The following is a 115,343-nucleotide window of genomic DNA, read 5'->3' on the forward strand; positions in this document are numbered from 1 at the left end:
GGATTCGAAATATATTGTGGTTGCGGCCGGTCCGGGAAGCGGAAAAACCAAAGTATTGGTTCATAAACTTGCTTCGTTAATGTTAATGGAAGACGTAAAGCACGAGCAGCTACTCATGCTCACTTTTTCGCGGGCTGCTGCTACCGAGTTTAAGAAAAGGCTGTTAAAACTAATAGGCAACTCGGCTAATTACATAGAAATTAAAACGTTTCATTCCTACTGCTTTGATTTATTAGGCAAGGTTGGCAGTCTCGAAAAAAATGATGACATTTTAAAAAGTACCACCGAAAAAATACGAAGCAAGGATATTGATCTTAACCGTATTACCAAAACAGTTTTGGTAATTGATGAAGCCCAGGACATGTCTCTCGATGAGTTCAACCTTGTTAGCACCCTCATTGCAGAAAATGAAGATATGCGGGTAATTGCCGTTGGCGATGACGACCAGAATATATACGAGTTTCGCGGGGCTGATTCGAAATATTTACAACAACTGGCTGATGTAAACGAGGCCAAAAAATATGAATTGGTAGACAATTATCGCAGTAAAAGTAATTTGGTTGATTTTGCCAATCAATTTGCTATCACCATTACTAACAGGCTTAAAAGCACACCTATTGTTGCCAACAAAACCGATAACGGTAATATAAAAATTGAAAGTTATAAGCATGGTAACCTTATTATGCCGCTGGTGAACGATATTTTAAATTCACCATTAAAAGGCACTACCTGTGTACTTACCCAAACTAACGACGAGGCACTGCAAATAACCGGCTTACTTTTAAAAAACGGTATGCAGGCCAAACTCATACAAAGCAACGATAGCTTTAACCTTTACAATTTGGCCGAAATAAGGCACTTTGTTAAAATGCTGAATGCCCATGGTGATGTAGCCGTATTGACGGAAGATGCCTGGGAAAATGCTAAACGCCAGTTTGGTATTCAATTTAAAACCAGCAGAAATCTGGCTGTTTGCCAAAAACTGTTAAAAGACTTTGAAATCACCCACGGCAAAAAGAAATACAAATCGGATCTGGATGTTTTTATAAGCGAATCGAAACTGGAAGACTTTTATACCGGCAATGGCGAAACCATTTTTGTATCAACCATTCATAAAGCTAAGGGCAAAGAGTTTAATAACGTTTTTTTGCTGCTTGAAAACCTTTCAGTTCAAACCAATGAGCTAAACAGGCGCATATACGTTGCTATTACACGTGCCAAACAAAACCTCTGTATTCATACTAACAGTAATTATTTTGATAACATTAGTACGCATAACTTAGCATTTACCAAACATAGCGAGCCCAACCCCTTACCCTCACAAATGGCCATGCACCTTACACACAAAGATGTTTGGCTCGACTATTTTAACAATACACAAACATACCTATCAAACCTTACAGCTGGTAGTAATTTAATCATAAGCGGTGACGAATGTTTGACCACAGATCGCAAACCTGTACTTAAATTTTCGACCGAGTTTTTAAACCGGCTAAAAAACTTTGAAAGCAAAGGCTATAAACCTGTAAATGCAGTTGTAAATTTTGTACTACACTGGCAGGCCGAAAACGCCCAGCATGAAATAAAAATTGTGCTGCCCGAGCTTTATCTTCAAAAGATGTAAAACCATATAAGTTCCCCCCAGTCTTCTCACTTTTGCAAAAAGCATTTAAACAATTAATGATAAAGCAACTACCTTATTGCTGGTTTAAGCCGTCAAAATATTAGGCAGATAAATTATTTAAAATCGGTATTTACCTGTAAACGAGCACTTTTTACTTGGTGTACCCAAAGCACATAAACATACTATTTACTGTGCCGGGCTTTTATAAATACTTGAACAGATCTATTTTTAGCATTTTTAAGATGTGATGTTAATGAATATCACAAGAATATTTCAATTAAGTATACAGGATCTCTCCGGCTATTTTTTATACATTAATCCGTTTTCTTATCTGCGTCACTAATCTTCACTTGATCAGTTTTTAAAAGGCTGCCATTAACCAAAACATTGTTTAGCTGCAAGCCGGTGAGGTTGGCTATACTATAAGCTTTTTTTACATTATTAATAGTCACATTGCTGAGGCGCAGGTTTTGTACAGGCTGCTTTTTGTAACCTTCAATAACCACGCCGGTATTGCCGCCGTTTTTAACCTCCATATTGCTTACTTCAATATTGCGGATGAGCGGCATAAAATTGCCGGTATCTTCGTAAAACATGGTAACCAGTATAGCTTCCTGTTTTACCTGGCCTACTTTAATGTTGCGCAGGTAAATATTTTGTATGATACCACCACGTGCCGAACTTGTTTTTATACGCAGGGCACGGTCAAGCTCCGGACTGTTCATGGTGCAGTTTTCGGCAAATATATTTTTGGCTCCGCCCGAAATTTCACTACCTATTACTACGCCACCGTGCCCGTTAGCCATGGTACAACCTTGTATCACCACATTTTCGCACGGGATATTGATACGACGACCATCACTGTTACGTCCCGATTTGAGCGCAATACAATCGTCACCCGTATTAAAGTAGCAATCCTTGATCAGCACGTTCTTGCACGATTCAGGGTCGCAACCATCGGTGTTTGGCCCTTCACTTTCAACTGTTACTTTGTTAATGGTAACATTATTGCATAACACCGGGTTTAATATCCACATAGGCGAATTAATGACTCGTATACCCTCTATCAGCACGTTGGTACACAAGTAGGGCTGCACAAACTGCGGACGCAGGTAATGCCCGTTACCAAACTTACGCTCCGCCATGGGTACATCTTTCTCGGCCATGGCAAACAGTGCCGGGCGGTTAGCTTTATCAACCTGGCTTGGGTCGCCGTTTTTGAAACCGTATTCCTTTTTACCTTTCCACGGCCACCAGTTTTGCGCGTTGGCTTGCCCGTCTAACACCCCCTCGCCGGTTACGGCTATGTTTTTTTCTTTGTATGCGTATACCAGCGGTGAGTAGTTCATCAGCTCTACCCCTTCCCAGCGGGTGGGCACTAAAGGCAAATAGTCATCAGGTTTGGTTGAGAATAACAGCGTTGCACCTTTTTCGAGGTGCAGGTTTACATTACTTTTTAAGTATACCGGTCCGGTTAAATATTTACCTGCGGGTACAATCACACTTCCTCCGCCCGCTTTATGGCAAGCCTCAATGGCAGCTTTTATGGCTGTGCTGCAATTTTTTTTACCCGTAGCATCGGCACCATAATTCTTCACAAAAAACATACGTTTAGGAAATGTAGGGGCCTTGATCTTGGCTATAATGCCATCTAACTTTGCCCACCCTTCAGTTTGAGCGTAAGTACTTGTAAAACTACTTACACCAAGCAAAACTGCAAATGCGTATTTAAGTATGCTTTTTAACATAGGGCGAAAGATACAACTTGGCTTTTTATCCCGAAGAAATATTTTACACTCTTTAATTATTCGAGGAAGCACTCACGCCTCAGCTCCGAAATCAAAAAAATCCTAACTTTGCCCACATGACTCTTTTTGAACAATTGCAGCAAAAGCCCTTCTTTATTTTAGGCCCATGTGTGATGGAAAGCCAGGAGTTGCTTTACGAGGTTGCCGAGCAGGTTGCCCGTGTAAAGCAGCAATACAATATCCCTGTGGTATTCAAATCATCGTTTGATAAGGCTAACCGTACATCGGTAAACTCATACCGCGGACCGGGTATTGATAAGGGCATGGAGATGCTTCAAAAAGTAAAAGAACGTTTTGATTTACCATTAATTACCGATATACACGAGAGCTACCAGGCAGCCATTGCTGCAGAGGTGTGCGATATTTTGCAGATACCGGCATTCCTTTGCCGCCAAACTGATTTGTTGGTAGCCGCTGCCCAAACCGGTAAAATTGTAAACGTAAAAAAAGCACAGTTCTTATCCGGTCAGGATATGTTTTACCCGGCACAAAAGGTGGTTGAAGCCGGCAATACACAAGTGATATTAACCGAGCGCGGCAACATGTACGGGTATAATAACCTGGCAGTCGATTTCAGGAATATACACGATATGAAAGCCTTTGGCTACCCGGTTTGTATGGATTGTACCCACTCGGTACAACGCCCGGGTGGTGCTGGTGGCAAAACCGGTGGCGACCGTACCTTTGTACCCATGATGGCACAAGCCGCCAAAGCTTTTGGTGCCGATGGCTATTTCATGGAAATTCACCCCGACCCAGACAATGCACTGAGCGACGGCCCCAACATGGTTAAGCTACAGGATTTAGATAAAATTATTGAACCGTTACTGAGATTTTAGTTATCAGTTGTGTGTTGTCTGTGAACACGAATCCACACAACACACAACTGACAACACACAACATATTTACTCCATGCAAGATATTGCCCAACGCGTATTTAAAGATGAGATAGAATCGTTGCAGGAAGCTGCAGCATTAATTGACGGGCAGTTTACGCAAGCTGTTGAGGCTATTTTGCAGCATAATGGCAAGGTAATTATAACCGGCGCGGGCAAATCGGGGTTGATTGGTAAAAAAATAGCCGCAACATTAGCCAGCACAGGTACGCCCAGCTTTTTCATGCACCCTACCGAGGCTTTTCATGGCGATTTGGGCATGGTAGGTAAAAATGATGCGGTGCTGCTTATCTCCTACTCAGGCGAAACCGATGAGGTGATCAAAATTATTCCCTTCCTGAAATGGAACCAAAATAAGACCATTAGTATAACCGGCAATCCAAAATCTACTATTGCCCGAAATACCGATTTACATTTAAATGTACACATCACCCATGAGGCTTGTGCATTAAAATTAGCGCCTACCTCTTCAACCACGGCAACGCTCGTAATGGGTGATGCATTGGCCGTTGCGCTCATGGAAGCCCGTCAATTTCAGCCTGAAGACTTTGCACGCTTTCATCCAGGCGGCAGTTTGGGACGTAAGTTACTGGTGAAAGTAAAAGACATCATGCGTACCGATAACTTGCCTTTTATTGATGTAAATGCATCATTTACCGAAGTGCTCATGCGTATGTCGGAAGGCCGCTTAGGGATGGTAATTGTAGGTACCACTGATGATGTAAAAGGCGTAGTAACCGACGGAGACTTACGTCGCGCTCTTTTGCGTAATCCGGATACATCAGCTCAAACTGTTAAGGGCATGATGAGCGAAAATCCGGTAATCATAAACGAGGAAGAACTTATTAACAGGGCTGAGGAATTAATGATAGACCGCAAGATCACCACCATTTTGGTAGGCTTGGCCGAGAGCCGCACTGTAAAAGGCATTTACCAGATATACTCGCGCTAAATAACATCTACCTTATAAAATAAAAAAGGTTGCAAAGTATTAACCTGCAACCATCATATGTTATTAGGCCGTTAAATTATATAATATAATTTATAATGGCTACGAAGCAGATAAGGGCCAAAATACAGCCTTGCAGTTTTTGTTCGAGTGTTAAATTAGTTATATTCATTTTATCAGGGGATATATAGCAAATATAGCCCTGGGGGGCTTTTTTGCAAGGCCTTTATGCATTTTTAAGAAAAATTTAGCTGTTTGAACATTTTGATAAATTTTTCTTAGTAAATACCCTTTTTTTTTGAATAGCTATTATAAAATTTCGGTTATCAGAATATTAAGTTAATAACTTTCAACACGTGTTTTAACCCAAAAAACATCGTTTAATGTTGTTTCAACACCATTTTGGTTTACATCGCAAAACTTTTTGCTATAAGCCTGTTTACTCTACAAGCATCATTTCGCATAATGAATATTACATCTGTAAATCCGGCTAACGGTAAAACTATAAAATCATATCCTACTCATACGCCCAATGAGTTGAATAATAAAATAACTCAAACGCATCAGGCCTGGCTGCAATGGCGCAATAGCGAACCATTGCACCGTGCCCAATTACTTCATGAGCTTGCGGCCACATTAATTAAACGTAAAGACGAACTTGCCGAACTTATGGCGCTTGAAATGGGCAAACCTATAAAACAAGGCGCTGCCGAAATTGATAAGTGCGCAGCGGTTTGCACCTATTACGCTGATAATGCCGAAAGCTTTTTAAAAGATCAACCTATTGAAACCGAGGCGCAAAAAAGTTTTGTAACCTTTAATCCAATAGGCGTAGTATTGGCGGTAATGCCCTGGAATTTCCCTTTTTGGCAAGTGTTCCGCTTTTTGGCGCCTGCATTAGCAGCCGGTAATTGCGGTGTACTTAAGCATGCCAGCAACGTGCCGGGTTGTGCTTTAATTATTGAAGATATGGTACGAGAGGCGGGTTTCCCTGCTGATGTGTTTAAAACCTTGTTAGTAGGTAGCGATCAGGTGGAAGCTATTATCGAAAACCCTTTAGTTAAAGCGGTAACACTAACCGGTAGCACTAATGCCGGCATTAAAGTAGCGCAAAAGGCTGGCTCGGTTTTAAAAAAGACCGTGCTTGAACTGGGCGGTAGCGATGCCTATATTATATTGGAAGATGCCGACCTGGAAATGGCCGCCACCGCCTGCACCGATAGCCGCCTTATTAACAGCGGACAAAGCTGTATAGCCGCTAAACGTTTTATAGTGGTTGAACCTGTTGCCGAAAAATTCACTCAACTGATGCTCGAAAAAATGAAAGCCAAACGCATGGGCGATCCACTGAATGCCGACACCGAGGTTGGTCCGCAGGCAAGGGTTGATTTGCGTGATGAATTGCATGAGCAGGTACAGCAATCAATTAAAGCCGGAGCCCAATGCATTTTAGGTGGCGAAATTCCTGAAGGAGAAAACGCTTTCTACCCTCCTACTATATTAACCAAGGTAAAAAAAGGTATGCCCGCACATGATGATGAATTATTTGGCCCGGTTGCAGCCATCATTATTGCGAAAGATGAGGCCGATGCCATCAACATAGCTAACGACAGTGTATTTGGCCTTGGCGGTGCTGTATTTACCCAGGATGTTGCACGCGGCGAACACATTGCCGCAAGCCAACTGGAAGCGGGTTCATGCTTCGTAAACTCGCTGGTAAAGTCAGACCCTCGTTTGCCTTTCGGCGGCATCAAACAATCGGGCTATGGCCGCGAACTGGGTATGTTTGGCATTCATGAGTTTGTGAATATAAAAACGGTGTATGTAAAATAGTGATCTGTGAGGACACAGACCACGGCGAGTTAGCCGGTGGCTGTGTGCTCACAAGTTTTTATGCACCGTGGGTGCTACCTGTTTATAGCAAATAAATATTAGAGTTAAACATGCTCCGTTATGAGCTACCCTAATTTAGGAATGTTTTATAAGGGTAATTCCTAACGGAACATAAAAATCATACGTGTCTTCCTGTAAACAGGTAACACCTACTGCGCATATTGTATAGCTGAAAAGATATTGGTACACAGACTTTGTCCTACCTTTCGCCCTTATCCGTTAACCATTCACTTTTACCCTACCCTGACCGTAGACATTTTAACCTAATAAGCTTAAAATGTATCTTTGCAACCGTTATGAGTAAGCACGGTAGAATTTTAGTGGCCATGAGTGGTGGTGTGGATAGTTCGGTAGCGGCAATTATGCTGCACGAGCAGGGCTACGAGGTTATCGGGCTTACCATGAAAACCTGGGACTATGCTTCGGCAGGTGGCAGTTCAAAAGAAACCGGCTGTTGCAGTCTGGACAGTATTAACGATGCCCGTGCTTTGGCCGTGGGTTATGGCTTTCCGCATTATATATTAGATATACGCAGCGAGTTTGGCAATTACGTGATCGACAATTTTGTTGACGAGTATTTGGCCGGTCGTACACCTAACCCATGCGTTTTGTGCAACACCCACATTAAATGGGAGGCCCTGCTTAAACGCGCCGATAAGCTCGACTGTGAGTTTATTGCCACTGGGCACTATGCAAATATACGCCAGCAAGATAGCGGTCGTTACGTGGTTTCTAAGGGCCGCGACGAGAATAAAGATCAATCATATGTACTTTGGGGCGTATCGCAAGAGAATCTTTCCCGTACCAAATTCCCATTAGGTAGCTTCACCAAAGCCGAAATACGTCAAATGGCGCTTGATTACGGACAGGTTGAACTGGCCGGCAAAAGCGAGAGCTACGAGATATGCTTTGTACCCGATAATGATTACCGTGCATTTCTTCGCCATAAGGTTGAAGATTTAGACCAACGTGTTGGTCCAGGTAACTTTGTACTGGCTGATGGAACCGTTGTGGGTAAACATCATGGCTATCCGTTTTATACCATTGGACAGCGTAAAGGTTTAGGTGTAGCTTTTGGTCACCCAATGTTTGTTACGCACATTAATGCGCATAATAATACGGTAGTTTTAGGCGTGGCCGAAGAACTGCAACGTAAAGAAGCATGGGTGCGCGATTTGAACCTTATTAAGTACGAAAGCATTACAGAGCCTTTAGAAGCCGTAACCAAAATACGCTATAAAGATGCAGGCTCCGAAAGCAGCATCGTACAAATGGGAGAGCACATGAAAGTTGATTTTCATCACAACGTTTCGGGCATTGCGCCGGGGCAATCGGCCGTGTTTTACGAAGGTAGCGACCTGCTTGGCGGCGGCTTCCTGATGTAGTTGGGAACTCTTCTCCTGCCCTTTTATTACCTAACATTTATGTACTATTACTGTTGCAATTATGAAAATAATAGCGAACAGAAATTTGTGTTTCACATTCTTTGTGTTTATTTGCAGAATATAACAAGCACTTAATGGCTAAAAATTTACTCATAGTTGAATCACCGGCGAAAGCCAAAACCATTGAAGGATACCTTGGTAAAGACTTCACGGTAAAATCAAGTTACGGACATATCCGCGATTTGGTTAAATCGGAAGATGCCATTGATATACCTAATAACTTTGCCCAACGCTATGAAGTTCCGGCTGATAAAAAGCAGGTAGTAAGCGAGTTGAAGAAGTTAGCTAAGGAGGCCGAGATGGTTTGGCTCGCATCCGATGAGGACCGCGAGGGAGAAGCCATATCATGGCACTTGTTTGAAACCTTAGGGTTAAAGAACGACAAAACAAAGCGCATCGTTTTTCATGAGATTACCAAGCCGGCTATTATGCGGGCCATCGAAAATCCGCGCACTATTGATTATAACCTGGTAAATGCCCAGCAGGCACGCCGTGTTTTAGATCGCCTGGTAGGTTTTGAACTTTCTCCTGTATTATGGAAAAAAGTTAAACCATCATTATCGGCCGGTCGTGTACAATCGGTAGCTGTGCGTTTAATTGTAGAGCGCGAACGCGAGATCAATAAATTTACTGCCGAAGCTGCTTTCCGCATAGTAGCCATATTTGGCAAAGGCCGCGATGCCTTTAAAGCCGAACTGCCAGAACGCTTTGCCGAGCAGGCTCAGGCCGAAAAGTTTTTGCAGGATTGTATTGATGCCGCTTTCACCGTTAAATCGCTCGAAACACGCCCAACAAAACGCTCTCCAGCCGCACCGTTCACCACGTCAACCTTACAGCAGGAAGCAAGTCGTAAGCTGGGTTTCTCCGTATCGCGCACCATGTCGGTAGCGCAAAAGCTGTATGAATCGGGTAAGATAACTTACATGCGTACCGATAGTGTTAATTTATCTGACACGGCCTTACAAGCTGCACAACAACAAATTACATCGGCCTACGGCGATAAATATTATCAGCATCGTAAATTCAAAACTAAATCGGCCAGTGCACAGGAGGCACACGAGGCTATTCGTCCTACGTACTTTAATGAGCATACCATTGATGGTGATAACTCAGAGAAACGTTTATATGAATTGATTTGGAAACGTTCCATAGCATCGCAAATGAGCGAAGCCCAGTTTGAAAAAACAACGGCCAAAATTGATATATCATCCCGCTCCGAAGATTTGGTTGCCAACGGCGAAGTAATGAAGTTTGACGGCTTCCTAAAAGTTTACCTCGAATCTCATGATGATGAGGACGAGGATGATAATCAGGATGGAGACAGCGCAATATTGCCGCCTTTAACCAAAGGCCAGTTACTTGCTTTACAGGAAATGACGGCCACGGAGCGATATTCTCGTCCACCAGCGCGTTATACCGAGGCCAGTTTGGTTAAAAAGCTGGAAGAATTGGGTATAGGCCGACCGTCTACCTACGCTCCTACCATTTCAACCGTGCAAAACCGCGGCTATGTGGTAAAAGAAGAACGCGAAGGTAAAACCCGTAACTATCGCGTATTGACGCTGAAAGATAAGGCCGTTAAGCACGAGCAAAAGACCGAAAATACCGGTGCCGAAAAAAATAAGCTCTTCCCTACCGATATTGGTGCCGTGGTGAACGACTTTTTAGTACAACATTTTAATGGCATCGTCGATTTCCATTTTACTGCCAACGTTGAAAAACAGTTTGACGAAATAGCTCAGGGATTAACCGAATGGACAGCCATGTTAAAAGACTTTTACACACCTTTTCATGAAGGTGTTGAAAGTACTATACAAACTGCCGAAAAAGCCCGTGGCGAGCGCGAATTAGGCGTTCACCCAGAGAGTGGAAAAAAGATGTCGGTACGTATTGGCCGCTTTGGTCCGTTCGTGCAAATTGGCGATAGCGACAACGAGGAAGAAAAGCCTCAGTATGCCAGCCTGCGCACGGGGCAAATGATCGAAACCATTACTTTAGAAGAAGCCTTGGAATTGTTCAAGCTGCCTAAAAAAGTAGGTGTGTTTGAAGAGAAAGACATGACGGTTGCCATTGGTAAGTTCGGCCCCTACATTCGTCATAATAGCGCATTTTACTCGTTACCAAAGGGTGTTGACCCGATGAGCGTGAGCGAGCCTCAGGCTATCGAGATCATTGAAGAGAAACGTAAGAAAGATGCCGAAAAGCTCATCAAAACATTTGATGAAAACCCGGATGTTAAAATATTGAATGGCCGCTGGGGACCATACATCGAATTTGGCAAACTCAACGTTAAAATACCTAAAGGGAAAGAGCCTTTGGAACTAACCTACGAAGAGTGCAAGGCCTTAGCCGATGCCATGGAAAAAGACCCGAAAGCCAAGAAACCGGCAGGAAAGAAATTTGCCAAGAAAAAATAATACAACACGCCTGGCAACAGGCGTTTTTAGTTTAATATGTTAAAAGATCTGTCAAAAAATATAGTTGAAGACATTGCCGTAGCTGTTGCACTGGAAAAAGAAACTCCGGAAAGTAAAATATGGTACGTTTACCTCATTAACCTGAAAGACCAGCCCATTGAGAACGTATTGGTTACCTCCAAAGGTTATGGCGAAAAAGACGGCGAACAGGTAAAAACTTCTGTACTACGCCACATGATGCCTTTGGTAGAAGCCGGAGCATCTGCATTAATTGAACCTATTGATGAAGCAACTTTCGGTTTAAATAATGAGTACTGGGTGAGCTACTATATTGGCAAAGACATTTATGATAAGAAGTTCATCTTTTTGCCTGAAAGTATAGTTGATAGCAATTTTATAAAATTGCCGGTTTTGAATAAGGTTGGGGTGATGATTAGATAGTCTGAACCAGAATTTTTAGAATTTATGGAATAGGCAGAATTTCTTATAAAAATTGTCATTTCGAGTGATAACGAGAAATCTTTTCGAACAAGACGGTTTATCGCTTAGAAAAGATTTCTCCTAACGTCGAAATGACAAGCGGAGAAAAATCTCTATTTAGCCTTAAACAATCCAAACTTCAAAATACAAAAGATAGCTCTCACGCCATCCTTCCATCCTATTTTTTTACCCTCATAATAAGTACGGCCGTAGTACGAGATACCCACCTCATAAATACGGATATGGGGTATGCGAGACATTTTGATGGTTACTTCGGGTTCAAAACCAAATCTCTTTTCGGTTAAGTTAAGGCTTTGTACTATATTGGTATTGAACAACTTATAACACGTCTCCATGTCAGTCAAGTTGAGGTTAGAGAACATATTGGAAGCAAAGGTTAACCAGCGGTTACCTATGGTATGCCAAAAAAACAGGATGCGGTGCGGGTTACTACCCATAAAGCGCGAACCGTAAACCACATCGGCAAAGCCGTTTACTACAGGTTTCAGCAGATCATTATATTCTTCGGGGTCGTATTCCAAATCGGCATCCTGGATAATGAGGTATTCGCCGGTGGCTTTTGATATACCGGTATGCAGGGCAGCCCCTTTTCCTTTATTTACTTCGTGTTTATAGTACTGAATGTTAAGTCCGGGATTAGCAAGTCGATAGCGTTCAACCGCTTGTTCGGTATCGTCGGTTGAGCAATCATTTACGATAATTACCTCTTTTGTAATATTATTAACAAGCTCAACAGCCTTAACTTTATCTAATATGAGATGGATAGTACGACCTTCATTGTAGGCCGGAATTACTATCGATAATTTACTAATTACCATAAACTTTTCTTAATCACTACCTTATACAGTAGCAAGTAGCTTGCTATACGGGGCAAACTTACAACAAATATTGCGCTTAGCCGAAAGTTGGTTTGCAAATACAATAAGCAATACATCCTCCGCAAAAATCCTTTACTTTGCACTCCTTTAAACTCCTTCAATTATGCTCGACAATCTGGACTGGTACAACCTCATGGTAATTGATATTGAAACCGTGCCTCAGTATAGCAGCTACGCCGAGGTTCCGGAGCATTTGAAAGTTTTGTGGGATAAAAAAACCACCTACCAGCGCAAAGAAGAAACCTCCGAGGATTTTTACCGCAACGCGGGTATACAGGCCGAGTTTGGTAAGATTATTTGCATATCGGTTGGGATGTTTACGCGCGAAGGTGGTTTCAGGGTAAAATCATTCGCGTCGCACAATGAGGAAGAGCTTTTGAGTAATTTTGCGACAATGCTGAGCAAAAGGTCGCATAACCTCGTATTATGCGGGCACAACGCCAAAGAGTTCGACTTCCCTTACATGTGCCGCCGTATGTTGGTTAATGGTATCAGGCTGCCATTGCAACTGCAGATTGCAGGCAAAAAGCCCTGGGAAATTTGCCACCTCGACACAATGGAACTTTGGAAGTTTGGCGATTACAAAAACTTCACTTCTTTAAATTTAATGACCGCTATATTCAATATACCTACTCCTAAAGATGATATTGATGGCAGCATGGTTGGTCATGTTTATTGGATCGATAACCAACTGGAGCGTATATGCATCTATTGTCAAAAAGATGTAGTAGCCACAGCGCAGTTACTCAAACGTTTTAAAGGCGAAGATTTGATTGATGAAGATATGATCACTATTGTTGATTGATAGTATTTCTCTGCCCTAAAAAAGCTATATTGAGCCAAACGACTTAATATTTACATCCGCCCTATGCTCCACGTTAACAATTTGCATATCAGCTTTAAAACGGCCAATGGCTGGTTTGAGGCTGTTAAAGGCATATCGTTCAGCATAAAACAGGGCGAAACTTTGGGTATTGTGGGCGAATCCGGTTCGGGAAAATCAGTGACCTCGCTGGCGATTATGCGTTTGCTGAATGAACAGCAAGCCCGCATTACAGGGGATATTACTTTTGATGGCATTAACATTACCCAAATGCCCGAACCTGATATGCGCGCCCTACGAGGCAACCGTATAGCTATGATTTTTCAGGAGCCCATGACCTCCCTTAACCCGGTGCTTACCTGCGGTGTGCAAATTACTGAAGCCATCCGTTTACACCGGAAATTAAGTAAAAAGGAAGCTCGCACCGAAGCTATCAGCCTGTTTAACGAAGTACAGCTTCCCCGTGCCGAAACCATTTTTGATAGTTACCCCCACCAGCTATCGGGCGGGCAGCGCCAGCGGGTAATGATAGCCATGGCCCTATCCTGCAACCCAGAGCTTTTAATTGCCGATGAGCCAACCACAGCGCTCGACGTAACCGTACAAAAAACAATCACCGATCTGCTACTCAAATTACAAGCCGAACGTAATATGGGGTTGCTCTTCATCTCTCATGATTTGGGCGTGGTTAGCCAGGTAGCCAACGAGGTTTTGGTAATGTACAGAGGTGAAGCGGTAGAACAAGGCTTGGCAAAAGAGATATTTGCTAACCCGCAGCATCCCTACACAAAAGGCTTGCTGGCCTGCCGTCCTTCGGTACAAAAGCATTTGAAAAGCCTGCCAGTAATCAGCGATTTTTTAAAGGTTGAGGCTGATGGCAGTTTGAATAGTACCGGACAAGGCATCAATAGCATTGAAGAAAATAATGCTTATTCAACGGTAGAGATAGAGCATCATAAACAATTGTTATACAGTAAGCAACCTCTACTTAAAGTAAACAATCTTTGCACCTGGTTTCCGGTTAATTCGGGTTGGTTATCATCAAAAAAAGAATATATTAAAGCGGTAAACAATATCAGCTTTGAGGTATATCCAGGCGAAACTTTAGGGCTGGTGGGCGAATCGGGCAGTGGAAAAACTACGCTTGGCCGGAGCATACTTCGCCTTGTTGAACCTACATCAGGAAGTATTATTTACAAGGATACAGACCTTCGCAAACTATCCTCTGCTGACATAAGGCAAATGCGCCGCCGAATGCAGATCATCTTTCAAGACCCTTACTCTTCTTTAAATCCGCGGCAAACCATTGGGCAATTATTAATGGAACCTATGCAGGTACATAGCCTGCACGGAAATGACACCCAACGCCGTCAAAAAGTAATGGAACTGCTGCAACGGGTAAACTTATTACCCGAACATTTTAACCGCTACCCGCATGAGTTTTCGGGCGGGCAACGGCAGCGTGTGGTTATTGCGCGAGCACTGGCTCTGGAGCCTGAGTTTATCATTTGCGATGAATCAGTTTCGGCGCTGGATGTATCGGTACAGGCGCAAATACTAAATTTGCTCAAAGACCTGCAACGCGATTTAGGCTTAACCTATATCTTCATCTCGCATGATTTATCGGTTATCAAGCATATATCCGACCGTATTATGGTGATCAACAAAGGCCAGATCGAAGAAATTGCCGATGCACAGGAGCTCTATCTTAACCCAAAAACGCCTTATACACAAAAGCTTATCGCATCCATCCCACAAATTAACATTTAATTTAGATAACCATAGCTACAACTTTAGCGGCACATTATTGTTATCATTTACATAAAAGCTATGTATGCACAACGTTGCGTATATTAGCACCCAAGCGAGTTGCTTAATTACCCTCTTGAAAGGGGGCGGGCAGCTTTGAGCATTGGCAGGGGTGTGTCATTCAAACTATTCTAAAAAACTGACACACCTCTGCATCCCTCTTAAGAGGGGAATCGCACGAGGCCTTATACCCGGTTTAAGCCATAGCTTATATTAGCACCACACTGTTAAACCAATGTCTAAAAAGAAAAATACTGCGCCTTCTGTTAAACAGGTACTTACCCAATTGGTACTTGATGTTTTTGAACATAACGGAGGAAAAGAAGCGCTTAACTATAAACAGGTTTCGGCCAAGCTCAATATCCTCGACACGGATTCGCGCCAAACCATTCTCGAAATTTTAAAGGAACAAAGTAAAAACCAAACCCTGCAGGAGGTATCGGCAGGTAAGTTTAAACTGGTAGAGCTTAAAACCTTTGTAGAAGGCCGGGTTGATATGACCACCGATGGCTCGGCATTTATTGTTACTGATGACGAGTTTGAGAACGACATATTTGTTGCCCCCCGCAAAGTGCGCACCGCCCTTAACGGCGACCGTGTAAAAGTTTACGTTTACGCCAAAAGCAAGGGTAAACGCAAAGAGGGCGAAGTGGTAGAAATTATCAAGCGCGCCAAAATGGAGTTTACAGGCATCGTCAAAATTTCCGAGCGTTTTGCCTTTTTTATTCCGGATGACCGCAAGATGCTGCACGATATTTTTATTCCGCTGAGCGATCTTAATGGCGCCAAAAACGGGATGAAAGCCGTAGCTGCTATAACCGATTGGCCGCCGCAGGCTAAAAACCCCATCGGCACTATCAAAACCATTTTAGGTACTCAAGGCGAAAACGATACCGAAATGAACGCCATTTTGGCCGAGTACGGTTTCCCGCTCACCTTCCCTAAAGAGGTGGAGGAAGAGGCTAACGAAATATCTGAGGCCATTACAGCCGAAGAAATTGCCAAACGCCGCGATTTTCGTGAGGTGCTTACCATCACCATCGACCCCTTTGATGCCAAGGATTTTGACGATGCCATCTCATTCCAAAAACTGGAAAATGGCAACTACGAAATTGGTGTGCATATTGCCGACGTGGCACACTACATTATCCCCGATTCGGCTTTGGATAAAGAAGCTTTTCAGCGTGCCACATCAGTTTACTTGGTAGACCGGGTAATTCCTATGCTGCCCGAGCGCCTGTCGAACGGGCTGTGTTCACTTCGTCCGCATGAAGATAAGTTGTGTTTTGCGGCTGTATTTGAAATGGATGATGCCGGGCATGTGTTGAATGAATGGTTTGGTAAAACCGTTATCCACTCCAACCGCCGCTTTACTTACGAAGAAGTGCAGGTAATTATAGAAACCGGCGAAGGCGAATACCTGGAAGAAATAAAAACCTTAAATGCACTGGCCTATAAACTACGCGAACAGAAATTTAAAAACGGAGCCATCAGCTTTGAAAGCACCGAGGTTAAGTTTAAACTGGATGAGCAAGGCAAACCCATTGGCGTTTATGTAAAAGAACGTAAGGATGCACACAAGCTGATTGAAGACTTCATGCTGTTGGCTAACCGTAAAGTGGCCGAGTTTGTAAGCAAAAAAGGGAAAGGAAAACACAAGTACCCCTTTGTATACCGTGCCCACGATGCCCCTAACCCCGAAACGCTGGGTAACTTTGCCCAGTTTGCCGCCAGGTTTGGCTACCGTATTAATATGAAATCGGATAGGGAGATCGCTAAATCGCTCAATCATTTAATGGCCGACGTGGAGGGCAAAAAAGAGCAGAATGTGCTTACCCAACTGGCTATACGCTCTATGGCTAAGGCGGTTTACACCACCAAAAGCAGTAGCCACTATGGTTTAGCATTTGATCATTATACGCACTTTACCTCGCCCATACGCCGTTACCCTGATGTAATGGTGCACCGATTATTGTTCCATTATTTAAACGGTGGACAGCCGGTAAATGCCGAGCATTACGAAGTGTTGTGCAAGCACAGCTCCGAAATGGAGAAAAAAGCGGCCGATGCCGAGCGTTCGTCGGTTAAATACAAACAGGCTGAGTATCTTCAAAATAATATTGGAAGCGAGTTTACCGGCGTTATTTCGGGGGTTACCGAGTGGGGCATGTACGTACAGATCATCGAAAATAATTGTGAAGGCATGGTGAGGCTGCGCGATATATCAGACGACTTTTATACCTTAGACGAGAAAAATTACGCCATTATTGGTCAGCGTAAAAAGAAAGTTTACCAACTGGGCGATGAAGTGAGAATTAAAGTAAAAAACGTAGATCTTACCAAAAAGCAAATTGATTTTTCGTTAGTGCTGGATTAATTTTTACCGGCACGCCTGTTTTTATGAATAAATTACAAGATTTACAGCTACTGATAGAGGATGCGGTTAACCAACTGTCGTTTCCTGCGCAACCCTCTGAATTATACGAGCCCATCACTTATATTATGGCCCTTGGCGGCAAGCGTATGCGCCCTGCCCTGTTACTGATGGCCTGCGACATGTTTGGCGGCGACGTTAAAAAAGCCCTGCCCCCTGCCCTCGCTATCGAAGTGTTCCACAACTTTACGCTGGTGCATGATGATATTATGGACAACGCCCCCCTGCGCCGCGGCAAAGCTACCGTTCACGAAAAGTGGAACCCTAACACGGGCATCCTTTCGGGCGATGTAATGCTGGTTGAAGCCTACAAGCTCATAATGCAGGTAGACGACAGTATTTTGCGCCGCGTGCTCGAAATTTTCAGCAACACAGCCGTTGGCGTATGCGAAGGCCAGCAATTCGACATGAATTTTGAGCAGCAAAGCGAGGTTGAAATAGATGCTTACATCAACATGATCCGCCTTAAAACAGCAGTATTGCTGGGCGGAGCGCTTAATATAGGTGCTCTAATTGGTGGTGCCAGCGATGAGGATGCAAGCCTGCTCTACACCTTTGGCGAACAATTGGGCATTGCTTTCCAATTGCAGGACGACATTTTAGATGTTTACGGCGACCCTGAAAAATTTGGTAAACAGGTTGGCGGCGACATTATCTCCAACAAAAAAACCTTCCTGCTCATTAAAGCCCTCGAGTTGGCTGATGCCGATGAAAAACAAGCTCTTAACCAATGGATCAACGCAGTTGATTTTAATGCCGCTGAAAAAGTAACGGCCGTAACATCGGTTTACAATACATTAAACATCAGGCAAAAGGCCGAAGAAGCCATGCAAAATTACGCGGCTATTGGCTTTGAGGCTTTGGATAAACTTTCAATTTCCGAAGACAAGAAGCAGTATTTGCGCAGCTTTGCTGATGGGTTGATGGTGAGGGAGAAATAAGCTATCTCGTCTAAAATTCCTCAACCGTCATTGCGAGGAACGAAGCAATCTCTGCGAATTCACAGCGACCATGTATAGTGATTTTGCTTCGTCTCTCACAATTATAGACATATAGAAGTAACCTTTCATTTTACTGGTACAATAAGCTATCTTGTGCTTACTAATTAAATGAAAGCCAATCACCTGTTATTCCTTTTTTTGTCCATCGTTTCCTGTAAACGAAATATATCATTACCCAAACAAGAGCCCGAACCTAAGTTAAATAGGGATTCGCTTAAAATTTTATGGGATATACAACTTGCCGAAGCAAAAGAAGACCGCACCATATATAGTGCAGTTGAATTATCAAAAGATACGATCATTCTGCTGAGACGTTCAATTGGCTTAGAGTACAGTACCAATGGAGGCAAAACATGGAAATGGATAGCCAAAAATATTTTCAGAATAGATGAGCTAACCATTGACGATAAAGGCATTTGGTGGGCTTTAGAAAGATGGAAAGGTATACATGAAGCAAGTTACTGCCGTATGTATAAATCGGCAAATGAAGGCAAAACCTGGACAGAATACACTTTTAATACATCTGTATTTTTCCCTTATCATTTTTATTCTAAACCTCATCAAACATTAGCAATTTCTACACAATTCGAGAACACGGTTTATCAGTTATCCGGCACTAACCCGAGACGTAATTGGCAATTTATTAAGATACAGCCTAACGATAATCAAACAAATACTGTTTCAGCCGGCAAATATTCCATTCATGATAGTGAATATGATGATGCACTTTGTGTAGATCGCGGTAAGTATTCTATTGACACATTGATTCGTTTTACAAAGGCCTATCGCATTTATTACATCGAACAAAAGAAAGATCACTTATTTGTAGCGGGGCCGGCAAAGGGAGGTATGGATTTGTATTTTGCTGTTATTAGCAATGAAAAGATCAAGAAAGAAATTATACTGCCCGAGGGTGTTGATTTTGAAATGCAAAAATCACAGCTTGGCAACATTATTTTAACAGGCTCATCAGGTGCATATGTTTATAAGAACAACGAATTGAAGCAAATTTATAAATAACATTCCCGCCTATTTCCTATCTTCATACCACTAAACAAAACACAAACATGAAAAAAGTAACAGGCATTGGCGGTATATTTTTTAAAAGTGAAGACCCGAAAGCTATAAATGAGTGGTACGCTCAAAACCTTGGTTTGCCTACCAGCGCTTATGGTACCACATTTGATTGGCTGGAGGTTGATGATGCATCTAAGAAAGGTACTACTGTTTGGAACCCGTTCCCGGCAGATACCAAATACTTCAACCCATCAACCAAGCCTTTCATGATCAATTACCGGGTGGCCGATCTGGTGGCGCTGGTGGAAGAACTAAAAGCCAACAACGTAACCATTGTTGATGAAATTGCTGAATATGATTACGGAAAATTTATTCATATCCTCGATCCTGAAGGCAACATCATAGAGCTTTGGGAACCGAAAGATGAACCGGCAGAAGATGCAACTGCTGAATAAACTGATATATACTTGAAAACAAAACAGGCCGGAGATTTTCATCTGCGGCCTGCTCAATCACTCTAAAACAATCACCTCTACTTTACAAAGAAGTCTCTTTAATTAACACGGCTTGCAGCTATGTTAATATTACAACGCAAAAATATTAATTAATTATCAACTAACCTACACACTCTCTTTGCTTTTACGGTAGTTTGACAAACCTATTGTACTGATTTACTGTGGCTTTAAGTCTGATATTATATAACTTAAATCCACCCGTAAATGTTGTGCAAATCCTGTTAATTGTTACATTCTTTGCATAACCAAAACAATAATGTAATTATGGCATTAAAAAGGTTATGATGTTACTACCGCTGCAAATTGGAAACCATTTACCGCCCGAAGTACTCGAAATATCAAAACAAATGCATCCGCTATTGTGGAACTTTTGCATTTGGGTAACCGCAACTGTTATTGGCCTTGTTATAAAATTTATTACGTCGCGCCTATTGCGTATTTACTCCCAACGAAATAATTACTCTTTTTTCGGGTCGTTTGTAAAACACCTGAGCTGGCCCATAGGCTATTTCATCCCCCTATTTGTATTTAAACTTATGATGCCGCTTATGAGGATGAATAAAATCTACTATAATTTTTTAGACCGGTGTGTAAGTATTCTGCTCGTTATATCATTTGCCGTATTGCTTACTCGAGCCATTAGGGTTTTAGAAGATTACGTTTATCATTTTTACGACCTGAACAAGGCCGATAACCTTAAAGAACGAAAAATACGCACACAGCTCAAGTTTTTACGAAAGTTGGTGGTGGCTATCATTGTATTTGTAACCATTGCATTGGTATTGTTAAGCTTTGAGAGTTTCCGCAAACTGGGTACAGGCTTACTTACAGGTGTGGGTATTGGTGGTATCATTATTGGTTTTGCAGCCCAAAATTCGCTGGGTAACTTACTGGCGGGTATGCAACTGGCTTTTACGCAGCCTATACGCATTGATGATGTACTGGTGGTTGAGGGCGAATGGGGACGAGTTGAAGATATAACCCTCACCTACGTGGTATTACGTATTTGGGACCAGCGCCGGTTAATTTTACCTATTAACTACTTCATTCAAAAGCCTTTTCAAAACTGGACGCGCATATCGGCCGATATTATTGGCACCGTGTTCATCTATATGGATTACTCCATACCTATGCAACCATTGCGTACCGAGTTTGAGCGGTTACTAACACTTACCAAACTGTGGGACGGTAAAGTACAGGTTTTACAACTCACCGATGCCAAAGAGCGCACCATTGAGATACGCATGCTGGTAAGCGCCCGCAACTCGTCGGACGCGTTTGACCTGCGCTGTTTTATTCGCGAAAACATGATCACTTACATACAGGAAAACTATCCCGGCAGCCTGCCCAAAATTCGGACAGACTATGCCGATAAGTTTCCGCAGGCATTGCCCGAAGCCAGTATTTAGGCCGATTTTGCTAACCCCGCACTTGCACCTATTACCAGTGCATCCTCAAGTCCGCCAATGAGTGGGTCTAATATTTTAGTGCTTTTTACAGTTGCTTTACGCAGGTAAAAACAACCAAAGGATGATAGCAGGGCTGCGCTTCCGCCCAATATAGCACCCAGGTAGGCTTTACCCCCACCTGCCTTGTAAACACTGGCACCAGCCAATGCTCCTGTTAAAAACCGACCGGTTAACCCGGGTAAAGCAATGCGGTTGGGTGCGGTGGGCAATTTATCACCTACAAATTCACCAAAAGCCAAGAGTTTGAACGCCGTAGCAGTTTTACCCGATTGCATAAATTTTAAAGGTGAATTTGCTAAATTATCGGTTTGATGATGACTTAAGATATGACTGGTAATAGCAGGTGCCGACATAGCCCTACTACCGGCAATAGCGCCCAGGCTAACGGCTTGCCAAAGTGGTTTTGATATTTTGAATGACATATGGTAGATATCTATTTACCATTACTACATTACAACAGTAATTAGTGTTTTACTGCAACGGCAGTTTGTAACTGTAGCAATAGCTGAATTGTTAAAGAAAACATTTAATGCACAACGTTTAACAGTCAAACGTTATCTTGCATTAATATAATACAATCGAAAAAATCTGCTATGCAACACAGGGCAAAATCAATACGGCCGTTTATAGGCTCAAAAAACTTTGAAATATCACGAAGCTTTTACCGCGATTTAGGTTTCGAAGAAACGGTACTGGAGCCCAAACTTAGTGTTTTTAAAACCGGTACCGAGGCATTTTACCTGCAAAACGCTTATGTTAAAGACTGGATCGATAATACGATGATTTTCCTGGAGGTTGAAGATCTATCGGCCTTTTGGGCAGACTTGCAAAAGCTTAACCTTACCCAAAAGTATGAAGATGTAAAGATCGTACCTATACGTAATCAAGCATGGGGCCGTGAGTGCTTTGTGCATGATCCATCAGGAGTTTTATGGCATTTTGGTGAGTTCGTGTAAATTTTTATATCCAACACATTTCATGAAACAATAAATTGAACAGCACGAAAAAAAGAGGACTTTTAGGGCAATTTTATGATTTTCAGCAGAAAAAAAATAAACAGGACAGTTTAGATGGATAATGCCTAAATCAGGCATTATCCGGTCAAGAATTCAAAACCAACCGATTATTTATTCACAAGTTGCTATTCACTCACTAAATAATGGCAAAAACATGACTTACCCTACTTACTTAGTGTATTATTAAAATAAAAGTTTGTATATCTTTGTATAGTTAATCATCAGGAACATGAATCTTCCCATATATTTAGATAATAACGCAACCACACCTATGGACCCACGGGTGCTGGAAGCTATGATACCTTACTTTACTCAGAAATTTGGTAATGCGGCCAGCCGTAACCACCATTTTGGCTGGGTAGCCGAAGAAGGTGTTGACTATGCTCGCGAGCAGGTAGCCAAGCTGATTGGTGCCAGCGAAAAAGAGATCATTTTTACTTCGGGCGCAACCGAGTCAGATAACCTGGCTATCAAAGGTGTTTTCGAAATGTATAAAGATAAAGGCAACCACATTATTACCGCCGTTACTGAACACAAAGCTGTTTTAGATGCTTGCAAGCACGTTGAAAAACTGGGCGGCAAGGTTACTTATCTTAATGTAAAAGAAGATGGTTTGGTAGACCTGGCTGCGCTTGAAGCAGCCATGACTCCTGAAACCATCCTGGTATCGATCATGTATGGCAACAACGAAATTGGTGTTATACAACCGGTTAAAGAAATTGCCGACATTGCCCACAAACATGGCGCATTATTTATGACCGATGCGACACAGGCCGTTGGTAAAATTTCGGTTGATGTTAACCGCGATGGTATTGACCTGCTGGCCTTATCGGCTCACAAAATGTACGGCCCTAAAGGTGTTGGCGCTTTATACGTTCGCCGTAAAGGACCACGTGTTAAAGTTACTGCCCAAATGGACGGTGGCGGCCATGAGCGTGGTATGCGTTCGGGTACTCTTAACGTACCGGGCATTGTAGGCTTAGGTAAAGCCTGCGAAATTGCTTATAATGAAATGGTAAGTGAAGCAATACGTTTATCAGCCCTGCGCGATAAATTACAGTCGGCTTTAACCGTTTTAGAAGAAAGCTATGTAAACGGTAACCAGGAGCACCGCTTACCGCACGTAGCCAATATTTCTTTTAAATATGTTGAAGGCGAAGGTTTGATGATGGCCATGAAAGATTTGGCAGTATCATCAGGCTCGGCCTGTACTTCTGCATCGTTAGAGCCATCATACGTATTGAAAAGCTTGGGCTTGTCTGACGATTTGGCACATTCTTCTATCCGTTTTGGCTTAGGCCGTTTTACAACCGAAGAAGAGGTTGATTACGCTATAGAGGTAACCAAAAAGGCCGTAACACACCTTCGCGACCTTTCTCCGCTGTGGGAAATGTTTAAAGAAGGCATCGACCTAAACTCAATTGAGTGGGCAGAACATTAATTGTTGATTTCGAATTTCGAATGTTCAATTTCGAATTTGAGGTTGGCATTTGATTTGAGAAGTAGATTATCAGATTATAAATAAATTATAAACAACAATTTCGAAATTGAACATTCGAAATTCGAAATAAAAAACGCTATGGCTTATTCAGATAAAGTAATTGACCATTACACCAACCCACGCAACGTGGGTACTTTAGATAAAAGCAGCCACAAAGTAGGTACCGGCTTAGTTGGTGCCCCTGAGTGTGGCGACGTAATGCGCCTGCAAATTGAGGTTGACGATAACAACGTAATTACCGATGCCAAATTCAAAACCTTTGGTTGCGGTTCGGCTATCGCATCTTCATCGTTAGCTACCGAGTGGTTAAAAGGAAAATCAATAGACGATGCAATGGCTATTGACAATATGGACATTGTTGAAGAGCTTGCCCTTCCACCAGTTAAAATTCACTGCTCGGTTTTAGCAGAGGATGCTATTAAAGCCGCCATTAACGATTACCGCGTTAAAAACGGCCTGGCTCCTATCGAGCTTGAAAAATCGCACCATTAATATTTGAGTTGTGTGTTATCGGTTGTGAGTTGTGGGGAACTGCATCTTACAGACAACACGCAACCCACAACTGACAACAATTATGGTTACCGTAACAGATAAAGCAAAAGATAAGATAGACCACCTGATGCAGGATGCTAACCTCGATTCGTCGTATTTTTTACGCGTATCGGTACAAGGTGGTGGTTGCTCGGGCCTGTCTTACAACATGGACTTTGATAACGAGGAGAAAAAAGGCGACCAGTTTTTTGAAGACAAAGGCTTGCGTATTGCACTGGATATGAAATCATTTTTATACCTGGCCGGTACCGAACTCGACTTTTCGGACGGGTTGAACGGCAAAGGTTTTAATTTTATAAACCCTAACGCCAGTCGCACCTGTGGATGCGGCGAAAGCTTCTCGGTATAATTTCATTTTTATTATTCTTTCAAATGATAGAAGGCGCTGCAAAGCGCCTTTTTTGTTGTTTTAAAACAATTGGGACACATAAAGTATTGTGTCTCTACGAACATTTCGCCATTACTAAATTGCGTATTGTTAATATAAACAACATACCATAAGTTTGTTAAACTAATTATAACCACTTAAACTTAATGAACCCGGTTAAAAAGCCTCAAACTATTCCTCAACTCTTACGCCATATTGTTGCCCATATTCACCCCGATACGCACCCGTTTTTAACCGATAAGGTGAAAGATAAATGGGTTGATATATCGTACCGTGAAGCATTAATTAAAATCGATGCCATATCGGCGTGGTTTCTGCACATGGGTGTGCGCAAAGGCGACCGCTTGGGGCTGGTGATTGAGAACGGGCCAGATTACATTTATTACGACCAGGCGCTTCAACAAATTGGCGCTGTAAATACATCCATCTACCCTACCCTTACCGAAGCTGAGACCGAATACATTATTAATGATTCGGAGATGAAGACTTTGCTGGTGGGTAGCCCGTTCCTCTTACGTAAGGTGGCAAAGGTGGCTAATAACTGTCCGTCGTTAGAGCGCATTATGATGGCGTTTGAAGACTGTGAGAAGTATGCCGACCAGGTTAATCTCAATGCCGGTGTATTAAGCCTCGAAGAAGTGATTACCGAAGGTTTAACTTTAGTAGAGCAATACCGCCACCAGATAAACAGTTGCCGCGAATCTATTTTACCATCTGATCTGTCGTGTTTGATATATACATCGGGCACAACCGGTACACCAAAGGGAGTTATGCTGATGCACAGCAACTTTGTACAAACCGTTTGGGCGGGGTTGGAGCAAATTTCAATTGTTGATAAAGATGATTGCTTTTTGTCGTTCCTACCCCTATCGCACGTATTTGAGCGGGCCGCTACCTATTATATATGTATGGGTGCGGGTGCCCGCATTGCCTTTGCCCAAAGCCTCGATTTGCTGGCTAAAAACATGGTGGAGGTTAAACCTACTATTATGAACTGTGTGCCGCGTCTGTTAGAGCGCATACATGATAAGGCTATGAAAAATGGAGCTGATGCAGGTGGTATGAAAACCAAAATTTTCAATTGGGCCTTTGAAATTGGCACGCAACATCGGGAGGTTAAAGAAAGTGGTAAAAAGCCTGGATTAATCTTGCGCAATCAGCATAAACTGGCCGATAAACTGGTGTTCAGTAAAATAAAAGAAAAAACCGGCGGACGCTTAAAGTTTCTTATTTCGGGTGGTGGTGCGCTGCCTAAAAATGTGGGTGAGTTTTTCGGCAACATAGGCATACCGGTTTTAGAAGGTTATGGATTAACCGAAACCACCGGTCCGGTTTGTGTTACCGAGTTTCAACGCCAGGTTTATGGTACGGCCGGCCGTATTTTACCGGGATCGGAAATTGGCATACAAGATGTAGAAACCCAAAAGATATACACCGTACAAACCCACAACTCCTGCGATCCAAACTTTACATCGCCCGAAGGTGAAATTATTATTAAGGGCGTGGCTGTTATGAAAGGATACTGGAACAAACCCGAAGAGACAGGTATAACTATCGATAAAGATGGCTGGTTCCACAGCGGTGATATTGGTCGTTTTTATAAAGGCTACCTGCAAATTACCGATCGTTTAAAAAACATGCTGATAAATGCCTACGGTAAAAACATATACCCAACCCCGGTAGAGAATGCTTATCTCAAAAGCCCTAAAATTGAGCAGATATTCCTGATTGGCGACCGCCGCGAATATGTGACTGCCATCATTGTTCCACTTAAGGAATTACTGCAGGAAACTTTTGGCTTAACTGAAGACTGGTTTAAAGACGCTGCCGCTTTTGTTGACGATAAACAAATTACCGACTGGCTAAAACAGGACATACGTAAGCTGAGTAACACTCTTGCTAAATTTGAGCGCATTAAGAACTTCAAAGTAAAACGCAATCCCTTTAGCATGGAAGATGGCGAACTTACCGTAACCCTTAAAGCCAAGCGCAAGGTTATTGAGAAAAAGTACGCCGATGTAATTGATGATATGTATACGCAGGAAGTAGATGCGGATTAAATAAATACAAATGGTGCGAATTACATTAATCTTATTCAGATAGCATTCGTCTCATTCGTAGCACGCAACACTACTTTCCTCTTCATTGCTTTAACTTAAACAAAATTTATTAAAAATATTTTAACCCTTAGTAGCGTTTTAAATCAACGTTACGTATGGGTTAGTATAAGTTCATTTTTAATAAATCTAATAAAGCAATGAAAAACATTACACAAATGGTTAGCGGAAAGATGAAGATTGCAGGTGTATTATTATTACTCACCACAGCTCTAACCTCTTGCTTAAAAGACAACAATGATGATTATGTAGCACCACAATCAGCCGTAATTTCGGTTATCAATGCATCACCCGATTCGCAACCGGTTGATTTTTACCTTGACCAAAATAGGGCAAACAATAGTGCTATTAATTACGGAAACGGTTTAGATTATTTGAACGCGTTTGTGGGCAAACGCACCGCAACATTTAACCAGGCGGGAACAACCACCAAAATTAAATCAGATACCATGACACTGGTAAACAATGGTGTATATACCTTGTACCTTACCAATCTGGTAGCTACCCCTGAATTTGTTTTATTAAAAGACAATATTGTTAAACCTGCTGCAGGCCAGGTTTCTGTACGTTTTGTACACGTAAGTGCAGGCACGCCAAATGTCGATTTAGTTACCAGCACCGGTACTGTAATTGCCTCTAATATTGCTTATAAATCGGCATCGGCATTTGCATCTGTGGCGGTTGGCAAATACACTTTGCAGGTTCGCCAGGCCGGCACATCAACTGTATTAGCCACCATTGCTGATAAAGATCTTGCTGCAAACAGCGTTTATACCGTATGGTTACAAGGTATTAATGGCTCTACTGATGAGGTTAAAAAGCTTATGGCTAAAACCCAGTTGAACGCTTATTTCCAATAAGCTACTATTTTCAAACCAATTTATTAGGCCATGAACATTTGTTCATGGCCCTTTTTATTAAAGCTCATCCTATTCCATCACATCTTACGTCTCCTATAAAGGTAAAACCACTCACTATTCAACCACTCAACTACTCAGTAAAAACATTATCTTTGCCCCTCTAAAAAATACCGTTTTTACTATGAGTATTGCAGCTTTATCTGAGCAGGAAGTTTTACGCCGCAAATCGTTACAAAACTTGCGCGCCCTGGGCATCGACCCTTACCCTGCCGAAGCCTACCCGGTGAACGCCTGGGCACAAGACATCAACGAAAATTTTAATACCGATCCCGATAAGTACAAGGAAGTTACCATAGCCGGCCGTATTATGACGCGCCGAATTATGGGTAGTGCCAGTTTTGCCGAATTGCAGGATTCGACCGGCCGTGTACAGATTTACATTAAGCGTGATGATATTTGCCCCGGTGAGGATAAGACCCTGTATAATACGGTATTTAAAAAACTGCTGGATTTAGGTGATTATATTGGTGTTAAAGGCTATGTATTTTTAACCCAAACCGGCGAAATTTCGGTGCACGTACAGGAGTTTACTGTATTGGCCAAATCGCTTAAACCGTTGCCGGTTGTAAAACGCGACGATGAAGGCAACATTTACGACGGCTTTACCGACCCTGAATTACGTTACCGCCAGCGTTATGTTGACTTAACCGTTAACCCCGAATACAAACAAATATTCATCAACCGCTCTAAAGTAATTAGCACCATGCGTAATTACTTTAGCGAGCAAGGCTGGATGGAGGTTGAAACCCCTATTCTGCAAGCTATACATGGTGGTGCGGCGGCGCGGCCGTTTAATACCCACCACAACACGTTGGATATGCCGCTTTACCTGCGCATTGCCAATGAGTTATACCTTAAACGTTTAATAGTAGCCGGTTTTGATGGCGTATTTGAGTTTGGTAAAATGTTTCGTAACGAGGGCATGGACCGCACCCACAACCCCGAGTACACAGCTATGGAGATATATGTAGCCTACAAAGACTATATATGGATGATGGCCATGGTTGAGGAGTGTTTAGAGAAAGTTGCCGTTGCCGTGCATGGTTCACCTGTGGTTCAAGTGGGTGAGCACGATATAAATTTTGCCGGTCCGTACGAGAAACTGTCGATGTATGATTCGATTTTGAAATACACCAACATCGATGTATCACAAATGGACGAGGCTCAGTTACGCCAAACCTGCCGCGATTTAGCCATTGAGGTAGATAGCACCATGGGCAAAGGCAAACTTATCGACGAGATATTCAGCGCGAAGGTAGAAGCCAACCTAATACAACCAACCTACATTACCGACTACCCTATCGAGATGACACCGCTTGCCAAAAAGCACCGCAGCAAAGACGGCTTGGTGGAGCGTTTTGAGCTGTTTGTTTTGGGTAAAGAGATAGGCAACGCATACAGCGAGTTGAACGATCCGCTCGATCAGCGTGAGCGTTTTGAAGAGCAATTGTTACTGGCCGGCAGAGGTGATGAAGAAGCTATGGCTATGGACGAGGATTTCCTGCGTTCGTTAGAGTATGGTATGCCGCCAACCTCGGGTTTGGGTATAGGTATTGATCGATTGGTGATGCTCATGACCAATCAAACCACCATACAGGAAGTACTGTTCTTCCCGCAGATGCGCCCTGAGAAAAAAGCCAAAGTGGTAACCATTGATGATTTTGTAAATATTGGTGTACCAGCCGAGTGGGTTCCGGTAATAAACAAAATGGGCTTTAACACGGTTGAAGACCTGAAAGCCGCCAACCCTAACAAGGTATTTAATGATTTGGGCGGTATGCGCAAAAAGCTAAAACTGGATCTCACTATCCCTGCAAAAGAGAGTGTAATGGCTTGGTTTGCATAACCATTAGGTAATCGATAACATAAACAACAAAACAAATGCCCCTGCACACCGTTTTAATCGGATGGCAAGGGCATTTTTGCATTAAATCTCTTAACCAAAATTTAAAACACACATAATTTCCGGTTAACAAACGAATTTTACTTTTATGAAAATTGATAATATAAATATGAACTCAACGCTCGAAATCACAGATCGCGAATTTTTGATCAAACTTGATCGTACGAAGTTCAATGTATCGTTTGTACGGTCGTTACTTAAAATGGTGGAGTTTTCAAATCCATCCGAAGATGACTTCAGGGTACCCGACCGTCACATACAGCCAAGCCGCAACAGCAGCTCGGAGCCAGGTTACTTTGGAACAATCGACGAGAAATAAAAAAGGGCTTGAATTAAATTCAAGCCCTTTTTTATTTCTTGCATGTTTACATTATTTAAAAATTCCTATAACCGCCGCGCTGAACCTGTTGTTTGTCCATTTGCGCCATTTGCGCTTTCATCATTTTAATCTGGTCGGCCAGTAATTTGTTTTTATCGTCTTTGCTGGCTTCCGAAAGGTATTGCTGAGCTTCGCGCTTGTTACGCTTAGCCATGGCTATACCGGCAAGGCTTAATTTGGCCAAAGCTGTATTGTGCGACATGGTCATGCCTAATTGCAAAGCTTTCTTAAAATATTTCTCTGATTTTAAAGGCGCCTTGCGCGACTCTATTAAACCGATCAGCATATTGTAATAACCATGCTGGGCTTTAAATAACTCTTTTTCGTAATCTTTAATTTTTAAAAGCCATTTTTCAGCTTCTTCCGAGTTTTCTTTACGCAGGTAAAATTGAGCTACCAGCATATTCTCGTTAAAGAAATAAGTAAGCAACACCAGGCCGCCTAAAATAAACACCAATATACCCCATCCCCAAAAACCAAAAGCACACAGGGTAACGCCTGCACCCATAATAACACAGGCTATAATTAACCTAACAATATTCGACATCGTTTGTATTTTGTAATAATGTGCAAATATCCGTTTATTTATACGTTTAAGCAATTAACCGCACAAATATTTATATGGCTATAGATTTGGAGCCTTCGTGGCTTAAAGTACTGCATGAGGAGTTTGAAAAAGACTACATGCACCAACTAAAAGAGTTTTTAATACAAGAGAAAGAAGCAGGCCAAAAAGTATACCCCAAGGGTAGCGACATATTTAACGCCTTTAACCACACTTCTTTTGATAACCTCAAAGTAGTAATATTAGGGCAAGACCCATACCATGGCGCTAACCAGGCCATGGGCTTATCATTTGCCGTACACCGCGGAATACCTGTGCCGCGCTCATTAAACAATATTTATAAGGAATTACAAACCGATATACCCGGCTTTACCATACCCAACCACGGCGACCTTACCCAGTGGGCCGATCAGGGTGTGCTGCTCCTCAACGCCACGCTCACTGTGCAGGCAGGCAATGCTGGTTCTCATCAAAAAAAGGGATGGGAGATTTTCACCGATAACGTGATCCGCAAAATATCTGAAGAAAAAAAGGGCATCGTATTTTTACTGTGGGGCCGCTTTGCCCAGGCAAAAGCCGAACTCATTGACCAAAGTAAACACCATATCCTGAAAGCAGCTCATCCCTCTCCTTTTTCGGCTGATAGCGGTTTCTTTGGATGCAAGCATTTCAGTAAAACAAATGAGATTTTGAAAAGCGAAGGCAAGAAAGAGATTGATTGGCAGGTGTAGTGGATAGAATCAAGAGTACAGAATCAGGAATACAGATGAAACTTCGTCTTGAATCTATACTCCTAACTCTTTTTAGTATTCCATTGTACCAGAATTAGAAATACAGACGAGAATCTGTCTTGATTCTTGACTCTATACTCTTGATTCTCTTCTTAGTATTCCAAAGGAACCGTCGGTTCCTTTTTACTGGTCGACATGATCATCATGGTTTGGAAGGTTTTTACAACCGGGATGCGGCTGATCTTGTCCATGATGAGTTGTTCGTACAGTTTAATGTCGCGCACGTAAACCTTTAGCAAAAAATCGCACTGGCCGGTTACATGGTGGCATTCGGTTATTTCTTTTATCTTTTGAATTTCCTGTAAAAAAACATCAATAGTATTGCTCTTATGAAAATCGAGCGATACCTGTATAAAAGTTTTGATACCTAAGCCTAACTTTTCTTCGTCTACCAGGGCATGGTAACTTTTTATGTATTCGGCATTCTCCAATTTACGAACACGCTCCAAAGTTGGCGCAGGCGACAAGCCTATTTCATTTGATAGCTGCAAGTTGGTTATCCTTCCGTTCTCCTGAAGGATTTTAAGTATTTGAAGGTCAATCTTATCTAATTCGGCAGCCATATCTCACAATTAATTTCACAAAGGCACAAAATAAAATTTTTTATTGACAACTAAAAACAAAAGTTAATTCTTTAAGTTTATTTTTTTAGACTTGTCTAAAATTTTTATTAGGTTTGTAAAAATGCACTCATTTACAGAGGAAAACCATTTAAAGGCAATTTATCATTTATTGCTACGCGCCCAAAGTGCTACAACAAATGATATTGCGGCGGCATTGGGCACCAAAGCAGCTTCGGTGACTGATATGCTTAAAAAACTGGCCGATAAAAAACTGATCAATTATGCTCGCTACCAGGGCGTAACGCTTACACCCGATGGTGAACGCATTGCCGTAAGTATTGTGCGTAAACACCGTTTGTGGGAGCATTTTTTGGTAGACAAGCTCAAATTTAAATGGGACGAAGTGCATGATATGGCCGAAGAGCTGGAACACATTTCTTCTACCGAACTCATAAACCGTTTAGACGAATTTATGGGGTACCCACAATTTGATCCGCACGGCGATCCTATTCCTGATTGTGATGGCCGCATTAACGATCAGCGCTTGCAATCGGCTTTATTACTTGCCCAAAACCACAGCGGCAAAATAGCTGGCGTGGCCGACCACTCCCCTGCTTTTTTACAATACCTGGAAAAAGCACAGCTTACCATAGGGCAAACCATTACAATTACCGGCATAACCGATTACGACCTTTCGGTTAAACTAAACAACAACAATAAAGAATTTAACATAAGCCGCGAAGTGGCTAAAAACCTATTAATACTGGTATGAGTACAAACCGCGAATCATTAAGCAATGTACATGGCTCTGTTGATACCCAAGGCAAAACCGGCTGGCGCAAAATAGCGGCATTTATTGGTCCGGCGTACCTTATTAGCGTGGGTTACATGGACCCGGGCAACTGGGCAACCGATCTGCAGGCGGGCAGCCAGTTTGGCTACAAGCTTATTTGGGTGCTCGTAATGTCGAACTTAATTGCTCTGCTGCTGCAATCATTAAGTGCGCGGCTGGGTATTGTGCGGGGACTGGATATTGCGCAGGCCTCCAAAAACACTTACCCGCCGTTTGTTAACTTTTGCTTGTATATACTGGCGCAAATATCCATCATAGCATGCGATTTGGCCGAAATTATTGGTATGGCCATTGGTTTGCAACTGCTATTTGGCTTGCCGCTCATATGGGGTGTATCTATTACCATGCTCGATACGCTTTTGCTGCTCTTCCTGCTTAATAAAGGCATGCGGCGTTTAGAGGGTTTTATCGTGTCGCTGATATTCATCGTCGGGTTATCGTTCTTCATTGAAATGATCATTGTAGAACCTGATCTGCCCGAACTGGCAAAGGGCTTCATTCCATCTACCCTTAATCATTCGGCACTGTATATTTCTATTGGTATTATAGGTGCTACGGTAATGCCACACAACCTGTACCTGCATTCCTCGTTGGTGCAAACCCGTAAAATCGACCGCAGCGATGCAGGCATCCGGAGTGCTTTGAAGTTTAATTTGTGGGATACCACCATTGCCCTTAATCTCGCTTTTTTTGTAAATGCAGCTATTTTAGTACTTGCAGCCAGCGCCTTTTTCAGGAACGGCTATCACGAAATTGCCGAAATTGAAGATGCGCACAAACTCCTTAATAATATATTTGGCAGCATGGCCCCCAAGCTGTTTGCCATTGCGCTGATAGCCGCCGGGCAAAGCTCAACCATTACAGGCACCCTTGCCGGGCAAATTATCATGGAGGGTCACCTTAACCTGCGTATTGCGCCGTGGCTGCGCCGGTTACTAACGCGAATGCTGGCTATAGTTCCGGCATTTTTAACACTGCTGTACGCGGGCGAAAGCGGCTTAGGCCGGTTGCTGGTATTAAGCCAGGTAGTATTGAGCTTACAATTGGGCTTCGCAGTTATTCCGCTTATACATTTTACATCCGACAAAAAAGCGATGGGCAATTTTGTAATAAAGCCCTATGTAAAAGCTTTGGCCTGGTTAATTGCGGCAGTAATTGTTGGGTTGAACGGCCGTTTGGTGGTTGAAGAAATTAGCAAATGGAGCGCAGAAAACCCGGGATCGGAAGCGTGGATACATTATTTGGTAACGCCAATTGCCTGTGCTGTGGGCTTATTGCTGGTATACGTTTTTGTGAAACCTTTCATCAGCAAATCAACCGGGCTGGATGTGGCTATTCCGCATGGTATTGCATCGGCTATAAAGGATATCGACGGCGTAATTTACTCGCGCATTGGTGTGGCTATCGATTTTTCGTCGAACGATCATGCCTCTATCAAACACGCGCTGATGCAAGGGGGCAAACAGGCTACCTATACGCTTATACACGTGGTTGAAACCGCCGGGGCACGCTATCACGGCACAAACGCTATGGACTATGAAACCCAAAGCGACCATGATAACATGCAGTTGTATGTAGATGAATTGAAAACATTAGGCTATCAATCAACAGCAAGCATAGGCTACGGCAGCCGGGCCAACGCTATAGCCAGCGTTGTAAACAGTGAGAAAATAGATTTTTTAGTAATGGGCTCACACGGGCACAAAGCCATTAAAGATTTAATTTATGGCACCACTGTTGATACAGTAAGGCACCTGGTTAACATACCTGTGCTGATTGTTAAACAGGCCAAGAAATAATTTGCATATTTGCAGGCTACATTGCCATGAGTGAACAACTGTACATCAAGAATAAGAAAGCGTATTTTGAATATCATATACTGGACGAATACACGGCCGGTGTAAAGCTGTTAGGTACCGAAATAAAATCCATACGTGAAGGAAAGGCTAATTTGAACGATGCCTTTTGTACGTTCATTAGCGAGCAATTATACATACGCGCATTGCATATTTCAGAGTACTCGCACGGCTCGTTCTATAACCACGAAGCCAAACGCGACCGCGTGCTGTTGCTCACCAAAAAGGAACTTAAAAAGCTTAAAACCCGGTCAGAAGAAAAGGGCCTTACCATTATCCCACTTGCCATGTTCATTAGCGAGCGTGGTTTTGCCAAAATTAAAATAGCCCTCGCCCAGGGTAAAAAGACTTTCGACAAGCGCGAAACCATGAAAGAGCGCGACAGCAAGATAGAATTGAGCAGGGTATTGAAACGATGAGATAGATTCAAGAATACAGAGTCAGGAACCAAGACAGAAAGTATCAATCTTAAATTAAAAATCTTAGCTTCTGGCTCTTAGCTCTGCTGTATCTTATTGAAAAAAAGTCTTGGCTCTTGATTCTTGGTTCTTGGCTCTATCCTCACCACGCTTTATCTCCTACCAGCGGCACAAACCTAAAGGTGTCTAAAACCACTTTCTCGTAATCGTTTTCGCCTACTTTGAGTATGGTGACCATCTTTTGCTCCTGTTCGTTACCTACCGGGATGACCAGTAGGCCGCCGATGTTGAGCTGGCGTAGCAAAACATCGGGTACGGTGGGCGCGCCGGCGGTTACAATAATTTTATCGTAAGGGGCATGTGCTTCTATTCCTTTTGAGCCATCGCCTAAAAAGAAATGCGGGCGGTAACCCATGTATGGTAAAACCTGTATGGTACGTTCGTAAAGTTTTTCCTGGCGTTCAATGGTGTATACTTCGGCACCAAGCTCCATGAGTATACAGGTTTGATAGCCGCACCCGGTACCTATTTCTAATACTTTTTGTCCTTTATGGATATGGAGCAGTTCAGACTGGTAAGCTACAGTATACGGTTGCGAAATGGTTTGCCCCTCGCCTATTGGGAAGGCAATGTCTTTGTAGGCCTGTACCCAAAAAGTTTCGTCGAAAAAGTAATGACGGGGAACTTTGCCAATGGCCTGTAATACCTGTTCATCTTCAATACCTTTTTTTTTGAGTACTTCAACCAGCCTTTTGCGGGCACCTTTTTCGCGGTAATTGTCAATAAACTTATAAGCCATTTGCACTACAAATTTAAGCTAATCGGGCAGTTTTCTGGTATCGTATTTTTAACTTTTATGCTTGACTTTGATAAACTATTGTAAAATAGCTTCATATTTTACCAAACACGTACTGGTCCGCTGGCATCGTAACGGTTATTGAGTAAAATACCCAAAACAAACTCGTGGGTACCATTGCTTACGGTGCGCAGGTTTGAGCTGGTAAAATCATACGAATAACCGAGGTTTATAACCGAACTGATATTAACTCCCATCATGGCCGATTTTGAATCGTTATGACGATAAGCCGCGCCTACCCAAAATTTGTTACTAAAAGCAATTTTACAGTTTACATCATAGTTCAAGGGCGTAGGTTCAACCAATTTAAACAGCAATGATGGCATCATGGTAACGTCTTCGCCCAAATACAGCTTTACCCCACCTGTTAAAAAGTAATGCGGCACAGTTTTGCCCTGATTATATTTTGACCTGTCGCCAAAAGTTATGGTTTGTTTAATTAATTGCTGCACCGATGCCCCTGCATAAAAGTTGCCGGAGTATGCCCATACCCCTACACCCAAATCGGGCCGCCACTGGCTTGTATTACCGCTATATATGGCAGCATCATTGGGATCTTGCAACCTAACCTGTGACAGATCGAGCGCTATGCGGTTTACACCGGCCGATACTCCTACCGATAGATTCAACTTTCCGCTTATACCCAAATGGTAAGCGTACGTTCCGCTTAGGGTGGTTTGGGTAATAGGCCCCGAGCGGTCGGTTACAACCATTCCCCCTAAGCCATGATGTGGCTCGGCCGATATATAGTCGCGGTTGGCCTGCCTGCTCATAGGGTTTTGTGACGGGCCCGCCATGCTGGTGGCATCACCATATATAAAATTTTGACCTATAGGTGCGTTAACCGATAAATAGCTGGTAACCGGCGCACCTTCTAAACCTGTCCATTGGCTGCGGTAACCTGCTTTAAAATCAGTATAATTTTCAATGCCTGTTACAGCAGGATTAAGCAAGTACTGGTTAAAAATATATTGCGTGTATTGCGGCTTTTGTTGAGCCATTAATACCATATTAAACATTACAGCTATCAGGCTTAAAAGTATTTTTTTGTTCATGTAATTACCTGATAATAGTTAATGGCCCCGACTGTACAGGTTTGCCGTTCTTGGTATCAATAATAAAGAAATATGTGCCCGCAGGCAAATCAACACCACGGTAGCGGCCATCCCACGCCATAGGATACCCTACCGATTGGAAAACCTTCTCGCCATCGCGCTTAAATACCTCAACCGTTGCTTTTGGAAAGTTTAATATATTGGGAATTACCCAGGTATCATTCACACCATCGCCATTGGGCGTAAAAGTATTGTAAGCAATAGGCTGTTGTACCACTTTAACAGTGAATTTTGCCTGGGTTACGCAATCGTTAATTGATTTTGCTGTTAATGTGTATTCGGTTGTAACATTTGGGCTTGCCACCGGGCTGCTTCCTGCCGGGTTATTTAGTCCCAATTTAGGTGTCCATGTGTAGGTAATTTGCGTTCCGTTTAATGATAATACCTGCGGTTCAATAGTTACACTTTCGCCGGCCTGTATAGTATATTCTTTCTTACCGTTAATTATGGGGGTTGGATTTACCAGCACCATAATATCGGTTTCGTAAGGGCATGAGGTACCCGCCAAGGTAAATGTGTAATGAATAATATGCGTACCCGGCCCCGCCTTGCGTGTATCAAATATACCTTTTACCGCATCAATGATACCTGCACCGCTAAAATTGGGGGTGCCTTTTCCAATGAAAGCTCCTTCGTCGGTAGCCAATGTTTGCTCTCCCTCTTCCTGGCAAAAAATATAGCTGGGAGTTACTGTAATTTCGGGATTAGGGTAAACGGTTATTTCCTGCACAGGGTACTCGGCCATACATGTTGCCGATGCCCCCGAATAGATAAATATTTTAACCTTAAAAGTACGCTGCTGAGTTGAAAGACCGTAGTTATGTGCAAAAATATTATTAGTTGGAATAGGATTATGTGTAGCATCGTAAATGGTGGCATCATTAGGGTGCCCCTCGTAATCATAATAAATTTGGTAGCGGGTAATGCTACCTGTTCCAACGCTCGAACTGTTTTTTATCTCCAGGTTTTCGCTACTGCAAAATTTATCTTTGACTATGTCAAATACAGCAGTTGGATTAGCGCCGTTAAGCATAAAATCTTGCTCTTTTATATCTGATACACATCCGTCTTTCGATATTACCTTCAGCGTAACTTTGTACACACCGGGTACCGAATATTTGTGCACACCATCTTTAGTAAATGTTTTTGCCACACTCAATGGATCATTAAAATCCCACTCATAAGTAAACTGGCTTTCACTGCCATCGGCAATAGTACTTGTATTGGTAAACTTAGCCACATCATCAACACAGGCATCGGGCACGGTAAAATTGGCCTTAGGTAAAGGATTAACTATAATATCACGTGTTAAAACATGGGTACATCCTGTGCTGGTAGTTACCTGTAAAGTTACCGTATAGGTGCCCGGTACCGAGTAAATATGTGAAGGGTTTTGTACGGTTAAAGTATTCGGATTGGCCGTGGTACTATTGGCGTCGCCAAAATTCCAGGACCAGGTGTTCACTATACCATCAACAGTTGTCGATTCATCGGTAAAACTAATGACTTGCGTTTCGCAATTAGGGGTAGATGCTTTAAATTTAACAACAGGAATAGAATTAATGTGTACGTTAATTTCTTTCCAGACCGACTCGCACCCATTTTCATTAACCACCTTAAATCTTACTAAATAATTGCCGGCAACGGTAAATGTGTGCGTGGGGTTTTGTACTGTTGAAGTGTTGGGGTTTGATGCGGTAGCATATGGGTCATTAAAAACCCACGACCAATTAACAATTGTACTTCCTTTTGTATCAGAGGCATCGGTGAACTGTACGTTAGCGCCCGAACATTTATCAGTTGATGTGGTGAAGTTAGCTTCGGGATAATCAGTTATGCTAAAATAAAACTCTATATCACGCGTGGGGCCGCAACCACTGGTTGAACCCTGGTTGGGAATACTGGCAATAACACCATAATACCCGGCGGGCCTGTTAATTATACCGTTGTACCTGTAAATATATAAGGTTGTACCATCGGCGGTTTGGCGGGTACTTGAATACTGTGGCGCATTATCGGTTTGCGGTAGTGTACCATCAGTAAAATTCCATTTAATAGATGACAGGTTATTATAAGGTACTGCCAATTGAACGCTATAATTATTATTAGCACACCCGCTTGTTAAAGAGGCTGTAGTATTCCCCGGAACTCCCAGATCAATAAACTCATTAAGGTTTTGCAAATTGGTACCCGCTGCATAGCCATATGATTCATTTTGACCAAAACCATAGGCAACAGCATTAAATGGGCCAGATGCCGACAGGTTATGCTTACCAACCCCTACATATATTTGTGCATACATATATGAAGCATCGCCGGGCATAATAGCAAAACCCGAATATGCTTGCCCGTCAACACGGAATGAAGAAGCTGCGCTTGCGGGTATAATTACGTTTATAAAAATCTTTTCGGGAGAAATATTCTGAACATTGGGAGAATATAGCGTTACCTGTTTCAACCCCTGCTCAATTGGCGGCAAAAAAATCATTTCGGGGTCGCCCACATCATTAAGGCTGGATGTGCAAGACAATGTTGCATTTTGCGAACTGGTGTACTGCACCAATTGTATAGGCTTATCAGATTTTACAACTACGGGTGTTTGCGTGGTAAACTCATAATAACCGTTAGTTGGTGCCGATAGTACAGTTCCATCAATAGTAACCTGTGCCGTTACATCGCTGTAAATAATCCTGAAAATATCATAATTACGACCTTTCAATGGTACTGCATAATAATTTTTGCCCCAGGTTTCGGTTGGATAAACCTGTTGAAAAAGATTATCAGATGTGGCGTTAATATCTCCTGTGCTAAGATTGCCGTTACAACCAATACCTATTTTACTACTGCCCGAAAACACTACTATTTTTTTACATAATGAGGCACCTGATGATATGGAACGAATGGTGGTTCCAGTTAAATCGCGACTTGAAAGCCCCTGGTAAACTTCACCTTTATTAAGCACAATTTGATACGGAGCACCTGCCGCTTGTCCGCTAATAAGTGCTGCCTTAGGGGTAATTTCCACTGTCGTGGCATCTTCGGTAGCTATTACGTTAAATACAGAATAAGATGGTTTAGGATTTGGATTTCCCGGGCTCTGTATATTTGAATTAGAAAGCTGGGTATAGTTAATAGAATAATACTCTTTACCCATGGTGTTGACCGGCAACAACAATGTAGCCCCCGAAACGCTACCCCTGTAAATATGCGCATAGGCCGCTATGGGTTGATTAGATACAATATGAATACCTTTTTTTATAGCTGCATCATTGGTGCTTTCACCGAGGTAGGCCTCAGCAGGTATGGCTATGGTTTGAGGTTCGTTGGCTATAAGGGTAAAGGGTATTGCTGCAAATGAACCATCGGTAATGCTCACCGTACCAGATGTATTTACAGTAGACACCAGGTACAAATTCATTCGGCTGGGCGAATTACCCGTGGCTCCGTCAACGTGATCCATCCAGGCCGTCCAAAATTCTACGCCTTTGTTGCTTTGTGCATTAACACACAAACAGCTGCAAAATAAAGCAGCCATGAAAAACCATGAACAAATAAGCCTCTTCACGCCATCAATAGTATTAATTGGAATAACTTTACCATGGATAATAGCATGCTAAAATCAAGTTTAAAAATACATAAATTATTAACTCGCAAAAATTTATGTTAGGATCAATAACCTTAATGTGTAGATAAACTGTGTTTATGGCTACGATTTTCCAACTTATAAAAAGTAACCGAAATGTAAAACAGAGACATTTCAATTAATAAAATTTAAATGTTGCACCAAATAATAGTTGACACATCAACTATTAAATCTACATTTGCCTTGTGAAAAAGTGCGACATCAATACTGATCTTCTTTTATTCAGAATTTTTCATATTCATAAAATAATATGTAACAAAGCCAACAAACTGTTCTCTAAAGACGGGGTACATATACAGGTTGAACAAATACCGGTTTTAATGGTAGTGCATCACCTTGGGCCACAATCACAACAGGATATTGCCCATGAGCTTTTAAGAGATAAGTCATCGGTTTTACGGACGGTAGGCTCTTTACAAACAGCCGGTTACTTAAAGGTTGAGCACGATACCATTGATAAACGTAAGAAACTGGTTAAACTGGCTCCTCAAGGTGCATGGCTGGCCGAAAAAATAGCTTCAGAGGTTGGTGATATGGATTCCAAAATGTTCTCCAACTTATCAGTAGCCGAAAAATTAATATTAACTGAACTATTAGAGAAATGTGCAGAACATATTAATACCATGGAGTAAATAAAAAGTTGACATATCAACATAACAAAAATCATCAACCAACACACATATATATGAACATACGAATACTAACAGCTCTCCTACTCTTAAGCGGGCTACCCTCCCTGCTGATGGCACAGGGGCAAACAACAGCTCCGCCTGCCGGTCAAACTTACAGCTTCAGTTTGCAAGAGGCTGTTAACTATGCTTATGAGCACCAAGCCTCGGTTACAAATGCCGGACTGGACGTTAAAAGCGCCGAATACCGCATAAAAGAAGTTATTGCATCGGGCTTGCCACAATTAAATGGCAGCGCTAATTTTCAGGACTATTTAAAAATTCCTACAACGCTAATTCCTGGTGAATTTATTAATCAACCGGGCTCGTTTATTCCGGTTAAGTTTGGTGTAAAATATCAATCAAACTTAGCATTAGATGCCACGCAGCTATTATTCAACGGCACCTTCTTTGTTGGTGTTAAAGCCTCTAAAACTTACAAAGAGCTATCGCAACGCAGCTTTACCCGTGCCCGCATTGATGTTAATGTAAATGTAACCAAGGCTTATTACCAGGTACTGGTGAGCGATGAGCAGATTAAATTATTAGATGCCAACCTTGCACAGCTTAAACAACAGCTTGACCAAACCACAGCGCTAAATAAGCAAGGATTTGCAGAAAAGATTGATGTAGACCGCCTCAATTACCAGTATAATGCCCTGCAAACCAACCGCGAAAATGTGTTAAGGTTACTGGCTTTAAACTATCAATTACTTAAATTCCAGATGGGAATGCCGATTGATGAAAACCTTACTTTAAAAGACAAGATTATTGATGTTAAGCTTGACGAAAGTTCGGTTGCCGAAAATACGGATACCACATTTTATAAAAGACGCGTTGAGTACGGCCTTTCTGAAACACAGAAAAAGCTTTATGAATACGATGTAAAACGTGTAAAATCATTGTTTATGCCATCGTTAAGCGCATTTGGAAACTATACATCCTCCTATCAAAATAACAGTTTTGGTAATTTGTACAGCAGCCAGTTTCCGGCAAGTTATGTTGGCTTGCGTTTAAATGTGCCCATTTATAGTGGGGGCCAACGTACTAACCAATTACGCCAGGCCGAAATTACTGTACAAAAATCGCAAAACGATATTTATCGTTTAAAGGATGCTTTAAGCCTTGAGGCAAATCAAGCCCGGGTATTTTACTTCAATGGCCTGCAAACCCTTAGCAGCCAGCGCAAAAATCAGGAGTTAGCCCGCGAAGTACTACGTGTAACCAAGATCAAATACCAGCAGGGCGTTGGTTCGAGCATTGAGGTAACACAGGCTCAAACAGCTTTGGAAGATGCCGATAACAAATACATACAAGGCCTTTATGATGCCCTGGTAAGTAAAGTTGATTTAGACAAAGCATACGGACGTATACAATAACAAAACTAAACCCTACATAAAACTCTCATGAAAAAACTGATATATATTCCCCTGATACTTTTAGCTGCCTGCAGCAATAAGCCAAAAGATAAGAAAGCCGAGCTTGAAGAACTAAAAAAACAGCAAGCTGAGCTTAATTCCAAAATAACCAAACTGCAAAGCGAGGTTGGCACTACCGATTCGACCGCTGCGGTTGAAGTTGGCACCTTTGCGGTTACCACCGGCGAATTTGTAAATTATGTACAAATACAAGGCCGTATTGATGCCCAGGACAACGTAGTAGCTTTTACCCAATCACCGGGTACCATTACAGCTATTTATGCTAAACCCGGCCAGCGTGTTAGTCGCGGACAGGTATTGGTACAATTAGATAACACCGTTTTAAAGCAAAATATTGCATCGGCCGAGGCACAACTTGCCCTTAACCGCACCCTTTATCAACGTCAAAAAGCTTTATGGGATCAAAAAATTGGTACCGAGGTTCAATACCTGCAAGCTAAAACCACTTTAGAGGCCAATGAAAAATCATTAGCTGCGGTGCGCCAACAGGCTAATCAAATGCGTATTATATCCCCTATCAATGGTACTATCGACCAAATGGACTTAAAGTTAGGCCAGGCTATACAACCCGGTCAAAACGGTATACGCATTGTAAATGCTGATAATTTGAAAGTTAAGGCCGATGTGCCGGAATCATACGCAGGTAGTGTAAATACCGGCAACATGGTAAAAATCGTAATCCCAGATGCTAAAGACTCATTGGATACCAAAGTAACTTTTGCGGCTAAATCAATTGACCAGGCATCGCGCAGTTTTGCGGTTGAGGTAAAACTGCCAACCCGTAAAAGCCTTCGCCCTAACATGACCGCTATTTTAAAAATTGCCGATTATACCAAGGCTGATGCCGTGGTTATCCCGGTTAAAGCAATTCAACGTTCAGAAGATGGCGACTTTGTATACGTAAACAATAACGGCATTGCCAAAAAGGTAGTGATAAAAGCAGGCGCAACTTATGGCGGCCGTACAGAAATTGTATCGGGCTTAAAAAGCGGCGATGAGGTTATCATTGACGGTGCTAACGATGTTGAAGACGGCGATAAAGTAAAGGTTACGCAAGCCGCTAAGTAATTATCTATCACAAACACTCTTGAATAGTATTATATGAAAGATGTAAACAAAGAATTCGGACCATCGAGCTGGGCCATCGATAATAAGACGGCTATATATGTGCTCATGTTTCTGATCACCATACTCGGCATTATCAGTTACAATAACCTGCCAAAGGAGAACTTTCCGGATATTGCCATACCTAAAATATTTGTAACTACAACTTTTGCAGGCCAATCGCCGCAAAACGTAGAAAATTTGGTTACAAGGCAAATTGAAAAAAAGCTAAAATCGCTTAAAGGTTTAAAAAAAGTGACTTCAAACTCGGTACAAAACGTATCAATTATTACAGCTGAGTTTCAGCCCAGCATTAAAACTAAAGATGCTAAAATTGATGTGCAGGATGCCGTTGACAAGGCTAAAGATGACCTTCCGCAAAACGATGATAATTACAAAGAGCCAATTATTTCGGATATTAACGTTTCGGATCAACCTATTCTTTATGTAAACGTTTCAGGTGATTACGACCTGAAAAAACTGAAGGAATATGCCGACATTTTGAAGGATGAGATCGAGGGCTTTAAAGAGATTTCGAAAGTTGACCAAATTGGTGCGCTTACCCCTGAGATACAGGTAAACGTTGACATTAATAAAATGACGGCTGCCCAGCTTACCTTTAATGATATTATTCAGGCAATCGGTAACGAAAACATACTGGCATCGGCTGGTACCATTAAAACAGATGGTGTACGCCGTAGTATCGACATTAAAAAGGATTTTAAAAATGCCGATGAAGTAGCTGCCATGGTGGTACGTAACCCGCAAGGCCGCCCGGTTTACCTGCGAGATATTGCCGAAATTAAAGACTCGTTTTTAGAGCAGGAAAGTTACGCTCGCCTAAAAACTCCTAACAATCCTAAATTTAAAAATGTAATTACGCTAAACGTTAGTAAACGTGCAGGTGAAAACTTAATTGAGGCATCTGATAAGATTTTTGCGCTGATTAAGGAAAAACAAAAAACCGTTTTCCCCAAAGGTTTGGCCATTACCGTAACCGGCGACCAAAGCGATAAAACACGTACCACGCTTGATGACCTGATCAATACCATCATCATTGGCTTTATATTGGTAACGGTTATCCTCATGTTCTTCATGGGTACTACCAATGCCATCTTTGTGGCGCTATCGGTTCCCCTCTCCTGCTTTATAGCATTTTTGGTGATGCCAGCCATAGGCTTTACGCTCAACATGATCGTATTGTTCTCGTTCTTGCTGGCGCTGGGCATTGTGGTAGATGATGCCATTGTGGTAATTGAAAACACGCACCGTATTTTTGATAACGGTAAAGTGCCAATTAAACAAGCGGCCAAAACGGCTGCAGGTGAAGTATTTATGCCGGTATTTTCGGGAACCATGACTACCCTTGCTCCTTTTGTGCCGTTAGCGTTCTGGAACAGTATTATTGGTAAATTCATGTTCTTTTTGCCAATTACGTTGATCATTACCCTGTTGGCATCGTTGGTGGTTGCTTACATCATGAACCCGGTGTTTGCTGTTGATTTTATGAAACCACACCATGATGGCGAGCACGAAAATCCCAAGTTTGATAAGGCAACCAAACGCGCCATGATTTACCTTGGCATTGCCACCGTTGTTTCGTATTTCATCAATCCGGGGCTGGGTAACTTTATGGTGGTAATTATTGTACTGTACCTTGTTAACCATTTCTTCCTGCTTAAAATTATCGATAGGTTTCAGAAGAATGCGTGGCCAAAATTCCAAAAATGGTATGCCAAGTGGTTGGAGCGTGCGGTTCGTCGTCCGGTAACCATTTTGGTGGGTACGTTTGGGTTATTTATTCTGGCACTTGTGATCAACAGTATCTTAGGTAAAACGCCTAACTTCTTCCCATCGGGCGATCCTAACTTTGCCTACGTATACATCACCATGCCTATTGGTACAGATCAGGCTACTACTAACGAGGTTACGCAAAAGGTAGAGCGTAAAGTGGCTCAAATTGTTGAACCCAATAAAGACCTGGTATCATCAATTATTAGTAATGTAACCAAAAGCGTTACCGATCCGCAGGATGAAGACCAAGGCGACTATCAGAACAAAGGTAAAGTGACTGTAGCCTTTGTTAAGTTTGGCGATCGTGATGGAAAAGACACAAAAGCCATCCTCACGAAAATACGCGATGGCGTTAAAGGCATTGTTCCGGGAGTGCAAATTGCCGTAGCGCAGGAAGCCAGCGGTCCGCCGGTACAAAAAGACATCAGTATTGAAATTGTAGGCGATGACCTGGACACCCTGGTTAAAACCGGTAACCGCTTAAAAACATACCTGGCTAAGCAAAATATTCCGGGTATTGAAAACCTTGTTGCCGATGTGCAAAATGATAAGCCCGAGATTGTGTTTGACATTGACCGTGAACGCGCCAACCGCGAGGGTATCAGTTCGGGGCAGATAACCCAAAATTTGCTTACCGCCATTTTTGGTTGGAAAGCAGCCGATTTCCGCAACACCAAAGAAGACGATTACCAGATAAAGGTACGCGCTCTTGAAGAGCAGCGCAGTAATATTGACGAGCTGCGTAACCTAAAGATCACCTACCGCGATTTAGCCACAGGTGGCTCTATAAGACAGGTGCCGGTTTCGGCCTTTAGCGATGTGCGTTATACCAACACCTATAGTAACATTAAGCGTAAACAACAACGCCGCGTATTAACTTTGGGGTCTAACGTAATTAAACCTTATAATGCCAATGATGTTAACGCCAGTATTTTAACAGCAATTAAAAACTTTAAAAAGCCCGATAGCATTATCATCCGTCAGGGCGGTGGTCAGGAAGACCAGATGGAAGCCATGACCTTTTTAGGAGGCGCATTGCTTACCTCGTTCGGATTGATCCTCATTATCCTTATGCTGCAGTTTAATTCTATTGGTAAAACCTTAATTATCATCAGCGAGATATTCTTCAGTATAATTGGGGTATTACTGGGTATGAGCGTGTTTGGCATGACCATGTCAATAGTGATGACTGGTATTGGTATTATTGCCCTGGCCGGTGTAGTAGTGCGTAACGGTATATTACTGGTTGAATTTACTGACATGCTGATAAGCCAAGGTGCAAATGTGCACGATGCCGTGGTAGAAGCCGGCCATACCCGTATGACGCCGGTACTGTTAACAGCCACTGCTGCCATATTAGGTTTAATACCACTGGCCGTAGGTTTCAACATCGACTTTGTGGGCTTGTTTACACATGCTAAACCCCATATTCATTTCGGTGGCGATAACGTAGCGTTTTGGGGCCCGCTGGCCTGGACAATGATTTTTGGTTTAGGTTTTGCAACTATTATTACCCTCATATTGGTGCCATGTATGTATCTTATACGTGTAAACATCAAAAACCGCTTGTTTAAAAAGAAAGACGAGCATGAAGTGAAAGTTGCAGAGTTAGATGCAGCGCATTAATATTGTTCATCAATAACGAAAAGCGGCTATCTTGAAAAGGATAGCCGCTTTTGTACCCCACCCAAACCCTCCCCGGAAGGGAGGGCTTTAAAAAACTTTTAATAAATCGTACTCGTCACCTCCCAGCTTCGGGGCGAAAGGCGGGTAGCACTGATGGCCTGTGTGACAGGAAAGGGGCCTTTTAGATTTTGCTGAAGCATGGGGACAGTGGGAACGAAGTGGGGCAAAAGATAAACAGCCCGTGGTGCTGCCCGGCTTTGCAGCGCAGGGCATGTGCGGCAAACGAAGCATAGGGTGGTGACTTGATTTTTGGTTCTTTTTATCAAGAAAAAGAACCAAGAGCCTCCGCGGCTCAGAAGCGGTAGATAAGCGACAAGCTCACAAACCGATACATCAGAGATTGCCACGTCGCTATCGCTCCTCGCAACGACACATTTTTTTATAATTAACGCATCACAACCCTCTCGGATATGTTTCTGGCTGATATTGATAAACAACCTGATAAGGCACATTCTTATACTTGGAAGACAGCTGCCCTATTTTTAAATCTTCGGGTTGCAGGGTAGGTTCGCAAACAGAATAGGCACGTCCATCGAACATGATCGCGTTTTTATCGGTCTTGCCAAAACTTACTGCTACGGTTACGTGGGTTGGATATAGTAATGCAATCATGGGCAGGTTGTAAATTTCTTTTACGAGGTAGAAAAATAATCCTGCACGGTCATCGCAATCACTGTAAGTACTGGCCAGGGTCTCTTCGGGCGATAAACGTTTTTCTTTGCCAAAATTCAGTTCATCATCCTCGTACAAAAACGCGTAGCGGGTAAAGCGCATCAGGTAATCCACCCCTTTCTTTTGATCCATGCCCTTTACATTATTTTTAAGGAGTGGGATGAGGGAACTATATGTTTCTTTGGTAAGCGGTATGTTAAAGTAGCTTTTAAAGCTCACACCCGGATAATTGGTAAATAAACTATCAACCGTTTTACTCAACTTAACCCTGAAACTGTAATTTTTGTGCTCATACACAAATGCCAGTTGCTTATCTATATAACTTTCGGGTTTAAAATCGGGCATGCGGGTAACCTCATATGAAAATGCATGTTTAGCCTCGGGTACATCAATATTTACATGAAATGGCAATTCCTGGTGCAAATCGGTGTTGGGATAATCGTGATAGTTGAGGCACATGTATTTCTTATTATCAATCATGAAGAAAGGTATATCGCGTATATCCTCATCATTATACACGTAAAAAATAAGCTTGTTATTGGCAATGGCCAAACGGGCATCATACCCGGTTTTAGCAAGCAGGAACCACTTATATAAGGTATAGCGTGGATAATTTTCGGCTTTAAGACTAATTTGCTGAGCTACACGGCGTACCAATTGATAGTATAACCAATCGTTCAACTGATGTTCCTTTTTATAAGCCAGTAATGAATCGGTAACGGGTTGATAATTGGCAGCACTAACCTTTGTATAAAAAGCCTGCACTGCTTTGGCCGACAGTGTTGCATCAATATTAACCTGAATACCGCCATCGGCAACAGTTACAAAAGGGTCGTTGTATAAATTGAGTTTGATGGGTACACGTTTTCCTTGTGCGTATACAGTAAAGTACGCGCAAACAAATAATAACATTAAAATCCCTACGACCCGTTTCACGGTTTACAAATTGATTATATTAAAGTTACAATTAATTAACGTTTTTGTAACATTAAATTTTCACCATTACTTATTTATTCCGACCTTAAGACTTAACATTAACTCAACAAAAAAGCCGCGATTTTTCAAGTCGCGGCTCCTGCATGTATTCCTTTATTGCTATTAAATTCCCCGTTTAGCACCCCATATATGAATGTGCATACGGTCGGAATAGTTGTAGTTATATTGCTTACATACTTCCACTATCCAATTTTGCTTTTGGCGCAGGCTTTCAACCGATGAGCCCTGCGGCATCAGGTATACCACGTCGTTGCTTATGTTGTACTTATTTATAATGGCTTGTACTTCCTCCATATCCTGCTCCGTATCAACTACAAATTTAAAATTCGATTTTGGCGATGCCGCAAACCATGCAATTGCTTCGGGTTCGATTCGATCCTCGTAGCTCACACCCGAGTTTGATAACTTGATGGACACATTATACTGGTGAGATAACGCATCAACCTCGGGAAGCGGAATAAATGTTCCATTGGTTTCGTACTCAATATGATAACCACGCTCATTATCGCGCAGCAAACGGAGCAAAGATATTAAAGACTTTTGCTGAACTAAGGGCTCACCACCAGTAATCACTAAGTTTTTGCAATTATAATCATCAACAATGCCGGCTATTTCCTCATCGCCCAGCACGGCCATCATTTCATCCTTTTCAAACTTTTGATAGCCCGGAATTGCATCATTATTATGCGGGTAAGGCGTTCCCTGCCAGTTCCAGGTGTAATCGGTATCGCACCATTTGCAGTACAGGTTGCATAATGATAACCTGATAAAAACTGATGGCTTACCCAAGTTCTTTCCCTCTCCTTGTATGGAGTGAAAAATTTCGGGACGGTTATTCAGTTTTGCAAGCTTTATCATAATTAAAATCTCAATACCAAGCCGGTAATTGAACTTACAAAAATAACATAAAAGGATGAGATGGTGAAAAGTAGCCCCCTCTAAATCTCCCCCCGGATGAGGAGACTTGATAAATAAAGATATTCTATAACAAGCCCTCTCTCCCGGGGAGGGTTGGGTGGGGCAGCTATTTTACTTATTCATTAAATAAACTAATTTTACCACCGGGTTAATATATGTTTAAGTCGTACACTATAAAAGATATTGCTAAGGCGCTCGGTTTGTCAACCTCAACGGTATCGAGGGCTTTAAACGGCAGTTATGAAATCGGTGCCGAAACTAAGAAACTGGTGCTTGAGTACGCCGAAAAGGTAAACTATCGCCCCAACCCTATTGCCCTTAGTTTGAAAGAACAACGCAGCCGATCTATAGGCGTAGTGGTATGCGAGGTAGCTAATAATTATTTTTCGCAGGCCATTAATGGTATCGAATCCATTGCTTACAGCTCGGGGTACCACGTAATTATAACCCAAACACATGAATCGGCTGCACGTGAGGCCGCCAACGTTCAGCACTTGCTATCGAGACATGTTGATGGATTACTCATTGCCCTCTCTGCAGAAACTACCGATACCTCCGAATTTAAGTTCCTGCATAGTAAGGGTGTACCCATTGTATTTTTCGACCGTATTGCCGAGGGTATTGACACGCACCGTATAACAGTCAACAATTTTAAAGCAGCGTTTGAAGCCACCGAGCAGTTGATCATTGCGGGCTTTAGTAAAATTGCCAATATTTCGAGCACACCTAATCTTCTGAATACACGTGAGCGTTTTGAGGGGTACCGCGCCGCTTTGCAAAAACACGGTTTAACCTTGTTGCCCGAATTTGTGAAATACTGCTATCAGGGCGGTATGGTGGTAGGCGAAGTTGAACATGCCCTGCAAGAGTTAATGAGTTTGCCAGAAAAGCCGGATGCTATCATTGCTACCAACGATCGCATCACCACCACTTGTTTGCCTATACTCAAAAAAATGGGCTTCAGTATTCCTTCTGATGTGGCACTCACGGGTTTTACCAACTCAGAAGTGGCCGAATCATTTGCCCCTCCCCTTACCGTGGTACGCCAACCCGCTTTTATGATGGGGCAGCTGGCTACCGAAACTTTGATAAAGGCCATTGAAAGTAAACACCCGCTCTACGAAAGCATTTCGCAGCAATTTGACACCCAGCTAATTATCAGAGATTCATCCCTTAAAAGTTAAGTAATACACTCACTTATGGTGATGATTTGAGCCCGACTTAAAAAACACTACCTTTGCCATTACATCTACGCAGAACCTAAACTGCAAACCGGTTTAATATATTTCTACCTATGCATTTAAAAAACATACTGCTGGGAACTGCCATTTTATTATCAGGCACTATGCTGTCTTCATTTAGCTTACCCAATACTAAGTACCCTGCTTTTTTTAAGATAGGCCATCGTGGTACGCGGGGCTTAATGCCCGAAAACACCATACCCGCCATGATCAAGGCTATTGAATTGGGTTGCAATACCATTGAGTTTGATGTGCATATTACTAAGGATGGCAAAGTGGTGGTATATCATGATGCATCATTTAATCCTGAGTATACCCAAATGCCCGATGGCAGCGAGATTGCCACAGACGACCGCAAAAAATATACATTTTACCAAATGGATTATGCCGACATACGCAAGTTCAAAATAGGCCTGAAAAAATACCCGGCTTTTCCTGAGCAACAGCAAATGAATTTATATGCGCCGTTGCTTTCGGAAATGATCGACTCGGTTGAACTGTATACCAAAACCCATAAACTGCCCAAGGTAAATTATCTGCTCGAAATAAAATCGAGCGCTGCTACAGATGGTTTTGAGCAACCGGCACCCAAGGTGGTAGTTGATAAATTAATGGCCGATGTGAAATCAAAAAAATTGGGCGACAGGCTAATCATCCAATCATTTGACATGCGTCCATTACAGGTACTGCATAAAAAGTATCCTAAAGTAGCCTTAGGCTTTTTAACCGGCGATTACAAGACCTCTATAGATAAAAACCTGGCCGACTTAGGCTTTATTCCACAATTTTACAACCCCCATTATGGCATGGTTACACCCGAAATGGTTAGTGCCTGCCATAACAAAAACATGCTCATATGCCCCTGGACGGTTAACGAAATTGCCGACATGAAAAAAGTAAAGGCTTTAAAAGTGGATGGCATTATAACCGACTACCCCAATTACTTTGCCGATATACAGAACTAATTGCAGAGCCGATAGTTGCACCTTAGAATGATCAAACATTTAGCCCGATTATTTACTTTTATTTTATTAATAAGCGTTGTCAATACGCGCGCTGCCGAGATCAAAAGCATTGGCGTGCCTTATATTCAAAACTATCCCAAATCAGTTTACAATTCGGGCAACCAAAACTGGGCAGTAGCGCAGGATAAAAACGGCATAATGTACTATGGTAATGCCGAAGGTTTACTGGTGTACGATGGCCGTTACTGGCAAAAATACGGCCTGCCCCATCGCCAAATTGTACGCTCGGTAGCCACAGATAATAAAGGGAATATATACACAGGTGGATATGGCGAATTTGGTTACTGGTCGTATAAAAACAACAAGCTGGCGTTTACTTCCCTTACATCACTTATACCGTCAAAAGCCGGTTTAACAGATGAAATATGGAAAATATATGTGGATAAAGACCGGGTTATCTTTCAATCATTTTCCACCATTTACATCTTTCACAATAATAAAATAACTACAGTAACAGCCGGCGCATCATTACTATTCTTGCATCAATGCGGTAAGCGCTTTTTTGCCGAAGTGCTGGGCAAAGGTTTGTATGAATTGGTTAATAACAAATTGGTTGCTATACCGGGCAGCGAGGCAGTGCATGGTGTGTTGTCGATACTTCCTTACAAAGGTAATCAATTTTTGCTGGGCACCATGGCCAACGGGTTGTACACTTTTGATGGTAAAGCATTTTCGCAATTCAAAACCCCCGCTAACGATTTTTTAAAAACGTATCAGCTTAATAACGGCACCCGCATCCTTAATAAATACTACGCATACGGTACCATTTTAAACGGGTTGATAATTATTGATGAAGAAGGCCGTATAATTCAGCAGATCAATAAAACCAGCGGCCTTCAAAACAACACGGTTTTAAGTGTTTACGCCGATAACAACCAAAACTTGTGGGCGGGGCTTGATAATGGTATAGACCGCATTGAGTTAAATTCTCCGCTGTACTTTTACTTTGACAAAACCGGAAAGTTTGGTACGGTTTACTCAAGTCAGATATTTAACGGAAAAATTTACTTAGGTACAAACCAAGGCCTTTTCTACAGTAATTGGTCGGCACAAGGCAATAACTATTTCGATTTCAAAATAATTCCAAACTCACAGGGCCAGGTTTGGGATTTGAGCATTATTGACGGTCAATTACTTTGCGGACACAACAACGGCACATTCAGGTTATTGGGTGACCGCATTGAAAAAATATCATCGTTAAATGGTGGTTGGACTATCAAGAAATTGAATTCGGCTCCTTACCTCATACAAGGCACATACAATGGACTTGCCCTGTATGATAAAGACAGCAACGGTAAATGGAAAATGCTTACCCACATTGAGGGCTTTAACGACCCCTCAAAACATATTGAGCAAGATCACAAAGGCGACATATGGGTAAGCCACGCCTACCGCGGTTTGGTAAAGCTTACGTTGAGTGCCGATTTCAGAAAAGTGATCAGCAAAAAATATTTTGACGAAAAAGACGGCCTGCCCGAGAATTATAATATCAACGTATTCAACCTCGAAAACAAATTGGTTTTCTCGTCCGATTCTGGCTTTTATACTTATGATGATTTAAGCAACCGCTTCTCAAAATATAATTCGCTCAATCAAAAGCTTCAATCTTTTGCCACATCAAATAAAATTATTGCGGCAGGAGGTCGCCGCTACTGGTTCATTAACCGGGGGCGTGTTGCACTGGTTGATTTTACTCAACCCGGAAAATTGCCTGTACAGTCGGCACCGTTTAATGTATTTAATGGGCGCATGGTGCAGTATTACGAAAACATTAGCCGAATAAGCAATTCTATATACCTGATAAGTATTGATGATGGCTTTGTAATCTATGATACCAATGAAAAAGGCCAATATCCCAGCACTCAAAAACTACCCGCCGTTTTAATACGAAAGTTTGACGATATAACCGACAAATACTACACCATAAGCGAAACCGGAACTACCGCACAATTACTGCAAATTGCAAACAGCCGTAATAATGTACGCATATCTTACACCCTTCCCTATTACAGGCAGGGGCGTACAAGGTTTCAGTATTATTTAGATGGTTACTCAAAACAATGGTCAGACTGGAGTGTGGCCACACAAAAGGATTTTACCAACCTGAATTCGGGCAACTACACCTTCAAAGTACGAGCACTGTTAGATAATGCTCTTCAAACCGGTATCACTCAGTTAGAGTTTGAAATATTACCACCATGGTATGCTACAACCTGGGCATGGGTTTTGTACTTCATATTTGCAGCATTTTCACTGTATGTGGGTAAAATAATTTATGAGCGTAAACTATACCGCGATCATAAAATGATTGCCGAACGCCTACGTTATGAGCAGGAAGAGCATCGCAAACATGAGGCAGAGAAACAAGAACGCAAAATAGCTAAACTCCAAACCGACAAACTACAGGCTGAGTTAGACTCCAAAAACCGTGAGCTATCCAACTCGGCTCTTTCATTAGCCTACAAAAACGAATTGCTCCAAAAACTGAGTGACGAGTTGCTCAAGATAAAAGATGAGAATGGTAAGAAGCTCCCATCAGACCAGATAAATAAGGTGCAGAAAGTTATTAACGAGGGAATGAACGATGAGCGCGATTGGAACCTGTTTGAAAAGAGTTTTAATGAGGCGCATGAAAACTTTTTCAAGAAGCTTAAAGCCCAACACCCCGAATTAGTACCAAATGACTTAAAGCTGTGTGCGTACCTGCGTATGAATATGAGTAGTAAAGAACTTTCGTCACTTCTCAACATTTCACTTCGCGGGGTCGAAATTAGACGTTACCGCTTACGTAAAAAGCTCAATTTACCCCACGATAAGAACCTTGCAGAGTTTCTCATGGAGCTTTAATACTACATCATTACCTCTCATAAGGCAATTTGTATACAGCTGCTTTATCCCAAATATCGTTTAGATCTTCATTAAAACAATCAGGTTGTAAAGCACTAAATAACTGCATTTTAAACGCTGTACATTAATATTAAAATTCAATTTAATTGATCACATTATGCAGTGATGTATTAATGTAGAGTTTGCATTCCTTGCGTTTAAGCACTTTCTCAACCAAATTTGCCCAAGCAATAATCCCCCCATTATTGTTAACCAATTAACTTCAATTTACTACACGTATGAAAAGAATCTTTACAAGGATTGTCTTTCTTGCTTTACTATTTGTATCGTCTTGGGCAGTTGCTCAAAACACAACAATTACAGGTAGAGTAACAGATGCAGCAGACAAGCAGCCACTCCCCGGAGTATCCGTTACCCTTAACGGTACTACCACCGGAACTCAAACCGATGCTGATGGTAAATTTACCATATCAGCCCCCGCAAACGGAACATTAACTTTCTCCTACATTGGCTATGCCAACCAGGATGTTGCAATTAACAACCGTACAACATTAGATGTTACCTTAACCACTTCAACCAAGGCCATTGAGCAGGTGGTAGTAATTGGCTACGGTACTCAGCGCCGCCGCGATGTAACAGGTGCTGTTGGCACTATAAGCGGGGCCGAGCTTACTAAACAGCCCGTTCAAACACCAACCCAGGCCTTACAGGGTAAGGTAGCCGGTGTTCAGGTTATTGGTTCGGGTCAGCCTAACTCGCAACCGCAGCTTCGCATACGCGGTACCGGTTCGGTACTGGGTGGTGCCAACCCACTCTATGTAGTTGATGGTGTACTTACCGATGACATACGCAATATCAATAACAACGACATTTTAAGCATCGATGTACTTAAAGATGCATCAGCAGCCATTTATGGTGTGCGTGGCGCTAACGGTGTGGTTATTATTACAACCCGCAAGGGTAAAAACGGCCCTCCGGTTATCAGATACGATGCAAATGCAGGTTTCCGTGAGCTATCTAACAAATTACAAATGGCTAACCGCGAGCAGTATATTAGTTATTTGCGCGATGCCAACCCTGGTGATGTAGCCCGCGATCAATCTCCGCTTACCTACCCCGGTACAACCGATTGGTATGATGCCGTACTTAAAAAAGGCTTGCAAATGAGCCATAACCTCTCTTTGGCAGGTGGCAACGAAAAAACAACTTATTTTTTCAGTGCCAATACATTTACCGATGATGGTTTAATTAAAACCAACTCGTTTGATCGTTACAGCTTCCGTTCAAATATTGATGTGAAGATCACTGATAATTTAACTTTCGGAACGCAGTTATCATTAAGCCGCAGCAACGAGCGCCCGGTACCTTTAGATGGTGTGTACAGCAACGTTTACAGGGCTGCACCAATTATTCCGGCTATTGATGCCAACGGCCGTTACGGTAACACCAGCTTATGGGGTAACCTGGGTAACCCACTGTTATCGCTCGATAAAACCATCAATCAAACTGTAAACAACCGCGTGCAGGGCAATGTATACCTCGAGTATAAACCCATCAAATCTTTAACATTCCGCACTGCCTTTAACACCGATGCTTACTGGAATAAGCAACGTAATTATAATGCGCAATTTAATGCAGATGGTAATACGTTCACTACAGCCGGAGGATCGCAGTTTAACAACTTCAGCACCTTATTTATTCAAAACGATCAATCTTTCCGCAGCATTTGGGATAATACCGTTACCTGGCAGCAATCGTTCAATAAACACAACATCACTGTTTTGGGCGGTTATACCCAGGAGTATATCAAAACTGATTTATTCAGTGGAAGCCGTCGCAATGTGCCGCAAGACCCAGATCTATGGTATTTAGATGTAGGTAACCCGGAAGTAGGTGCATCTTATGCTAACAATGGAGCACTATTCAGACGCTTATCATACTTAGGCCGTGTGAACTATAGCTATGCCGGCAAATATCTTTTTAGCGCATCATTCAGGGCCGATGGCAGCTCACGCTTTAAAGAAAAATATGGTTACTTCCCAACTGTTGGCGCTGGCTGGGTTATCTCTGAAGAAGATTTCCTGAAAAACAGCAAAGTGATCAGCAATTTAAAACTACGCGGTAGCTGGGGACAGTTAGGTAATGATAATATCGATCAGGGATTATTCATTACTACTGCTACCTTGAATCTGCCTTACTTCTTCAACAACAGCTTAAATTTAGGTAGCGCCATACAAGATATTAAAGACCCTAACCTAAAATGGGAACGTACCACACAATTTGATATTGGTTTAGAATATGGTTTCCTGAACAATAAACTTACCGGTGAAATTGACTACTACAATAAAAAAGTACGTGATGCCCTAACCAACGTAACGATACCTGGTATTTTAGGCGATCCTGATGGTATATATGTTACCAATGCAGCGTCGTACCAAAACACAGGTGTGGAGTTTGCCATTAAATGGAGCGATAAAATAGGCAAACTTAATTACAGCGTTGGCGGTAACATCAACTATAACAAAAACAAAGTTGTTGGCCTAAATGGCGGCCAGGCTTTAGTGGGTGGCGGTATTGGTAACCAGGGCAGTATTACCCGTACCGATAACGGCCAACCAATTGCCAGCTATTATGTACTGCAACAAACCGGTATTTTTCAAAACCAGCAGCAAATTGACGCTGCACCCACATACAACCTTAACGGTTATGCTAAAAGCGTGGGCGGTATGATGTTTGCCGACGTTAGTGGCCCCAACGGCACACCTGATGGTGTGATTGATAACTACGACCGTGTTTTTTCCGGTTCATACCAACCTAAATACTACGGTGGTTTTAACATTGGCCTTAGTTACGAGAGCTGGGATTTAAGTGCTGATTTTTATGGCAACTGGGGCAATAAAATTTACAATGGACGTAAAGCCTTCCGTGCCAATGGAAACGATAACGTTGAAGCCAATTACGTTAACAACCGTTGGACGCCAAGTAATCCATCAAATGTTGACCCGCGTGTTATAGCACAAAATTTGCCAGCTTCAACATACTTTATTGAATCGGGTTCGTTTTTACGCCTTAATAACTTAACATTAGGATACACCCTGCCTGCTGATCTTTTAAAGCGGATTAAAATCAACAAGATCAGGGTATTTGCAGCATCGCAAAACCTGTTTACCGCCAAGCGTTACAACGGTTTCACACCGGAGCTATTCACTAGTGATATACTTGCTTCGGGTGTTGATTTAAACGGTTATCCAACAACACGCACATTTACTTTCGGTCTTAATGTTGAATTTTAATCTGTAAATCAAAATGAAACCACTATATAAATTCTCAACTATAACTGCATTTACTGCCCTGCTTGTAGGCACCGGGTATTCATGCAAAAACTCTTTGGATATAAACCCGCAAGGGCAAATTACCGAAGCTCAAATTATAACCGACCCCAATGTGGCCACTAACCTGGTAACGGGTATTTACAACATCTTTTTTGTAGGTGATGCCTTTGGAAATGATGTGAGAGGCTTCCAGTTTACCGTTTTAGGTGACATAGCTTCGGATGATGCCGATAAAGGCAGCACCCCTGGAGACTATGGCGATGCAAACTCCTTGGATCAGCTTACTGCAAATGGCAATAATGGTGTAGTAAATAATATTTGGAAAGGCCATTACCAGGCTATTGCCAGAGCTAACCAAGCTATTGCACAAGTACAAAATGCCCAGTTTGATGCTACCATAAAAAACAGGTTACTGGGCGAAGCCCGCTTCCTGCGCGGCATGTTCTATTTTAACCTGGTTCGTATTTTCGGCGGCGTACCTTTATTGAGCAGGGTTCCGGCGGCGAGCGAGGCTAATGCACCTGAATTTCAAACCCGTGCATCACTTCAAGACACGTATAAGTTCATTATAGACGATCTGAATTTTGCTGTTGCCAACTTAACCGAGATAGGCACAGTTGGTTTGGAAGTAGGCAGGGCTAATAAAGGTGCAGCACAATCGCTTTTAGCAAAGGTGTATCTTTATAACAAAGATTATCAAAACGCTTTTGCCATGTCGGATGCGGTGATTAAAAGCAACAAATACTCGCTTTTTGCTGATTATACCACGCTTTTCAGACAGATCAACAACAATAGCAAAGAATCTATCTTTGAAATCCAGGCCGGACAAAACCTGGCTTGTAATGCTGCTATTGATCGCTTTACCATTGCACAGGGACCACGCGCAGGTGGCAAAAACGGTTGGGTTGACAGAGGCTACGGCTTTAATAACCCATCGCAAAGTTTAGTGAATGAATACGAGGCTAATGATGTTCGCAAAAACGCAACCATCATTACCATTAATCCGTCGAACGGTGCAAACTCTGTAGGTACAGTTTTGTTCGACGGTTTCCGTATACCAACTAAAGATTCGGTTGAAAACTCTCGCTACAATTATAAAGCGTATTACAGCCGCGATGCCGAACCAAACTGTGGTACTGTTGACCGTTTACCTAAACATGTGATGGTTATAAGATATGCCGAAGTATTGCTTATACATGCCGAGGCTGCTTTACAGCTTGGACAAGGCGGCACAGCTCAAACCGATATTAACCTGATACGCACTCGTGCTAAAGTGCCTGCCATTGGCATACCCACCCTGCAACAAATATGGCACGAACGCCGAGTAGAACTGGCTATGGAGCAAGACCGCTTTTTTGACCTGGTGCGCCAAGATGCTGTACAACCTGGACGTGCAGCAGCCGCCTTTGCTGCCGATGGCAAAACATGGAATGCCAACCGCGCCTTGTTTCCTATCCCTCAACAACAAATTGACTTGAGCGGCGGCTTATTAAAGCCAAACCCAAGTAACTAATTTATAGCCGTCGCAAAGTAACATTGTGACTTTGCGACGGCTTTTTAAAAGTTTGTGATCTTTTACAAACTGATATTAATCAAGCTACTACCGGCTCTCTTACCTTGCATCTATCCCTATGAAAACTATATTATTCTACATTACATTAACCGTTGTTTTAACAGGGATAAGCTTATCTACTTTTGCGCTAACTGCTCGCAGAACCACTTACAACCCCGATTTAACTATTAAAAAGGGACTAACCGATCAACAACTGCTCGACCTGGTTGAAAAACAAACCTTTCAATACTTTTGGGACGGTGCCGAGCCTAACTCGGGCTTAGCACGTGAACGTTACCATGTTGATGGCGATTACCTGCTAAACGATAAAGATGTCGTTGCTACCGGTGCATCAGGCTTTGGCGTAATGGCCATTGTAGCTGCTATAGACAGGCATTATATTACCCGCAAGCAAGGTTTCGACCGCTTGCAAAAAGCTGTAAACTTTTTAGCTAAAGCCGACCGTTTTCACGGCGCCTGGCCTCACTGGCTGTATGGCGAAACAGGCAAGGTAAAACCCTTTGGAAAAAACGATGATGGTGGTGACTTAGTTGAAACGGCCTACTTAGCGCAAGGACTGCTATGTGTTCGCCAGTACTTTAAAAACGGCAATACTGCCGAACAAAAATTATCTTCACAAATAGATAAACTTTGGAAAGAAATTGACTGGAACTGGTACCGCAATGGCGGTAAAAATGTGCTGTACTGGCACTGGTCACCTAATGTAGGCTGGCAAATGAATTTCCCGGTTATCGGTTACAATGAATGCCTCATCATGTACATTATGGCGGCGGCCTCTCCTACCCACGGCATCCCGGCCGAGGTTTATCATGAGGGATGGGCCAAAAACGGCGGCATCAGCACCGATTTTAAGATGTACGGCTACCAAATCAAACTAAAACATAATACCCCACAAAACCAGGTTGGGCCCTTGTTTTGGTCGCAATATTCCTATTTGGGATTATGCCCCAAAGGCTTAACCGACCGTTACGCCAATTACTGGAACGAGGTTAAAAACCATACACTCATACAACGCGCTTACTGCATCGAAAACCCCAAACACTTTAAAGGTTATGGTGCCGATTGCTGGGGCTTAACGGCCAGTTATTCAGTTAATGGTTACGCCGGGCATAGCACTTACGATGATTTGGGTGTAATTACTCCAACGGCTGCCTTGTCATCTTACCCTTACACCCCCAAATTTTCAATGCAGGTTATACGCCATTTATATGAAGATTTAGGCCATAAAGTATGGGGCAAGTACGGCTTTTACGATGCCTTTAGCGAAACCGATAACTGGTACCCTAAACGATATTTGGGCATCGACCAAGGCCCTATTGCAGTAATGATAGAAAACGGCCGCTCGGGCTTGTTATGGAAACTGTTTATGAGCTGCCCCGAAGTTAAAGCCGGTTTAAAGAAACTCGATTATAAATCTACCTTTCTCACTAAAAAATAATGAAGTTAGGTTTTAATATGTTCAATAATTCCTATTCCCCTCTTGAGAGGGGGCGGGCGGGCACAAGCAGCGGCAGGGGTGTGTCATTCGCAAGCTTTGCAACCGCAGGACACACCCCTCCACCCCTCTCGAGAGGGGAATCGCACAAACCCATTGCTCAAAAGTTTTTAAGTATCCTGCTCTGCGCATTATTTAGCTTGCCTGCATTAGCCCAGGTAAACCAAAACCGCACGTACTGTAATCCTATCAATCTGGATTATACCTATATGATATATAATGCCGAGCAGGGATTATCGTACCGTTCTGGAGCCGATCCGGCGGTGGTAAAGTTTAGGGGCGAATACTATATGTTCGTTACCCGCTCGTTGGGGTACTGGCATTCTAAAGATTTAACCAACTGGGATTTCATTACTCCTGAGAAATGGTATTTTCAGGGTAGTAATGCCCCGGCTGCGCACAATTACAAAGATTCGGTTCTGTACGTAACCGGCGATCCGTCGGGTTCTATGAGTGTGCTATATACCGATAACCCCAAAAAAGGCGATTGGAAAGCCAAGCCGTTTATTTTGAACGATCTGCAAGACCCCGACCTGTTCATCGACGATGACGGCAAGGCATACATGTTTTGGGGTTCATCAAACACCTTTCCCATCCGCGGTAAAGAACTCGACCCGAACAACAACTTTAAACCCATCTCAAAAACCGTTGAACTATTTAAGCTCGACGGCGACAAGCACGGCTGGGAGCGGTTTGGCGAAAATCACTCGGACACCAAATTAAAAGGCTACATGGAGGGCGCATGGCTCACCAAGCACAACGGCAAATACTACATGCAATATGCCGCGCCGGGCACCGAGTTTAATGTTTATGGCGACGGTGTTTATGTTGCCGATAAACCTTTGGGGCCCTACACCTATGCTCAAAACAATCCCATATCATACAAACCCGGAGGTTTTATAAACGGTGCCGGGCATGGCAGCACGGTTGTTGGTGAGGGTGGGCAATACTGGCATTATGCCTCCATGGCACTATCAGTAAACGTAAACTGGGAACGCCGACTTTGTGCCTACCCAACCTTTTTTGATGCCGACGGCCTGATGTACAGTGATACTTATTTTGGCGATTACCCGCACTTTGCCCCTGCAATACCCGGCAAAAAAGGAGCATTTACAGGTTGGATGTTACTCAATTATAACAAACCGGTTACCGCCTCTTCTAAGCTATTGCCCGAGCACAGCGCTGATAAAGCTGTAGACGAAAACGTGAAAACCTTTTGGCTGGCCGCTAAAAATGACGATAAGCAATGGTTGCAGGTTGATTTGCAAAAACCGGCGACGGTATATGCCGTACAGTTAAACTTTGCCGATTATAAGAGCAATTTATATGGCCGGGTGCCGGGCCTTAAACATCAATACGCGATTGAAGGCAGCACAGACGGAAAAAATTGGAAAGTGTTGATAGACAAAAAAGACAGCTTTACCGATAATCCTAACGACTATGTTGAACTGGAAACTCCTGTAAAAGCAAGATATATCCGATATAACAATGTACGCGTGCCGGCTAATTTGGCTGTATGCGGCTTCAGGGTATTTGGTAAGGGCGATGGTGCGGTTCCTCAAACACCAGCCAATTTTCAAGTTGACCGTAAAACAGACCGTCGCGACGCCATGATTAGCTGGAACAAGGTTAAAGGAGCGCAAGGCTACAATGTTAAGTGGGGAATAGCGCCCAATAAATTATATAGTTCGTGGTTGGTTTATGATAAAAATGAGCTTGATTTGAAAAGTTTAGGCACCGACCAAGCCTACTATTTCAGCATCGAATCGTTTAACGAAAACGGTGTAAGTAAATCATCAACACCTAAAAAAGTACAGTAATGAAATTGAAAGTTTTCCTCCTGCTTGCAGTATCATGTATTGCCACATTTGGCTTCGCCCAGCAAAAGCCATTTTGGAATGAAATTCAGGCATTTAAAAAGAAGGACAGCCTGAACGCTCCGGCCAAGGGCGGCATACTGTTCGTAGGCAGTTCATCATTTACCAAATGGACCGAATTAGAGAACGTGTACAAAAGCTATGGTGCCATTAACCGTGGCTTTGGCGGCTCTAATTTGGTTGATGCCAACTATTACGCTAAAGATATTGTATTCCCATACCAAGCACGCCAAATAGTGATATATAGCGGAGAAAATGACATTGCCGGTGGTGCCAGTGCTATTGAAACCCTCAACCGCTTTGCTACATTTTTTACCAGCATACGCAACAATCAGCCTAATGTTCCGGTGATCTATATTTCAATGAAACAAAGCCCCTCGAGAATGAAATTTGCTTCGGCAGTAGTGCATGCCAACGCATTGATCAAAGAATACCTGACCCATTACAAGGCTACGCAGTTTATAGATGTTGACAGCAAAATGCACAACAAAGATGGCAGCCTGCGCCCCGAATTGTTTTTACCCGACATGCTGCACATGAAACAGCCCGGATATGACATATGGATAAAGGAAATTACCCCTTATCTAATTAAAAAAATACAGAATTAAGAATACCGACTATGAAGAAAGCGAACTCGATAATGTGCATCATGGCTTTTTGTGCCGCATCTGTGCAGGCTCAAACCAAAAAGCCATTGACTACCGAAAAAGCTAAAATGAACGCTTTTGTAAGCCAGTTAATGGCTAAAATGACCGTTGACGAAAAAATTGGTCAGCTTAACCTGGTAACGGGCGGGGAGGCCACCACTGGAACGGCCGTAAGTACCGGCGTTGAAAAAAAGTTAGCCTCGGGGCAAATTGGCGGCATTTTTAGCCTAACTACACCCGGCCGGGTACGTAAAGCGCAGGAAATTGCCGTAACTAAAAGTCGCCTGCACATCCCCATCATTTTTGGGCAGGATGTAATACACGGTTACAAGACCAGTTTCCCCATCCCCTTGGCTTTGGCCTGTAGCTGGGATCTGGATTTGATACAACGCACTGCCCGCATGGCTGCCGTTGAGGCCAGTGCCGATGGTATCAACTGGACGTTTTCGCCCATGGTCGACATATCGCGCGATGCGCGTTGGGGCCGTATAGCCGAAAGCAGTGGTGAAGACACTTATCTCGGTTCGCAAATTGCCAGGGTAATGGTTAAAGGCTACCAGGGCGACGACCTTAAAAAAGCCAACACCATTATGGCCTGTGTAAAACACTTTGCGCTGTACGGTGCAGCCGAAGCGGGTCGTGATTACAACACCACCGATATGAGCCTCGACCGTATGTATAATGAATACTTCCCTCCTTACAAAGCTGCCATTGATGCCGGGGCTGGTAGTGTGATGGCATCTTTTAATGATATTAATGGCGTTCCTGCTACGGCCAATAAGTGGTTACTTAATGATGTATTGCGCAAGCAGTGGGGTTTTAATGGCTTTGTGGTGAGCGATTACACCGGCGTTAGCGAAATGATTGACCATGGTTTAGGCGATCTGCAAAAAGTATCGGAGCTTGCCCTTAAAGCCGGTACCGAAATGGATATGGTGAGCGAGGGCTATTTAACCACGCTCAAAAAATCGATGCAACAAGGCAAGGTTACCATTGCCGAAATTAACAATGCCTGCCGCCTGATATTAGAAGCCAAATACAAATTAGGTTTATTTGAAGACCCTTACCGCTATTGCAGTGAGGAACGTGCTAAAAAAGAAATATTAACACCAGAGAACCTGAAGTTTAGTCGCGAAGTGGCAACGCAAAGCTTTGTATTGCTTAAAAACCAGGGCAATGTGCTTCCGCTTAAAAAATCAGGAACTGTGGCCGTGATCGGTCCGCTGGCCGATAGCCGTGCTAACATGCCGGGTACATGGGCCGTAAATGCAGATCTGGCTAAAACACCATCGTTATTAGAAGGACTTAAAAATGTGGTAGGTAACGATGTAAAATTTGTTCACGCGTTTGGTTCTAACCTTACCAGTGATGCTACCCTGCAAAAAAATGCTACCGTGTTCGGCCGCGAAATTCCGCGTGATAACCGCCCCGAAAATGAAGTGATCGAAGAAGCCGTTAACACCGCTAAAAAAGCCGACGTGGTATTGGCCGCCCTTGGCGAAAGTTCGGAAATGAGCGGTGAAAGCTCAAGCCGTACCGATATTGAAATTCCTGCAGTGCAAAAACGCTTGTTGGCTGCTTTGTTAAAAACCGGCAAGCCTGTGGTTTTGGTATTATTCACAGGTCGCCCGTTGGCCATTAAATGGGAAAGCGAGAATGTACCCGCAATATTGAATGTTTGGTTTGGCGGCTCGGAAGCGGCCAATGCCATTGCCGATGTGTTGTTTGGTAATGTGAACCCATCAGGTAAACTATCGGTAACGTTCCCTCAAAATGTGGGACAAGTGCCTTTGTACTACAGCCATAAAAATACCGGCAGACCGTTAGCACCCAATGGCTGGTTCAGCAAATTCCGCTCAGGGTATTTGGACGTAAGTAATGATCCGCTTTATCCGTTTGGTTATGGTTTGAGCTATACCACTTTCAGCTACAGCGATGTTAAATTAAGTGCCGCCAGCTTTAAACCCGGCCAATCTATCACCGCAAGTGTAACCATTACCAACACCGGCAAGTTTGAAGGCAAAGAAGTTGTGCAACTGTACACACGCGACTTGGTAGGCAGTAGCACACGCCCTGTTAAAGAGCTGAAAGGTTTCCAGAAAATAAGCCTCAAACCCGGCGAGAGCAAAGAGGTAACATTTATTATTACCGAAAACGAACTGAAATTTTACAACCAACAATTAAAATATGTTGCCGAACCTGGCGAATTCAAGCTTTTCATTGGCCCTAATTCGCGCGATGTCAAAGAGAGCAAGTTTATGCTATTGAAATAATCTGTATAATGATAAAAAGCAGTCCGGCAGATACATACTGCCGGACTTTTTTGTTTTATTGGAACTTAGTTGCTGATCTTATGTACAACGAGGTTATCGTAATAAATATAATCAGTGGTTGAAGCTTTCCAGTCATCCTGGCTGCCGCCACGGAAAGTGTGGAACGTCATCAGTTTGATTAGGCGCTGCGCATCATTGGTAGTCCAGCGAATATCCTGATCGAGCAGCACGGTACCGTTAATAACTATTTGCACATGCCCATTGGTATTGCTGCCTGTATTACTCTTCGCATACAGGTGTATGTGATACCACTGATCTTTTTGCAAAGCACCTGATGATGGGTACGACTTTCCAAAGGTATCGCCAAAATTACTATTGCCAGGCCCGCCATTTTGATCTTTGTAATAAATGTATGGCTGAAAAAACACCCTGTTAGGATTGGAGTTGGGCGAATACCACATCAAGCGCAAAGTACCTCCGTTACCATCCCAAGCGGCATCCCCCCCTGCGTTTGCTTCGCCAATACCAAAGCCAAAACCTACTTTACCACCACGGCTCCAGTTAAACTTACTATGGAATTTAATATCGTAGTCCATTTCATAGGCAGATCCATCAGACAGGTCGACATTGGCAACCATACCCCCAGCGCTTGAGAGAGCATTTGGCAAAAGTGTTACACGGCTGCCCACGGTACCGTCTTTGCCATTTGTGGTATACGCCCGGCTTGCATTCCAGCCGCTAACATTACCAAAATCTGAAGCAGCCTGGCTCTGGCTGTATGTTGCACCGTTGGGCTGGCCGTTCCAGTTTACGTTAATATCGCTCAACCAGGCACTCTCCTGCTTGCCCGAAGCTGCTGCGGTTGCAACAGGCTCATCGGTAACCGGCACTTGGGCTTCATTCTTTTTGCACGATGTAACTGCTGCACTAATCATTAAGATAGCTAAATGTGTTGTTTTAAAAAATTTCATGTCTCAAAATTTAAAGTTTTTTAGTTGATGGTTATAGTATAAAGCAATCGTTGCTGCAGCTATGAGATTGACGATAAACTCGAAAAATAAGGCAAAAACTTTTCCATAGGTTAGGTCATAGCCAACCTCACGGCCTTATAATGCCAAACAAGAAAATTAACAAGCAATAGTACCGGCAATAGGCACCGGCCACTTAAATAATCGGGTTGTATAATTGGTTTATTGCTGTAAAGTTAAAGCACATTTAATTACATAAACAATAGCCGAAGAGCAGTAAAAATTAGCTCAAAATTGACTGATACGTTTCATGCCTAACGTCTAAAAATACGGATAACGATATTAATATCAAGGTTTTATTGCTACAGTTGCGTATTGACACTTGATATCCGATACGCTTGTTGAGCAATTATTTTTTTGAAAAAAAATAAAAAATTTTAATTACCCTTCTAATTGCAAAACCACAGCGAATTATTTAAGCGTTTTAACAATTTGATTGAGCAAATATCCGTTCCAATCGGCATCGTATTCCCAAAACATAACGCCCGCCATTTTATATTTTATTACATAATTGCATTTTTCCGTTACCGATGCCTCATCATCATAAGTCATTAACTCTAAAGTTGTTGGGTTGAAGATGTACGGTGCCTTGGCATTGGTATCGGTATAAGCAATAAAGCCCTTTTTGTTGATCAAACTGTCTTTAATAAACGTATACCCTTTACCATAACCGGCCGAAATTATCTCGTCATTCATGCCTTTGGCCGATGATGTCTTAAGTTTGATAGTTACGCCGTAAAAGGCAACTCCCATAATCAGCTTGTTTACAGGTACTCCGGCTACAATGTATTCGTTAACTACCTTGTCGGCACTGTTACCGTTGTATAATTTGGAACTGTACAGGTTAGTATGGTGTATAGCGGTGCTACGCGGGTAAAAATCATAGGTCATGAGGTTTACATAATCGAGGTATTGATGGGCTATGCCCATTTCAGTATGGTCAATAAATCGGGTAAAGCCTCCAACAGCAGCAGTTAGCATTTGGTGGCTTTTTGTTTCCTTTTGCAAGATGTCAAGTTCAGTGCGTAAAGCTTTTAACAGCAGCGTATAGTTGTGTTTATCTTCGGGACGGTAAGCGTTGCCTTTGTCGCCTGATATGGCCGGATACTCCCAATCAATATCAATACCATCCAAATGATACTTTTTTACAATGGCCACTGCGCTTTGGGCAAATCCTTTGCGCGAAGTATCGCTCAAAGCCGCATCCGAAAAGTTGCGGCTCCACGACCAGCCCCCTATCGAAATGAGGATTTTTAGTGCAGGGTTACGCTTTTTGAGGTTAGATAGATTGATTAGGTTAACGGTATCCGTAGAATAATTGATATAAGCCCGGTTATTTTTTACGTTGATGAAAGCGTAATTGATATGCGTGAGTTTTTCAGCCTCGATTTTATCGGTATTAACGCGTCCACGATACCCGCCTACATAGCCTATAACTACCTTATTGCCGTAAGAAGTTTGTGCATAAGCATCCAACCGGCATAGTGCTGCCAGTAAAACTAACAACCAAAAATTCTTTGTATTCATGTTAAGTGATCATAAAAAGGTGAGACATAAAAAAAGGGCCTGGAAAAACTTCCAGACCCCATATTCAAACCAAATATTAATTATAGCCCGGGTTTTGCTTTAAGGCCGGAGCTTTGTTAAGCTCCACCTGTGCAATAGGGAACAGATAATTCTTAGAAGTAAACACCCTGTCTTCCACATTAAATGTTTGATAGGTAAATGTGTTAGGGGCAGTGAGTGTAATGCGCATGCCGGTTACCGGTTTATTAAATGTGGTTTCACCTTCTTTCCAGCGGCGCACATCATAAAAGCGGTGTTCTTCAAAGCAAAGCTCAACACGGCGCTCGTTACGAATGCGTTCGCGGATGGCTTCTTTAGTTGGGGCAACGTAGCCATTACCAGCCGGGTTGGTGGTTTGCAAGGCCGGCATAGCTACACCCGTACGACCACGGATTTGGTTAACTGCAGCTAAAACCTGTGTAGCCGCCCCTACTCCCTGTGCTTCATTTAAAGCTTCAGCATAGTTCAGCAAAGTTTCGGCATAACGGAATACCACCCATGGCTTACGCACATTGGTATTTGCCGAAGTATTCCATACAGCAGCCTCGGCCAAAAACTTACGCATGTAGTAACCTGTTTTAGTGGCATTAACGTTAGTGCCTAAACCATCCTTGCCGCCAACATAAGTATCAACTGTTTTGCTTTTAAAGGTCGATCCGTTAAACATCACAGCAAAACCAAGACGCGGGTCGCGGTTGATATAAGGTGCGGCTGCGCTATATCCCGATGCCGCATCGGTAATAAATCTGCCGGTTGTACGCATTTCAAATGCGTTAACCATTTCCTGCGTTGGGTTGGTGCGACCAGTTGCTCCATCATAACTAATGGGTGCATGATCGGTTTCAACACTATTGCTGTTTGAGGTTGATGTAGCAAATATTACCTCATCATTATAAGCCGCGCCGCTGATGTTCCATAAAAATATGTTTTGATAAGCCGTATTGCCGGTTGTGTAAAGTTTGTGCTTATTACGGTCCATTAACGCTTTGGCGGCATCGGCTGCGGCCTGCCATTTAACCGGGTCGCCCGAGGGGTTATATTGCGGACTGGCAGCATACAGCAACAACCTCGATTTTAAAGCCATAGCCGCTGTTTGCGTAGCACGGCCAAATTTTGATTTATCGGTACCCACGGTCCATGCTTGAGTCCACTCGGGTAAGCGGGCAATGGCCGAATCACAATCAAGCGCAATTTGCTTCACGCAATCGTCAAATGAGTTACGGGGAAGGTCGAGGCTTTCATTAGGATCTAATACTTTGGTCACCAACACCATACTGCCGTAACGCTTCACCAGTTCAAACTCAAAATAAGCACGTAAAAAGAATGCCTCGCCTCGCAATCTTGCCACATCTTGCGCAAAGGTTAAACCATCCGAAGGAATTATGGCGCTGGTAGGCGCTTTCACTAAAAATATATTGGCTTTACGAATACCCTGGTACATGTTGGTGTATACCTCGTCAATAGTACGCACCGGGCTCCAGGTACCGTTGTTAAAAATATTAATATTTGAGTTGAGGTTTGAATTAACCGCCTCATCGCTACCGGCAGCCAGCATGGAGCCATCGCCATCAAGGCTGTAACGCATTTGCAGGGTTGAATAAACATTATTTAAAAAATTACGGGCAAAATCGGGGTTGGCCCACTCCTGCGCCTCGGTTACCGAGCCATCATAAGGGATGGAGCCATCCTGCAAAAAGCTGTCCTTCTCGCATCCGGCAAGGCCAACGGCTACAGCGGCTAAGAACAGACCTAATATTTTCTTTTTCCATAATCGTTTTCAATTAAATCGTTCGTTTAAAATTTCAGGTTCAAACCAAATGAGTAAATACGCATGTAAGGGTACGAGGTGTTATAACCTGATTCCGGTAATTCCACATCCAATGGCAAGCCTTTAAGCTTATCAAACGTGAGCAGGTTTAAGCCACTTACATATAATCTCAACTGCTGCAAACGCAGTTTTTTGATGATTTTTGGTGAGAAACTATAGCCCAGCTCGGCATTTTTCAACCTGATATAATCGCCCGAACGTAGCCAGAAATCAGAATTTTGTGTGTTGTTACCACGATCGCTTAACAGAAGGCGCGGATAAAGCGCATTGGGGGTTGAAGGTGTCCAACGGTCAACGCTAAACTGGTTTAAGTAACCATTATTGGCATTACCCGAGTTAACCAGGTTTTGTATGGTAATGGTACGCCCCGCTACTCCCTGGAAGAACAACGATACGTCGAAACCTTTGTAAGCTACATTGGTTCCAAATCCGAAGTATGATTTTGGTACAAAGTTGTAATCGGTAGTCACAAAATCAAGGTTATCAATTACGTTATCGCCATTAATATCCTTGTACTTAATATCGCCCGGTTTAACCGTACGCGAGAAACGCTGCACCGGCGAAGCATCAATTTGTGCCTGGGTTTGGAATATACCATCGGCCTGCAAAAAGTTGCGGATGTAACTGGTACCCTGTAAAACGCTGGTAATTGGGTGGCCTAATTGCTTTTGGTAATCGGGCAAACCGGCACCCTCATTTATTGAAAGGATCTTGCTGTTGCTGTAAGTGTAGTTACCAAACAGGTTAATATCAACTTTCCCGATCTTTTTATGCCAGTTAATTTCAGCCTCAAAGCCACGGTATTCGGCCTCGCCCTCGTTAACCTGTACTAATGATTGGCCTATAATGCTTGGCAGCAAAGAGTTGGTTAACAGGTTCTTTCTGTCCTCATAAAAATAATCGGCACTTAGTGACACGGATTGGTTGAATAATTTTGCATCGAAACCTATACTGGTTTTATAAGCTTTTTCCCAGGTAAGGTTAGGATTAGCCAAAGCGTTTTCGGCGGTGCCACCTACACCTGTATAGCTGGTACCAAAGTTGTAACCTGTTGCACTGCGGTTGTAGTTATTGAGGAATGCAAACCTGCGGTTTCCTAACGAAGAAAGTGCATCATTACCTACTAAACCATATGAGCCTCGCAGTTTTAGAAAATCAAGAAATTTAGTACCTTTCAGGAAGTTCTCATCAGAAATGATCCATCCGGCCGATACAGCAGGAAACCAGCCGAAGCGCCTGCCCGGCATAAAGTTTTCAGAACCCGAATAGGTTGCAATTACATCAACAAAATAACGCTGGTTGTAATTGTAAGATAGGCGGTTCGATATACCTTCGCGCTTGCTGTCTAAAAGACCAAATAATGAGTAATTAGCTCTGGAAAAACGGGTACTGAAGTTTACACCATGCAATCCGAAAGTGCGGTCGTAATCAAAACCTCCCCAAAACTCATACTTACGAATATTGCCCGAAAAATTATTGCCCGAATAGTTTACAATGGAGGCCGTGCCATAACGGTTGTAGCCGCCGGTGCCATTGGGTTCGTAGGTTTCGTAATCTTGCGTAAAGCCCGAACGATACAAGCCAAACACATCATAGGTATATAATAAGTTAAGCGATAAACCCTTAGCTATACCGTCCATTTTTTGGCGGGCGCTGATGTTAGCCATCATATTACGTGTTAAATCGGTACTTACACCCGCGGCCGACATCATGGCTAATGGGTTGCTTTTTTGGAACAACGAAGTACCGCCATAGCTACCATCAGGATTTAACAGCGGGAAGGCATTAGGTGGCGTGCTGTAAACCGTGCTAAGGAAAGTGCCGGTACCCACATTTGGAAAGCGCAGATTATAAATACGCCCCCCCACGTCTAAACTCACATCCAGGTTTTTATTTACGTGCAAATCAATATTGCTGCGCAGGTTATAACGCTGAAAATTGGTATTGGCATCGTATTTAGGATTATCGCCACCTTTGTATATACCGCCTTGGTTATAGTAGCTTAACAGGGTAAAAAACTTAACAAATGAGTTACCGCCGCTCACCGTTGTTACATAGCGTTGGGTTGGGGCAACCTTGCGTATAAAGCCATCAACAAAGTTATTGTTAGGATATTTGTACGGATCTGAGCCATCCTGATAAGCCTGTAATGCTGCTGCGTTGTAAACCGGCGTACCACCACTGTTTACCTGTGCCTCGTTGTAAAGTGTGGCATAGGTGTACGAATCGAGCGGACGGGTTATTTGCAAAGGTTGCGAAACACCGGCCTGTGCATCAAACGTTACCCTGGTATTGGTGGCGCTGCCGCGTTTGGTGCGCACATAAATTACCCCGTTGGCTGCGTACATGCCATACCAGGCTAATGTAGCCGCATCTTTTAATACGCTGATGCTTTCAATTTCGCCCAAGTCCATTGATTTAAACTCGCGCTCTACCCCATCAACCAGTACCAATGGCTCCTGGTTATTATTGTATGATGAACGACCGCGGATTACAAAACTCGACACATCATAACCTGGTTGCTGCGAACCATTGGGCGTAATGAGTAGGCCCGGTAACCTGCCGGTAAGTACATTGTTTAATGAAGATGATGGTATTTGCGGTAAATCATCGCCCTTAATGGTACTCACCGTAGCCGATACCTGGCGCTTTTTACGAATACCAAACGGAATGTAGACATTATCATCATCACCGGCATCAATGAGTGATTTAATTAGGATTACACTTCCTTTATTTGCCTCGGGGGCAGGTTTGGTAAGGGTTAAATAACCGTTCATTTGAAATACCAATACATCGCTGGTAGTACATTCAAGCGTAAAGCTGCCATCGGCACCGGTATTTACGCCGGAATTTACTTTCGATTCCTGCACAAAAACGTTTACGCCCGGAATAGGGTTATTACTTTGATCAACCACCTTGCCCTTTACCGTTATGTTTTGGTCGGGCTTGTCCTGGCTATATGCGTTTTGTATGCCCAGCCATAAAAACAGCAGGCATACTATATAATTAAGTTTTTGAAATTTCATAACTGAATAAGATTCTTTTAGGCATTAATGAAAATGAACATCTCTCCCTGTTATTCCCATCCGGGATTTTGCACCAGCACTCCTTTACTCTTGTATATTTCCTGTTTTGGAATTGGGTAGCGGTGCATGTATTCGAGATATACTTTTTGGAAATTGGTACCTAAAAGCACCGGTGTATAAGTGAATGTGCCATTGGTGTTTTTCACCACGTTCATGCCGTACATGGGTTTGGCTATTACATCGGGGCCGTTTTTCCAGCGCATAATATCGTACCAGCGGTGATCTTCAAACGCCAGTTCAATAGCGCGTTCGCGCCTGATGGCCTCGCGCATTTTAGCCTGGTCTAAACCGGCAGGTAAGCCCGGCATGCCTACGCGGGCACGTATCTGGTTTACTGCATTGTAAACATCGGTAACCGGACCATCCGATTCATTCAGTGCTTCGGCATAGTTGAGCAAAATTTCACCGTAACGGAAGAAGATGTAGTTTAACAGCGTTGTACCCGATGTACCGCCTAAGCGTACATAAACCTCGGGCCAGTATTTTTTACAGTAGTAGCGGGTTGCGGTGTAAGTGATGTTACTGGCATTGTAATCTTTACCGTAAGATACTGAACCATTTGCAGCAGTTTGCGACCAGGTCTCGATCTGTTTACCCTGCCACGGAGCACCGTTGTACAAAATATTGGAATAAAAGCGCGGATCGCGGTTAACGTAAGGCGCTTGCGGATTATAGCCTGATGTAGCATCGGTAATAGCGGCAGCACTGGTAATATTACCTTGCGCATCTTTTTTAACCGCCTCGTACATATCCACATGGTTTTGTGTAGGGTTCATTTGCCCCTGCGCGCCACCCGAACCGGGCGACATGGCGTAATCGGCAAAAATACCGTCAATAGCACGCGGCCCCCTGATCTTGATCATGATATACTCTGAAGGCGTACCCGGGGTTGGGTTAAAATTCAGGATGTTATCATACGATTGGTTGAGCACATAATAGTTAAGGTCAATAACTGCTTTGGCAGCATTGGCAGCAGCTTTCCATTTTTGTATGTTGTTTGATGGATTGTTTAACGTGCTTGCTGCATAAAGCAACACCCGTGATTTAAGTGCCAAAGCTGCACCTTTAGTTGCACGGCCATAGTTTGATGCACTGTAATCGGCCTCGTTACCTAATAATGGAACGGCTTTATCAATATCAGAATTAATAAAAGCTACACATTCATCATAAGTTTTACGAGGTAGGTTTACATCATCGTTTACCCCATACTCTTTGTCAATAATAGGTACGCCGCCAAACCTTTTAATCAATTCAAAATAAAAGAAAGCCCTGAGGAAACGCATTTCACCTTCAACCCTTGCCGCCGGGAAAATTGCAGCACTTGGCACGGTTGACATCCTATCGAGCATTTTATTGGTGATGGCAATGCCCTCGTACATACGTTTCCAAACATCGCGCATATCATTAAGCGATGCCGTGTTCGAATGATCATGATATAACCCACGGTTTAAGGTAGTAACCGAACTTTCAGAGTTTCCCGACACGGCTTCATCAGAGGCTTGTGAGGTTGACCCGCGGTGATCATTAAAGCGGGCATAATCGTTAATTAAGCTGTTATATGCATTATCCGCAAAGCGCGCCGCTTGCACCGGGTCGGCAAACACTTTATCATCATCGAGCGGTACGCCGGGAGTTCTGTCGAGGAAGCTTTTGATACAAGCAGTATTCACCAGCGACAGCAGCAGCACTATTGTATATATTTTATATCCTTTCATGGTGGGTTAGAATTGAATGTTTACGCCAAAATTGTAAATGCGCGAAGATGGGTAAAGCGATTGCAGCGGGAACGCCTGGTTAACCACGTTGAGGTTTTCAGGGTCTACGTACATTTTAAATGGTGTCCAGGTTTTAAGGTTTTGCCCGTTAAGGAATACCCTTACGCCACCCAGGTTGAGTTTGGTAAACCATTTTTTAGGCAGGTTCCAGGCCAACTCCACGTTCCTGATCTTGAGGTAAGCTGCATTTTGCAGAATATAATCGTTTAAGGCATAATTTAAGCCGGTGTAGCCCCTTGCGTGCAATGCAGGCCAGGTGGCAGTAGCTGCATTTTGCGGCGTCCAGGCGTTCATCATAAACGGATACATTTGCTGCCCGTTATTTTGCTCGGTAAGGATAAGGTTTGAGCTAACATGCGCCACACCTTGGAACATAACCGATAGTGTAACACCCTTGTAAGCAAAGCGCGGGGTAAAGCTGTATATATACTCCGGGTTTGGCGAGTAACCAATACCGGTACGGTCGTCAGAAGTAATTACACCGTCGCCGTTCAAATCCTTGAACTTTAAATCGCCCGGGATAACGGTACCACCCTGTGGTTTAACTGAGGTTGCAATATCTGCAGCCGAAGTATAAAAAGCCGTCGTTTATATAACCAATGAACTGTCCTACCGGCTTGCCTTCAATTTTTAATCCTTCCGGTATACCCAGTGGCTCATCGGCATTACGCACTACGTTGCGGGCAAAGCTTAGCTGGCCGTTAAGGCCTAATAAAAAGTCGCCAATTTTGCCTTGATAGTCTAATTCAATCTCGTAACCTTTGTTGTAAACCTCACCAATATTTAGGGAAGGATATGCGTGACCAAAGGTTAATAGTCCGCTGCGGCGTGGCGTTAATATATCTCTGCGGGTTTCATCAAACACATCTACGTTTAACTTAATTGCATCGTTTAAAAAGCGTGCTTCTAAGCCAATGTTACGCTTGGTACCGGTTTCCCAGGTTATTTGCGGGTTGCCAAGGTTGGTATCGTTGATAAATATGGTTGGATAGTTAGTTGGCGAGTTAGGCGAACCAAACTGAATGCTGGCATTGCTGGTGTAACTGGTTAAGAACAAGAAACGCTGGGCATTTAGCCTGTCGTTACCAACCATACCCCAGCTACCTCTAAACTTTAAGTAATTTAAGATGTCGTTCTTTTTAAAGAATTTCTCGTTGCTTGCTGTCCAGCCTGCCGAAAACGCCGGGAAAAAACCGTATTGTTTACCGGCATCCGAAAAGAAGTTATCAGATCCGTTATAACCAATGTTCACCTCGGCGTAGTAGCGCTCATCATAGTTGTATGTTGCCCTTGCAGCAATACCTTGTGCAGCCTTTGGCGGAGCGGTGAAAATGGTGTTATTAGGATCAGATGGTCCCTGGATTAACTGGCGGGTACCTAATAATAAGCCCGATACGGTATGCTTATCGAACGCACGGTTGTAATAAAAACCCGATTGCAGGTTCATGGTGGTGCTGCCGGTAGTCGTAAGGTTAATATTACCTAAAGGCTCATCGCGGTTACGGGTATCTGTTGAAAGTGTTATCTGCCCGGTTTTACGGTCTTGCACATAAGCAGCCCAGTTGGCATTACGGCGGGCTACGTTTTGGTAATACGAATCATAACCAAAGTTGGTACGGAAGGTTAAGCCCTTGGTAATAAAGCCCAGTTTGTGCTCGAGCGTAATGGTGCTTTCGATAGTGTTGTTATCATCGTTGCGGGTACCAAAACGGGTTAGCACAGCATATGGGTTCCAAATGTTGGTACCTACTGATGGATTTTGGGCAATGCGACCATCGGCCAGGGTTACAGGATAGGCATAAGCCGGAACCTGTAATATACGCGAGATCATGCCCTCGATGGTGTCATATGAAAACGCCGAAGATGATAATAAGCCGGCTGGCTGGTAACGGTTAGAAAAACGGCCGCCTAATTTTAGCCCAACAGTTAAGTTATTGCTCAGCGTAAAATCGAGGTTTGACCGGAAGTTATAGCGTTTAAAGTTGGGAACGGTATTGATACCGTATGGAGAGTCGAACTTTTTGAAAATACCATCCTGAAAGGCATAACCTGCCGAAACAAAGTATCGGGCAAATTTAGTACCGCCGTTTATGTTAATGTTATGCTGTGTTTGTGTGTAATATTTTCGTGTTAAATAATCAAACCACTGTACATCAGGGTAGGCATAAGGGTCTGAACCATCCTTAAACTTTTGCAATTCATCATCGGTAAATGGAGCCGTTTGACTATCATTACGATAAGCCTGGTTCAATAAAGAAGCATTATCATAAGCATTTAAGCCCACTGCCAAACCGGTATAAGTTTGTAAGGCAACGTTACCTGTATAAGTAACTTTAGGCCTGCCAATTTTACCCACCTTGGTGGTAATTACAATTACACCATTAGCGCCACGTATACCGTAAATAGCTGTGGCGGCCGCATCTTTTAGCACGGTAACCGTTTCAATTTCGCTGGCATCAATATCATTAAAGCCGGGGCGCTCAATACCATCAACCACTACAATGGCCGATGCATCATTAAACGTAGCTGCACCACGTATTTTAAGGGCTGCACCGTCGGCACCGGGCTGGCCGCTGGTTTGTACGGCTAATAAACCAGGTAATTTACCAATCAAACTATTGGTGGGGTTAACCGTAGGCGATTTCATGATCTCCTCGGCGTTGATCTGAGAAACAGCACCGGTAAGCGTCGATTTTTTTTGCTGGCCGTAACCCACAACCACAACTTCATTGAGGCCTTGCGAGCTGTCTTCTAAAATAACATCAAGTATATTGTCTTTGGCGGTTACATCTTTAGTTACAAAACCTATGTAGGTGAATGTTAGCTCGGTACCTGCCGCAGGTACCCGTAGCGAGTATTTACCATTTACATCGGTAATGGTGCCGCCTTTGCCACCCTTAACTTTAACGCTCACCCCCACCAGCGGAACGCCCTTGGTATCGCGAACGGTACCGGTTACGTTGGTTTGAGCATAAACAGCTCCGGTGAGGCAAAATAAAAAGACAAGAAACAGCCCAAGCCGCACTTTTAGCCTTTGGAGATCGAAGTGTGACCGGACGGGTAAACTTCCTTTCAAATGGAAAAATCTATCCATATAAATTAATTAAGGTTTGGTAAGTGTTTATTAATTGGTCAAATAAAAATTGCACAAAACGCTGTATATCACCCATATTTTGGGCAATAAAATTCAAGTCCGGATTTGAGCAAATTTTCAAATTCCGGTTGTAAGCCATACTTACTTCAATGGCCCCTGATGGGCAGCATTGCACATGAAATGAATTTTGAGAATTACGGACTAACTTGTCGTGTGGTAGAAATGAAGTAAAGTTTTATTCATAATTAATTTGGTTGTATTGGTTGTTAAATAGTAGTTATGTTAAAAGAATTGTAAGACATCAGGTTTGTCCTAAAACATTGGTGTACTGTTGGTTCATACTTGGGGTTTAATTTGTAAAAAGCCATTCTTTAAAAAATTCAGGAAGCACATAATCGAATGCAATCCTGCTATCATTTAAATAAAGGCTTTACTGTTATACTAATTGGTTTTGGCTTGATAAACCTTGAATTGGTTATCAAACAGGTCAAAAGTATTAAATATTCATTCAAAAAAACAAACCAAAAACATCATAAATAATTGATATTTAATTCATTACAAATTAAACGATACGCTTAATGCGCATAACTGTACAATTGTTATGTGCTGAATTTTAAGCCTGTAATGTGTTTTACATATTATAAATGTATTGCCATAATACGTTTACATCGCACAAAATTATTTTGCATTTAATATGCAACAAAGGCCTTTAAAGGTGTATTCAGATGAATTTTTTGAGTCGAGATGCCTCCTTTTATCATAATTATCTCATCGCTTACTCTGCTTTGTTAACAAACCATTTGCTTAATCATTAAGTTAACATCAACTTAATATTAGTTGCTTTTATTTGTACAAAACCCTGCTAATCGTATCAAATATGTTTCCTAATTGGTTAAGGCTTATTGGGCTTTTGCCAATATTATTGCTGATAACGGCTGCAACTTCAGCCCAAAGCAATCTTCCATATAATAAATTATTGGATCAGGTAGATGAAATAACCTTTCGTCACCCAGATTCGGCCCTTGTTATTCTAAAAAAAATTCATGCAGAATCATTAAATAATAACGATGTAACCACCGCAGGTATAAGCCTGCAACGGATGGGACAAATTTGTTATAACCAGGGGCACTATGCGCAAGCTTTAGATTTTTACCTGCATGCCGATAAGCTTTTTGGCCAGCAAAAAAACAAAGATCTGCTTGCTGGTAATCTGGCCAAAATGGGAATACTTTATTACTATAATAAACAGTTAGATAAATCGCGCTCATTGTATAAACGAGCATTAAGTATATACCGCTCAAGCAATAACTTAAAAGGCCAGGCTGAGGTGTATGGCAACATGGGGCACCTGTTTGAAAAACGTAAGCTGTACGATAGTGCTTTTTACTACCAGCATTTAGCTCTTGCCCGTTACAACCAAGTTAGTTTAAAACAGGGTGCAGCCAAAATTTATGAAAACCTGGGCAGCATTTATGAAGATTTGGCTAAATATGATTCAGCTTATACATGCTTTACCAAATCAAAACAACTATACGACCAGGATGACAATACCATTGCCAGCATAGAGGTTATTAATAATATTGGGGATGTATTGCGCAAAACCGGCCGCTATGCCGAAAGTATTATCCAATCGCGCAAGGCTTATAACCTATCATTACAAACCAATAATTTGTACCAGTTGGCAGCATCAAGCCGTGATTTGGGTAAGAGTTACCAGTTGCTCAGGCAAATGGACAGTGCCTATCATTATATAGAGCTTAGCCGCCGCTACTCGCTGGATGTTTACTCTAAAGAGGCGCTAAATCAAACCGCCTTTTTACAGGTTTTGTATGATATTGATAAAAAGAGCGATGAAATTGCCCGCCTTAATGCCATTCGCAAAACCAACCGCATTATTGCAGCTGCAGTTATTACAGTTTCGGCACTGCTCATAATTATAGCCATCGTTATTTTCAGCAGGCAACGCCTGAAATTACGCGATCAAAAGATTTTGGCCGATCAAAACCGCTCTATTTACGAAGCACAAAAGGAATTGATGCAACTGGAGCTTAAAAATAAAAACCTGGAAGAAGATAGCCTGAAGCAGCAATTAGAACTCAAAAGCCGCGAGCTATCAACACATACCCTTAACCTTATTAAAAACAACCAATTGCTTGAGGGTATGCGCAACACCTTACAGGAAATGGTGAAAGATGATAAGCGCGACCAAAAGAAACAAATGCAGCAAATTATCCAGCAAATAAATCAAAGCTTTAGCCACGAGCAACACTGGAAAGAATTTACTACCGCATTTGAACAGGTACACCAAAGCTTTTTTGATAACCTTAAACAACATAGCAACGATCTTACCTCAACAGATATTAAACTGATAGCCCTACTTAAAGTAAATATGGAATCGAAAGATATTGCCGGGCTGCTGGGCATATCAATGGATAGTTTAAGGGTTGCGCGGTACCGCTTGCGCAAAAAACTCAACCTCGAACAAGGCGATAATCTATCATCATTTATACAAGGATTGTAGCCTCACTTTTCAAATCCTTGAACGCTTAACAATAGCTTAACGTAACGGTTAAGTAATGATAATGGAGATTAATTTACATTTCAAATTTCTAAAAATCAATGCTTTATAAAAACATGTTGCTATTTAATTTACGGTATATGTAACGGTGTTTCCTTTTTGTAACCCTCAAAATTTCATTTAAAGCTGCAGGCTGATACACCTTTGCGACATCAAAAAATCGACTAAAATTTTTGTATCAAAATTCACCCTAACAAATGAACAAACTTTTACAAACCCTTTTATATCTCGTATGCTTTGTGGCGGCGGCCAATGCCACCGAGATCAAAGGTCACGTGTATGATCAAAAAACAGGCGAGCCTTTAACCGGCGCAACTGTAAGCCTCGAAAGAAGCGGTAAAGGAACTTCAACCGGCTTAGACGGTTCATTTTCTTTTAAAGATGTAAAGCCAGGTACCTATACCCTGCGCATTAGCTACATAGCTTACAAAAGCGCAACCATGGAAATTGTTGCCACTAAAGATAAAGACGATTATCATCACCTAAAATTCTACCTTGAGCCGGCAGGCAAAGATCTTAACGAAGTAACTGTGGTTACCAAAAGAGATGGTTCGGCTGAGCGTGAAGCCCGCAGGTTAGAGCAGGAGTCGGTCCAGATTATGAATGTGGTATCGGGCAAAGCCATTGAGGTATCGCCTGATATTACGGTGGCTAACGTTATTCAGCGTGTATCGGGCGTATCGGTTGAGCGCAACAGCAATGGTGATGCCCAATATGCCATTATACGCGGCATGGATAAGCGTTACAGCTATACGCTGGTAAACGGCATAAAAATACCAAGCCCCGAGAATCAGTACCGTTATGTACCTCTTGATATTTTCCCGGCTGATTTGTTAGACCGTTTAGAAGTTTCTAAATCCCTTACCCCTAACATGGAAGGTGATGCCGTTGGTGGTGTAACCAATATGGTGATGAAAGAAGCACCAAGCCGCTTAACTATTAACGGAAACATTGCCACAGGGTACAACCAGTTGTATTTTGATCGTAAGTTTATGAGTTTCGACCACTCTAATACTAATTACAAATCGCCTTACGAGGTTAATGGCCGTGCTTACCAGGCAACAGCTAACGATTTTAATAAAGGCGTGTTTAACTACAGCCAAAAAGTTCCTCCTCCAAACATCGTTGGTAGCTTGTCAATCGGCCAGCGTTTTTTAAACAACAAACTGGGTGTTATTTTGGCCGGAAGTTACCAAAACACTTACCGTGGCAGTAATAACACACTTTATAACCAAAATACATCTGTTATTTCTGAAACCAATCTTTTTGGCAATATCACCAGCCGCGCCGACAGGCAGTTCTCTGAACAGCAAAAGCGTTACGGTTTACATAGCAAGGTTGATTATGCCTTTAACAACAACAATAAATTAAGCCTTTACAATGTTTACGTAAGGCTTGATAACGCGCAGATACGGGATGGTGTTACCACAAACTTTAACAGTTCGGTTTACAATGCTCAAGCCGGTAATGCCGAGTTAACTTACTCAACACGCAGCCGCTTAACCGAGCAACAAATTTACAGCAGCACCCTGCATGGCGATCACAGCTTGTTTAAAAACAAGTTCAAGATACAATGGTCGGGCGTGTATTCATCGGCTAAAAATGATCAGCCCGATATTGCCACCATTAGTTTAAACGGTTTACGCCAAAACTTTAACGAGTACAGAACGGTACTGGTAACCTCGGCACCTGTAACACGCCGCTGGCAACGCAACACCGACGAAGATAAAGCCGGTTACCTCGACCTTACTTACACTGCAAAAATTGCAGGTGCAACTGTTGATTTTAGCACCGGTGGTTTATACCGCGATAAAGACCGCAGCAACTTTTACAACAACTATACTTTAGCACCTGCTAATGCCGGCACAACCTATTCCGATTATAATAATAGCTATGCTAACGTAGCCTTATCGCTAGCCACACCTACCGGTGGTGTAAAAAACTCACAAACCTACGAAGCATCTGAAAAAGTGGGTGCAGGCTATGGCATGTTTAAATTAACCTCCAATAAATTACAGGTAATTGGTGGCGCCCGTGTTGAACATACCAACCAAGGCTACCGCATGTTGTTTCCGCAAGGAGAACTACGCCCAAACGGCAACCAGGTTTATACCGATGTGCTACCAAGCTTAGTGGTAAAATATAAACTCGGTGTTAAACAACAGCTACATGGTTCGTACTACAAGGCATTAAATCGCCCGGGCTTTTATGAAATCGTACCCGGAGGCGCCCCTAACGAAGACTACGTTGAACGCGGCAACCCCGACCTGAAACGTGCACTGGCCGATAACTATGACCTGCGTTATGAGTTATTCCCCGGAGCATCAGAGCAATTACTGGTTGGTGTATTTTACAAAAAAATCAAAGACCCGATTGAGTATACCTTCCAGCCCGATGCCACCCGTGGTCAGGATATTTACTATACCCCTGGCAACTTTGGAACAGCCCGCAACTACGGTGCAGAGGTTGATTACATTAAATTTTTCAACAAAATTGGCATTAAAGCCAACTACACCTACACCCACTCGCGCATTACTACGCCAAAAACCATGCGCCATTTAGACCCTGCTACGGCACAAGTACTGCCTTACCTGGTAAACCAAACCCGTCCGCTCTATGGCCAGTCAGAGCATGTGGCTAATGTATCGTTATTGTATAAAGACACTAAAAAAGGATGGGATGCACAACTGGCAGCTTCTTACACAGGTGAGCGTATCAATACCGTATCACAGTTTTTAAATAATGACCTTTGGCAAAAACCATTTGTACAAATGGATGCATCGGCCGAGAAAAAGCTAAAACACGGCATTACTGTATTTATTAAAGCAGGCAACCTGTTAAACACACCTTCCAAACTATTTATAAAAGGAACAAGTGCTGAAAATGCTAAGCTCGACGACAAAGTTGCATCAAACGGCCAAACTTTAATACGCAGCGATTATTACAAGCAAAGCTATTTATTAGGCATACGTTACAAACTGTAAACATCTTAAAAAATTAATATGAAGACTTTAAAACCATTTTTAGCCGCTTTAGGCCTTCTGGCTATAATTTTCACGGGATGTGAAAAAGCAAATGTTGATGTTGACACCTCGCCCGGCGATGGTACCGCCATGGGCGAAGTATCAGGTGTTTGGGAAAGAGGAAGCACCCAGGTAATTAAAGGCGACGTGGTGATACCTGCCGGTAAATCACTCATTATTGAAGAAGGTGTAACCATTTTAATGGATACCCTTGCCAAGCCTGAGTTTATTGTAAAAGGTAACCTGTACTCATTAGGTACCGAGCAAAACCCGGTACGCTTTACCGTAAATGAGTTATATAAAACCGAAGCCAAGCGCTTTGGCAAATTATGGGGTGGCATTTTGGCATCACCCACCTGTGCCGAACTGGTACTTGATCATACCATCGTAGAGTATGCAGGTTCTACCACATCAGATGCATCTACCTCAGTAAAACAGGGTTTATATAAAGCAAAGGCCGGCGAAAACCTGCCTGCCTTATGGTTCTCTAACGTTAACGGCAAACTGGTGGTCGTAAACAGCATTTTTCGTAACCTGCAGGAAGATTGTACTTACATTGAGGGTGGAAAGATCATTTTTGCCAACAACGTTTTTTACACCACAGGTGTAACCGGCGGCGAGGCCATGAACTTTAAATCGGGCTGTTTGGCTGATTTAGCTTATAACCTGATATACGCTACCAATACTAACGCGTTTAAGCTATCAAACAGTGGCGACCGCAACCCTCAGGCCTACATTATTGCCTACAACAACACCATGGTAAATACCGGCTGGAGAAGACCGACTGCCAAAGGTGGTTCGGTTTGGGTGGAGGCCAGTGTACGTGCCGAAGTTTATAATAACCTGTTTGCCAATACGCGTTTTGGTATAAAAAGAGATACTAAAGGTCCTGAAGATTCACGTTCGGTATTCAGCAATAACTACTTTTATGGGTATGACCAGGCAACGGTTAACCAGTTTCAACCAGCCAGCGATATTATTGCCGGTACTGATAACGTTAGAGGAACAACTGCCGGAGAGAACGATCCGAAGTTTGTAAACTACCCGTTAAACACCCCTACCATCAACGCCATATTCAATACCGCCTGGGATTTTCATTTACTACCGGGTTCGCCTGCACTTACCAAAGGTAAAACCAACTTTACCCGCCACCATGCGGCAGGTTTAACCTTAAATGGTATCGTATACAAATCTCCCGAGCCATCGGCTTATGTAGGAGCTTACGGTCTTAAATAATCGGTTGTTTAATATTCAATAGCGGGGAGTGCTATACCTCCCGCTATTTTTTCATAACAGATAAATGAACAAAATATTTTTTTACGCTGCACCACTGGCAGTCATGGCATTACTATCGTCTTGCCAGCCGCCCTCATCAGAGCAAAGCCTGCCAGCCGGTGTGCCTGTATCTGCCGAGGTAAAGCCGGTGGTGGTTACTGAGCCGGTTGAGTTTGATACCGACGATCCGGCCATTTGGGTTAACCCTGATGACAGTACTAAGAGCCTCATTATTGGTACCGATAAAAATGCCGAAGGCGCATTATACGTATTTGATCTTGACGGTAAAATTCAGAAAGACAAAGTGGTTAAAGGGTTGAAAAGACCTGACAACGTTGACGTAGCCTACGGCTTAATGCTGAACGGAAAGCCTACCGATATTGCCGTAACGACTGAGCGCATTACCCACAAACTGCGCATATACTCGCTGCCCAATATGAAACCCGTTGATAACGGCGGGCTGGAAATGTTTGTGGGCCAAACCGGCTTTGAGCACCGCGACCTGATGGGCATAGCCATGTATACCGCTAAAGACGGTAAAATTTACGCCATTGTAGGCCGTAAAAATGGCCCCACAACCGGTGGTTATTTATGGCAGTACTTGTTAACCGATGATGGCACTGGCCACGTTAAAGCTACATTGGTTCGTAAATTTGGTGAGTACAGTGGCAAAAAAGAAATTGAGGCCATTGCCGTTGATAACGAGCTGGGTTATGTATACTACTCGGATGAGCAGGTAGGCGTACGCCAATACTATGCCGATCCGGATAAAGGCGATAAACAGCTATCTATATTTGGCACCACAGGTTTTGCGGTAGACCACGAGGGTATCTCAATATACAAACTGACTGATACCACAGGATACATCTTAGTATCAGACCAGGGCGCTAACCGTTTCCAGGTGTTTAGCCGCGAGGGAACGGCCAACAAGCCGTTTGACCATAAACTGCTGAAAATTGTACCGGTTGCTGCACGCGAGAGCGATGGCTCGGAGGTGTTGGCAAAACCATTGGGCGATAAATTCAAACACGGCATTTTTGTGGTGATGAGCACGGATAAAACTTTTCACTATTACCGCTGGGAAGATATTGCCGGTAAGGAATTGAAAGTGAAATAACGATCATCTTTATATAAATAAACAAGGCCTGCTCAATTTTTGAGCAGGCCTTGTTTATTTAATGCAGGATTATAATTACTTCGGCAGCATCCATGCCGCTTCCTTTTGAAACACGCCATAAGGCAAGGGTACATTATTAAGGTTGATGAATATGCGATCGAGTATTACGCCCGGGTCAACCTGGTAAATGGTTAGGGTATGTTTTCCGGCTTTAAGGTCTTTAGCCTTAATGGTGCGAATAGCCGAATTACTCAATACGTTTTGTTTCCACTCTTCGCTGCGGCCAACGGTTTTAAAATTGAGTACATCAAGTGGCCCGCCATCTATACTTACCGCATAGCGCATTTCGAAAGCTTTATTGAGCGGAGCTGTTGGCAAGGTGTAAATGCTCACATCGGCCCTGGCATCATTCAGCAACATAAAATTATAACTTACTGATGCCTGCTGTTTGCGGATGGAAGCAGTGTCCGAAAGATTAATCCCAGCATCGGCGGTTAGCGGGAATGCTTCCAAACTTCTGCCTGCCGAACCTAATTGCTCAACTGTTGCCCATTTGAATTTGCCATTGTTTTTAAGGCTGGTATAATCAGCAGCGTTTATATTTATAAATCCGGCCGACTCCACTGTTCCTTTATATCCTTTTAGTTTAACAGCGGCTACTCTATTTAATGCGATGTTAACCTTTACCAATTTAGCCCCATCAGTTATGGTAACACTACCCTGTTTAGCCGCAGCAGGTACCAAACCCCAATTAATACTTACCCATATGCGTTTTTGGCTTTGCAACGGTGCGGCTGTATTCAAATTGGCTTGCGTACTGCTTACCTCAATCCATGAGGCAGATGATTTGATATGCAATTTGGCGGCTTTATCTTCACCCAAAGCCACATCAATAAAATAGCGTGGAGTATTATAGCTATCAAATACAGGTAGCGTAAGTTCAGTGCTTTCTTTAGTAACTTCTCCTGGTTTATACCCCTCGGGGTAAACGTTCCATTGTTGTTTGTTTTCGGCCCATTCCATTTTAAACGGCGGCAACTGGTAAGCAGGCAAATTACGTGGCTGCATAGACATGATGCTTTTCCACTTGCCACCCGCTAACTGGTTGTTATAATATTCGGTTTCCTTAATAATTTGCCCGTAAGCATCTTCCGATAGTTTTTGATAGTCATTAGCACTTAAACGACCTTCGGCAGCATATAGCACAGCTTTATCATGATACAAAAACTTTTTGTTCATGAGCGCGGCACCGGTTATGGGGTATTGTATCAACTCATAAAAAGCATCTTTTAACCTGCCGGGAATTGCTGTACCTAACTTTTGCGCCCGGTTTTGCAAGTCTACATAATCGTCTACCCGCTGTTGAGCCTGATCGCCGTAGTAACCATGATTATAGGCCGTTAGCCTGGTTTGCGTGGTGGGTTCGGTTTGGCTCCAGCCCATAAATTCGGGTTTACGCTCAAATGCAAGGTTATAATATTTCCACATTAATGGTGATAACTCCTGCGTATGCTCTACACCAAAAATGGAGCTCAGCCACATTTGCATATGCATGTTCGAATAACGGCTGTCCATAAACGGGTTAACGTTGTACGCCATATCGGCAAACAGTTGCAGGTTGTATTCGGCAGGTTTAATATCACCTATGTTAATTACCCAAACATTGCGGGCATTCATGGTGTAGGCCTTGGTCATTTCCTCGCGTATTAATGCCGGATGCGTGGTAGACAGCCACAAATAATCGTGCGGCCGGCCCCAGTATGAGGCATGGTAATATACCCCTGAGCCTCCGGGTCGTTTGCTTTCGGCAGTACTGCTCAGGCGCTGAATGTAGCCGTAATTATCATCGGGCCAAACCAGGGTTACATCTTCGGGCACCTTTAAACCGGCTTCAAAAATATCCAGCACCTCTTTGTAAATGGTAAATACCTGCGGCACTTTGGTGGCATCGCGGTTTACATATTTCTGCATCAATCCGCGCTGATCCTCAAATATCTTCTCAATTAACGGGATGGCCTCTTTGGTGCTTTTCACACCTTCCATACCACTATCGTGCACGCCGCGCATACCAATAGTGTACATGCCGTTATTGTTGCTACTTTCCTTAACCCGCTCTTCCCAGTATTTGTAAACGGTGTCTTTATTGGTTACGTAGTTAAAATGGCCCATAGTTTTCTCGTTCCATTCGCCTACGTTGTTGCGCAACATGGGCTCGGCGTGTGATGAGCCCACCACGATCTGGTAATCGGCCGCCATTTGCTTGTTGCCGGGGTACGAGTAAAAAGCCTTGGTGCTGGGGTGCATGGCCGGCCATATCAGGTTAGTTTTAAGCCGAAGCAATAACTCAAAAACCTTTGCATAGGTTTTAGGGCCAATATCGCCGGTTTCGGGTTCAAACGTTTTGGCCGCCCAGGGTTGCAGTCCCCAGTCCTCATCATTTATAAAAATACCACGATATTTAACCGACGGAGTTGACGAGCTATAGTCTGCAATATCAACCGTTAATTGCTTTTTAATAACAGGCGTAGCGTCGGCCCACCAATACCAGGGCGTAACGCCAATTTTTTCGGAAATGCTGAATACTCCGTAAGCTGTTCCACGCAAATCGCTACCAGCAATAATCAATGCATTAGTTATATTCTTTGCGGGATTTGTTAAGACTCTTAAACTGTAGCGCTCCCAGGTGTCTTTTAGGCCGGCATCATAGCTACCATTTAATGCTTTGATAAGCTGGGAATTAACAGTGCCTATGATAATTACATTGCCTTTTGCTTCTGTGATACTGGTATATATTTTAGGCAGATAGCCCGACACCCGCTGTATATCGGCAGCCAGTAAACCGGCTGCAATAGAATCGAGCTTATGGTCATTAGCCGCGTAAACAATGCTTACCTTGCTTTTGGGCGTTACCAGCTCAAAGGGTATGGCATAGGTAGTATAACAAGTAAAAACTAACGCTATTGTTGAAAATACAAGCTTTTGTAGGTTTATCATGTAAGAAGTATAATTGGTGAATAAACATACTCAAGCTTAACACAACAACCAATTATATCAGGACACTACAGGTTTCTTATGATCGCTCGCCTATTCAAGCCTACTTCCACCCTTCTAAAAACCCTGCAAATTCATCCTTATACTGCTCGGTTACAGGTATCATAAAATCGCCTATGTAAACGGCATTTTTGGTAACCGCGGTGATTTTTTTGAGCGATACGATGAACGATTTATGTATACGCATAAACTTTCCTGCAGGCAGTTTTTCTTCGAGCGCCTTTAACGTAATTAGCGAAAGCATACTGCGCTCGGGGTTAACCAGGTGCAGTTTAGCGTAATCTTTAAGACCTTCGATGTAAGTAATATTACTGCAAGCTACCTTAACAGTTTGAAACTCTACTTTGAGGTAGATAAATTCTTCTTCCTGTGTGGGTGCAGGTGTTGAAATAGCTACATCGGAGCGGCCATTATTTTTGAGTTGTGCCCATTTAAGTGCTTTGTTGGCTGCCCTTATAAATTCTTCGTAGCCAAATGGTTTCAGCAGGTAGTCTGTAGCTTCCAGTTTATAACCTTCGAGTGCAAACTGATCAAAAGCAGTTGTAAAAATAATAGCGGGCGATTGTGCTGCGTTTCGGCCCGATAGTATGCGAGCCAACTCAACGCCGCTCAAATCGGGCATCTGTATATCCAGCAGCAGTACATCAACGGGGTTATCGTTCATAAAACGCAGAGCCTCTATAGCGTTCGAAAAGCTGCCCGCAAGTTTTAAAAAAGGCGTTTGCTCTACAAATCGGCAAAGCAGGTTCAGCGCCGGTGGTTCGTCGTCAATGGCTATGCAATTTAAAATCATACTACTAAAGTTAATTTAACCTCGTACACTGCCGGGTTAAGCATACCGGCGCTTAATGTATACTTACCGGGGTAAAGTAATTGCAGGCGGCGCGTTGTGTTTTGAATACCAATGCCGTTGCTTTCATCTTCGGCGGCACGTTTGCTTTCATAAACGGTGTTTTTTACCAACAGCTCTACCTTACCCTCGCCCTGCAAAATTTCTATATATATAAAACCCTCGTGCATACTGCTAATACCGTGTTTAAAGGCATTCTCTACAAAGGGCAAAAATATCATGGGCGCTATCATGGCCTCGTGCACAAATTCGGGCACCTTAAGGGTAACCGTAGTTTTATTGCTGATGCGTAACTTCATGAGTGCCGTATATTCCTGAATAAATGCTACTTCTTTGCTCAATGGCGTTTGCCCTCCTGATGAATCATACAACACGTAACGCATCATTTTCGAAAGGTTGGTGATAGCAGTGCGCGCCACATCGCCGTCTGACAGGGTATAGGAATAAATATTATTGAGCGTGTTAAAAAAGAAATGCGGATTGATTTGCGCTTTGAGCATGGTAAGCTCGGCAGTTACTTTTTCCTGCTCCAATTGCTGCCTTAGCTGTACCTCCTGCTGCCATTTTTGTATAAAGCTGATGGTGATGCCCAAGCCAACCATTAACAAATTAAGGCCCGGTACAAAGGTATCAAAGTGCCCCCTTCGATCAGGGTGCCCCCCTCTTTCGCCGGGGAAATGCGGCTTCCTGAAAAACAGCTCGAGCTTAAATACCGAATTAATGAGGCTGCTAAAATATGTTACCGCAACTATTACGGTAACGATAATCAATATGTAGGTAAATACCTTTTTCTGGATTAAAAACCGCGGAATGAGCAGGTAATAGTTTAAGTAGAACACGCCCATCAGGATGACTAATAAGATGGTTTGCCTCGTCCAAAAGGTTTTAGGAATGGGGGCATCCCACCTGCCGGGATGATTATATAGTACACCTACGGCTAAAATAAGCCAGCATAAAATATGTACCAGTATATATATGTTGCTCTTGTTAAGTGCTTTCATTTCGTAATAATTAACAGGCAATGATAAATATACAAATTCAAACGGTATATGCTTATCGGCATTAACCCGTTATCAATCGACCAAATGCTGCTTTTTACCGATGACACCTGTTTTAACACTTTTTAACAACTAAAATCGCTGTTAAACGGCCTGTTGTCGATTACTTACGGGCTATGGTCTATTGCGTTTTTTTAGTAAACCAAAAGGCTGTCTATTTGAAGTGTACGGTTACTCAACCACTTTAAAACAAACAGACATGTTACGCAGATTTCTATTTATCGCCTTTCTTTTTTTAGCCCACGCCGGTTTTGCACAACAAGCCCGCACCGTAAGCGGCATCGTTAAAGACACCACCGGCGCAGCCTTGCCGGGCAGCACCGTAAAACTAATTATGGCTAATGATAGTGTTACATCTGTAACCAATGCCACAGGTGCCTTTAGCTTTGCTAATATTAAAGCCACTGCTTTTACTTTACATATTACCTCTATCGGTTTTCAGGGTATACGTAACCAGTATAATGGTGGCGAGAGTGCGTTGGGCACGTTTACGCTTAAAAATGAATCGACCTTGCTGGGTGCCGTTGTAGTAAATGCCGTAATACCGGTAAAAATTAAAGGCGATACCACCGAGTTTAGCGCCAGCGCCTACAAAGTGCGCGATGGTGCCCCGGCCGAAGATATGCTGCGAAAACTACCTGGTGTTGATGTGGATAAAAGCGGCAACGTAACCGCACAAGGTAAAAGTGTAACTAAAGTACGCGTAAATGGTAAAGACTTTTTTGGTGGCGATTTAAAAACAGCCACCCAAAACCTGCCTGCCAACATCATTCAAAACATGCAGCTGATTGACGATTACGGCGATCAGGCCAACCTTACCGGCGTTAAAACCGGCGAACCCGAAAAAATACTGAACATCACCATCCGTCCCGATAAAAACTATGGATACTTTGGGCAGGCTACATTGGGCGATGGTTCGGATGCGCAGAATGCCCTGGTGGGTAATGGCGAAGCTAACCGTTACGTGGCCTCAGGCTCATTGTTCAGTTTTAACGGCGACAGGCAAATTGCCGGTTTGGCCAACTTTAATAATACCAATAGCAGCTTGTTCAGCTTTGGTTCGGGCGGGCCGCGCGGCGGTGGCCCGGGCGGAGGTGGCGGTCGTCAGGGTGGGGCAAATACCACAGCCAGCAGCGATGGTATAACCATAGCCCGCTCATTAGGCTTAAACTACCGCGACCAGTGGGGCAAAAAAATATCGGCCTATGGCAGCTACAGTTTTTCGGATAATACGGTGAATACTTTAAGTTCAACTACGCAAACCAATATATCTACAACATCGCCCAGTGTTAACAGCCTGAGCAATAATCAAACCGACGGCCGGATTAACCACCGTTTTAACTTTAACATTGAGTATAAAATTGATACGATGAACTACCTCAAGTTTATCCCTTCATTCTCATACGCAGGCGTAAACACCGATTTATCGCAAACCAGCAGTTTAGTGCGTAATGGCTCAGTGGCTAATGATTATTCTTTGTTATCAACCTTAAACTCATCGGCACCAAATGTGGGTGGCAATGTATTGTACAATCACAAATTCAATAACAAAGGGCGTAACTTTAGTATTAATGCCAGTGCAGGTTCAACCCGGTTAACGCAAACTCAAAACCCGGTTTACAATTACACAGCAGGTACAGCCTCGGCACCGTTAGACCAACTCATTAGTACCCGTGTAAAATTGGATAGCGTGGGTACAACGCTGTCTTACCTCGAGCCTTTGAGCAAACGCTCATTCCTGGAATTGAACTATGCTTATCACTATGCCCATACCACGTCAGATAAATCGACAGATACTCTTACAACGGCCGGTACCCGTAACCGCTATAGCTTGTTGAGTAATGATTATGAGTTTAACTTTATTACCAACCGCGTGGGCTTAAACTACCGTTTTATTGAGAGCAAATATAATTACACATTGGGTTTGGCCGTGCAACCTTCCTTGCTTACCGGTAATTCACCATCAACCAGGGTTAACACACGTATATCTACCTTAAATTTTGCGCCAACTGCCCGGTTTATTTACAATGCATCGCGCAGCCAGTCGTTCAGCTTTAATTATAACGGAGCCAGCAATCAGCCTACCTACTCAACGCTGCAACCGGTTATCGATTTTTCGAACGCGCTATACCCAACACAGGGCAATGCCGATTTAAAACCCGAGTTTAACAACAATGTATCGTTGCGGTATAACAAGTTCGATTTCCAGTCGGGTAATGTTTTTTTCACCAATTTATCGTTTACCAAAACAGATAACAAAATTGTTGCAAACACCATAAACTACCCTACTACCTACACACCAAACAGCAAACTGGCAGGTACCATATTAACTCAGTATTTAAATGCCGATGGCTTTTACTCGGCACAAGGCGGCTACTCATTTGCAAAGCCATGGCAGCAACGCCGCTACACGTTAATGTTTAATGGTAACGTGAGCTATAATAACAATATATCATACATCAGCAACGTGGCACCAACCACTTATGCAATGACTACCCAAAAGAACATTGGCAAAAGCTTAACATTTACCCAGGGCACTAAGTTCCGTACCGATATAACTGATATTATTGATGCCGAACTGAATGCAAGTTATAGCATTACCAAAACAAACAACTCACTCACACAGAATAATATAAATAACAATTTCCGTACGTTTGCATTAGGTTTAACCGGTAAAAACTATTTTGGCCCAACATGGACTTTAAGCTACGATTTTACCCGCAGCATGTACTACGGCTACACCGGGTCAACCAATCCAAACATCCTGAATACCTATATTGAAAAGAAGTTTTTAAAGCAAAATGTTGGCTCCTTACGCCTGTCGGCATTTGATTTATTTAACCAGAATACCGGCTTCAGCAACACCGCAACCAGTAGCTACGTAACCGAAACACAGAGCAATCGTTTGGGCCGTTACTTCCTGCTCACATTTACTTTAAGGTTACAAAATTTTGCCGGTGGCAAGCGTCCAACGCCACCTCGCGATGGTGGCGGTCAACCTCCTTTTGGTGGCATGGGTGGCCTCGGTAGCATGAATTAGAAAATAATAATTCTTATTTAGACTGATTCTTATTAGATTTGTATGTCGGTATTAATGTGCCGACGTACAAATCTCAAATCTTACCGGTTTTTAAATGAAAAAACTATTATTAGCCACGCTCACTACACTCGCATCTCTTGGTGCAATGGCGCAAAATAACGTATTGCTAACCCAGCCGTTTTGGCAAGGCCAGCCCAGTGTTGAGCAGGTTAAGGCCGAAATTGCCAAAGGCGCTAATCCATCGCAGTTTAATGGTAATAGCTTCGACCCTGTAGTTATGGCCATTAATGCCAAAGCTCCAAACGAAACCATTAAATACCTTATCGATCAGCCCGGTAACGATGTTAACAAGCTGACCCACGATGGCCGTATTTATTTGCATTGGGCGGCCAATAGCAACAACCCCGAAATTATGGAATACGTAATTTCAAAAGGTTCCAAATTAGATTTAATGGATAGCCATGGCACTACCCCGCTGTTGTTTGCAGCATCGGCAGGTCAGCAAAACACTAAAATATATGATGTGTTACTTGCCCATGGCGATAACCTGAAAAAGAACGTAAATGGTGCCGGTGCTAATGCTTTGTTAGTAGCCATTGCAAATGATAAGGAGCTTGTGCTTACCAATTACTTTGTATCAAAAGGCTTGGATATTAAATCGACAGATGCTGCCGGTAACAACGCTTTTGATTATGCAGTACGCAGCGGTAACATCGAACTGCTGAAAACCTTACAGCAAAAAGGCTTAAAACCTGGCCCTAATGCTATGCTGCAAGCTGCACAAGCGGGTGGTGGCCGCCGTGGTGCTCCTGCTCCTCCTACTCCATTGTCATACTACCAATACCTGGAAAGCTTGGGTGTAAAAGCATCAGCTACTAACAAAACCGGCGAAAACGCGCTGCATTATCTTGCACGCCGCCCGGGTCAGGCCGAAACTATAGCTTACTTCATTAGCAAAGGAGCTAACGTTAACCAGCCCGACGAGGAAGGCAATACGCCATTTATGTACGCAGCTGCCAGCAACCGCGATACTGCAGTGATAACCGCCTTGCTTAAAGGTGTTAAAAACGTTAACTTAGGCAATGCCAAAGGCGAAACTGCTTTAGCTATGGCTGTACGCAGCAATTCGGCCGAAACGGTGAATTACCTGATTGCCAAAGGTGCTGATACAAAGGTACTGGACAAAAAAGGCAATAACCTGGCTTATTATCTTATGGAATCCTATCGCCCGGCTTTTGCTGGTCGTGGCGCACCGGGTGGCCCTGCTGCCGGTGATGATTTTGGTGCTAAAATGACTTTATTGAAAGATAAAGGCGTTAAACTAACTGCTCCTCAAAAAGATGGCAGCACATTATATCATTTGGCAGTAGCTAAAAACGATGTTGCCTTACTAAAACGTTTAGAGCCACTTGGCCTTGATGTAAATGCTAAAAATACCGAAGGCTTAACTGCTTTGCACAAAGCTGCGCTTATTGCAAAAGATGATGTGATGATGAAATATTTTATATCAATTGGCGCTAAAAAAGATGCGGTTACCAACTTTAAAGAGACCGCTTATGATTTAGCTGCCGAAAACGAATCACTCACCAAAAACAACGTATCTGTTACTTTCCTGAAATAATTAATATGTCTCGCTACTTTAAACTAATTGTTTTAACGGCCGTTTTGGCCTTTGCAGCTCAAAGTGCATCATTTGCTCAAATTAATAAATATAAATGTATGATCCAGATGTCGAACTATATGGGCGACGGAGCATACGTAGTTATATCACTCATTGACAGCAAGGGGGCTTACGAAAAAACGCTTTATGTATTAGGTTCTGACAAAAAATGGTACAACAGCCTTAAAGAATGGAATAAATTTTATAAAGCTAAACCTGCCAACATCAGTGCCATCACCGGTGCTTCGGTTACCGGTGGCGACCGCAGCGTAAACGTTATTGAAATTGAAGCTTCAAAAATTGATGCCGGTTATAAATTACGCTTTGAGAGCGCTGTTGAAGATAAAAAATACAATGTGAGCGACGTGGAAGTTCCGTTAACCACCGAAGGTTTGGGAGCCAAAACCGATGGTACCGGCTATATCCGTTACGTTCGTTTCAGCGCCAACTAAAGGCATTTAATCCACATGACAATTTCTGTTTGGAGATACAGCCACTTAGCCCTGGCTGTATCTTCTTTTTTATTGCTTACGCTACTATCGGTAACCGGTATTATACTGGCATTTGAACCTGTTAGTCAAAAAACACAATCGTACAAAGCCGATAACTTTAGCCAGATAACGCTGGCACAAACCCTGCCTGCCCTGCGCAAAGCCTACCCCGATATAAGCGAACTTACGGTAGATGCCAACCAGTTTGTTAAAATTAAAGCCAGCGATGCCGACGGCAAAAACCTTGATGCCTACGTTGACCCGCTTACCGGCAAGGTACTGGGCCTGCCCCAAAAGAAGAATGAGTTTTTTGAAACCGTAAAATCGTTGCACCGCTCGTTATTTTTGCACGAAGTTGGGCGGGCCATTATTGGCATTACGGCATTTTTGCTGATGCTGATTACCACATCGGGCATTGCGCTCATTATTCAGCGGCAGCGTGGCGTTAAGCACTTTTTTAAACGCATTGTACGCGATAGCTTTGCGCAGTATTACCACGTGGTATTGGGTCGATTATCGCTCATTCCTATTCTTATTATTGCACTTACGGGTACTTACCTGTCGTTGGCGAGGTTTAACTTTTTCGACACGAAAAAAGAAAGTACTAAGGTAGATTTCGACAAGATCAAATCGACACCCGAACGTAAGCCAACAGAAATAGAGATTTTCAGGAACACCAAACTTTCGGAAGTGGAGAGCATTGAATTTCCATTTTCGGAAGATGTAGAGGACTATTATACCATTAAACTCAACGATCGTGAAATTGCCGTAAATCAAATTACCGGCGATATACTTAGCGAGGTAAAATACCCCAAAGCGGTAGTTTACTCCAACCTAAGCCTCGATTTACATACCGGTCGCACCAATATGGTTTGGGCACTGGTACTTGCTGTTGCGGCAGCTAATATCCTGTTCTTTATTTACTCGGGATTTGCCATGACGCTTAAACGCCGGGTTAACCGGGTTGGTAACCAATTTAAGGCCGATGAAAGCAGCTACATCATACTCGTGGGGTCAGAAAACGGGAGCACCTACCGCTTTGCCAAAGCCGTGCACCAGCAACTGTTAAAACAGGGGCAAAAATCGTTTATTACCGAGCTTAATAATTACAAGGTTTTTCCAAAAGCGCAACACCTCATTGTTATTACCGCCACCTATGGTATTGGCGATGCGCCAACCAATGCTACTAAATTTGCATCATTGCTTAAAAAGCATCCGCAAGCGCAACAAGTTCATTATTCGGTACTGGGTTTTGGCTCACATGCCTACCCCGATTTTTGCCAGTTTGCGTTTGAGGCCAATAACCTGCTTTCGCAGCAAACCTGGGCTAAGCCACTGGTTGATATTCATACCGTTAACGACCGCTCGCCACAGGAGTTTGAGCTTTGGGCCGAGGCCTGGTCGCAGCAATCGGGCATTACGATCGAGACCCTGCCCGAATTAAGAACTGCCGAAAAACATAAATTGAGCACGTTCCTGGTAAGCTCAAATACCGCATCTGGTGCAGCAGAAGGCACATTCTCTGTTAGACTGAAAAGCAAGCGCAAGCAAAAAGTTACCTCGGGCGATTTACTGGCCATATACCCGGCCAATGACCACCGCGAACGGCTTTACTCCATAGGCGTAGTTAATAGCGAGATACAACTAAGTATACGCCTGCATGAAAATGGCCTGGGTTCGGGCTTTTTACATCGCTTGCAGGCGGGCGAATATGTACGTGCGCGCATTGTACAAAATGAGCACTTCCATTTCCCGGCTAAATCGCCCGAGGTGGTCATGATCTCGAATGGAACGGGCATAGCACCGTTTTTAGGCATGATTAACCAAAACCAGCGTAACGTACCCTGCCATTTGTATTGCGGTTTCCGCGAAAGTGCTTCAATTAAGGGTTATAAAAATGTGCTTGATGAAGGCAAAGCCGCAGGTAAACTGGTTCACCTCAAAATTGCACTATCACGCGAGGGCGAAAAACAATATGTAAGCGATTTAATAGCCCGCGATGCCGATTTTATGGCCAAAGTATTAAGCACCAAAGGCACCATTATGATATGCGGCTCATTAGCCATGCAAAAAGATGTAATGGACGTGCTGGATAGCATTTGCGAAGCTAAAACCGGCAAAGGCATCAGCTTTTATCAATCGCGCAACCAAATACTTACCGACTGCTACTAAAGCTTATAATTTGAATTTATTAACATCGATGTTTGGCGAGGTAACCACCTTGCCATCATCGGTTATCATAATACAGCTGTACTGCGGATATTTGCTCAGCAGCTTCAATCCCTTTTCACGGCCCAAAACCATTAGCGAAGTGCTGAATCCGTTGGCCTTTTCGGCACTTGGGCCAAACACGGTTACACTGCAAAGCCCGGTTACCGGGTATCCGGTGGCCGGGTTAATAATGTGGGCATACCGCTTTCCGTTAAACATCACAAACTTTTCGTAACTGCCCGATGTTACCACCGCGCCTTGCTTTAATGGTACCACAGCAAATATGGTGTCCTCACGCATAGGGTTGGTAATGCCTATGTTCCAGTCTTTGCCATCGGGTTGTTTACCCCAGGTTTGTATATCACCCGACCCATTTACTATTCCGGCTTTAATACCTCTCGCCACCATCATGTCCCGGCAGCGGTCGGCGGCATAGCCCTCCCCTAATGCACCGAAACCTATTTTCATGCCTTTATTTTTCAGGAAGATGGTAGAGTTTTTAGCATCGAGTATAATGTTGCAATATCCCACCTTTTCTACCGATTTCTTTACTGCTTCCGGCGAGGGCATCTCGGTCATGGAGCCATCAAACTTCCAAATCCTATCCATAGCGGCAAAACTTATATCAAAGCCTCCATTGGTAATTTTTGAAAGATGCAGGGCACGCTGTGCCAGCTTAAATACCTCGGGACTAACCTTTATGGCCTTAACCCCTGCATTGCTGTTTACCTGCCCTATTTGCGTTTCGTTTTTCCAGTCGGATATAAGGTTTTCGATGCGGGTTATTTCGGCAATGCAGGTATCGATGTTGCGCTCGGCGGTCAATGAGTCTTTGGCAACAATAGTTATATCGAACCGTGCTCCCATTAGTTTAGAGGTACGTTTACGCAACACCTGCGCCGAGGTGTTAAGGCTTACAAACACTAATAGCACGTAACCGAATTTTTTGAGGCAAAAATTGGGTAAAAAGAAAATTTTAAGCATAAATAACAGCCCTTATAAAAGCAAAAAAGACATGCAGTATTTTAAAACTGCATGTCTTTCAAAAATACAAATAATGGCTATTATTAGCTCAGGAATAATGGCACAATGTGACGCTCGTAAAGGTTAAGGGTTACGTTAGCGGCAACAATGTCTTTATACTTTTTAAGGGCAGCGTAGTAGCGGTCGCCGTTTTCGCCGGCTACTTTGTAGGCTACGTGCAGCATCTGGCGGAAATCGGGGTTAAAGTCAGGGTGCTTTTGATCGTGGCGCAGGCTATTGGCAAATTTATCGCCGCTCCAGCCTTGTACTTCTTCGGCAGTTGGTAAGCGGCTTTCTTTTACGTCAATTACCGTAGCGTAAGGCACACAAAGTTCATCAAAACGACCTAAAGCGTTGATATAGATCTCTTTTGCTAATTCTAAAGCTTCGTTACCAGCTTCGGCTAAACCAATCATTTCCTCTAACCAGGTAGTACCTGCAGTTTTAAGGTGGATGCCGGTATCATGTTTTTTAATCAGCTCAGCGATTGGCGCGTAAATAGAGAATTTATCGCTGCCTGAGTGTACGCTTAATTTCAGATTTTCGGGTAAGCCAAATTCTTTAATAGCCTCTCTGATCACCAAAATATCTTCTTCAAACTCTTTGGCAAACTGCTCCAAATTACCCACATAGTCAACGCCTTTGTTAAAACGGCCGGTAAATTTAGGGGCGATGGTTTGCGCTTTAATATCATTATCAGCAAGTGCACTCAGGATAAAAAACAGTTCCACAGGGGTTTGCGGATCATTCACCTCATCCATTGATACCTCAGCAATAAAGTTATTCTCACCTTTGCCTGCTGCAATGTGTTTGTATAATTTACCGGCCTCAATAGCGGCCAGCAGGAATTTACCGGCAATTTCGCGCAGCATTTCCTCAGTTATCTCAAATTGTTCTTCAATACCCGGTATTGAAAGGCTGCCAATGTATTTTTTGCGACGCTCAACAAAAGCTTCAATTTCAGCTTCGGGCGCAGGTTTACCTATATAATCGGCAACATCTAAAGTAAAGAAATCAGAGCTGGCAATAAAACTATCAACGGTAGCCAGGGTAATATGGTCGGCATCAACGCGATACGAGTCGGTCCAGCCCAAAGCTGCCACTGCTGCATCAGCTTCGGCACGTAACTCGGCAGGTTCAGTTTTAACGGTTTTATGTTCGCGGTTCGACTTGTTCCATATCGGAGTGATGCTCACGCCTTGCTCCTTAGCTTTAATCACAGCTTTTAACTGTGCCTCTCCCTGATGAGCAAAACGATCGCCCATGCCAAATGAGAATTTCTCTAATTTCATAGATTTTTTGTGTGTTTATGGTTCTTTGTTAAACGGAATAAATATATAAATCCATTTATTAAGAATTGATGCAATATTTACTTTTAATAAAAATAATTTAACAAAACATACATTTAATTAAAATCTCACTAAAAAGTTAAATATTCATTTGTTATGCTTTAAAATTTATACCTAACAAACGCTTCCATGGCTTCATATTCGGCCAGGCCAAGCTGGTTGTACTTATTAGCTGTATCGCGGTTACGGTCTTCGGCGCGTACCCAAAACTCGCGTGCATCATCACCAGGGAAAACCGGGGTATCTTTTTGAGACTGATGCTTGAATATAGCCTGACGTTTGCGCAATACTTCTTGCGGAGATAGTGGTACAGCCATTTCAATTTCGTGGGTTTCAAACTCATGCCATGCACCACGGTAAAGCCATAACCAGCAATCATTTACCCAGGTCTCAGTTTGCTTTAAGCGTTGCAGGGCGGTAAGTATGATATTAAAAGCAACAATGTGCGTACCATGCGGATCGGCAAAATCACCCGCGGCAAATACCTGGTGAGGTTTCACTTTTTGCAGCAGCTCCATGGTTAATCTTATATCTTCTTCGCCAACTGCGTTTTTCTTGGTTTTACCGGTTTCGTAAAAAGGCAAAGCCATAAAATGGATGTTACTATCAGGCAATCCGGCATAACGGGCACCAGCTATGGCTTCGGCTTTTCTGATAAAGCCTTTTACATTACGTATTTCCTGCGTATCAATCTGGTTTGGATGCTTTTGCCCCATAAATGAACGCATCGTATCATAAACACCTTTTAAATGAGTAGTATCATTACCAATGCTTTCGTTAAAGTCAATAGCAAATTCAACATAGCGTAGTACCTCATCATCCCATACAGCTGTATTGCCCGATGTTTGATAAGCTACGTGCACATCATGCCCCTGGTCAACCAAACGTATAAATGTACCTCCCATCGAAATAACATCATCATCAGGATGCGGTGAGAACACGATTGAGCGCTTTTTGGCAGGCTCGGCTCGCTCCGGGCGTTGGGTATCGTCGGCATTTGGTTTGCCGCCGGGCCAGCCGGTTATCGTATGTTGTATTTTATTAAAAATATCGATGTTAATATTGTATACAGGCCCCTGCTCAACCGCTAATTGCGCCATACCATGATTATTATAATCTTCTTCGGTAAGTTTAAGCACCGGCTTGTTTAACTCGCTGGCAAGCCAAATAACAGCTTTCTTTTTCAGTTTCTCGTCCCACACACAATCTTTAACCAACCAAGGTGTGTAAAAGCGGGTTAACTCTGATGCGGCATCAGCATCCAACACGAATTCTACATTATCTGATAGCTGCAGATAGGTAGCCGGTACTTCACCCGAAATTTCTCCCTCAACTGCTTTTTTAACGATAGGTGCTTTTTTGGCACTCCATGCCATGAGTACAATTTCGCGGGCTTTAAAAATGGTGCCTATACCCATGGTAATAGCTTTGGTAGGTACGTTTTCTTTACCACCAAAATCGCGCGATGCATCACTACGGGTCAAATCATCTAAAGTTACCAAACGGGTACCCGAGTTTGGCGCCGAACCCGGCTCATTAAAACCGATGTGACCTGTACGACCGATACCTAATATCTGTAAATCTAAACCACCAGCATCTTCTATCTGCTTTTCATAATTGATACAAAAGGCCGCTACATCTTCCTTTCTCAGGGTACCATCAGGTATGTGAATATTCTGGGCCGGAATGTCAATATGATCAAATAAGTTTTGGTGCATGAAAGTCACATAACTCTGCTCGGCATCATTTTGCATAGGAAAGTACTCATCAAGATTAAAAGTAATCACATGTTGAAAACTCAATCCTTCTTCCCTGTGCATGCGTACCAGCTCTTTGTAAACTGCTACCGGAGTTGCTCCTGTGGCCAGGCCTAAAACAGCTTTACTGCCATTAGCTTGTTTATTTCGAATTAGTTTAGCAATTCTTTGTGCTACTGCTACGCTTGCTGTTTGCGCATCAGGATAAATGGTTACCGGGAGTTTCTCGTAACGGGTTTCTTCAAGAAGGTTTAATCGTGCCATTTAGATGTAAGGGTTAATAATAAGAACTGATCTGTAAAATAATGTGAGGAAATGCAAAAATGCCCTACAACATTAGAAACGCACTGCCAGCATTTCAAATGCTAAAAAAACTAAAAATATACCATATAACCATTAAAAATATATTATCAATGCCACAAAACTCTTAAAAGATAATTTTAGAAAGTCCTCGGAAATAATATTTCACAAATGAAACACTATTTTTACATGACATTTAATTGACAATAACTTATTAGAATTATATTAGAACCATCGATTGGCATATAGGCCATCGATCTCTGATTAATGAAAAAAATTTACGTTTTAGTACTACTGGCATGTGCTGTTTTATTACAGTACTGCGCTACAAAAAAAGAATCTGCCAAAATAAAAGTTCCGGCAAAAATTACTTATGCTGCTAATATGCAGGGCGTTTTGCAAAACTCATGTTCGCCTTGCCATTTCCCGCCGCAGGGTAATAAAACACCTCTTAACACCTATGCTGCAGCTGTAAAAAATGTTGATGAGAGTATCCGTCGTATTAACCTTGAGCCGGGGCAGCGGGGCTTTATGCCTGCCCGCCACCCGAAACTGGCCGATTCGGTAATACAGGTGTTTGTAAAATGGAAGGCCGACGGCTTGCTGGAGAAGTAAAAGCAAACAGAATATTTACAAGTGCGGGTACTATGGTAAGCCTTAAAACGGCCAAACCATAGTGTCCTCTATTTGTTTAACAAGGCATAAACCCTCAAATTATGCCCGAATTAGCCCGCCGTTTCCCGGAGAATCCGCTTTTATCACCCAAAGATTTAAAGCCCAGCACCGAAGGCTTAACCATAGCCTGTTTGCTTAACCCAGGAGCTTTCAGATTTGATGGAAAAACGTGGTTGCTGGTACGTGTTGCCGAACGGCCCGAGCAAAGCGAAATACATGTATCGTTCCCGGTACTAACCGAGAGCGGCGGCATACAAATTATGGAAATTGCCCTGAACGATGCTGACCTGATTGCCACCGATGCACGGGTGGTACGTTACCAAGGGGTTGACTACCTTACTACCTTATCACACCTGCGACTGATTTGCAGCGACGATGGCATAAATTTTCATGAACCCGAAGACTACCCTAAACTTTTCGGGCAGGGTATTTTACAAACTTTTGGAATTGAGGATTGCCGGGTTACACAATTGGAACAGCAGTTTTACCTCACCTTTACTGCGGTTTCGGCCAGTGGTGTTGGAGTTGGCATGCGCAAAACAGCCGATTGGAAAAACTTTACCTCACACGGTATGATCTTGCCCCCGCATAATAAAGACTGCGCCATATTTGAGGAAAAGATAAACGGCAAGTACTACATGCTGCACCGTCCCAGCAGTGTTGATATTGGCGGCAACTTTATATGGATTGCCGAATCGCCAGATGGGGTGCATTGGGGAAATCATCAATGTATTGTTAGAACGCGCTTAGGTTATTGGGATAGTGGACGGGTTGGTGCAGGTGCCGCCCCTATTAAAACAGATGAGGGATGGCTGGAAATTTATCATGGTGCCACCAAAGAACACCGTTATTGTTTGGGTGCATTTTTGCTCGACCTTAATGACCCATCAAAAGTTATTGCCCGCAGCGAGGAGCCAATTATGGAACCTGTTGAACCTTACGAAACCAGCGGATTTTTTGGCCACGTGGTATTTACCAATGGCCACGTAGTTGATGGCGACCTGTTAACCATATACTATGGTGCTGCAGATGAGCATGTATGTGGTGCTCATTTTTCAATCAGTGAGATATTAGCTTCGTTAAAGCCTATATAATTAAAACCTACCTCTGCTGATATTACAAAAAGTGATTTGCCTACTCAAGGCATTAGCAATTATTTCCTCCTTTTATCAAAATAATCGGTAAGGGAATAAACAGCGTTATTAAGCTCCTGCATTTTTTGTACTAAGGGCTTGTAAGCTTGGTATTCATTATCAAGTATTCCTTTGTTAGCATCCGTATTTGAGGGATCGACCTTTGTATTGGTTGGATCATTATCCTGATATTTAAACCAATGCCAGCCAACACAGTTACCCGATTCAAGCAAACCGAGTGTAAAATTCTGATAAAACAATCCTCTATCTTCCTGGGTTTTAACCACCCAACCCGCGCCCGAGTAATTGCCCATCCCCGAATCTTCGCCTTTAACATACCATTCGGTGATAATTACCGGCCTGCCCGACCATGAAGTCCAGTTATCCAAATGCTTAGCCTGGGGAGTCCACTCGTTGTAGTAGTTAACAGAAATTACATCCACATACTTACCGGCAGCTTTAAATACCTCGGGCACGTTTTTTTCGTACGAATGAAAGCGGCAACCCAAATACATATGGTTAGGATCGTTTTTACGAATGGCTTTTGAAACGATGGAAAAGTATCTATCCACCACAAAGCCCAAAAACTCGTTACGTACCTGATCGGTAATATCTGTCTGTGTTAGTTTCCTTTCGTTAAGCCATTTTGTTGCTGCCTGAAAACCGGCATCGGTGGTGTCTTTTTTGCCCAAATAACTATCCAGCGTTAAGCGCCTGAACGGCATTTCGTTGTCTGAAAAATAACCGTATAAGTTTTTGTCACCTGCATTATCAGTTATTTGCTTTGCATATTCATTGGCATAGGTTTCAAACTCCGGGTCGAACACAAAAATCGTGTTATCAGGATAGCCCAAATGCCCTGATTCCTGGAAAGCACCTTTTTTTCGGCCATAACTTCCCATAAAATCGAGCATTACGGTGTAAGCCACTTTTTTATCCGGCTTAATTGAACGTAACTCTTTATAGTTTGACCATGCTCCGCAAGCATTAAAACCATATTCATTGAGCATCGATGATGTTTTTACGGCCCAGTCGGCAACGCTGCTAAAGTTTTTGTCGAACGCAATTTTATTACGATCAGATGTTCCTATCTGTACCGAATTCATCCCTACGCAAATAAATAGATTTCCTAAGGGGTCGACCGACCACCAGCGGCCGTTAATTTGAGTAACGTAATAAAACCCAGTTGCTTTTGCTTTTTTATCTGTTCGTCCACAATAGTTATCAAGCCTCACTTTATTATCCGTATAACCATCAAGTGTTTTGATAGTGCGTGTAGGATATTCTTTCCATTCGCTAAAGCCCGGTTTACCCGAACCTTGTTTGGAAATTTTTGCACTTACTTTTAGTGAATATTCGGCGGTGGTTTGCGCATTTAGCACCAATGGCAATGCCGTTAAAACAGCAACAATCTTTAGTATCGATTTATAAATCATTATTCTATTGATTTAATGCAAGGTAGCTTAATCTCTTCCATTGAAAAAATGGAGCATTAAATAGCATCAGCTTTTTCAAAAGGCCATTCCTTATTAATTTTCGACTTAATAAAATAAACAGCTGTGCCACTTACAATAGCCGTTAAACCGCCCAAAACCATACTTAAACCTGTTGATATAAGAATACCCGCCCACAGGGCAATAGCCAGATAAACAGGCACTGGAAAAAACGGCATTTTGTATGGAAAGTTGACCTCTTTACGTTTGCGTTTAAGTAGTATGAGCCCGTAGGCCTGTGCAATAAACTGAATAAGAATACGCATGGCCAATATAGCGCTGATTACCTCACTCAGTTTAAAAAGTAAACTGAATACGAAGGCCACCCCGCCCAGGAATAGTAACGATACATATGGAAATTTCCCTGTGGGGTGCAATCGGGCAAAGATCTTAAAAAAGGCACCATCGGCTGCCGCTGCATACGGTATGCGGCTATAGCCCAAAGTGGCCGAAAACACCGAGGCAAAGGCTACTATCAAGATCATACAGGTTACCACCTTGGCGGCAAACGGCCCCGATAACTCCTGCATAAAGGCACTGATCACAAAGGCGCTGTCTTTAGCCACATGCCAGGGTATAACGCTGGTTACGCTAATATTCATTGACAGGTACAGCATGGCAATACCTATAATTGATATAAACATGCTACGCGGAATATTTTTAGCCGGATTTACAATTTCGCCCCCTAAATGGCATACGTTGTAGTAACCTAAATAGCTGTAAACACTTTTTACGCTGGCAAACCCAATAGCCGTTACAAAGGCAAAGTTGAGGTTAAGTCCATCGTTTATGTGAGCTATGGGGTGCATCATGTTGCCATGCCATATTCCTCCGCCAATTATCCAGGCTAATGTGGCTATTACAATTACCCAAAGAGTCACACTTATTTTGCCTATATCTTCAATTTTACGGTAAAGCAGCAGCACAATAGCTATTACCACTCCCCCGCTTATCATTTTTGAATGTAAGGGGGTTAACGGCACCAAATAAGAAAAGTACGAGGCAAAGCCTATAGCTGCCGAAGCAATTACCAGCGGTGCCTGAATCATGGTTTGCCAAACCAGCAAAAAGCTCATGAGGCGTCCCAGATTATCCTTGCCATAAGTTTCTTTCAAAAAATTATATGAACCACCAGCCCTTGGGAAGGCCGCTCCTAATTCGCTCCAAATGGTGGCATCAACCAACGATAGTACAGCACCGGCCAGCCAGGCATATAAAAAGTATGGCCCGTTCATAATGCCAATTACCATAGGCAGGGTAATAAACGGACCAATGCCTACCATATCGGTCATGTTAATGGCGGTTGCCTGTAACAGGCTTAAACGTCGTTCTTGTACTTGTTCGGACACGTGGTAACTATATTAAGGTCAATTACCGGCAAGGGTACTAAAAATAAATACAGCAAATTTACTCTCCAGGCAATAGCAGCCTAATTTAACAAATGGTTTACAAACCTGCGGATATACATTGATGTACGTTAATTGAAATATTTTTGGCGTAAATATTACATTTGACAACCAACCATTCCTCATAATGAAACTTAAATACAGCGTTCTATCGCTAATATTTACATCACTAACCTTGGCCACTATTGCTCAGCCGGTAAAAAACTATCGTATATTTTGGGGTGTAGCCAACTATCAGAACAAAAAGATCATTATATCGCGCAAGTTTGAGCGAAACGGTAAAAGGTGTTATTTAGGTATCGACCCAAACACCTTAACAACCGCGGTGCTCCCTGCTACTCAAATCACGGTTAATACATCTACTTATGCCGATGTGCTTTCAGCATTTAAAAATACGCCTTATGTAAATGCGCTTGGGTCGGCGCAGCAGCAGGCTACCAGTTTGCAGGATGCTGGTATATCGCATGGCTTTCCTAAAGAAAAGGGCATCAGCCTTACCATCGATCTTTGCCCCTCGCACAAACCATTAGACCGCATTATATTCACCAACCTCATTGCCGAATTTAAAAAAGTAAAAACGCCGATACCCGTGGCCCTATCCTTAACCGGCCGCTTTATGCTTACCCATGCTGATGATATTGCCTGGTTGAAAAGCCTTGAAAAATACGGCGACCTATCCATAACCTGGATTAACCATACCTATAACCATCACTTTAACCCCAGACTACCATTAAAAGTTAATTTTTTGCTGGAACCCGCAACTGATTTGAATTTTGAAATTTTAGGAACCGAAATAGCCATGCTACAAAACGGCTTAACACCTTCAGTATTCTTTCGTTTTCCAGGATTAGTGTCTGATCAGCAATTGATAACCCGCGTTACAGGTTACGGCCTTATTCCTGTTGGCAGCGATGCCTGGCTGGCAAAAGGGCAAAATGCAGCTTCGGGGAGCATTGTACTTATACACGGCAATGGTAATGAGCCCTTAGGCGTTGCCGATTTTATAAAGCTTCTTAAAACCGAAAAGCAGAACGTACTCAACCATCAATGGCTATTATACGACCTTAGCGAAAATGTGGAAGACGAATTTAACACCAACAATTGAAATTAATTTTCGATATAATAAAGTTTCGTAACTTTCTGTATAAAGTTCACGTTAAAAGGCATATACTCCCCCTAAGAGTACAACTATTTAATTTAGACTGTGATGAGTAAAAACCTGATGAAGGAAAGTGTGGAGGCTGTTTGCCAATTAGCCATGATTGATGACAACCCGATTGAGCATATGCTGGTTAAGAGAATGTGCCAAACTCAGCAAATTTTTTCAAACGCCACTCACTTTTCGGATGCAAGGGTGATGCTTAACCAGTTACAAGTCAGGAATAATTGTGGCACCCAAACTCCCGATGTAATTTTACTTGATTTGCAGATGCCTGAATTTAACGGCTGGGATTTTTTGGAGCAGTTTGAAAACGTATATAAATCCTTAGATAAAAAGGTTTGTGTATATGTATTCAGTTCTTCTATCGATCCGGCCGATAAAAAGCGTTCACAAGAATTTTCGTTTGTAAGCGATTTTATATCAAAACCCATGCGCAAAGAAACCCTGCACATGATTTATGAAAAACATGCCATAGCAGCTTAGTTACATTGACTGTATTATATTTGTTTGGCAACCACCCGCAAAGCTGTTCCGGCTTTCAACATCTCTGAAGTGATTGAACGGGTATACTGTTGTATCTCGGCCAAAAAAGAGTTTACCGATGCTCCCGAACGTATTTCTTCCAGGCGCTTTTCCCAATTGCCGGTAAGTTCGGCCTGGGCAATCTGCTGATCTTTTACAACACCGTAAACCGACAGACCGGTTTCGGTAGGTACCAGGTTTTTCTTTTCCCTAGTAATATAATCGCGCTTAACCAGTGTTTCAATAATAGATGCACGGGTAGCTGGAGTGCCCAATCCGCTGTCTTTCATGGCATAACGCAGTTCTTCGTCCTCAATTTCTTTGCCGGCAGTTTCAAGAGCTTTTAGTAACGAGGCTTCGTTGTATAAGGGCTTAGGCTTGGTTTGCTTTTCGAGCACAGCTTTATTGGTTACCGGCAGGTTTTCGCCTTGGGTAACTTTAGGTAACGAAGCATTTTCTTCGTCCTTTTTCTCCTCGTCCTTATCGTTAAAAACGGCACGCCAGCCGGGTGTATTTATAACGGTGCCACTTGCCATAAATTTACTGCCCGATTGTACCGCTATCTTGGTAATCTCCTTAATACAATCCTGGTGAAAAGCTTCCAGCATACGACCAACAACCATATCATAAACGGCCTGTTGGTCGGGGGTTAATTGCCGTGCCGCCTCACCTGTGGGTAATATAGCGTGGTGATCGGTCACTTTTTTAGCGTTTACACTGCGCTTGTTTAGTTTGGCGGTGGTTAATGCGGTAGCCTGTTTGCCAAAAACATCATGACCGGTAAACTTGTCTATCAGTCCAGGTACAGTGGCAAAAACATCATCGCCAATGTAGCGGCTACCTGTACGCGGATAGGTTACCAGCTTGCCTTCATATAGATTTTGCAACAGGCTTAACGTATAATCGGCCGTAAAACCTTTGCGTTTATTGGCTTCCTGCTGTAAACTGCTTAAATCATGCAGTAACGGTGGCGGTTCTTTGCGGGGCTTGGCTTCAACACTTAATATGTGTCCGCCTTGAGGGAAACCTGCTGCCACATCTTCTACCCTATCGGCAATGGTCTGGGCTTCCTCTTTGGTTTTATAACTGTTGGCTGATATGGCACGAAACAACTGTCCGTCCTTATCAACCTGTATGGCTACCTGGTAGTATATCTGCGGTACAAAGTTTTTATTTTCGAGATACCGGGAGCATATCATGGCCAGTGTAGGCGTTTGTACCCTACCCAATGATAAAACCGACCGTGTACCCGACGACAGGCTTAACGCTTGCGTGGCATTCATGCCCACCAACCAGTCGGACTGTGAGCGGCAATGCGCCGAATTAAACAACGTGTCGTAATCGGTCCCCGGTTTCAAATTGCGGAACCCCTCTTTGATAGCCGCATCGGTTTGCGACGAAATCCAAAGCCTTTTAAACGGCTTTTTACATTTCAAAAAGTAATAAATGTAGCGAAAGATGAGTTCCCCTTCGCGCCCGGCATCCGTTGCCACGATGATCTCGGTGGCTTCGTCAAACAGTCCTTTAATAATATCGAGCTGCTTTTTAACCGAGGGATCGTCAACCATCCCCTCCTTGGTTTTTACCTTGCGAATAGCCAGCTTAAATTTTTGCGGCAACATAGGCAGGTTTTGCACGCTCCATCCATAATAGCCGTACTCCTGCGGCGGAGCCAGCTGTAACAAGTGACCAAAGGCCCAGGTAAAAGTATACCCCTTGCCCTCAATGTACCCCTCACGCTTGGTGTTGGCTCCAAACACTTTAGCAATTTCGCGTGCTACCGATGGTTTTTCGGCAATAATAACTTTCATATAATGCGGAAGCGTAAGGTAATGGCTTTGCCAATGGCATCGGCCAGACGGTTAAATTCGGCATCGGTGTTATCCTTAAAGCTCCATTTATCGGCATTGCGTTCAATTACCTGTTGTTCGCCGGCCACAAGCAGCTCCAGTTCGTTAACCTTGCGATCGTTGGGCAGGGTGCTCAACAACTTAAATGTGTAATCCTTATTTTCGAAATTTATCCTTAACAACTGTCCCATATTCTCAGGGCCGAAATTAGGCAATAGGGTTTGATACGCCAATGCTTGTTGAAAACAAGAATCTATTCAATAAAAAAGCCCCGGATTATCTAAGTAATCCGAGGCTATTTGCTGGAAAGTAATCTTTATTAATAATTCAACGACAATCCGGCACCCCATCCCATATCACTATCATAATGAGTACGAATACCTACATTTTTGTTGATCACATAACGCAGATCGGTCATGTATTCTCTATCGGTGTTCACCATGAAACCGGCTCGCAACCTTTTAGATACGGGGATATCCTCGCGCATTAGCGACAGGCGCACAATGCCATTATGATAAGCCTCAGCCTGAAAATTGATGAGCATGGGCAGCGTGTACATCACACCCAAACTCACAGCCCTACGGCTATCTTTTTTATTGGTTTGGCCAAAGATGTTGGTTTCGTGCTCATCCATCCCCATTTTACGGTAGCGCCAATCAAACCCAATGAACGGCATCAGCCATTGCATTTTACCAATGTACCGGCCTACGTGCGTTTCCACTTCGTAACCGTGCATGCTATTGTAACCCAAACGCCACTCGGTACCAACCGACCAGCGCGTGTTTTGAAACATGGCCTCACCATCGTTACCGTTGGTAGCAAAATCGTTTTGGGCCATAAAATGCGGCATGTTGCTTTCTTGTTGCAGCATTTTGTAGGCTTCGGCCTTATCGTGCAGTAAGGGGTTTTTATAATCGCCCACGGCAAAAACGCGGTCCATACCGGCCATCATGTGGTATAGTATGTGGCAATGGAAAAACCAATCGCCCTCGGTGTTGGCTTCAAACTCAATGGTATCGGTTTCCATGGGCATAATGTCTATCACATTTTTGAGCGGTGATTTCTCCCCCTTACCATTTAACAACCTGAAATCGAACCCGTGCAGGTGCATAGGGTGCCGCATCATGGAGTTATTGTAGAGCGTAATACGTAATATCTCCCCTTTCTTTACCGGAATTTTATCACTTTCAGATAGTACTCTATTATCCATGCTCCACACATAGCGGTTCATGTTACCCGTTAGGGTGAATTTGATATTTTTCAAAGATGCATCAGGCGGAAGCGTGGTTTTGTGCGGCGCTTTGAGCATGGCGTAGTTGAGCGTAACAATACTGCCCAGCGCATTAGCGTTGTAACGGTTAGGGTTTTTATCCATGTTCATGCTATGCCCCACGTAATTAGTTTTTTTTCCTGCCGCACCGGTTATTTCGGGATACATTACCACGTTCATGTCCATTTGATTAAGGCTCATTTTCATGCCCATATCATCGAGGTCCCCGTTCATCTTCATCATGTCGTTCATCATCTTCATACCCTCAAAATATTTTAGGCGCGGCAAAGGTGATATGAGCTGTTTGATGCCGTTACCAATGTAATAACTGGCCCATTGCGTACGGTCTTCCGTGGTGGCCATAAACTCATACGATAAACCCTCCTGTGGTATGGTAACCACCACATCATAGGTTTCTGATACGGCAATGATCAATCGGTCAACCTCAACCGGTTCCACATCGTTACCATCGCTGGCTACCACGGTCATTTTTCCACCAGCATATCGTAACCAAAAGTAAGATGATGCGCCACCGTTAGAGATTCGCAGGCGCACTTTATCGCCCGCTTTTAGGATTTTTCCGTCAACGCTTTTCAGGTCGGTAAGGTTGTTGCCGTTGATGAGGATCTTATCGTAATACACGTCGCTTACGTCCATGGCGGTCATGCGTTTCCACTCGTTTTTCACCTTTACCCCAAGTTTGCCTTCGCGTATAGCTTCGGCGTATGATTGGGTGGCACCTTTTTTAATGGCCGCCCAATCATTGGCACTGTGCAGCATACGGTCGATATTGTTGGGGTTGAGATTGGTCCACTCGCTTAGCATGAGCGGCACGGCGGGCAGGTCGTCTATTCCCTTACGGAAGGTTTTATCATCGGCGCGTTTCTTCAATACAATGTTGCCATACATGCCAATTTGCTCCTGCAAACCCGAGTGCGAATGGTACCAGTGCGTACCGTTTTGAATAATGGGGAAACGATAAGTGTAATCAGCACCCGGCTTAATGGGATGCTGCGTAAGGAAAGGCACACCATCTTCTTTATTGGGTAAAAATATACCGTGCCAGTGCAGCGATGTATTTTCTTTCAGCTGGTTATGCACTACAATTTCCGCGGTATCACCCTCGATAAAAGTGAGCGTTGGCATGGGTATTTGCCCGTTAACAGCAATGGCGCGTTTGGCTTTACCGGCGTAGTTTACGGTGGTATCAGTCACGGTTAAATCGTACCTCACCACCTTTTGGGCATATAGAGATGGCTGAGCAAGCAGTAAAAAAACTGCCTGCACAACCATGATCGTAATAAATTTATGTTGGGTCATTTTTAAATACTTTAGTACGGAGCCATTACAGCACACCTACTTTTTATTGCTGTTACCGAATGCTTATTTACTGCTGATGGTTTCCTGCACCGAACCACAGGTAAGCATTTGCGAACCATAGAACGGATTTTTAACAACGTCCTCTTTGCTCAACCAGTTACCGCCTTTACCGCCATTGTACATAGGGCAATGCTGGTAATAAAGTGTGCTGCCATAATCGGCCACCTTAGCCAGTTCATAAACGTTGGTTGAGAGCTGTGCAAATGCGGCACGTTGTTTAGCTATGTCTTTTGATGCTGAAATTCCTGCGCCCCCGGTGGCTAAATCGTTCATTACTTTCATCCAAACCTCGTGTTCTTTGGCGCTGAGTTTATTCATCTCCACAGCTTTAACCGCAGCAATCATTGCAGTTGCTTTTTGAGCGGCCGAAGCAGCATCGGTATTTACCAAAGCATCCTTTAAAGCAAAATAATTATTAAACAAAGCCTGCAACTGTGTTTTTTGCTCAGTTAATGTTTGGGTTGAGTTATGCGCTGTATGATTGTTTTCTGCATGCGTATCAGCTTTAACGGCAGGTTTTAGTTCGCGGGTATATTGGCAGCACTCGGGTAGTTTGGCATACACATCATCGGGGGCTAAAAACTTTTCGCTATCGTAACCTACCAGGGCAATGCGTTTGAGAATTTCATCGGTGCCGGTTTTTTTGCTGTCATAGGTCAGCGTAGCCATTTTGGTATCTTTGTTCCAATCAACCTGTGCAAGGTTTTTTACATTACCGGCCTTTTCAATGGTCGATTCGCACATTTCGCAACCCCCGTATATTTTGAGGTTTACAGTTTGGGCATTTTT

The 115,343-nt window shown here is 43.0% G+C and carries 80 protein-coding genes (2 of these 80 running past the window's edge); 51 read left to right on the plus strand and 29 right to left on the minus strand.

Translation table 11 applies throughout. The annotated features are described in order from the left end of the window. A protein-coding gene (locus tag QE417_RS04650) for a RecQ family ATP-dependent DNA helicase (RefSeq protein WP_311947825.1) crosses the window boundary here: on the plus strand, positions 1-1,624 show its 3' portion. The gene continues 3,179 nt to the left of window position 1, outside the view; the window shows 1,624 of its 4,803 coding nt (coding positions 3,180-4,803); its start codon lies beyond the left edge, outside the window; it ends in the stop codon at positions 1,622-1,624. A 314-nt stretch (positions 1,625-1,938) separates the two neighbouring features. Here the strand turns inward: QE417_RS04650 and QE417_RS04655 are convergent, their stop codons facing one another. Beyond that, complete coding sequence (locus tag QE417_RS04655) at positions 1,939-3,372, minus strand: glycoside hydrolase family 28 protein (protein WP_311947826.1); 1,434 nt, start codon at positions 3,370-3,372, stop codon at positions 1,939-1,941. Positions 3,373-3,488: 116 nt separating this feature from the next. On the opposite strand from QE417_RS04655, the gene kdsA reads away from it, so the two are divergent. The 6 genes from kdsA to QE417_RS04685 all read left to right on the plus strand — a co-directional run bounded on the left by kdsA (position 3,489) and on the right by QE417_RS04685 (position 11,473). Beyond that, positions 3,489-4,271 (plus strand): 3-deoxy-8-phosphooctulonate synthase, encoded by a 783-nt coding sequence (kdsA, locus tag QE417_RS04660; RefSeq protein ID WP_311947827.1) that lies wholly within the window; start codon positions 3,489-3,491, stop codon positions 4,269-4,271. 73 nt (positions 4,272-4,344) lie between these two features. Next, positions 4,345-5,280 (plus strand): KpsF/GutQ family sugar-phosphate isomerase, encoded by a 936-nt coding sequence (locus tag QE417_RS04665; protein ID WP_311947828.1) that lies wholly within the window; start codon positions 4,345-4,347, stop codon positions 5,278-5,280. Positions 5,281-5,742: 462 nt separating this feature from the next. Beyond that, the gene (locus tag QE417_RS04670; RefSeq protein ID WP_311947829.1) at positions 5,743-7,110 is read left to right on the plus strand and encodes an NAD-dependent succinate-semialdehyde dehydrogenase; all 1,368 of its coding nucleotides are present in this window, start codon (positions 5,743-5,745) and stop codon (positions 7,108-7,110) included. Positions 7,111-7,466: 356 nt separating this feature from the next. Next, positions 7,467-8,555, plus strand: coding sequence for a tRNA 2-thiouridine(34) synthase MnmA (gene mnmA, locus QE417_RS04675; RefSeq protein WP_311947830.1), 1,089 nt, complete (start codon positions 7,467-7,469; stop codon positions 8,553-8,555). A gap of 134 nt (positions 8,556-8,689) precedes the next feature. Further along, the gene (gene topA / locus QE417_RS04680) at positions 8,690-11,032 is read left to right on the plus strand and encodes a type I DNA topoisomerase (protein WP_311947831.1); all 2,343 of its coding nucleotides are present in this window, start codon (positions 8,690-8,692) and stop codon (positions 11,030-11,032) included. 36 nt (positions 11,033-11,068) lie between these two features. After that, complete coding sequence (locus tag QE417_RS04685) at positions 11,069-11,473, plus strand: hypothetical protein (protein WP_311947832.1); 405 nt, start codon at positions 11,069-11,071, stop codon at positions 11,471-11,473. Between the two features lie 152 nt (positions 11,474-11,625). Here QE417_RS04685 and QE417_RS04690 read toward each other — a convergent pair whose 3' ends face one another. Next, positions 11,626-12,351 carry a glycosyltransferase family 2 protein gene (locus QE417_RS04690; protein WP_311947834.1) on the minus strand — a complete coding sequence of 242 codons (726 nt, stop codon included), beginning with the start codon at positions 12,349-12,351 and terminating at the stop codon, positions 11,626-11,628. A gap of 163 nt (positions 12,352-12,514) precedes the next feature. Between QE417_RS04690 and QE417_RS04695 the strand changes: the two genes are divergently transcribed. From QE417_RS04695 to QE417_RS04725, 7 genes are all read left to right on the plus strand, one after another. Beyond that, the gene (locus QE417_RS04695) at positions 12,515-13,216 is read left to right on the plus strand and encodes a 3'-5' exonuclease (RefSeq protein WP_311947835.1); all 702 of its coding nucleotides are present in this window, start codon (positions 12,515-12,517) and stop codon (positions 13,214-13,216) included. A 63-nt stretch (positions 13,217-13,279) separates the two neighbouring features. Continuing rightward, positions 13,280-15,004 (plus strand): ABC transporter ATP-binding protein, encoded by a 1,725-nt coding sequence (locus QE417_RS04700; RefSeq protein WP_311947836.1) that lies wholly within the window; start codon positions 13,280-13,282, stop codon positions 15,002-15,004. Between the two features lie 274 nt (positions 15,005-15,278). Next, positions 15,279-17,420, plus strand: a complete 2,142-nt coding sequence (gene rnr / locus QE417_RS04705) for a ribonuclease R (protein ID WP_311947838.1) — start codon at positions 15,279-15,281, stop codon at positions 17,418-17,420. A 23-nt stretch (positions 17,421-17,443) separates the two neighbouring features. Then, a complete protein-coding gene (locus QE417_RS04710; RefSeq protein ID WP_311947839.1) occupies positions 17,444-18,418 on the plus strand; it encodes a polyprenyl synthetase family protein in 975 nt (324 codons plus the stop codon). Positions 18,419-18,586: 168 nt separating this feature from the next. Further along, the gene (locus QE417_RS04715; RefSeq protein WP_311947840.1) at positions 18,587-19,498 is read left to right on the plus strand and encodes a hypothetical protein; all 912 of its coding nucleotides are present in this window, start codon (positions 18,587-18,589) and stop codon (positions 19,496-19,498) included. A gap of 47 nt (positions 19,499-19,545) precedes the next feature. Next, positions 19,546-19,950, plus strand: a complete 405-nt coding sequence (locus tag QE417_RS04720) for a VOC family protein (RefSeq protein WP_311947841.1) — start codon at positions 19,546-19,548, stop codon at positions 19,948-19,950. Positions 19,951-20,291: 341 nt separating this feature from the next. Further along, the gene (locus QE417_RS04725; protein ID WP_311947843.1) at positions 20,292-21,419 is read left to right on the plus strand and encodes a mechanosensitive ion channel family protein; all 1,128 of its coding nucleotides are present in this window, start codon (positions 20,292-20,294) and stop codon (positions 21,417-21,419) included. On the opposite strand, the gene QE417_RS04730 is transcribed toward QE417_RS04725, so the two are convergent. Then, on the minus strand, positions 21,416-21,901 hold the full coding sequence (locus QE417_RS04730) for a DUF4126 family protein (RefSeq protein ID WP_311947844.1): 486 nt from the start codon (positions 21,899-21,901) through the stop codon (positions 21,416-21,418). The genes QE417_RS04725 and QE417_RS04730 overlap by 4 nt on opposite strands. Positions 21,902-22,072: 171 nt before the next feature. On the opposite strand from QE417_RS04730, the gene QE417_RS04735 reads away from it, so the two are divergent. The 8 genes from QE417_RS04735 to QE417_RS04770 all read left to right on the plus strand — a co-directional run bounded on the left by QE417_RS04735 (position 22,073) and on the right by QE417_RS04770 (position 30,195). Further along, positions 22,073-22,435 carry a glyoxalase gene (locus QE417_RS04735; protein ID WP_311947845.1) on the plus strand — a complete coding sequence of 121 codons (363 nt, stop codon included), beginning with the start codon at positions 22,073-22,075 and terminating at the stop codon, positions 22,433-22,435. A gap of 289 nt (positions 22,436-22,724) precedes the next feature. Then, entirely contained in the window at positions 22,725-23,936 is a 1,212-nt protein-coding gene (locus tag QE417_RS04740) for an IscS subfamily cysteine desulfurase (protein WP_311947846.1), read from the plus strand. A 138-nt stretch (positions 23,937-24,074) separates the two neighbouring features. Next, a complete protein-coding gene (iscU, locus tag QE417_RS04745) occupies positions 24,075-24,488 on the plus strand; it encodes a Fe-S cluster assembly scaffold IscU (RefSeq protein ID WP_157539333.1) in 414 nt (137 codons plus the stop codon). An 82-nt stretch (positions 24,489-24,570) separates the two neighbouring features. Then, on the plus strand, positions 24,571-24,897 hold the full coding sequence (locus tag QE417_RS04750) for a HesB/IscA family protein (protein ID WP_157539334.1): 327 nt from the start codon (positions 24,571-24,573) through the stop codon (positions 24,895-24,897). A gap of 185 nt (positions 24,898-25,082) precedes the next feature. After that, a complete protein-coding gene (locus tag QE417_RS04755) occupies positions 25,083-26,996 on the plus strand; it encodes an AMP-dependent synthetase/ligase (RefSeq protein WP_311947847.1) in 1,914 nt (637 codons plus the stop codon). Positions 26,997-27,193: 197 nt separating this feature from the next. Further along, positions 27,194-27,913, plus strand: coding sequence for a DUF4397 domain-containing protein (locus QE417_RS04760; protein WP_311947848.1), 720 nt, complete (start codon positions 27,194-27,196; stop codon positions 27,911-27,913). A 181-nt stretch (positions 27,914-28,094) separates the two neighbouring features. Next, complete coding sequence (gene lysS, locus QE417_RS04765; RefSeq protein WP_311947849.1) at positions 28,095-29,819, plus strand: lysine--tRNA ligase; 1,725 nt, start codon at positions 28,095-28,097, stop codon at positions 29,817-29,819. 145 nt (positions 29,820-29,964) lie between these two features. Further along, positions 29,965-30,195 carry a hypothetical protein gene (locus tag QE417_RS04770; RefSeq protein WP_311947851.1) on the plus strand — a complete coding sequence of 77 codons (231 nt, stop codon included), beginning with the start codon at positions 29,965-29,967 and terminating at the stop codon, positions 30,193-30,195. 55 nt (positions 30,196-30,250) lie between these two features. Here the strand turns inward: QE417_RS04770 and QE417_RS04775 are convergent, their stop codons facing one another. Further along, positions 30,251-30,802: a DUF2892 domain-containing protein gene (locus QE417_RS04775; protein WP_311947853.1), complete on the minus strand. Its 552-nt coding sequence runs from the start codon at positions 30,800-30,802 to the stop codon at positions 30,251-30,253. Between the two features lie 74 nt (positions 30,803-30,876). Here QE417_RS04775 and ung point away from each other — a divergent pair, with 74 nt between their 5' ends. Beyond that, the gene (gene ung, locus QE417_RS04780) at positions 30,877-31,551 is read left to right on the plus strand and encodes a uracil-DNA glycosylase (protein ID WP_311947855.1); all 675 of its coding nucleotides are present in this window, start codon (positions 30,877-30,879) and stop codon (positions 31,549-31,551) included. 152 nt (positions 31,552-31,703) lie between these two features. On the opposite strand, the gene QE417_RS04785 is transcribed toward ung, so the two are convergent. Then, complete coding sequence (locus QE417_RS04785) at positions 31,704-32,174, minus strand: Lrp/AsnC family transcriptional regulator (RefSeq protein ID WP_311947856.1); 471 nt, start codon at positions 32,172-32,174, stop codon at positions 31,704-31,706. 121 nt (positions 32,175-32,295) lie between these two features. On the opposite strand from QE417_RS04785, the gene QE417_RS04790 reads away from it, so the two are divergent. Genes QE417_RS04790 through smpB form a run of 3 tightly spaced genes read left to right on the plus strand, consistent with a single transcriptional unit; the run spans position 32,296 to position 35,302 of the window. Then, a complete protein-coding gene (locus tag QE417_RS04790) occupies positions 32,296-32,946 on the plus strand; it encodes a metal-dependent transcriptional regulator (RefSeq protein ID WP_311947857.1) in 651 nt (216 codons plus the stop codon). Next, entirely contained in the window at positions 32,943-34,826 is a 1,884-nt protein-coding gene (locus QE417_RS04795) for an Nramp family divalent metal transporter (RefSeq protein ID WP_311947861.1), read from the plus strand. Before QE417_RS04790 ends, QE417_RS04795 begins: the two co-directional genes overlap by 4 nt. Before the next feature lie 26 nt (positions 34,827-34,852). Continuing rightward, entirely contained in the window at positions 34,853-35,302 is a 450-nt protein-coding gene (smpB, locus tag QE417_RS04800; protein WP_311947863.1) for an SsrA-binding protein SmpB, read from the plus strand. A gap of 142 nt (positions 35,303-35,444) precedes the next feature. On the opposite strand, the gene QE417_RS04805 is transcribed toward smpB, so the two are convergent. The 3 genes from QE417_RS04805 to QE417_RS04815 form a co-directional block, all read right to left on the minus strand. Then, positions 35,445-36,101 (minus strand): protein-L-isoaspartate(D-aspartate) O-methyltransferase, encoded by a 657-nt coding sequence (locus QE417_RS04805; protein ID WP_311947865.1) that lies wholly within the window; start codon positions 36,099-36,101, stop codon positions 35,445-35,447. Positions 36,102-36,199: 98 nt separating this feature from the next. Beyond that, on the minus strand, positions 36,200-37,213 hold the full coding sequence (locus QE417_RS04810; RefSeq protein ID WP_311947867.1) for a PorP/SprF family type IX secretion system membrane protein: 1,014 nt from the start codon (positions 37,211-37,213) through the stop codon (positions 36,200-36,202). 4 nt (positions 37,214-37,217) lie between these two features. Further along, positions 37,218-40,808, minus strand: coding sequence for a PKD domain-containing protein (locus QE417_RS04815; RefSeq protein ID WP_311947869.1), 3,591 nt, complete (start codon positions 40,806-40,808; stop codon positions 37,218-37,220). Positions 40,809-41,101: 293 nt separating this feature from the next. On the opposite strand from QE417_RS04815, the gene QE417_RS04820 reads away from it, so the two are divergent. The 4 genes from QE417_RS04820 to QE417_RS04835 are packed head-to-tail and all read left to right on the plus strand — an operon-like array spanning position 41,102 to position 47,547. Continuing rightward, on the plus strand, positions 41,102-41,548 hold the full coding sequence (locus tag QE417_RS04820; protein WP_311947871.1) for a MarR family winged helix-turn-helix transcriptional regulator: 447 nt from the start codon (positions 41,102-41,104) through the stop codon (positions 41,546-41,548). A gap of 53 nt (positions 41,549-41,601) precedes the next feature. Continuing rightward, complete coding sequence (locus QE417_RS04825; RefSeq protein WP_311947873.1) at positions 41,602-42,963, plus strand: TolC family protein; 1,362 nt, start codon at positions 41,602-41,604, stop codon at positions 42,961-42,963. A 27-nt stretch (positions 42,964-42,990) separates the two neighbouring features. Further along, entirely contained in the window at positions 42,991-44,091 is a 1,101-nt protein-coding gene (locus QE417_RS04830) for an efflux RND transporter periplasmic adaptor subunit (protein ID WP_311947874.1), read from the plus strand. Positions 44,092-44,124: 33 nt separating this feature from the next. Further along, a complete protein-coding gene (locus QE417_RS04835; protein ID WP_311947876.1) occupies positions 44,125-47,547 on the plus strand; it encodes an efflux RND transporter permease subunit in 3,423 nt (1,140 codons plus the stop codon). 453 nt (positions 47,548-48,000) lie between these two features. Here the strand turns inward: QE417_RS04835 and QE417_RS04840 are convergent, their stop codons facing one another. Both QE417_RS04840 and QE417_RS04845 read right to left on the minus strand, forming a co-directional pair. Beyond that, entirely contained in the window at positions 48,001-49,191 is a 1,191-nt protein-coding gene (locus tag QE417_RS04840; protein WP_311947878.1) for a hypothetical protein, read from the minus strand. A gap of 186 nt (positions 49,192-49,377) precedes the next feature. Next, positions 49,378-50,133 (minus strand): 7-carboxy-7-deazaguanine synthase QueE, encoded by a 756-nt coding sequence (locus tag QE417_RS04845; RefSeq protein ID WP_311947880.1) that lies wholly within the window; start codon positions 50,131-50,133, stop codon positions 49,378-49,380. Between the two features lie 215 nt (positions 50,134-50,348). On the opposite strand from QE417_RS04845, the gene QE417_RS04850 reads away from it, so the two are divergent. From QE417_RS04850 to bglX, 9 genes are all read left to right on the plus strand, one after another. Further along, positions 50,349-51,377: a LacI family DNA-binding transcriptional regulator gene (locus QE417_RS04850; RefSeq protein ID WP_311947882.1), complete on the plus strand. Its 1,029-nt coding sequence runs from the start codon at positions 50,349-50,351 to the stop codon at positions 51,375-51,377. A 110-nt stretch (positions 51,378-51,487) separates the two neighbouring features. Further along, the gene (locus tag QE417_RS04855; protein WP_311947884.1) at positions 51,488-52,399 is read left to right on the plus strand and encodes a glycerophosphodiester phosphodiesterase family protein; all 912 of its coding nucleotides are present in this window, start codon (positions 51,488-51,490) and stop codon (positions 52,397-52,399) included. 27 nt (positions 52,400-52,426) lie between these two features. Continuing rightward, entirely contained in the window at positions 52,427-55,306 is a 2,880-nt protein-coding gene (locus QE417_RS04860; protein ID WP_311947887.1) for a triple tyrosine motif-containing protein, read from the plus strand. 278 nt (positions 55,307-55,584) lie between these two features. Continuing rightward, positions 55,585-58,599 carry a SusC/RagA family TonB-linked outer membrane protein gene (locus QE417_RS04865; RefSeq protein ID WP_311947889.1) on the plus strand — a complete coding sequence of 1,005 codons (3,015 nt, stop codon included), beginning with the start codon at positions 55,585-55,587 and terminating at the stop codon, positions 58,597-58,599. Positions 58,600-58,612: 13 nt separating this feature from the next. After that, positions 58,613-60,151: a RagB/SusD family nutrient uptake outer membrane protein gene (locus tag QE417_RS04870; RefSeq protein WP_311947891.1), complete on the plus strand. Its 1,539-nt coding sequence runs from the start codon at positions 58,613-58,615 to the stop codon at positions 60,149-60,151. A gap of 118 nt (positions 60,152-60,269) precedes the next feature. Continuing rightward, positions 60,270-61,649 (plus strand): glucoamylase family protein, encoded by a 1,380-nt coding sequence (locus QE417_RS04875; protein WP_311947892.1) that lies wholly within the window; start codon positions 60,270-60,272, stop codon positions 61,647-61,649. Positions 61,650-61,846: 197 nt separating this feature from the next. Beyond that, a complete protein-coding gene (locus QE417_RS04880) occupies positions 61,847-63,526 on the plus strand; it encodes a family 43 glycosylhydrolase (RefSeq protein WP_311947893.1) in 1,680 nt (559 codons plus the stop codon). Further along, positions 63,526-64,191 carry a GDSL-type esterase/lipase family protein gene (locus QE417_RS04885; protein WP_311947895.1) on the plus strand — a complete coding sequence of 222 codons (666 nt, stop codon included), beginning with the start codon at positions 63,526-63,528 and terminating at the stop codon, positions 64,189-64,191. The genes QE417_RS04880 and QE417_RS04885 overlap by 1 nt, the downstream gene beginning before the upstream one ends. A gap of 11 nt (positions 64,192-64,202) precedes the next feature. Next, a complete protein-coding gene (gene bglX, locus QE417_RS04890; RefSeq protein WP_311947898.1) occupies positions 64,203-66,503 on the plus strand; it encodes a beta-glucosidase BglX in 2,301 nt (766 codons plus the stop codon). Positions 66,504-66,568: 65 nt separating this feature from the next. Here bglX and QE417_RS04895 read toward each other — a convergent pair whose 3' ends face one another. From QE417_RS04895 to QE417_RS04925, 7 genes are all read right to left on the minus strand, one after another. Then, complete coding sequence (locus QE417_RS04895; RefSeq protein WP_311947900.1) at positions 66,569-67,474, minus strand: polysaccharide lyase; 906 nt, start codon at positions 67,472-67,474, stop codon at positions 66,569-66,571. A gap of 468 nt (positions 67,475-67,942) precedes the next feature. Continuing rightward, positions 67,943-69,058 (minus strand): glycoside hydrolase family 18 protein, encoded by a 1,116-nt coding sequence (locus QE417_RS04900; protein ID WP_311947901.1) that lies wholly within the window; start codon positions 69,056-69,058, stop codon positions 67,943-67,945. A 76-nt stretch (positions 69,059-69,134) separates the two neighbouring features. After that, positions 69,135-70,790, minus strand: coding sequence for a RagB/SusD family nutrient uptake outer membrane protein (locus QE417_RS04905; RefSeq protein WP_311947902.1), 1,656 nt, complete (start codon positions 70,788-70,790; stop codon positions 69,135-69,137). Between the two features lie 101 nt (positions 70,791-70,891). Further along, the gene (locus QE417_RS04910; RefSeq protein WP_311947905.1) at positions 70,892-73,951 is read right to left on the minus strand and encodes a SusC/RagA family TonB-linked outer membrane protein; all 3,060 of its coding nucleotides are present in this window, start codon (positions 73,949-73,951) and stop codon (positions 70,892-70,894) included. A 50-nt stretch (positions 73,952-74,001) separates the two neighbouring features. Beyond that, entirely contained in the window at positions 74,002-75,726 is a 1,725-nt protein-coding gene (locus tag QE417_RS04915) for a RagB/SusD family nutrient uptake outer membrane protein (protein ID WP_311947906.1), read from the minus strand. Positions 75,727-75,732: 6 nt separating this feature from the next. Continuing rightward, positions 75,733-76,281, minus strand: a complete 549-nt coding sequence (locus tag QE417_RS04920) for a hypothetical protein (protein WP_311947909.1) — start codon at positions 76,279-76,281, stop codon at positions 75,733-75,735. 46 nt (positions 76,282-76,327) lie between these two features. Continuing rightward, a complete protein-coding gene (locus QE417_RS04925) occupies positions 76,328-78,880 on the minus strand; it encodes a SusC/RagA family TonB-linked outer membrane protein (RefSeq protein ID WP_311947911.1) in 2,553 nt (850 codons plus the stop codon). An 877-nt stretch (positions 78,881-79,757) separates the two neighbouring features. On the opposite strand from QE417_RS04925, the gene QE417_RS04930 reads away from it, so the two are divergent. The 4 genes from QE417_RS04930 (at position 79,758) to QE417_RS04945 (ending at position 86,873) form a co-directional block, all read left to right on the plus strand. Then, complete coding sequence (locus tag QE417_RS04930; protein WP_311947912.1) at positions 79,758-81,401, plus strand: tetratricopeptide repeat protein; 1,644 nt, start codon at positions 79,758-79,760, stop codon at positions 81,399-81,401. Positions 81,402-81,655: 254 nt separating this feature from the next. Next, entirely contained in the window at positions 81,656-84,442 is a 2,787-nt protein-coding gene (locus QE417_RS04935; RefSeq protein WP_311947914.1) for a TonB-dependent receptor, read from the plus strand. An 18-nt stretch (positions 84,443-84,460) separates the two neighbouring features. After that, the gene (locus QE417_RS04940) at positions 84,461-85,717 is read left to right on the plus strand and encodes a right-handed parallel beta-helix repeat-containing protein (protein ID WP_311947916.1); all 1,257 of its coding nucleotides are present in this window, start codon (positions 84,461-84,463) and stop codon (positions 85,715-85,717) included. 64 nt (positions 85,718-85,781) lie between these two features. Then, positions 85,782-86,873, plus strand: coding sequence for a phytase (locus QE417_RS04945; RefSeq protein WP_311947918.1), 1,092 nt, complete (start codon positions 85,782-85,784; stop codon positions 86,871-86,873). Positions 86,874-86,948: 75 nt separating this feature from the next. Here the strand turns inward: QE417_RS04945 and QE417_RS04950 are convergent, their stop codons facing one another. The 3 genes from QE417_RS04950 to QE417_RS04960 all read right to left on the minus strand — a co-directional run bounded on the left by QE417_RS04950 (position 86,949) and on the right by QE417_RS04960 (position 91,775). Continuing rightward, positions 86,949-89,867 carry a glycosyl hydrolase 115 family protein gene (locus QE417_RS04950; RefSeq protein ID WP_311947919.1) on the minus strand — a complete coding sequence of 973 codons (2,919 nt, stop codon included), beginning with the start codon at positions 89,865-89,867 and terminating at the stop codon, positions 86,949-86,951. Positions 89,868-89,967: 100 nt separating this feature from the next. Next, on the minus strand, positions 89,968-90,717 hold the full coding sequence (locus QE417_RS04955; protein ID WP_311947921.1) for a LytR/AlgR family response regulator transcription factor: 750 nt from the start codon (positions 90,715-90,717) through the stop codon (positions 89,968-89,970). Further along, complete coding sequence (locus QE417_RS04960) at positions 90,714-91,775, minus strand: sensor histidine kinase (RefSeq protein WP_311947923.1); 1,062 nt, start codon at positions 91,773-91,775, stop codon at positions 90,714-90,716. Before QE417_RS04960 ends, QE417_RS04955 begins: the two co-directional genes overlap by 4 nt. Before the next feature lie 256 nt (positions 91,776-92,031). On the opposite strand from QE417_RS04960, the gene QE417_RS04965 reads away from it, so the two are divergent. The 4 genes from QE417_RS04965 to QE417_RS04980 all read left to right on the plus strand — a co-directional run bounded on the left by QE417_RS04965 (position 92,032) and on the right by QE417_RS04980 (position 99,195). Then, positions 92,032-94,872, plus strand: a complete 2,841-nt coding sequence (locus QE417_RS04965; RefSeq protein WP_311947925.1) for an outer membrane beta-barrel protein — start codon at positions 92,032-92,034, stop codon at positions 94,870-94,872. Between the two features lie 94 nt (positions 94,873-94,966). After that, positions 94,967-96,493: an ankyrin repeat domain-containing protein gene (locus QE417_RS04970; protein ID WP_311947927.1), complete on the plus strand. Its 1,527-nt coding sequence runs from the start codon at positions 94,967-94,969 to the stop codon at positions 96,491-96,493. A 5-nt stretch (positions 96,494-96,498) separates the two neighbouring features. Further along, the gene (locus QE417_RS04975) at positions 96,499-96,984 is read left to right on the plus strand and encodes a DUF2271 domain-containing protein (protein WP_311947929.1); all 486 of its coding nucleotides are present in this window, start codon (positions 96,499-96,501) and stop codon (positions 96,982-96,984) included. Positions 96,985-96,999: 15 nt separating this feature from the next. Beyond that, on the plus strand, positions 97,000-99,195 hold the full coding sequence (locus QE417_RS04980) for a PepSY domain-containing protein (RefSeq protein ID WP_311947931.1): 2,196 nt from the start codon (positions 97,000-97,002) through the stop codon (positions 99,193-99,195). A gap of 3 nt (positions 99,196-99,198) precedes the next feature. On the opposite strand, the gene QE417_RS04985 is transcribed toward QE417_RS04980, so the two are convergent. The 3 genes from QE417_RS04985 to nagB form a co-directional block, all read right to left on the minus strand. Beyond that, entirely contained in the window at positions 99,199-100,218 is a 1,020-nt protein-coding gene (locus QE417_RS04985; protein WP_311947932.1) for an FAD:protein FMN transferase, read from the minus strand. Between the two features lie 83 nt (positions 100,219-100,301). Continuing rightward, positions 100,302-101,549: a tagaturonate epimerase family protein gene (locus QE417_RS04990; protein WP_311947934.1), complete on the minus strand. Its 1,248-nt coding sequence runs from the start codon at positions 101,547-101,549 to the stop codon at positions 100,302-100,304. Positions 101,550-101,707: 158 nt separating this feature from the next. Next, positions 101,708-103,627 (minus strand): glucosamine-6-phosphate deaminase, encoded by a 1,920-nt coding sequence (gene nagB / locus QE417_RS04995; RefSeq protein ID WP_311947935.1) that lies wholly within the window; start codon positions 103,625-103,627, stop codon positions 101,708-101,710. A 303-nt stretch (positions 103,628-103,930) separates the two neighbouring features. Between nagB and QE417_RS05000 the strand changes: the two genes are divergently transcribed. Together QE417_RS05000 and QE417_RS05005 are read left to right on the plus strand one after the other, a co-directional pair. After that, positions 103,931-104,278, plus strand: coding sequence for a hypothetical protein (locus tag QE417_RS05000; RefSeq protein WP_311947937.1), 348 nt, complete (start codon positions 103,931-103,933; stop codon positions 104,276-104,278). Positions 104,279-104,379: 101 nt separating this feature from the next. Continuing rightward, the gene (locus QE417_RS05005; protein ID WP_311947938.1) at positions 104,380-105,432 is read left to right on the plus strand and encodes a glycoside hydrolase family 130 protein; all 1,053 of its coding nucleotides are present in this window, start codon (positions 104,380-104,382) and stop codon (positions 105,430-105,432) included. A 59-nt stretch (positions 105,433-105,491) separates the two neighbouring features. On the opposite strand, the gene QE417_RS05010 is transcribed toward QE417_RS05005, so the two are convergent. Together QE417_RS05010 and QE417_RS05015 are read right to left on the minus strand one after the other, a co-directional pair. Next, entirely contained in the window at positions 105,492-106,907 is a 1,416-nt protein-coding gene (locus QE417_RS05010) for a hypothetical protein (protein WP_311947941.1), read from the minus strand. A gap of 56 nt (positions 106,908-106,963) precedes the next feature. Beyond that, on the minus strand, positions 106,964-108,313 hold the full coding sequence (locus tag QE417_RS05015; protein WP_311947942.1) for an APC family permease: 1,350 nt from the start codon (positions 108,311-108,313) through the stop codon (positions 106,964-106,966). Between the two features lie 184 nt (positions 108,314-108,497). Here QE417_RS05015 and QE417_RS05020 point away from each other — a divergent pair, with 184 nt between their 5' ends. Both QE417_RS05020 and QE417_RS05025 read left to right on the plus strand, forming a co-directional pair. Beyond that, positions 108,498-109,475, plus strand: coding sequence for a polysaccharide deacetylase family protein (locus QE417_RS05020; RefSeq protein ID WP_311947943.1), 978 nt, complete (start codon positions 108,498-108,500; stop codon positions 109,473-109,475). 102 nt (positions 109,476-109,577) lie between these two features. Then, a complete protein-coding gene (locus tag QE417_RS05025; protein ID WP_311947944.1) occupies positions 109,578-110,015 on the plus strand; it encodes a response regulator in 438 nt (145 codons plus the stop codon). Positions 110,016-110,029: 14 nt separating this feature from the next. On the opposite strand, the gene QE417_RS05030 is transcribed toward QE417_RS05025, so the two are convergent. From QE417_RS05030 to QE417_RS05045, 4 genes are all read right to left on the minus strand, one after another. Next, on the minus strand, positions 110,030-111,865 hold the full coding sequence (locus tag QE417_RS05030) for a DNA topoisomerase 3 (RefSeq protein WP_311947945.1): 1,836 nt from the start codon (positions 111,863-111,865) through the stop codon (positions 110,030-110,032). Next, a complete protein-coding gene (locus QE417_RS05035) occupies positions 111,862-112,095 on the minus strand; it encodes a hypothetical protein (RefSeq protein WP_311947947.1) in 234 nt (77 codons plus the stop codon). The genes QE417_RS05030 and QE417_RS05035 overlap by 4 nt, the downstream gene beginning before the upstream one ends. Positions 112,096-112,223: 128 nt before the next feature. Continuing rightward, a complete protein-coding gene (locus QE417_RS05040; protein ID WP_311947952.1) occupies positions 112,224-114,494 on the minus strand; it encodes a multicopper oxidase family protein in 2,271 nt (756 codons plus the stop codon). A 63-nt stretch (positions 114,495-114,557) separates the two neighbouring features. Then, positions 114,558-115,343 carry the 3' portion of a DUF3347 domain-containing protein gene (locus QE417_RS05045; protein ID WP_311947954.1) on the minus strand. 72 nt of this gene lie beyond the right edge of the window, so only the last 786 of its 858 coding nucleotides appear in the window; the start codon falls outside the window, past its right edge — the gene reads right to left on this strand; the stop codon is at positions 114,558-114,560.

It is taken from the genome of Mucilaginibacter terrae (assembly GCF_031951985.1).
Classification (GTDB): Bacteria; Bacteroidota; Bacteroidia; order Sphingobacteriales; family Sphingobacteriaceae; genus Mucilaginibacter; species Mucilaginibacter terrae_A.

Coding starts and splice junctions, on each gene's coding strand:
- QE417_RS04915 (WP_311947906.1), bottom strand. CDS start 75,726: ATGAAAGGATATAAAATATATACAATAGTGCTGCTGCTGTCGCTGGTG.
- topA (WP_311947831.1), top strand. CDS start 8,690: ATGGCTAAAAATTTACTCATAGTTGAATCACCGGCGAAAGCCAAAACC.
- QE417_RS04710 (WP_311947839.1), top strand. CDS start 17,444: ATGAATAAATTACAAGATTTACAGCTACTGATAGAGGATGCGGTTAAC.
- QE417_RS04945 (WP_311947918.1), top strand. CDS start 85,782: ATGAACAAAATATTTTTTTACGCTGCACCACTGGCAGTCATGGCATTA.
- smpB (WP_311947863.1), top strand. CDS start 34,853: ATGAGTGAACAACTGTACATCAAGAATAAGAAAGCGTATTTTGAATAT.
- QE417_RS04725 (WP_311947843.1), top strand. CDS start 20,292: ATGATGTTACTACCGCTGCAAATTGGAAACCATTTACCGCCCGAAGTA.
- QE417_RS04930 (WP_311947912.1), top strand. CDS start 79,758: ATGTTTCCTAATTGGTTAAGGCTTATTGGGCTTTTGCCAATATTATTG.
- QE417_RS05010 (WP_311947941.1), bottom strand. CDS start 106,907: ATGATTTATAAATCGATACTAAAGATTGTTGCTGTTTTAACGGCATTG.
- QE417_RS04925 (WP_311947911.1), bottom strand. CDS start 78,880: ATGGATAGATTTTTCCATTTGAAAGGAAGTTTACCCGTCCGGTCACAC.
- QE417_RS04950 (WP_311947919.1), bottom strand. CDS start 89,867: ATGATAAACCTACAAAAGCTTGTATTTTCAACAATAGCGTTAGTTTTT.
- QE417_RS04665 (WP_311947828.1), top strand. CDS start 4,345: ATGCAAGATATTGCCCAACGCGTATTTAAAGATGAGATAGAATCGTTG.
- QE417_RS04940 (WP_311947916.1), top strand. CDS start 84,461: ATGAAGACTTTAAAACCATTTTTAGCCGCTTTAGGCCTTCTGGCTATA.
- QE417_RS04900 (WP_311947901.1), bottom strand. CDS start 69,058: ATGAATACAAAGAATTTTTGGTTGTTAGTTTTACTGGCAGCACTATGC.
- QE417_RS04795 (WP_311947861.1), top strand. CDS start 32,943: ATGAGTACAAACCGCGAATCATTAAGCAATGTACATGGCTCTGTTGAT.
- QE417_RS05020 (WP_311947943.1), top strand. CDS start 108,498: ATGAAACTTAAATACAGCGTTCTATCGCTAATATTTACATCACTAACC.
- QE417_RS04980 (WP_311947931.1), top strand. CDS start 97,000: ATGACAATTTCTGTTTGGAGATACAGCCACTTAGCCCTGGCTGTATCT.
- QE417_RS04970 (WP_311947927.1), top strand. CDS start 94,967: ATGAAAAAACTATTATTAGCCACGCTCACTACACTCGCATCTCTTGGT.
- QE417_RS05030 (WP_311947945.1), bottom strand. CDS start 111,865: ATGAAAGTTATTATTGCCGAAAAACCATCGGTAGCACGCGAAATTGCT.
- QE417_RS05040 (WP_311947952.1), bottom strand. CDS start 114,494: ATGACCCAACATAAATTTATTACGATCATGGTTGTGCAGGCAGTTTTT.
- mnmA (WP_311947830.1), top strand. CDS start 7,467: ATGAGTAAGCACGGTAGAATTTTAGTGGCCATGAGTGGTGGTGTGGAT.
- QE417_RS04690 (WP_311947834.1), bottom strand. CDS start 12,351: ATGGTAATTAGTAAATTATCGATAGTAATTCCGGCCTACAATGAAGGT.
- QE417_RS04990 (WP_311947934.1), bottom strand. CDS start 101,549: ATGAAATTAGAGAAATTCTCATTTGGCATGGGCGATCGTTTTGCTCAT.
- QE417_RS04975 (WP_311947929.1), top strand. CDS start 96,499: ATGTCTCGCTACTTTAAACTAATTGTTTTAACGGCCGTTTTGGCCTTT.
- QE417_RS04735 (WP_311947845.1), top strand. CDS start 22,073: ATGCAACACAGGGCAAAATCAATACGGCCGTTTATAGGCTCAAAAAAC.
- QE417_RS04760 (WP_311947848.1), top strand. CDS start 27,194: ATGAAAAACATTACACAAATGGTTAGCGGAAAGATGAAGATTGCAGGT.
- QE417_RS04695 (WP_311947835.1), top strand. CDS start 12,515: ATGCTCGACAATCTGGACTGGTACAACCTCATGGTAATTGATATTGAA.
- QE417_RS04785 (WP_311947856.1), bottom strand. CDS start 32,174: ATGGCTGCCGAATTAGATAAGATTGACCTTCAAATACTTAAAATCCTT.
- QE417_RS04755 (WP_311947847.1), top strand. CDS start 25,083: ATGAACCCGGTTAAAAAGCCTCAAACTATTCCTCAACTCTTACGCCAT.
- QE417_RS04935 (WP_311947914.1), top strand. CDS start 81,656: ATGAACAAACTTTTACAAACCCTTTTATATCTCGTATGCTTTGTGGCG.
- QE417_RS04730 (WP_311947844.1), bottom strand. CDS start 21,901: ATGTCATTCAAAATATCAAAACCACTTTGGCAAGCCGTTAGCCTGGGC.
- QE417_RS04775 (WP_311947853.1), bottom strand. CDS start 30,802: ATGTCGAATATTGTTAGGTTAATTATAGCCTGTGTTATTATGGGTGCA.
- kdsA (WP_311947827.1), top strand. CDS start 3,489: ATGACTCTTTTTGAACAATTGCAGCAAAAGCCCTTCTTTATTTTAGGC.
- iscU (WP_157539333.1), top strand. CDS start 24,075: ATGGCTTATTCAGATAAAGTAATTGACCATTACACCAACCCACGCAAC.
- QE417_RS04910 (WP_311947905.1), bottom strand. CDS start 73,951: ATGAAATTTCAAAAACTTAATTATATAGTATGCCTGCTGTTTTTATGG.
- QE417_RS05035 (WP_311947947.1), bottom strand. CDS start 112,095: ATGGGACAGTTGTTAAGGATAAATTTCGAAAATAAGGATTACACATTT.
- QE417_RS04885 (WP_311947895.1), top strand. CDS start 63,526: ATGAAATTGAAAGTTTTCCTCCTGCTTGCAGTATCATGTATTGCCACA.
- QE417_RS04790 (WP_311947857.1), top strand. CDS start 32,296: ATGCACTCATTTACAGAGGAAAACCATTTAAAGGCAATTTATCATTTA.
- QE417_RS04825 (WP_311947873.1), top strand. CDS start 41,602: ATGAACATACGAATACTAACAGCTCTCCTACTCTTAAGCGGGCTACCC.
- QE417_RS05000 (WP_311947937.1), top strand. CDS start 103,931: ATGAAAAAAATTTACGTTTTAGTACTACTGGCATGTGCTGTTTTATTA.
- lysS (WP_311947849.1), top strand. CDS start 28,095: ATGAGTATTGCAGCTTTATCTGAGCAGGAAGTTTTACGCCGCAAATCG.
- QE417_RS04655 (WP_311947826.1), bottom strand. CDS start 3,372: ATGTTAAAAAGCATACTTAAATACGCATTTGCAGTTTTGCTTGGTGTA.
- QE417_RS04895 (WP_311947900.1), bottom strand. CDS start 67,474: ATGAAATTTTTTAAAACAACACATTTAGCTATCTTAATGATTAGTGCA.
- QE417_RS04845 (WP_311947880.1), bottom strand. CDS start 50,133: ATGATAAAGCTTGCAAAACTGAATAACCGTCCCGAAATTTTTCACTCC.
- bglX (WP_311947898.1), top strand. CDS start 64,203: ATGAAGAAAGCGAACTCGATAATGTGCATCATGGCTTTTTGTGCCGCA.
- QE417_RS04720 (WP_311947841.1), top strand. CDS start 19,546: ATGAAAAAAGTAACAGGCATTGGCGGTATATTTTTTAAAAGTGAAGAC.
- QE417_RS04865 (WP_311947889.1), top strand. CDS start 55,585: ATGAAAAGAATCTTTACAAGGATTGTCTTTCTTGCTTTACTATTTGTA.
- QE417_RS04810 (WP_311947867.1), bottom strand. CDS start 37,213: ATGAACAAAAAAATACTTTTAAGCCTGATAGCTGTAATGTTTAATATG.
- QE417_RS04875 (WP_311947892.1), top strand. CDS start 60,270: ATGAAAACTATATTATTCTACATTACATTAACCGTTGTTTTAACAGGG.
- QE417_RS04850 (WP_311947882.1), top strand. CDS start 50,349: ATGTTTAAGTCGTACACTATAAAAGATATTGCTAAGGCGCTCGGTTTG.
- QE417_RS04955 (WP_311947921.1), bottom strand. CDS start 90,717: ATGATTTTAAATTGCATAGCCATTGACGACGAACCACCGGCGCTGAAC.
- QE417_RS04685 (WP_311947832.1), top strand. CDS start 11,069: ATGTTAAAAGATCTGTCAAAAAATATAGTTGAAGACATTGCCGTAGCT.
- QE417_RS04815 (WP_311947869.1), bottom strand. CDS start 40,808: ATGGCTGCTTTATTTTGCAGCTGTTTGTGTGTTAATGCACAAAGCAAC.
- QE417_RS04835 (WP_311947876.1), top strand. CDS start 44,125: ATGAAAGATGTAAACAAAGAATTCGGACCATCGAGCTGGGCCATCGAT.
- QE417_RS05025 (WP_311947944.1), top strand. CDS start 109,578: ATGAGTAAAAACCTGATGAAGGAAAGTGTGGAGGCTGTTTGCCAATTA.
- QE417_RS04670 (WP_311947829.1), top strand. CDS start 5,743: ATGAATATTACATCTGTAAATCCGGCTAACGGTAAAACTATAAAATCA.
- QE417_RS04860 (WP_311947887.1), top strand. CDS start 52,427: ATGATCAAACATTTAGCCCGATTATTTACTTTTATTTTATTAATAAGC.
- QE417_RS04770 (WP_311947851.1), top strand. CDS start 29,965: ATGAAAATTGATAATATAAATATGAACTCAACGCTCGAAATCACAGAT.
- QE417_RS04740 (WP_311947846.1), top strand. CDS start 22,725: ATGAATCTTCCCATATATTTAGATAATAACGCAACCACACCTATGGAC.
- QE417_RS04830 (WP_311947874.1), top strand. CDS start 42,991: ATGAAAAAACTGATATATATTCCCCTGATACTTTTAGCTGCCTGCAGC.
- QE417_RS04870 (WP_311947891.1), top strand. CDS start 58,613: ATGAAACCACTATATAAATTCTCAACTATAACTGCATTTACTGCCCTG.
- rnr (WP_311947838.1), top strand. CDS start 15,279: ATGTCTAAAAAGAAAAATACTGCGCCTTCTGTTAAACAGGTACTTACC.
- QE417_RS04840 (WP_311947878.1), bottom strand. CDS start 49,191: ATGTTATTATTTGTTTGCGCGTACTTTACTGTATACGCACAAGGAAAA.
- QE417_RS04965 (WP_311947925.1), top strand. CDS start 92,032: ATGTTACGCAGATTTCTATTTATCGCCTTTCTTTTTTTAGCCCACGCC.
- QE417_RS04855 (WP_311947884.1), top strand. CDS start 51,488: ATGCATTTAAAAAACATACTGCTGGGAACTGCCATTTTATTATCAGGC.
- nagB (WP_311947935.1), bottom strand. CDS start 103,627: ATGGCACGATTAAACCTTCTTGAAGAAACCCGTTACGAGAAACTCCCG.
- QE417_RS04985 (WP_311947932.1), bottom strand. CDS start 100,218: ATGCTTAAAATTTTCTTTTTACCCAATTTTTGCCTCAAAAAATTCGGT.
- QE417_RS04805 (WP_311947865.1), bottom strand. CDS start 36,101: ATGGCTTATAAGTTTATTGACAATTACCGCGAAAAAGGTGCCCGCAAA.
- QE417_RS04960 (WP_311947923.1), bottom strand. CDS start 91,775: ATGAAAGCACTTAACAAGAGCAACATATATATACTGGTACATATTTTA.
- QE417_RS04750 (WP_157539334.1), top strand. CDS start 24,571: ATGGTTACCGTAACAGATAAAGCAAAAGATAAGATAGACCACCTGATG.
- ung (WP_311947855.1), top strand. CDS start 30,877: ATGGCTATAGATTTGGAGCCTTCGTGGCTTAAAGTACTGCATGAGGAG.
- QE417_RS04715 (WP_311947840.1), top strand. CDS start 18,587: ATGAAAGCCAATCACCTGTTATTCCTTTTTTTGTCCATCGTTTCCTGT.
- QE417_RS05005 (WP_311947938.1), top strand. CDS start 104,380: ATGCCCGAATTAGCCCGCCGTTTCCCGGAGAATCCGCTTTTATCACCC.
- QE417_RS04700 (WP_311947836.1), top strand. CDS start 13,280: ATGCTCCACGTTAACAATTTGCATATCAGCTTTAAAACGGCCAATGGC.